Consider the following 115,343-nt stretch of genomic DNA (forward strand, 5'->3'; position numbering starts at 1 on the left):
CGGGTGGCAAGACCCTCAAGCTGGAACTGCTTGAAGTGGAATACCAGCCAAAAGCTGCCAGCGATTTCAGCGCCTAAGACCTTCCAGATCAGTCATGTCACTGCGCAGGCACTTGCCCGTCACGGGCAAACTGACGCAAGGACCGGTAGCTGGCGCTCAGCTCCCGGGCCAGGGCCCGACGCTCATGACTGACCTGCTGCGCCTGCCACTGCGAGCGATGGTCGAGCAGGGCCAGATGCTGCTCATCCCAGCCCCATTCGCGGGTCAGGCGCTTGAGTAAGCGCCGCTGCCACTGCGTGCCTGCCTCGCCATTGCTTAACGCATGGTCAACCTTCAGGTACAGGCTGCGGCGTACCAGTTCCAGCCGCTGCGCCTCGCCGCGCCCTTCAAGGTAGCGCTCAATGCGTCGGTAAACCACGACGTAGGGGTCCAGCTCATCCAGGTCAAGCTGATTGGCATACACCCTTTGCTTGAAGTCCAGGCTCAGGCAGTTCACCTGCGGGTGCTCGCTGGCGTACACCTCAATCAGCAGCAACTTGAGCAGCGACTTGTGCGGCGACTCAATGCCCTTGAACAGTTGCCACAGCCCGGCGCCTACGAATTCGCCGGGGGCGATATGGGCCAGATGGCCAAGATCGATGGTTTCGTCGCCGCCGATCAGCCCCGCGTCCAATAAACCGCGGGTGAATTCGGCGTACCGCGCTTCCTCCTGCACCGGCACCCACCACCACATCGGCGTGCGCCCGGCGAGCCAGATGGCGGTGCGGTAAAACTCATCGAGCAACAATCTTTGCCGTGGTTCGCTGCCTTCGTCGTTGCGCAATTGGGCGTCGATCAGAAACAGGTGCGCCTCACTGCCCTGACTCGTCGCCCACGCTTCCAGGCGGCGGCATTTTTTGCGCAGCGCCGACACGGCGGCATCGCTCAAGTCCGGCGCCAGGCAAATCCATACGTCCATATCGCTTTGCGCGGTCTGGGCCAATGTGCCGAGGCTGCCCATCAAAAACAGCCCGTGGATCGGTTGCGACGGGCAAACGCTGGCCACGCTGCAAGAAAAGTCCTGAACCAGTTGGCGGGCAGCGGCAAGAGTGGCGGCATCCGGCGTATAACCCGACACCCCGGCGGGGGTGCAGTCCGACACATAGCCGGGCAACAGCGGGTGATTGACATGAAACAGCAGCGCCAACAGGCTCAGCAGCGTTTGCTGGCGTGGCGCCAGGCCTTCCCGGGCGCGGGCCAGGCGGCCCTGATTGACGCGTAAAAAGCGCCCACGCAACTGCTGGAGAACCTGTCGCCCGGTTCCCTCGTTCAGTACGGGTGCAGAGAAGTGTGCCCGCGGAATCATGAATCGTGCAGATCCCGAGGGCGTGGCGTGGCGTCAGGCAACTTCTTTGGATTCAACAAGAATCGACAACAGCACTTGAACAGCTTCGGCAGCATCACGTCCCAGGCTTGTCAGGTAGCCACCATCCGGTTGGTCAATCAGCTTTTTATCAAACAGGCGCTGCGCCGCCGCGATTTTTTCTGGCGCGGCATGTTGATGAATCTTCAGGCCCTCAAGGGTACTTTCCAAGTCAAACAGTGCAAGGACTTCCAGTTCGGCAACCAACTCAGGGGTAAACGACATAAAGACTCCAGACTATGCAGGAAAAGACGACAGCCGCTCTAAGGTGATCCCACTTGTGCTGACTGTCCAGCAACACTTCCCACCTTTGTAAAACAGCCTGTCGATATAAGGCAGTTGGAGTGTAGTCAGTACCCGGTCAAACGCAGGGCTAATGCGCAATAACTTGTGGGAGCAACTGCCTTTTAAACCTGTGGGAGCGGGCTTGCTCGCGATGGCACCGGCTCGGTCTGCCTGATACACCGCATCAATCTAATCGCGAGCAAGCCCGCTCCCACAAGGGCGTAAATGGCCCGAATCAATCATTTGTTTTTTCAGTTATATAAACATTCTTAAATAGTCTTTTTAAGAATATCCGCACCTCACTACTATTGCCCCTACGCCAGCAACCCTGTCGGCACCCCATTTTTTCAGGAGCAGCACCATGAGCGCATCTCTGCGTAGCGTTGACGGTCAGGACGAAGCAACCATTCTGCGGGAAATCCAGAGCGCGCTGCGAGACCTGCGCTTTGGTGCTGTGGAAATCACTGTGCATAACGCGCAAGTGGTGCAGATCGAGCGCAAAGAGAAATTCCGTTTGCAAAACCCGAGTCAAAAAAACGCCTGAACCGTTCAAGCGCATTCACCTGAGTGCGCTCAATAAAAATTAAAAAATGCTTTGGAGCCTCACCTATGTCCCTACGCCGTTACGCTTTGGCCGCGCTGGCCAGTGCCATTTTTGCTGGCTCCGCAGTAGCCAAAGATTACGAGTTGTTGAACGTTTCCTACGATCCAACCCGCGAGCTGTACCAGGATTACAACACTGAATTCACCAGTTTCTGGAAAGCCAGCCACCCTGGCGACAACGTCAAAATCCAGCAATCCCACGGCGGTTCGGGCAAACAGGCCCGCGGTGTGGTCGATGGCCTGCGCGCTGATGTGGTAACCCTGGCGCTGGCCGGTGATATCGACGAAATCGCCAAGCTCAACAAGGGCTCGCTGCCGGAAAACTGGCAAACCCGCCTGCCGGACGCCAGCACCCCGTACACCTCGACCATCGTGTTCCTGGTGCGCAAGGGCAACCCCAAAGGCATCAAGGACTGGGGCGACCTGACCAAGGACGGCGTATCGGTGATTACCCCGAACCCCAAAACCAGCGGCGGCGCGCGCTGGAACTTCCTCGCGGCTTACGCCTATGGCCTGAAAGCCAACGGCGGCGACGAAGAAAAAGCCAAGGAATATGTAAAAACCCTGTTCAAACACGTGCCCGTACTGGACACCGGTGCACGCGGTTCGACCATTACCTTCGTCAACAACGGTCAGGGTGACGTGTTGCTGGCCTGGGAAAACGAAGCATTCCTGGCACTCAAGGAAGACGGCGGCACTGACAAGTTCGACATCGTCGTACCTTCCCTGTCGATTCTGGCTGAGCCGCCAGTGGCTGTAGTCGACAAGAACGCCGAGAAAAAGGGCAACACCGAAATCGCCAAAGCCTACCTTGAACACCTGTACAGCCCAGCCGGCCAGGAAATTGCTGCAAAAAATTTCTACCGCCCGCGTGACGCTGCAGTCGCTGCCAAGTATGCACAGCAGTTTCCGAAACTGGAGCTTGTGACTATCGACAAAGACTTCGGTGGCTGGAAAACTGCGCAGCCGAAATTTTTCAATGACGGTGGCGTGTTCGACCAGATCTACCAGGCGCAGTAACCTGTGGGGCGCGGCCTTTGGCCTCGCTGAAAGCTAGAACATAGAGCCCGCGACTGAGTTGCGGGCTTCGTGCGTTAACCAAGGACTCTTATGTCTCGTCGTATCTCCCCCGTCATACCCGGCTTCGGGCTGACACTGGGCTACACCTTGGTGTATCTCAGTCTGATTGTGCTGATCCCGTTGGCTGCGATGTTTGTGCATGCCGCTCAACTGACCTGGGACCAGTTTTGGGCCATCATCACCGCCCCCCGGGTGCTGGCAGCGCTGCAATTGAGTTTCGGCACCGCCTTTGTGGCAGCCATCATCAACGGTGTGATCGGCACCGTACTGGCCTGGGTCCTGGTGCGCTACACCTTCCCCGGGCGCAAGGTCATCGATGCCATGATCGACCTGCCGTTTGCCCTGCCGACCGCCGTGGCCGGTATCGCCCTGACCGCCTTGTACGCGCCCAACGGCTGGATCGGTCAGTTCGCCACCGACCTGGGTTTCAAGATTGCCTACACGCCGATGGGCATCACCCTGGCACTGACCTTCGTCACCCTGCCGTTTGTGGTGCGCACCGTGCAGCCGGTGCTGGCCGATATTCCCCGTGAAATCGAAGAAGCCGCCGCCTGCCTGGGCGCCAAGCCCCTGCAAGTGTTCCGCTACATCCTGGTGCCGGCCTTGCTGCCCGCCTGGTTGACCGGCTTTGCCCTGGCCTTCGCCCGCGGTGTGGGCGAATACGGCTCGGTGATTTTTATCGCCGGCAACATGCCGTTCAAAACCGAAATCCTGCCGCTGTTGATCATGGTCAAACTGGACCAGTACGACTACACCGGCGCCACGGCCATTGGCGTGATGATGCTGGTGGTTTCCTTCATTTTGCTGCTGATCATCAACTTGATTCAGCGGCGCATCGAAAAACCGTGAAGGAGGCCTGACCATGTCCAGTTCAACCCAAAGCGCCTCATCGGTGGCCAACGCCGCCCGCCGTGGCAGCCCGCTGTCGCGGCGTTTGCTGATCGGCTTCGGCTGGTTGTTCTTCACCCTGTTCCTGCTGCTGCCGCTGCTGATCGTGGTGTCCCAGGGGCTGAAAATGGGGGTCGGCACCTTCTTCGATGCCATCCTCGAACCTGACGCCCTGTCGGCCCTGAAGCTGACCATCATCGCGGTGGCGATCTCGGTGCCGCTCAACGTGGTGTTCGGTGTCAGCGCGGCCTGGTGCGTGAGCAAGTACAGCTTTCGCGGCAAGAGCATCCTGGTCACCCTGATCGACCTGCCGTTTTCGGTGTCGCCGGTGATCGCCGGTCTGGTCTACGTGCTGATGTTCGGCGCCCAGGGTTTCTTCGGCCCGTGGCTGCAGGATCACGACATTCAGATCGTCTTCGCGTTGCCGGGCATCGTGCTGGCCACCATCTTCGTTACCGTGCCTTTTGTGGCCCGTGAACTGATCCCGCTGATGCAAGAGCAGGGCACTCAGGAAGAAGAGGCTGCACGCCTGCTGGGCGCCAATGGCTGGCAGATGTTCTGGCACGTCACCGTACCCAATATCAAATGGGGTCTGATCTACGGCGTGGTGTTGTGTACTGCGCGGGCGATGGGTGAGTTCGGTGCGGTGTCGGTGGTTTCCGGGCACATTCGCGGGGTGACCAACACCCTGCCGCTGCACGTCGAGATCCTCTACAACGAATACAACCACGTTGCCGCCTTCGCTGTGGCCACCCTGTTGCTGATCCTGGCGCTCTTCATCCTGCTGCTCAAGCAGTGGAGCGAATCCCGTATTAACCGCCTGCGCGCCAGCGCCGCGGAGGAATAAACCATGTCGATCGAAGTCCGTAATGTCAGCAAGAACTTCAACGCTTTCAAGGCGCTGAACAGCATCAACCTGGATATCCACAGCGGCGAACTGGTGGCCCTGCTCGGCCCGTCGGGCTGCGGCAAGACCACCTTGCTGCGCATCATTGCCGGCCTGGAAACCCCGGATGAAGGCAACATCGTGTTCCACGGTGAAGATGTCTCGGGGCACGACGTGCGTGATCGCAACGTCGGTTTTGTGTTCCAGCATTACGCCCTGTTCCGCCACATGACGGTGTTCGACAACGTGGCTTTCGGCTTGCGCATGAAGCCGAAAAAAGAACGTCCGAGCGAAACCCGCATTGCTGAAAAAGTCCACGAACTGCTGAACATGGTGCAGCTGGACTGGCTGTCGGATCGTTACCCCGAGCAGCTTTCGGGTGGTCAGCGTCAGCGTATCGCCCTGGCGCGTGCATTGGCGGTAGAACCCAAGGTACTGCTGCTGGACGAACCGTTCGGCGCCCTGGATGCCAAGGTGCGTAAAGAGCTGCGCCGCTGGCTGGCACGCCTGCACGAAGACATCAACCTGACCTCCGTGTTCGTGACCCACGACCAGGAAGAAGCGATGGAAGTCGCCGACCGTATCGTGGTGATGAACAAGGGCGTGATCGAGCAGATCGGTTCACCGGGCGAAGTGTACGAAAACCCGGCCAGCGACTTTGTGTACCACTTCCTGGGCGATTCCAACCGCCTGCATATCGGCGAAGACCAGCATGTGCTGTTCCGTCCCCATGAAGTGTCGTTGTCCCGTCACGAGCTTGAAGACCACCATGCCGCCCAGGTACGCGACATTCGCCCGTTGGGTGCGACCACCCGGGTGACGTTGAAGGTTGAAGGGCAAAGCGAGCTGATCGAAGTGGAAGTGGTCAAGGACCATGACAGCCTGACCGATCTGGCGCGGGGCGAGACGTTGTTCTTCAAGCCGAAGGTGTGGCAGAAGGCGTAAACCCACCGCCCTTGTGGGAGCGGGCTTGCTCGCGATACAGCCGATGCGGTCTGTCTCCAAACCGCGTTGCTGCCATCGCGAGCAAGCCCGCTCCCACAGGGTTATTGCAGGTTTACGGTTTTTTAAGCTTCGGATTGGGGAAAAACTGCACCGCCTGCACCTTGGGATCCGGTGCTTTTTTCAGCGCTGACGTATTAACCCGCGTACCCAATTCCTTGGGCACCGACAAACCCTGTTCATTCAATGTATCCGAATAACCGCAGGCCACGCATTCGCGGTGCGGCACTTCGTCTTCGTTCCACATCATCAACTTGTCAGGCTCGCTGCACGCCGGGCAGACAGCCCCGGCGATAAAGCGTTTTTTGGTCACGTTCACAGGTGCCTCACTCATGCTGCCGAGTCCTCGCTCAGGCCGCTGTGACGCAACAGGGCGTCAATCGATGGCTCACGACCACGGAAGTCCTTGAACAGCTCCATCGGGGCCTTCGAGCCACCACGGGCCAGGATCGCCTGGCGGAATGCCTTGCCGGTGTGCGGGTTGAACACGCCTTCTTCTTCAAAGCGCGAGAACGCATCGGCCGACAGCACTTCCGCCCACTTGTAGCTGTAGTAACCCGCCGCGTAACCGCCGGCGAAGATATGCGCAAAGCTGTTCGGGAAGCGGTTGTAGGCTGGCGGACGCATGACCGACACCTCGTCGCGGATGCCATCGAGCACCTGCGCCACGCTGCGACCGTCACCGTGGGTGGCGTGCAGCTCGAAGTCGAACAGCGAGAACTCCAACTGGCGAATCATCATCAGCCCGGACTGGAAGTTCTTGGCCGCGAGCATTTTATCCAGCAGGTCTTTTGGCAGAGCTTCGCCGGTTTCGTAGTGGCTGGAAATCAGCGCCAGGCCTTCAGGCTCCCAGCACCAGTTTTCCATGAACTGGCTCGGCAGCTCGACCGCATCCCAGGCCACGCCGTTGATGCCCGATACGCCCGCGTGTTCGATCTCGGTCAGCATATGGTGCAGGCCGTGGCCGAATTCGTGGAACAGGGTGGTCACTTCATCGTGGGTCAGCAACGCAGGCTTGCCTGCCACCGCCGGGGTGAAGTTGCACACCAGGTTGGCCACCGGGCTTTGCAGGTTGCCGGCCGCCGTGCGGCGACGGTCGCGGGCGCCGTCCATCCACGCGCCGCCACGCTTGTTGGCGCGGGCGTAGAGGTCAAAAAAGAAACGCCCGATATGCTGGCCGTTTTCCTTGATTTCGAACAGGCGAACATCCGGGTGCCAGGTGTCGAAGCCTTTGATTTCGGCGATTTCGATCCCGTACAGCTTTTGTACGATGGCAAACAGGCCGCCCAGTACCTTGTCGATCGGGAAGTAGGCGCGCAGTGCTTCTTGCGACACGCTGTAGCGCTGCTCACGCAGTTTCTCGCCAAAGAAGCCTGTATCCCAGCTTTTCAGTTCAGGGGTGCCTTGCTCGCTGGCGTAGGCTTGCAGCTGCTCCAGGTCACGGGCAGCGAACGGCTTGCTGCGCTTGGCCAGGTCGCGCAGGAAGGTCAGCACCTGATCCGGTGTCTCGGCCATTTTGGTGGCCAGGCTCAGTTCGGCGAAGCTGGCAAAACCCAGCAGTTTGGCCAGCTCCTGGCGCAGGTCGAGGATTTCTTCCATCACCGGGCCGTTGTCGAACTTGCCGGCATTCGGGCCCTGGTCCGAGGCGCGGGTGCAGTACGCGGCGTAGACTTCTTCGCGCAGGGCGCGGTCTTGCGCGTAGGTCATCACCGGGAAGTAGCTCGGGAACTCCAGGCTGATCAGCCAGCCGTCCAGGCCCTTGGCCTGTGCAGCGGCGGCCATTTGCGCCTTGGCCGAATCGGTCAGGCCCGTCAGCGCGGTTTCGTCGGTGATGTGCTTGGTCCAGGCCTGGGTGGCGTCCAGCAACTGGTTGGAGAACTTGCTGCCCAGCTCGGACAGTTTGCTCTGGACTTCGGCATAACGCTTTTGCTCAGCCTCTGGCAGGTCGATACCCGACAGACGGAAGTCACGCAGCGAGTGTTCCAGAATGGTTTTTTGCGCCTGGTCGAAATCAGCGACCTGCGGGCTGTGGGCCAGGGCTTCAAAGGCCTGGAACAGTTCGCGGTTCTGGCCCATCTCGGTGGAGTAGGCGCTCAAGGCCGGCAGGCAGGCCTCGTAGGCTTCACGCAGTTCTGCACTGTTGCACACCGCGTTGAGGTGGCTGACCGGGCTCCAGGCTGCGCCCAGGCGGTCGTTCAGTTCATCCATTGCCAACACCAGGCCGGCCCATGTCGGGTTCTGGCCCTGGTCCTTGAGGATGGCTTGAATGCCGGCGCGGTTGTCGGCGAGGATCTGCTCGATGGCCGGCTGTACGTGCTCAGGACGGATCGCCGAGAACGGCGGCAGGTCGTAGGGCTGCAAAAGAGGGTTGTTCTCGCTCACGTTTGGCACCTTGGCTGGAAGAAACATTGGGCCATCTTAATTACAATCGACGCTGACCGCAGCATTGCAACGCCCTATTACGGCTAAAGAAGGAAGCTATTTGTGTCCATTCGTCCATTCCAGCAGCACACACCTACCCTGGGCGAGCGCGCCTTCGTGGACCGCTCGGCGGTGGTGATCGGTGATGTCGAGATCGGCGCCGACAGTTCCATCTGGCCGTTGACCGTGATTCGCGGCGATATGCACCGCATCCGCATCGGTGCGCGCACCAGCGTGCAGGACGGTTGCGTACTGCACATCACCCACGCGGGCCCCTTTAACCCTGATGGCTTTCCGCTGCTGATCGGCGATGACGTGACCATCGCCCACAAAGTCATGCTGCACGGCTGTAACGTGGGAAGCCGCATTTTGATCGGCATGGGCAGCATCGTGATGGACGGCGCCGTGATCGAAGACGACGTGATCGTTGGTGCGGGCAGCCTGGTGCCGCCGGGCAAGCGCCTGGCCAGCGGCTTCCTGTATGTGGGCAGCCCGGTTAAACAGGTGCGCGAGCTGACCGAAAAAGAGAAAGCCTTCTTTACCTACAGCGCTGGCAACTACGTAAAACTCAAGGATCAGCACCTGGCCGAAGGCTACGACCAGCCCGTTTAAGCCCCCCTTTTTTGGAGCCCTGCATGCATTACCAAAACGTATTGTTCGACCTCGATGGCACCCTGACCGACCCACGGGAAGGGATCACCCGCTCGATCCAGTTCGGCCTGAGCAAGATGGGCATTGATGAGCCTGACCTGAGCAAGCTTGAGCACTTTATTGGTCCGCCGCTGCTGCAGCAGTTTATGGCCAGCTATGGCTTCGACGAAGCCAGGGCGTGGGAGGCGATGGGCTATTACCGCGAGCGTTTTGCCGTGACCGGTCTTTATGAAAACGAAGTGTTCGAAGGCGTCACACCGCTGCTCGAAGAGCTGGTGGCCCAGGGTCGCCAACTGTTTATCGCGACCTCAAAGCCGCATATCTACGCCCGGGAAATTGCCCGCCACTTTGATTTTGCCCGCCATTTCAAGGTGATCTACGGCAGCGAGCTGGACGGTACCCGCACCAACAAGGTTGAGCTGATTGCCCATCTGGTCAACGAACAAGGGCTGGACCCGGCGCAAACCCTGATGATCGGTGACCGCAAGCACGACCTGATCGGTGCGCGTGACAACGGCATGGATGCTGCGGCGGTGGGTTATGGTTTTGGCAGCTTTGAAGAACTGAATTCATTCGCGCCCAAATACCACTTTGAAACCCTGGCGCAGTTGCATCAGGCGTTCAAGCACTGACCTGCGCTTGTGGGAGCGGGCTTGCCCGCGATGGCCGCGACGCGGTGAATCTTTCACACCGCGGTGGCCCAATCGCGAGCAAGCCCGCTCCCACAAGGTGCTAACCGGCGCGCAGCGCCATCTCCCGGCGCAAGTCCTCGCGCCAGCCCAGCAAAAAACCCAGTTCCACCACCACGAACAGCGGCCCCACGATCAGCCCGGTCACGTCATCGATAAACGCCGGCTTGCGCCCCTCGTAGTAATGCCCCACAAACTGGAACACCCAGCCCACCACAAACAGCCCAATGCCCCAGGCCAGCCAGGCTATCGTGCTCAACCCCGCGAGGGTGTGCCCCAGCCATACACTCAACGCCAGCAGCACCGTCATCAACAACCCCAGGCGCAACTCCAGGCGCAAATAAAAAATCGCACTGGCCACCATCACCAGCATCGCCGGTGAAACACCCGCCCACTGCGGCCGCGACAAGAGCGTCGCCACGGCAATCACGATCAGCGGGATGCCCACGAAATGGGTGGCGATATTGTGAGGATCACGGTGATAAGCCGCATATTGGCTTAGATGGTCGACCAGGCTTTTCATGGTGCAGAACCCTCAAGGATTACTTTTTAGTTATAAACAAATAGCTTCTTATTCCTTAGCGAATCTAAAAACCGTCCCTATACTGACTCGGTAACACACATACCGCTGGAGGCGCACACCCATGGGCAACGATTCGATTCGCTATTTGATAGTGCCGGGCTGGCAAGGTTCGTCCGACGATCATTGGCAAACCCACTGGCAAAACAGCTTACCGAACAGTACCCGGGTGGAGCAGGCCGACTGGCTGACGCCACGCCGCGAGGACTGGATCGCCGCCCTGGCCGAAGCCATTGCTGCCGACAGCACACCCGTGATCCTGATCGCCCACAGCCTGGGTTGCATTACCGTAGCCCATTGGGCCGAGCGTGCGCCAGAAAGCCTGTTAAGCCAAGTACGCGGCGCGCTGCTGGTGGCCCCGGCAGACGTCGAGCGCCCGGCCTGTGCACCGGCGTTGCGCAACTTTGCGCCGATCCCGACCCGGCCGTTGCCTTTTCCAAGCCATATCGTCAGCTCGGATAACGACGGTGCGGTCAGCGCGCCACGGGCGATGGAATTTGCCCGTCAATGGGGCGCCGAGATCGGCATCATCAGCGGCGCGGGGCATATCAATGTGAAATCCGGACACCAGCGCTGGGAGCAAGGCTTCGCCTTTTTATACCGCCTGCAAACCCGCATCGAGCACGGCGCCCTGCGTCGCGCGTGAATTCCTGTAACGCCCGCGCCCACCCTCCGGCGGCGGGCGGGAGCCTGCCATGAGCCTGCATGAAACCTTCGGTCAGCCGCTGCTGACCTTTCCCGACGCGGAAAAAAGCCCGCTGAGCATTCGCGCCAAAGCACTGGTGTTTGTCGACCCCCGCTCGCGCCAATTACGCAACGATCTGGAATTGCTCGCGCCACGCGCCTTGCCCGTGCTGATTCGGGGTGAAACCGGCAGCGGCAAAGAGCTGCTGGCCCGGCATATCCACCGGGCCAGCGACCGCACCGGCCTTTTTGTATCAGTCAATTGCGGCGCCATCAGCCCCACTTATGCCGACGCCGAGTTGTTCGGCTATGCCGCCGGAGCCCACAGCAGTTCGGCCAGCAGCCGCGCCGGGTGGTTTGGCTCGGCCAATGGCGGCACCCTGTATCTGGACGAAATCGGCGACTTGCCGTGGGCTATCCAGACCAAGCTGCTGGCGGCTCTGGAAACCCACGAAGTGACCCGCGTGGGCGCCCATCAACCGAGCCCGGTGGACGTGCGCCTGGTGGCGGCCACCAGCATCGATCTGGCGCAGGCCGTGAGCGCAGGCAAATTCCATGAGCGCTTGTATCACTACCTCAGCGAAGGGCGGCTGGACTTGCCCGCGCTGCGCGAAAGGCCCGGGGATATCCTGTCGTTGGCCGAATACTTTTTAGGCATTTACAGCCAGCGCCTGAACCTGCCCGTGCCCTTTATCAGCGACGCTGCACAGCGGGTACTGGAGCGCCACAGCTGGCCGGGCAACACCCGGGAGCTGGAGAACGTGATCCACTTTGCATTACTGGTCAGCACCGGCGAAGAGATCCAGCCCGAGCACTTGAACCTGCCTGAGGCCCTGAGCCAGATCGAGTTGTTTATAAAAGGCGCCACGGCGCAGGAGTTGGCGGCGATCAGGCAGTTGCTGCCTTGACCCTGTGGGAGCGGGCTTGCCCGCGATGGCAGCAACGCGGTGTATCTGTCACACCAAGGCGTTCCTATCGCGGGCAAGCCCGCTCCCACAAAAACTCAAGTGAACAAAATGGCATAAGAAGCTGAATAAATATTATTGTTCGGGAATAAAGAATCTCGGTATTGTCCGTTTCGTCTTCCAGGAAAACCGTCATCCGAACGGTCACACACATAAGGGTATCGCATGAAAAAGGTTCTGTTGTTTACCGCATTGGCGGCTGCTTTGACTGCAGGCCTGGCCCAGGCTGGCGAAAAACTGGTGGTTGCCGCAACGCCGGTGCCTCACGCTGAAATCCTTGAGCTGATCAAACCAACCCTCGCCAAAGAAGGCGTGGATCTGGAAATCAAGGTCTTCACCGATTATGTGCAACCCAACGTGCAAGTGGCCGAAAAACACCTGGACGCCAACTACTTCCAGACCCTGCCTTACCTGGAAAGCTTCAACAAAGGCAAAGGCACTAACCTTGTGACCGTGACCGGCGTTCACGTTGAGCCTTTTGGCGGTTACTCGAAGAAAGTCAAAAACCTGTCCGAGCTTAAAGACGGCGCCACCATCGCCATCCCTAACGAAGGCAGCAACAGCGGCCGTGCCCTGATCCTGCTGCAAAAGGCTGGTCTGATCGAACTCAAGGACCCGACCAACGCTGTGTCCACGCCAAAAGACATCGCCAAGAACCCGCACAACTTCAAGTTCAAAGAACTTGAGTCCGCACTGCTGCCACGGGTGCTGGATCAGGTCGACCTGGACATGATCAACACCAACTACGCGCTGGAAGCTGGCCTGAACCCGGCCACTGACGCGCTGATCATCGAAGGGGCTGACTCGCCATACGTGAATTTCCTGGTAGCCCGTCCGGACAACAAGGACAGCGCGGCCATCCAGAAGCTGGCCAAGGCCCTGACCAGCCCTGAAGTGAAAGCCTTTATCGAGCAGAAATACAAAGGCGCGGTGCTGCCAGCGTTCTGATCACGCACCAGCCCACTGAAAACGCCGACGGCTTGCACAGCGTCGGCGTTTTTATTTGTCCGGCCAGTGCCAGGCGGGCTGATCCAGCATGCGTTGGCCAACCACTTGCGTCTGGCCGAGATTTTTTTCCAGCACGATGCAGTTGCACTCAGGGTCTTGCTGCAAGGCGGCGATCAGGCGCCGGGCGTGGGATACCACCCATACTTGTGAGTGCTGCGAAGCACTGATGATCAGCCGCGCCAGCGCGGGCAACAAGTCGGGGTGCAGGCTGGTTTCGGGTTCGTTGAGCACCATCATGCTCGGCGGGCGCGGGGTCAGCAAAGCCGCGACCAGCAGCAGATAGCGCAAGGTGCCGTCTGACAGCTCGGCGGCAGATAACGGGCGCAGCAGGCCCTCCTGATAAAACTCGATATAAAAATGCCCGCCGGGCACACATTCAATTGCCAGCCGCGCGCCAGGGAATGCATCGCTGATCGCGGCATGCAAGGCTTCGGGGTTGCCGACCTCAAGGATTGTTTGCAACGCAGCGGCCAGGTCACTGCCGTCGTGATGCAGCACCGGCGTGCGTGTACCCAGTTGCGGTTGGCGCGCAGGCGCCTGGGGGTCGGTGCGAAAGTGATCGTAAAAGCGCCAGCCACGGATCGACTCGCGCAGTTGCAACACCTCGGGCGAGGCCTGCAAGCTGCCAACCTGATCGAACAGGCTGTCGTACAACGGCGTGTGCTGTGCCAGCACCTGCCAGTTGCGCCCGTCACGCGCGCGGATCATGGGGCCGTTGCGCTCGACCAGCTCGCTGGCCGGCCGATAAAAAGGCCCCGCCCAGATGCTTTCGTGCTTGATCTGCGGGTCGAGGTTGAACTGCGTGCGGCCGGGTATCGGTAAGCCCAGGGCGATGGCGTAGCTGAAGTCTTCCCCGGCAAAGCCAAGACGCAGGCGCCGGGTTTCCTGGCGCACGCTGGCATGCACATCGACTTCACCCGATTTCATGCGTCGGGAGATCACCTCAGGTCCCGCCCAGAAAGTCGAACTCAGCCCGCCTTCACGCGCCAATGCATTCACCACGCCGCCCTGGGCGGTTTCGGCCAGTAACCGCAGCGCGCGGTAAAGGTTGGATTTGCCACTACCATTGGGGCCAGTGATCAGGTTCAGCCTGGCCAAAGGCACTACCAAGTGATTGATAGAGCGGTAGTTGGCCACGGCCAGGGTGGTGAGCATGGGTGACCTCGTTGCTGGATGGGGGGCCGTAGCAGCTGCCGAAGGAACGAGGCTGCGTTCGATTGCGCAGCGATCGCAAATACTTGATCCCGAATTGTCCTGATACACCGCAGTGTACGGTTTTGCGAAGGCTGCGTCGGAGTACCGCACCACGCCAACGCAGCCTCGTTCCTTCGGCAGCTGCTACAAATGATTTTCGGCTGCGGCAATAGAGTCCCACAGACACTGAACCCTGTTCTACGCTGTCAGTCGTATCCGCATGTTAAACAGCATCACGCAAAGGAGCTTGCATGGCTGGTCCACTGAACACGGGCATTTTGGGCTTGAGCCTGTTAGCGCTTCTCACCGCGTGCGGCAAGGAGGGGCCCAAAGAGCCTCTGTCCCCCCGTGTGTATGTGCAACAGGTGAGCACCCGCGAATTCGCCCCGCCCATCCAGCTCAGCGGTGATATCCAGGCCCGGGTCGAAACCCAGTTGTCATTCCGGGTGGGCGGCAAGATTATCGAGCGCACGGTCGATGTGGGTGACCACATCCAGGCCAACCAGGTGCTCGCGCGTCTCGACCCCAAAGACCTGAAGATCCAGGTTGAGACCGCCCAGGCCAGCGTCAACGCGCAACAGGCCCAAGTGGTGCAAACCCGCGCGGCGTTTGTGCGCCAGCAAAAGCTGCTGCCAAAAGGCTACACCAGCCAAAGTGAATACGACGCTGCCAACGCCGCGCAACTGAGCGCACAGAGCGCCCTGGCGGCGGCGCAGGCGCAACTGGCCAACGCCCGTGACCAACTGAGCTACAGCAACCTGAAAGCCGAGGCACCCGGGGTGATTACCGCGCGCCAGGCCGAAGTGGGCCAGGTGGTGCAGGCCACCATGCCGATTTTTACCCTGGCCCGCGATGGTGCCCGCGATGCCGTGTTTAACGTGTATGAATCGCTGTTTATCGAGCCGCCCAAAGACCCCACGGTGCAGGTCACGCTGCTGAGCGATCCGACGATCAAGGTCAACGGCCAGATCCGTGAAATCACACCGACCGTTGCGGCGCAAAGCGGCACGTTGCAGATCAAGGTGCAGCTCGACGCCTTGCCCAAGGGCATGGACCTGGGCTCGATTGTCAGCGTTAACCTGACCCCGCCGCCAAGCCGCAGCATCGAGCTGCCGTGGTCGGCGTTGACCAAGGACATCAGCGAGCCCGCCGTGTGGATCGCCGACGAACAAAGCAATGTGCGCCTGCAGCGGGTCAAGGTCGGGCGCTATCTGACCGGCAGCGTGATCGTCAGCGAAGGTCTCAAGGATGGAGAAAAAGTCGTGGTCGCAGGCGGGCAGTTGTTACACCCCGGCATGAAGGTTGAAATCGCCACGGCCCCGGCCGAGGGGGTGCAGCTATGAGGCGCTTATGGTTGATACCGCTGGCTGCCGCCATGCTGATGGCCTGCTCTGAACCCCAGCCGCCCGAGCCGGTGCGCCCGGCTCTGTATGTGGTGGCCAAGCCCGAGCTGGCACAAGATCTGGGCCGTTTTGCCGGCAATATCGAAGCGCGCTACGAAAGCACTCTGGGCTTTCGGGTTCCGGGGCGCATTGTGCGGCGTTATTACGATGTGGGCGCGGTGGTGAAACAGGGCGACATACTGGCCAACCTCGACCCCACCGACCAGCAAAACCAGCTGCGTGCGGCCCAGGGCGACCTGGCCAAGGTGCAGGCGCAATTGATCAACGCCAGAGCCAACGCCCGCCGCCAGCAAGAGCTGTTCGACCGTGGCGTGGGCGCCCAGGCCCAGCTCGACACCGCGCAAGCCGACCTCAAGACCACGCTGGCTTCGATGCAACAGGCGCAGGCTGCGGTCAATCAGGCTCAGGACCAACTCAGCTACTGCAACCTGCGCGCCGACCATGATGCCGTGATTACCCAATGGCATGCCGAGGCCGGGCAAGTGGTGAGCATTGGCCAGGAAGTCGTCACCCTGGCCCGTCCCGAGATCAAAGAGGCGGTCATCGACCTGCCGGGCCCGCTGGCCGAGGCGCTGCCCAAGGGCATCGAGTTCCTTGTCGCCGGCCAGCTCGACCCGAATATCAACACCCATGCCCATGTGCGCGAAATCGCCCCGCAAGCCGACAGTGCCACCCGTACCCGGCGCACCCGCCTGACGCTGGACCAGACCCCGGCAGCATTTCGCCTTGGCAGTTCGGTGAGCGTGACCGTCAGCAGCCCGACGGCCGAGCACTTCCAGTTGCCGCTCACCGCCCTGCAGGAAGTCGATGGCCACAGCCGCGTATGGATCATTGACAGCGCCACCCAAACCGTCAGCCCGCGTGACGTCAGCGTACTGCGCCGCGACGCCCGCAACGTGCTGTTGTCGGGTGGCATCAAAACCGGCGACAAGGTCGTCAGTGCAGGTGTGTACAGCCTCACCCCCGGGCAGAAAGTCAGACTCGATAAGGAAAGCTCGCAATGAATGGGAAGTTCAACCTGTCCGAGTGGGCCCTGAAGCATCAGTCATTTGTCTGGTATTTGATGTTTGTCGCGGTGGTCGCCGGGATTTTTTCGTACATCAATCTCGGACGCGCTGAAGACCCGTCCTTCGCCATCAAGACCATGGTCATCCAGTCCAAATGGCCCGGTGCTACGGTTGACGAGACCCGGCTGCAAATCACCGACCGCATCGAGAAAAAGCTCGAAGAGCTGGACTCCCTCGACTATGTACAAAGCTACACCCGCCCCGGTGAGTCCACGGTGTTTGTGTTCCTCAAGGACACCACCAAGGCCGATGCCATCCCCCATATCTGGTATGAGGTGCGCAAAAAGATCGGCGACATTCGCGGCGACTTCCCCCAGGGCATTCAAGGCCCGGGGTTTGACGATGAGTTCGGCGATGTCTACGGCACCATCTTCGCCTTCACCGGCGACGGCTTCACCATGCGTCAGCTGCGCGACTATGTAGAGCAAGTGCGTACCGGCATTCGCGATGTACCCAATCGCGGCAAGGTGATGACCATCGGCGAGCAGGACGAAACGTTCTACCTGGACTTCTCGACCCGCAAACTGGCGGCCCTTGGCCTTGACCAGCAGCACATCCTTGAAAGCCTGCAGGAACAGAACGCCGTGACCCCCGCCGGGGTGATCGAGGCCGGGCCGGAGCGCATGTCGGTGCGCACCTCGGGGCAGTTCCACAGCGTTGAAGACCTGGCTGCGGTGAACCTGCGGGTCAACGATCGCTTTTATCGCCTGGCCGATATCGCTGAAATCACCCGCGGTTATGTGGATCCGGCAGCGCCCATGTTCCATTACAACGGCAAGCCGGCCATTGGCCTTGCCGTCGCCATGATCGATGGCGGCAATATTCAGGAATTCGGCAAAGAGCTACAGCAACGCATCGACGACCTGACCGCGCAGTTGCCGGTGGGTGTTGGTGTGCACATGGTGTCCAATCAGGCACAGGTGGTGGAGGTGGCCGTCAGCGGCTTTACCAGTGCGCTGTTTGAGGCCGTGGTGATCGTACTGGCGGTGAGCTTTATCAGTCTGGGCCTGCGTGCCGGGCTGGTGGTGGCGATCTCCATCCCGCTGGTGCTGGCGCTGGTGTTCGTGTTTATGGAGTTCACCGGCATCGCCATGCAGCGTGTGTCGCTGGGTGCGCTGATCATCGCCTTGGGCCTGCTGGTGGACGATGCGATGATCACGGTGGAGATGATGATCACGCGGCTCGAACTGGGGGAAACCAAGGAACAGGCGGCCACCTTTGCCTATCACTCCACGGCGTTCCCGATGCTCACCGGTACGCTGGTGACCGTGGCAGGGTTTGTGCCCATCGGCCTGAACAACAGCTCGGCGGGGGAGTACACCTTTACCCTGTTTGCGGTGATTGCCGTGGCCATGCTGGTGTCGTGGGTGGTGGCGGTGCTGTTCGCGCCGGTGCTGGGCGTGCATATCCTCAGCGCCAAGGTCAAACCCAAGCCCGAGAAACCCGGGCGTCTGGCCCAGGCCTTCGACACGGCGCTGCTGTGGTGCATGCGTTATCGCTGGACGACCATTGGCGCGACAGTGCTGATGTTTGTGCTGGCGGTGTTCGGCATGGGCCTGGTGCAGAACCAGTTTTTCCCGGCCTCCGACCGCCCCGAGATTTTGGTGGACCTGAACCTGCCGCAAAACGCCTCGATCCAGGAGACGCTCAAGGTCACCCAGCGTTTTGAAGAATCGCTCAAGGGCGATGGCGATATCGTGCGCTGGAGCTCTTACATCGGTGAGGGCGCGATCCGTTTCTACCTGCCGCTCGATCAGCAACTGCAAAACCCCTTCTACGCCCAGTTGGTGATTGTCAGCAAAGGCCTGGAAAGCCGCGACGCCCTGATCGAACGGCTGAACAAACGCCTGCGCGAGGACTTTGTGGGCGTCGGCAGTTTCGTGCATACCCTGGAACTGGGGCCGCCAGTGGGCCAGCCGCTGCAATACCGGGTTAGCGGGCCGAACATTGACCTGGTGCGCAAGTACTCGATTGACCTGGCCTCCGTGCTCGATGCCAACCCCAACGTCGGTGAAACCATCTTTAACTGGAACGAACCCGGCAAGGTGTTGCGCATCGATATCGCCCAGGACAAGGCCCGCCAGTTCGGCCTGTCGTCCGAGGACGTGGCCCATGTGATGAACAGCATCGTCAGCGGTGCCGCCGTCAGCCAGGTCAAAGACAATATCTACCTGATCAACATCGTCGGGCGGGCCAACAACACCGAGCGGGGTACCCCGGAAACCCTGCTCAACCTGCAAATCACCACCCCCAGCGGCACCTCGATCCCACTACTGGCCTTTGCCACGGTGCGCTACGAGCTGGAGCAGCCGCTGGTCTGGAGCCGTGACCGGATTCCCACGTTGACGCTCAAGGCCTCGGTACGCGGCTCGATGCAGCCGACTGATCTGGTCAAGGTGCTCAAGCCCGACGTCGACAAGTTCGCCGCCAATCTGCCTGAAGGCTACAACGTGCAAACCGGCGGCACGGTAGAGCAAAGCGCCAAGGCCCAGGGCCCGATTGCCAAGGTGGTGCCGTTGATGCTGTTCCTGATGACCACCTTCCTGATGATCCAGCTGCAAAGCGTGCACAAGATGTTCCTGGTGGTGAGTGTCGCGCCATTGGGGCTGATTGGCGTGGTGCTGGCGCTGGTGCCTACCGGCACGCCGATGGGCTTTGTGGCGATCCTGGGGATTCTGGCGCTGGTGGGCATCATTGTGCGTAACTCGGTGATCCTGGTGACCCAGATCGACCAGTACGAACGCGACGGCTTTGATCCGTGGCATGCCGTGATGCAAGCCACCCAGCATCGTCGTCGGCCGATTCTGCTGACCGCAGCCGCCGCCAGCCTGGGCATGATCCCGATTGCCCGGGACGTGTTCTGGGGGCCGATGGCCTACGCCATGATCGGCGGCATTCTATCGGCCACCTTGCTCACGCTGCTGTTCCTGCCAGCGCTGTATGTGGCTTCGTACAAGATCAAGGAGAACAAGAACCCGCCACCAGAACATGCGTAAACCTGTGGAAGCGGGCTTGCTCGCGATTCGGACGACGTGGTCTGACAGACACGCCGCGTCGATCCCATCGCGAGCAAGCCCGCTCCCACAGCAGGGCGATTGTTGTGGATTTACGAATGCCGGTATCAAGAAACCGGTCTTTATCTGCCTGAAAGCACATGTGAACCTAGCCCCACGCCTGAACCAATACGGAGTGTTGTCATGAGTTCTTCACAACCCAGAGTCGCCATCATTACCGGCGCCTCGCGCGGCATCGGTGCCGTTATTGCCAAACAGCTGGCCGGGGAAGGGTTTGCCGTGGTCATCAACTACGCCAGCAGCGCCGGCGAAGCTACCCAGCTGGTCGCGCAGCTGCGCGAAGACGGCCATGAAGCGATTGCCGTGCAGGCAGACGTGAGCAGCGCTGACGACGTAAAGCGCCTGTTCGATGAAGCCGAGGCGCAACTGGGCAAGGTCGATGTGCTGATCAACAACGCGGGCGTGCTCAAGGTACTGCCGCTGGCCCAGCACAGCGACGAGCTGTACGAGCAGACCTTCAACATCAACACCAAAGGTACGTTCAACACCCTGCGCGAAGCGGCCACGCGGTTGAACGGCGGCGGGCGCATCGTCAATTTTTCAAGCAGTACGGTGGGCATGAACCTGCCGGGCTATGCGGTGTATATCGCCAGCAAGGCGGCGGTGGAGTCATTGACCCAGGTGTTTGCCAAGGAACTGCGCGGGCGGCAGATCACGGTCAACGCCGTGGCGCCGGGACCGGTAGCGACGGAGCTGTTTTTGCACGGCAAGACCGAGGAACAGATCCAGACCTTTTCCAAGATGCCGCCACTGGAGCGACTGGGCCAGCCACAAGACATCGCCAACATCATCTCGTTTCTGGTGAGCCCGGCAGCGGACTGGGTCAACGGGCAGGTTTTGCGGGCCAATGGCGGGTTGGTGTAAGCACAGCACAAGCGCCCTCACCCCAACCCTCTCCCGGAGGGAGAGGGGGCTAATCTGTGGCGCTACGCACATGTGCTTTAGCTTTTAGTCCCCTCTCCCTCCGGGAGAGGGTCAGGGTGAGGGGCTCTTGGCTCTAGCCTTGGGCTTTTAGCGCTGTGCCTGCCCCTGCTGCATCACCCACTGCACCACTTGTGGCATCAGCACATCACTGGCCTGGCCAAAACCTGCGACCACGCCTGGCACCATCGGGTTACTCAGCGGCTGGCGCGCCTCAAAGCGTTTGGAAGCAATCACCCGCTGATCGCTGCTGCGCACCAGTCGTGCGTTGTACTGGATCAGCACTTCAGGATTTTTGCCGTTGTAGTGCGTCTGGAACGCCAGCAACTCGCCACCCAGCTCGTAATCGGACTGCAAGTTGCTGTCATCGGTGCTCAAGCCCTGGATCCGCCCGTCCTGCAAGAACGCCTCAAGCAGACGGTTGCGCAGCAGCACAGGCGCCGTATCGCTCCAGCGGGCGCCCTTGTAATTGCTGATCAGGTTGCCCTCGGGCACCACCACGATGTTCTGGCTGTTCAGCGCGCCGGTGGTCATCGGTTTTTCCAGGCGCAACGACCACTTCACGGGCGCACCCTGGCTGGCAACCACGGGCGCTTGCGCAGCCGGCAGCCGATACACGTCGACTATCTCGGGTTTGGGCAGGATCGAGCAGGCGCTGAGCAGGCTCAGGCCGGCCGCAAGGACAATGGTGCCGGCCAGGCGATAGGTGCGCTTCATGGGGTGAATTCCTTGTTCTGCTCGCGGCCCAGCAAGTAACCGCTTGGGTTGGATTCCAGGCGCCGCGAGATCGAGCGCAGTGTGCCAAGGGTTTCGCGCAGTTCGTTGACCGCAGGGCCGAGTTGATTCAGCCCCTGCAGGCCGCTGTTGAGCGAGTCCTCATTGTTGTTGATCAGCTTGTTGATCGTCGCTGTGCTCTGTTGCAGCGAATTCATGGCCTGTTCGGCACTGTTGAACATCTGCTTGCCTTCGGTGCTCAACAGGCCGTTGGCATTGCGCATCAGCACGTTGGTTTGCTCAAGCGTGACGCTGGCCTGCTTGCCAACCTGGGCCAGCTGTTTCAACGTCTGGCTGATATCGCCACGCTGACCGGCAATGGCCGTAGTGGTTTGCTCAAGGTTGTCCAGGGTCTTGCTGACACGATTGACGTTGTCTTCGGAGAACAACGCATTGGCGTTATGCAGCAGCATATTGACGTTGGCCATCACGTCGCTGCCATCGGTGAGCAGGCGGGCAATGGGTGAGGGCGAAGCCACGATTTCCGGCAACTTGCCGTCCTTGCCCTTGAGGGGCGGGCTGTTGGGGTCGCCGCCACTGAGCTGGATGATCGAAGTCCCGGTAACGCCTGTCAGCGCCAGCTTGGCCTTGGTATCGACCTTGACCGGGGTGTTGGCCGCCAGACGAATACGCGCCAGTACCCGGCGCGGGTCCTTGTCGTCCAGGCGCAGTTCGATCACGTCGCCGACCTTGATGCCGTTGTATTGCACCGAGCTGCCTTTGGACAGGCCGCTGACGGCTTCGTTGAACACCACTTCGTAATCCTTGAACGTGCTGTCCATGCTCGCCTTGGCCAGCCACAGGCCGAACAGCATGGCCCCGACGACAACCAGGACGCTGAACAGGCCGATCAATACATGATGGGCACGGGTTTCCATGTCATTGCTCCTTGAGGTGGGTTGCCGCTTCGTATGCGGCGCGGCCACGGGGGCCATGGAAATAGTCATGAATCCACGGGTCGTCGTAGTCTTCGACCTCAGCGATAGGCGCCGCCACCAGCACCCGTTTTTGCGACAGTACCGCCACCCGGTCGGTGATGGTGTACAGCGTGTCGAGGTCGTGGGTCACGAGGAATACGCTTAAGCCCAGCGCATCGCGCAGGGTCAGGATCAGTTGGTCGAAGGCCGCCGCCCCGATCGGGTCGAGCCCGGCAGTGGGTTCGTCGAGAAACAGGATATCCGGGTCCAGCGCCAGCGCCCGGGCCAGCGCAGCGCGCTTGACCATGCCGCCGGACAGCGAGGACGGGTACTTGTCTGCCGCCGACAGGGGCAGCCCCGACAGCGCCAGCTTGACGCACGCCAGGTGCTCGGCATCAGGGCGGCTCAGGCCTGCGTGCTCGATCAGGGGCAGGGCGATGTTCTCTTTCACCGTCAGCGAAGAAAACAGCGCGCCCATCTGAAACAGCACGCCAAAGCGCCGTTCGACCATTGAGCGTGCCTGTTCATCAAGGCTCATCAAGTCCTGGCCAAATACCCGGACTTGCCCCTCGGTGGGCCGACGCAGGCCGACAATACTGCGCAACAGCACGGATTTACCGGTACCGGAGCCGCCGACCACACCGAGAATCTCACCTTTGTACACATCAAGGTCGAGGTGTTCATGCACGGTCTGGCTACCAAAGCGGTTGCACAGGTCACGCACCTCGATCACTGCCTCGCCGGGCTTGCGCAGGGACGTACTCACCAGCCCATCTCCATAAAGAACAACGCGGCCACGGCGTCGAGGACGATCACGATAAAGATCGACTGCACCACGCTGGACGTGGTGTGGGCGCCCACCGATTCGGCGCTGCCGCTGACTTTAAAGCCTTCAAGGCAGCCCACCGCGGCAATCAGAAAGGCAAAAAACGGCGCTTTGACCATGCCCACCAAAAAGTGCTGTACGCCGATATCCGAGTGCAGCAGCGAAATAAACATGTCCGGCGAGATGCCCAGCGACACCACGCACACCACGGCACCGCCGAGGATGCCTGCCATCATGGCCATGAACGTCAGCAGCGGCAGGGAAATCAACAACGCCAGCACCCGTGGCAGCACCAGCAAGTCCATCGGGTCCAGGCCCAGGGTGCGGATGGCGTCGATTTCTTCGTTGGCTTTCATCGAGCCGATTTGTGCGGTAAAGGCACTGGCCGTGCGCCCGGCCAGGAGGATGGCGGTGAGCAATACGCCGAACTCACGCAGGAAGGAGAACGCCACCAGGTCAACGGTAAAAATCCCCGCACCAAAGTTGGCCAGTACCGTGGCCCCGAGAAACGCCACTACGGCGCCCACCATAAAGGTCAGCAACACTACGATCGGCGCGGCGTTGAGGCCGATTTGCTCGATATGTGCCACCACCGGAGTGATGCGCCATTGTTTGGGGCGGAACAGGTTGCGCGCCAGGGTTTGCAGGATCAGGCCGATAAAACCCAGCAATTGCAGGGTGTCTTGCCACAGCTTGTAGACCGCGCTGCCGATACGGCTGAGCAACAGGATGCCGACGTTCTGTTCCTGGGGTGCAACCGGCACGCAAAAATCGCGCATCGAGGAATACACGGTCTGCAGCAAGGCACGGTCGGCCGCGGGAAGTTTTTGCGCGGTATCGGTCAACTGGCTGACGCGCTCGGCCCCCAGCAATTCCACCAGCAGCGAAGCCCCGGCCGTATCGATGCTGGACACGTCGTCCAGGTTGATGGCGGTCTGGTCATCGTATTTGCCGACCAGTTGCTCGGTCTGCTGCTTGAGGCCGGTGTAATGGGCAAGCGTCCAGTCGCCGCTGATCAACAGCCGCGCCGGATTACTGGAAGTGTCTAGTTGGGCATTGCCCGCCATGGCCGTAATAGTCTTAAGCTCCCAGCTCAGTACGTTTAAACACAGACCTTATGTAATAGCACAATCCTGTAAAAGTGTTTCAGTTTGCCTTAACAACCGCAGGCGCGGATTGATCCAGGTTAACCCTGAAGCGCAAAACCCCGATCAACTGGCCATCTTCGGTCAGCACCCGCACTTGCCAGCGCCCCTGGGGGTTGGGCGGGAAATTCTGCTTGTGGGTCCAGGCGCGGTAGCCTTCCTTGCGCCCGCCGTGAATATCCAGGGCAATACGATCGACTTCCTGGCCGTTGAGTTGCCACACATGGTAGATGCGTTCGTTCAGGCCGCGCGGGGCATTGATCGAGGTGTAGGCATACAGACCCTGGCTGCGCAGCTCACTGACGCTGATCTGCTTGATGCTTTCACCCGGCGTGCGGTCTTGCAGCTGGGTGGTAACGGCCACCTCGGTCATCCACAACGTAGCCGGCGGCACCCAGGAGCGCAGCAGCCAGCCGGTGCCGCCCAGCGCCAGCACAATCAGCGGCAACACCAGCCAGCCACGCCAGGTTTTCAGCGGCAGGCTCACGGCCAGGCTGGGGATGGAGAGCAGCACGGCAGTGCCCAGCGCCAGTTTGTAGCTCTCGGAAGTGGTGAGGTTGAGGATGATCGGCAAGGCCGTGAGCATCGCTGCAAACAGGGCAAGGGTGTGCAATGCCAGAAACAGCCAGCGTCGCGGGGCCAGCCATCGGTAGTACAAGGGGTCAGTGATGGCGATCAGTGCGCACACCCCCAGAAGCCCGGTAAACACCAACTGCCCGCTGTTCCAGGTAGTGGTGATAAAGAAAAACGGCAGGACGAAGAAAAAGCTTTCCTGATGGATCATCTGGGTTGCATAGCGCAGCAACGGTTCGGGTATTTCGCGCTTGAACACCCGGCTGAACAATTGGGTAAAGGTGTTTTCCAGCATCAACCAGACCCAGCTCACCAGCAGGATCACGGCGATCCAGCGGGCCATGCCTTGCTGGCGGTCGACCAGGATAAAACTGCCCACGCCGGAGCAAAAACCAAACGCCGCAATCAGCCCTGGATAGCGCTTCATCAACTCAAGGACGCGCTGTACGTAGTGGTTCCAGTCTGGCATTTGGCGGTTCACATTCTGTAAAAGGAAAATCCTCGACAGAATAGCGTTTTAGGCGCTCCGCGTCCGGCGCGATTGAAGGGTCGTGGCACCCATCGGCGCCCTGCAATCAATGCCCGTGGCTTCTGCCCACATGGCTGGGTTCGCCTTCCGGCGTGCTGACCGAGCCGCTGACTTCCAGTTGCTGCAAAATCCCGCAATGCTCGCCGTTCGGTCCTTCGCCACACTTTTGCCGCAGGTCGAGCAGTTGCGCCTGCAAGGCCAGCAGGCTGTCGACCCGAGCCTTGACGTGGTGGATATGCTCGTCGATCAACGCATTCACGCTTTCGCATTGGTCCTGGGGGCTGTCACGCAGGTTGAGCAGGCTGCGGATTTCTTCCAGGGTCATATCCAGGCTGCGGCAATTGCGGATAAACGTCAGCCGCTCGACGTGGGCCTGGGTGTACAAACGGTAATTGCCTTCGCTGCGCGCAGGCTCTGGCAACAGCCCTTCGCGTTCGTAGTAACGGATGGTTTCGACCTGACAGTCGGTCAATTTCGCCAGCTCGCCAATTTTCATCACGCCGATCTCCAAAAGGATGCTTGACCCTATAGTGGCTACAGGGTCTTTACTTGGCAACAGGCACCTTTTCCGGACGCAACCCGATGAGCGATTCCATTCACACACCGCACAAGCACGACCACGATCATGGCGACAAGCATGACCACGCCAGCCATGCCCATAGCTGCTGCTCGGCCCCTGCCGGCCCCAGCGTGATCAAGCTCGATACTGCCGTGACTGCGGGGGCTCGCCTGAGCAGCTTTCGCATCGAAGCGATGGACTGCCCCACCGAGCAGACCCTGATCCAGAACAAGCTGGGCAAGCTGGCCGGTGTGCAGCAGCTGGAATTCAACCTGATCAACCGGGTGTTGGGCGTGACCCATGACCTGCCGTCCGTCGAGCCGATTGTCGACGCGATCAAATCCCTTGGTATGCAGGCCGACCCCATTGATGCCGGGGCCGACGCGACACCGCCTGCGCCACCAGCGAAAAAGCACTGGTGGCCGCTGGCCGTGGCCGGTGTTGGCGCACTGGCAGCGGAAGTGCTGCATTTCACCGACGCGGCGCCCACCTGGGTGATTGCGCTGGTGGCGTTGGCGTCGATCCTCAGCGGCGGCCTGACCACCTATAAAAAGGGCTGGATTGCCCTGAAAAACCGCAACCTGAACATCAACGCCCTGATGAGCATTGCCGTGACCGGCGCCGTGCTGATCGGCCAATGGCCGGAAGCGGCGATGGTGATGTTCCTGTTTACCGTGGCCGAGCTGATCGAAGCCAAGTCCCTCGACCGTGCGCGCAACGCTATCAGCGGTCTGATGCAAATGGCGCCGGACAAGGCCACCGTGCAGCAGGCGGATGGCAGCTGGCAGGAGCGTGAAGTCAAGGATATCGCCCTGGGCAGTCTGGTCAGGGTACGGCCCGGCGAGCGTATTGGCCTGGATGGCGAAGTGGTAGCGGGTAACTCCACAGTCGATCAGGCACCAATCACCGGTGAAAGCCTGCCCATCGAGAAAGCGCTGGGCGATAAAGTCTTCGCGGGCACCATCAACCAGTCCGGTGCTCTGGAGTACCGGGTGACGGCAGCGGCCAACAACTCGACCCTGGCGCGGATCATTCACGCCGTGGAGCAAGCCCAGGGCGCACGGGCGCCGACCCAGCGGTTTGTTGACAGCTTCGCGAAAATCTACACCCCGCTGGTGTTCGCCTTTGCCCTGGCGGTGGCGGTGATTCCGCCGTTGTTCATGGGTGGCGTGTGGTTTGACTGGATCTACCGCGCCCTGGTGCTGCTGGTGGTGGCGTGCCCGTGCGCGCTGGTGATATCGACGCCGGTCACCATCGTCAGCGGCCTGGCCGCGGCGGCGCGCAAGGGCATCCTGGTCAAGGGCGGGGTGTACCTTGAAAGCGGCCACAAGCTCGACTTTCTGGCCCTGGACAAGACCGGCACCATTACCCACGGCAAACCGGTGCAAACCGACTATCTGCCGCTTGATCCGCTGGTCACGGACAGTGCGGTGCTGCTGGCTGCGAGCCTGGCTTCGCGTTCCGATCACCCGGTGTCGCTGGCGGTGGCCAATGCGGCTGTGGATAAACACCTGACCCTGAGTGCTGTGGATAACTTCGCTGCATTGGCAGGGCGCGGTGTGCGCGGCGAAATCGACGGCAAGCTGTATCACCTGGGCAATCACCGGTTGGTTGAGGAGCTGGGCCTGTGCTCCCCGGCGCTGGAAGAAAAGTTGTTTGCGCTGGAAGAGCAGGGCAAGACCGTCATCCTGCTGTGTGACACCTCAGGTCCGCTGGCGCTGTTCGCTGTAGCGGATACCGTCAAGCAATCCAGCCGCGAAGCGATCCGCGAACTGCATGAACTGGGTATCAAGACCCTGATGCTGACTGGCGATAATCCGCACACCGCCAACGCCATTGCCGCCCAGGTCGGTATCGACGAAGCGCAGGGCAACTTGCTGCCCGAAGACAAGCTCAAGGCGATTGAAGCCCTGTACGCCCAGGGCCATCACGTTGGCATGGTGGGCGATGGCATTAACGACGCCCCGGCCCTGGCCCGTGCCGAGATCGGTTTTGCGATGGCTGCGGCGGGCACGGATACCGCGATCGAGACTGCCGATGTCGCCCTGATGGACGACGATCTTCGCAAGATCCCGGCATTTATTCGCCTGTCACGCCAGACCTCGAGCATCCTCAAGCAGAACATTGCGTTGGCATTGGTCATCAAAGCGATCTTTCTTGCGGTAACCTTCCTCGGGTTGGCCACCATGTGGATGGCCGTGTTTGCCGACATGGGCGTCAGCCTGTTGGTGGTGTTCAACGGTTTGCGCTTGCTGCGCAAATAGAACAAGAGAGGTCGCTGTGCTGAGTGCCGAGCTGAAAGCGTTTTACCGGGTGGCCCAACTGGGCAGTATTACGCAGGCCGCAAAAAAGCTCGGGCTGAGCCAGCCGACCGTGACCACGCAGATCCGCAACCTCGAAAGCCACTACGCCGTGGAGCTGTTCTACCGCGGCGGCCGGCGTCTGACCCTCAGCGACGAAGGCGTGCGCCTGCTGCCGATGGTCAAGGCGTTGCTGCAACAAGAAGCCGACATTGAGTTCTTTTTGCGCAACAGTGGCCAGGGCAGCGGTACGTTGCGCATTGCCGCGACTGCGCCGTATTACATCCTCGATCTGGTCAAGGCCTTTCGCGAACGCTTGCCGCAGATCGAAGTGGCGGTGGATATCGGCAACTCCCAGCAGGTGCTCGAAGCGCTGGACGAATACCGGGTCGATATCGCCGCGTCGTCGCAACTGGTGGAAGACCCCCGTCTGATCCGCCGCATCCTGGGCGCCGACCCGCTGGTGCTGGCGGTGCACCGCAACCACCCGCTGGCCAAGCTTGAGCATGTACCGCTCAGTGCGCTGACCGGGCACTGCCTGTTGATGCGCGAACAGGGTTCGACCACGCGCCAGTTGACCGAAGACCTGCTGGCCAATGCCGGGGTGAGTTTTGGTCCGCTGCTGGAAATTGGCAGCCGGGAGTCGATCCGCGAAGCGGTGCTGCGCAATATCGGCATCAGCATCATTGCCCGCCAGGAAGTGCCCCATGACCCGCAGTTACGGGTGCTGACGCTGGAGAATGCGCCGGTTATCCATGAGTATCTGTACTGCCTCAAGGAACGCAAAAGCGCGCGTTTGCCAGCGGCTTTTCTGGGGCTGGCGCAGGAAATGGCCCGGCCTAGTTACAACCATTGTGGGAGCGGGCTTGCTCGCGATGCAGGCGATGCGGTCTGTCAGGCAAAACGCGGTAAGGCCATCGCGAGCAAGCCCGCTCCCACAATGACTTTGCTCGCATACCCAAATCCACCAATACCACTATCGCCAGCTTTGGCCTTGTTGCCACATCTTGTACGCATTGCGTCTCTAGGATGACCCCCATCTGCTTGATGAGGTGCATCCATGAACAGCTCGAACGCAACCGCTTTGACCCAACCCGGCGTGCCGATGAAGGTGCGCAATGTGAGCAAGCGCTTTGGCGCCTTTACCGCGCTGGACAACGTCTCGCTGGAGGTGGCCGCAGGCGAGCTGGTGTGCCTGCTCGGGCCGTCAGGCTGCGGCAAGACCACGCTGTTGCGCTGCATCGCCGGGCTTGAGCGCCAGGACAACGGCGCGCTGTACCTGGGTGATCGCGATGTCTCCGAGCTGGCCCCGCAAGCCCGTGACTACGGGATTCTGTTTCAGTCCTACGCCCTTTTCCCCAATCTGACTGTTGAAGCCAATATCGCCTACGGTCTGGCGGGCAGCAATCGTGATGTGGTGCGCAAGCGCGTCGGCGACATGCTGGAACTGGTGGGCCTGACTGGCAGCGAAAAGAAATTCCCGGGCCAGCTTTCCGGTGGCCAGCAGCAGCGGGTCGCCCTGGCCCGTGCCCTGGCGCCGTCGCCTTCGCTGCTGTTGCTTGATGAGCCGATGTCAGCCCTGGATGCCCGCGTGCGTGAGCATCTGTGTACCGAACTGCGCCAGTTGCAGCGCAGCCTGGGCATCACCACGCTGATGGTCACCCACAACCAGGACGAAGCCATGTTGATGGCCGACCGCATTGCGGTGATGAACAACGGCAAGGTCGAGCAGTACGCCACACCGCAGGAAATCTACGACAAGCCGGCCACGCCGTTCGTTGCCGAGTTTGTGGGGCAGGGCAACTGGCTGCCGTTTATGCGCAACAGCGCCACCCATGCCCAGGTCGGTGGCATGAACATGCGCCTGGCGGATGACGCTGGCCGCGCTGCCTCAGGCCGTTTGTTCTGCCGCCCCGAAGCCATCAGCGTCAACCCGGTGTTGCATCAGGAAAACCTGTTCCCGGCACGGGTGCGCGAAATCACTTTTTTGGGCAATCGCTGCCGCATGAGTTTTGAACTCAACCACCTGCCGGGCCATGCCCTGACGGCTGAAGTGGGCAGCCAGGACTTGCCGCGGCTCGGCACGCCGGACATTGTTGTCGCCCTGCCGCCCGCTAGCCTGCAGGTGTTTGCCTAAGATGGCCGCTGAAATGGCCCTGCCACTGCCCGGCAAAATCCCCCGCCAAGCCAGCCGCGCGGAACTCGGTGACCGCATCTTCGTGGTCGGCGGTAAACTGCTGTTATTGCTGTTGTTGAGCGTGGCGGTATTGATGCCGCTGCTGGCGATCTTCTGGCGCGGGTTCAGTGCCGAAGACGGCCAGGGCGGCGGTTGGGTCGCGGCGCGTGAGCTGGTCACCAGCGCCAACTTTCACTGGCTGCTCGGTAACAGCCTTAAGGTTTCCCTCAGCGTGGCGGCCATTGTCGTACCGCTGGCCTATCTGTTTGCCTACGCCCTGCAGCGCACTCTGATCCCCGGCAAACGCATCTGGCGCGGGCTGTCGCTGTTGCCACTGATGGCACCTTCCATGCTGCCGGGTATCGCGCTTGTGTACCTGTTCGGCAATCAGGGCATGCTGCGCGGGCTGATTTCCGACAATATCTACGGCTTTTGGGGAATCGTGCTCGGCGAAGCGATCTATACCTTCCCGCACGCGCTGATGATTTTGCTCTCGGCATTGTCCCTGGCTGATGCGCGCTTGTTTGACGCCGCATCGAGCATGGGCGCCGGGCCTTTCAAGGCCTTTCGCAGCATCACCTGGCCGGGCACCAAACAGGCCGTGTTTGCAGCGTTTTGTCTGGTTTTCACCCTGACCATCACCGACTTCGGCGTACCGGTTGTGGTGGGCGGCGACTATCAGGTGCTGGCGCTGGAAGCCTACAAGGCGGTGGTTGGCCAGCAACAATTCGGTCGCGGAGCCTTGATCGGCATGGTCTTGCTGCTGCCTGCGCTGTTCAGTTTTGGCGTCGATGCCTGGTTGCGCCGTCAGCATGGTGATTCGATGAGCGGCCGCGCCCAGGTGTTCAAGCCGGTGCCGTCGAAAGTCCGTGACCGCTGCTATCTGGCCATTGTGTTGTTGATCTGCGCCACGTTGTTGCTGGTGTTCGGCATGGCGGTGTACTCGTCGCTGGTCAAATTCTGGCCGTACAACCTGTCGCTGTCGCTCAACCACTACCAGTTCAACGACACCGCTGGCGGTGGCTGGCTGGCGTATCGCAACAGCGTGACGATGGCCCTGTGTACGGCGGTGATTGGCAGTGCGGTGATCTTCACCGGCGCCTATCTGATGGAAAAAACCCGCAGCCAGAAAGGCCTCAACCTGGCCCTGCGCATGCTCAGCTTTGTGCCGATGGCCGTGCCGGGCCTGGTGTTGGGCCTGGGCTATGTGTTCTTTTTCAACCTGCCGGGCAACCCGCTGCATGTGCTCTACGGCACCATGACCCTGCTGGTGGCCTGCACCATTGCGCATTATTTGACCACCGCACAAATGACCGCCACCACGGCCCTGCGCCAGCTCGACGGCGAATTCGAAGCCGCCGCGCTGTCGCTCAAGGCGCCGCTGTATCGCCATTACTGGCGCGTCACCGTGCCGATTTGCCTGCCGGCGCTGCTGGACATCATGCGCTACCTGTTTGTCTCGGCGATGACCACGGTGTCTGCGGCGATCTTTCTCTACAGCCCCGACACCATCCTTGCGGCGGTGGCGGTGCTGAACATGGACGACGCCGGCAACGTTGGCGGCGCGGCGGCCATGTCGACCCTGATCCTGTTCACTTCGGCGGGTGTGTCCCTGCTCCTGGCCCGGGCTTCGCGCGGCTTGCTGCGCCGTTCCCAGGCCTGGCGCCAGGGCGCGCCGGCGCAATAACAATAACCCTGCCCCCTACACCCAAAAGGAACCGCACCATGTTCAAGCCTCTTGCTCTTGCCGCTGCAGTCCTCAGCGCTTTTAGCCTTAACGCGTTCGCTGCCAAAACCGAACTGACCGTGTACACGGCCCTGGAAGCCGAACAGCTCAAGACCTATAAGCAGGCCTTTGAAAAGGCCAACCCGGACGTCGAGATCAAGTGGGTGCGCGATTCCACGGGCATCATCACCGCCAAGCTGCTGGCCGAAAAAGCCCGCCCGCAAGCGGATGCGGTGTGGGGCCTGGCCGCCTCCAGCCTGGCGATTCTGGACCAGCAGGGCATGCTGCAAAGCTACGCGCCCAAGGACCTGGCCAAGATTGGCGGCAACTACCGTGATGCGGCCAACCCGCCGGCCTGGGTAGGCATGGACGTGTGGGCCGCGACCATTTGCTTCAACACCATCGAGGCCGAAAAACAGGGCCTGAGCAAGCCGGTGAGCTGGCAAGACCTGACCAAGCCTGAATACAAGGGCAAGATCGTGATGCCCAACCCGGCCTCGTCCGGAACCGGCTTTCTGGATGTGAGTGCCTGGTTGCAAACCTTCGGTGAGAAACAGGGCTGGCAGTTTATGGATGACTTGCACCAGAACATCGGCCAGTACGTTCATTCGGGTTCCAAGCCTTGCAAACTGGCGGCGGCGGGCGAGTTCCCGATCGGTATCTCGTTTGAATACCCGGCCGTGCAGCTCAAGCGTCAGGGGGCGCCGCTGGATATCGTGTTGCCGAAGGAAGGCCTGGGCTGGGAAATCGAAGCCACTGCCGTGATCAAGGGCACGCCCCACGAAGAGGCAGCCAAAAAGCTGGCTGACTTCTCCGCAAGCCCGGCGGCTATGGAGCTTTATAAAGAAAACTTCGCGGTGTTGGCCCAGCCCGGTATCGCCAAGCCACAGACCGAACTGCCAGCCGACTACGAGCAGCGCCTGATCAAGAACGACTTCGCCTGGGCCTCGCAGAACCGCGACAGCATCCTGGCCGAATGGCGCAAGCGCTATGACGGCAAGTCCGAGAAAGTGGCGCAGTAGTTTTGTAGCCACAAAAGACCTGTGGGAGCGGGCTTGCCCGCGATTGGATCGCTGCGGTTGGACAGCTGCACCGCGGCGTTTGTATCGCGAGCAAGCCCGCTCCCACAAGGGAAGTGAAGTTGCCCTTCAGGACATCGTGATGACTCAACCAATCCTTATCGTCGGCGCCGGCATCCTCGGCCTGTCCCACGCCTACGCCGCTGCAAAACGCGGGCTCAAGGTGCGCGTCTTCGAACGCACCGCCACGCCACTGGGCGCCTCGGTGCGCAACTTCGGCCAGGCGCTGGTCACCGGCCAGCCACCGGGCGTGATGCTCGATCTGGCCCGCGCCAGCCGCAGCATCTGGGCTGACTTGGCACAGCGCGCAGGCTTTGATCTCAAGCGCAATGGCTCATACCTGTTCGCCCGCACCGAAGCCGAAGAACACTTGCTCGAAGCCTTCTGCCAGGGCCGTGCACGGGAGTCCGGCTATCGCGTCGAATTATTGCGCGGTGCAGCAATGGAGGCTCTGTACGCTGGCCAGTTCAGCCATCATCGCGCCGCATTGCATGGCCTTGACGACCAGCAGGTGTATTCGCGCGAAGCCATCCCGGCCCTTATCAACTATCTGCAGCGTGAGCTGGGCGTCGAATTTCATTTTTCCACCCTGGTGCGCGAGGTTGAACCCGGTCAAGTCCACACCACGGCAGGCAGTTTCAAGGGCGCGCAGGTGATTGTGTGTTCGGGTCACGATTACCTGACCTTGCTGGCCGAGCCGCTGGCCAGACTCAACCCGCAGGTGTGTCGTCTGCAAATGCTGCGTGTGCGGCCCAAGGTCGATTTGAAGCTGCAACATGCTCTGCTCACCGGCCTGAGTTGCGTGCACTACGGCGCATTTGCCGACTTGCCCGAAGCGGCAGCTGTGCAGGCCGAAATCCTGCGCGACAGCCCGCACCTGGATGAGCACGGCATCCACCTGCTGATCAGCCCGACGCCTTATGGTGATTTGATCGTCGGCGATTCTCACGATTACAGTCGGGATCCTTCACCTTTCAACTGCGAACAGGTGGATAACTGGATGCTGCAACTGTGCGAAGAAACCCTGGGCTGTGAAGTGCAGGTGGTCGAGCGCTGGCAGGGCGTCTATGGTGCCCGGGGGGCCAGGCCATTCACCTGGCTGGAGGTCGAGCCCGGCCTGCATGCGGCGCTGATGCACACCGGCGTGGGCATCAGCGTGGGCCCGGCGATGGCCGAGGGCAATATCGCCCGGATGCTGGAGACGATGTGATGACCCACGCGCAGCAAGTGGTTGAAGATGTTTTTGGTTTGTATCAGCAATACGGCACCGACGATTATATCGGTGAGCCGGTGTCACAGATCGAGCATATGTCCCAGGCCGCGCAGTTGGCGTTGGCCGAAGGTTATGACGATGAAGTGGTGTTGGCAGCGTTCTTTCACGATATCGGGCACTTTTGCGGCAAGGATACGCAGAACATGGGCGGCTACGGGGTGGTCAGCCATGAGCGGGTTGGCGCCGATTACCTGCGCCGGGCCGGGTTCAGCGAGCGGCTGGCCAGGCTGGTGGAATACCATGTACAGGCCAAGCGCTACCTGACTTTGCGCCAGCCGGGGTATTACGCGCTGTTGAGCGAAGCGAGCATTCGCACCCTGGGTTATCAGGGCGGGGTGATGAGCGAGGCCGAGGCCGATGCATTCGAGCAGGACCCGCTGTGCCAGCTGAGCCTGCGCATGCGGGTGTGGGATGAACAGGCCAAGGCGATGCATGTGCCAGTTATCGACCTGCAAATCCTCAAGGCCAAAGCCCTGCGCCTGCTGAATGCGTGATCACTGATCATTGTGGGAGCGGGCTTGCTCGCGATGCTTACGCCGCGGTACATCAGCTTCACCGCAGTGATCCAATCGCGAGCAAGCCCGCTCCCACAAGGGGGGGGCGGCGTCTAGATTTGCTCGGCCAGCAACTCAATCTGCTCCTGACGCTCGGCCTGGCTCAACTTCGCATGCGGGTTGAGCGACGACCATTGTGGATGCGCCCGTGCCTTGTTCAGGGCTTCGGGCAGTTTGCCCTCGCGCCAGGTCTTGTCCTGCGGGGTGGCGACCTTGATGCTGTCTACGGCCGCATGCCCGCGAGCATTCAGTGCGTGCAGCAATTGCCGCTGACGCAAGGCCAGCAGGCGTAACACGCTGTCGTCCACGGTCAATTCGCGCTGGCCCTTGAGCTTGCCCAGCAAGCGGCTGCCGTAGCTGCGTGCGGTTTGCAGCGCACCGCCGGCAATGGCCCCGGCCAATGCGGCAGCGCCCAAGGTCAGGCCGCCGACCATCAAGTCCACACCGGCACCGGCCGCAGCGCCTGCGGCAATCCCGCCGCCGACCCGTACACCCAGATGCTTGAGCGTCTCCGGGTTGAACAAGTCATCGCCCCAGCGCCCGTCGAGCAACGGCAAGTCGCTGGCCGCTGCATCGCCGGGGCGAAAGCCGTACAGCTTGAGCATGGCTTCCACACAGCGTTGTTCGCGCTGCCGGATCGCTTCGCGCAACTGCTGGATGGCCTGTTGCTCGGCAGTTTTTTCGCTGGCCACGCTGCGTCGGCAGGCGGCGCAGTCGATCAGCAGTTCGGCGATCAGGCGCAGGGCGCTGTGCTTGCGGGCTTCACGCTGGGCCTCCTGGTCAGTGATCAAGCGTTGCAGCGCCCCGCGTGAATGCTCCAGCAACAGCGCCAGGCTTTCATACAAGCGGCGTTCGCCATCTTCGGGCGGGGCCACGCTGTCGAACCGCACCAGCGCATGCAAACCGAGGCGGGCCAGGGCTTCGCGCCACTCGGGCTCGCGGTGTTGCGGGCTGCTGACAAAGTTGAGCACTGGCAGCAGCGGCTTGCCGCAACTGGCCAGTACGCTGAGTTCGTCGCGGTACTTGGCCAGCACCGGCTCGCGGGCATCGATCACATACAGCCCGGCGTCCGAGGCCAGTAACTGGCGCAGTACTTTGGCTTCCTGCTCAAAGCGCTGGCGCGCCTCGCTGCCCTGGAGAAAGCGGGCCACCCGCGCTGGGCCATCCAGGCGTTCACCGGGTTGGTCGAGGCGCTCAAGGTAGTCGAGCAGGGCGATGGCGTCTTCCAGCCCCGGCGTGTCGTACAGTTCCAGCAACGGCTCGCCGTCGACCGACAGCCGCGCCCCTTCGACATGGCGGGTGGTGCTGGGGCGGTGGGACACTTCGCCAAAGCCGACATCCCGGGTCAGGGTGCGCAGCAATGAGGTTTTGCCAACATTGGTGTGGCCGACCACGGCCAGCGTCAGTGGCTTAGTCATGGCCAGTCTCCAGCCAGTTGAGGGGGGCGCTGGCGGCGAAGGGCAGGCCGAGCTTTTCCAGTGCGACATGCCAGTCGCCCAGGCGGTCGGCGTCCAGCGCCTGGCCGGGCGGTGCTTGCAGCAGCCAGATGCGGGTTTCGCGGGCACTGCGCGCCAGTTCACCGATCAGCGCCAGGCTGCCGCGGTCCGGCGAGCGGCGCGGGTCGCAGGCAATGGCCAGGCGTGCCGGGGGGAAACGGGTCATTTGTTCCAGCAGTTTTTGCCGCGACTCGCGGCTGTCGAGGATGCCGGCGTCCTTGACGGTGGGCGGTAACTTGGGTGGCCACGTATGCTGGTCGTCCAGCTCAATGGCCACGATCAGGGCGCCATCGGTTTGCAGGGCGCTGTGCCCGGCCTGCACGTTGTGCAACTGCTCGGGGGCGGTGTCATTGACGCCCAGGCGCTCGCTGCTGGGCATCAGGCGCTCGCGCAACTGGCTATAGCCGGGCAGGTTGAGGTCCAGTTGCAGCGCGTTGCGCCCGGTTTTCCAGCGCCACAGGCAGAATGCCGCCAGCAGCAGGCGCGGGATCACGCCGTAAATCAGTACCACGCCTACAAGCCAGACTGCCCAGGCCTGACGCACCCCTTCGTTGTTGTAAAGGCTGGTGTCGTTGCTGATGCGGATCATCTCCACGGTGGGCACGCTCATCCCCAGCCAGTTGGGGAGCGCGCCGAGGGCGCGGGTGGCGGCGACGAACACATCGGCACCGAGGATCGTGGTTTCCCAGATAAACCCGTAGCGGCGCGTGGCCATAAGCAGCAGCATCATCACCAGCGCGCTGAGCATGGCCAGCAACCATAAGCCATTGACCAGCGTACCGAGCGCCCAGCGATTGAGTTTGCGCCGCTGCAGCAACAGCACCAGGGCCGGGGCCAGCTGCGCAGCCTTGGCATCGCGGGCGAGTTTTTCGCTGAGCCACAACCACAGGCGGCCGAGGCTGGCGCCGTGTTCACCGGCAAACAGCAGGCCCAGTGCCCAGCTCAACAGCAGGATCAGGTTGAGCCCCAGCAGGCTGCCCAGCGCCCAGAACACATTGACCGGGGTTTGCCCGTCGCCAAGGGCGGCGAATGCCAGCCCGGCGCCACTGATCACGGCCAGCACGGCCAGTACCAGCAGCGCCAACCGCGCACCTTGCAGCCAGTGCTGCATGGCAGCGAGCAGGCCGTCGCGCTCGGCCAGCCACAGGGCGCGATTTTGCAGGCGTGTGGGCAAGTCGCCGGCGGTGGCGCGGGCGCGTCGATTGGCTTCAAGGTCGTCCAGCGCGCCCGCGTGTTCTTCGCGCAGGCGCACGGTTTCGGTCAGCCAGAGGCGTTGTAGCGGGGAAAGTTGAGTCACGCGACATTCCATTCAAGTGAACCAAGAGCATAACCGCTGTTAGTCAGGCGGGGTACTGTCGGCGCGGGCGGCTCTGGTATCCTCGGCGCCATGAAAAAATCACTCCCCCTTAGCCTGATCGCGGCACTTGCTGAAAACCGTGTGATTGGCGTCGACAACAGCATGCCGTGGCATTTGCCGGCGGATTTCAAATATTTCAAGGCCACCACCCTGGGCAAGCCGATCATCATGGGTCGCAAGACCTGGGATTCGCTGGGGCGCCCGTTACCGGGCCGTTTGAACCTGGTGGTCAGTCGTCAGACTGATTTGCAGCTCGAAGGTGCCGAGGTGTTTGCCTCGCTGCAGGACGCTGTTGCGCGAGCCGAAGCATGGGCGCAAGAGCAGGGCGTGAGCGAAGTGATGCTGATTGGCGGCGCACAGCTGTACACCCAGGGTTTGGTGGATGCCGACCGCTTGTACCTGACGCGTGTGGGCCTGAGCCCGGAGGGGGATGCGTGGTTCCCTGAGTTCGATCAGGCGCAGTGGAAGCTGGTGTCGGAAGAGCTGCATGGCGCCGCGGATGACAAGCCGGCGTTCAGCTTTGAGGTGTGGGAAAGGGCTTAAGGTCAAAAGCCCCTCACCCTAACCCTCTCCCGGAGGGAGAGGGGACTAAAAGCAAAAGCAGATCTTCGCAACACCACAGATCGGCTCCCTCTCCCTTTGGGAGAGGGCTGGGGTGAGGGTCGGCTTTTTAAGCGTGCGCCAGATCACCATGATCGTCTTCAGCCAGAATGGCCTTGTCGGTCTGGTGCAGTATCTGGCTGGTTACGGTACCTGCCACCATCGAACCACTCACGTTCAGCGCCGTGCGGCCCATATCGATCAGGGGCTCAACCGAAATCAGCAGCGCCACCAGCGATACCGGCAAGCCCATCGCCGGCAACACGATCAGTGCCGCGAAGGTTGCACCACCGCCCACACCGGCCACGCCTACCGAACTCAAGGTCACAATAGCCACCAGCGAAGCGATCCATACCGGATCCAGCGGGTTGATGCCCACGGTCGGGGCCACCATCACCGCCAGCATGGCCGGGTACAGACCGGCACAGCCGTTCTGGCCAATGGTCGCGCCAAACGAAGCGGCAAAGCTGGCGATCGAAGACGGAATGCCCAGGCGACGGGTTTGCGCTTCGATGCTCAACGGGATGCTGGCTGCGCTCGAACGGCTGGTGAAGGCAAAGGTCAGTACCGGCCATACCTTGCGGAAGAAGCGCAGCGGGTTAACCCCGGAAAACGACACGATCACGCCGTGAATCACAAACATCAGCGCCAGGGCGATGTAGGACACCACCACGAAGCTGCCCAGTTTGATGATGTCCTGCACGTTGGACATGGCGACCACTTTGGTCATCAGGGCCAGTACGCCGTACGGGGTCAGTTTCATCACCAGGCGTACCAGGCGCATCACCCAGGCTTGCAGGGTGTCGATGGCGCTGAGGATCTTGCCGCCTTTTTCCGGCTCGTCCTTGAACAGCTGCAGCGCGGCGATGCCCAGGAATGCGGCGAAAATCACCACGCTGATGATCGACGTCGGTTTGGCCCGGGCCAAATCGGCAAACGGGTTTTGCGGGATAAAAGACAGCAGTAGTTGCGGCACGTTCAGGTCCGACACCTTGCCCGCGTAATCGCTCTGGATCACTTGCAGGCGGCTCATTTCAGCCGCGCCGGCCACCAGGCCATCGGCAGTCAGGCCGAACAGGTTGGTCAGGCCAATACCGATCAGTGCCGCGATCATGGTGGTGAACAGCAGCGTGCCGATGGTCAGGAAGCTGATCTTGCCCAGAGACGAGGCATTATGCAGACGGGCCACGGCGCTGAGGATCGAGGCGAATACCAGCGGGATTACGATCATTTGCAGCAATTGCACATAGCCGCTGCCAACCAGATCGAACCAGCCGATGGAGGCTTTCAGGGTCGGGCTGTCTGTACCGTAGGTCAGGTGCAGGCACAGGCCGAACACCACGCCTATAACCAGCGCCAGCAAGACTTTTTTCGCCAGGCTCCACGCGGTGTGGCGGGTCAGCGACAAGCCGAACAGCAACGCGAGGAACACCAGCAGATTGAGGATCAGCGGGAAATTCATGAAAGCTCCGAGGGACGACTTGTACCAGTCTTGGATGTAACTATTGCGAACCGGAAATCGTAACAGGTTGATATATCTACAAATATACCGATGTGGAATGACAACCTAGGTTTTTGGAATAAGCAGGTGGCGCAGACAAGACGATGACTGTCGTGCCCAAGCCAAAAACTGTCATGCAGGTTTGTTAGCGTCGATGCCTTTGACGAGGAGCATAGCTGATGAAACTGACCGCCAAGTTGACCGCATTAACCCTGTGCATGGGGCTTGCCGGGCAGGCACTGGCCACCGAACTCAAGCACTGGCCCGCCGACCAGGCCAGGCAACTGGACGCCATGATCGCCGCCAACGCGAACAAGGGTAACTTCGCGGTCTTTGACATGGACAACACCAGCTACCGCAATGACCTGGAAGAAGCGCTGCTGCCGTTTATGGAAAACCGCGGCCTGATCACCCGGGACAGCCTCGACCCGTCGCTCAAGCTGATCCCGTTCAAGGACACGGCCGACCATAAGGAAAGCCTGTTCAGTTACTACTACCGCCTGTGCGAAGTGGACGACATGGTCTGTTACCCGTGGGTGGCCCAGGTGTTTTCCGGTTTTACCCTGCAGCAGCTCAAGGGCTATGTGGACGAGTTGATGGCGTCAGGCAAGCCAGTACCGGTGACTTACTTCGAGGGGGATGTGGTCAAGACCTCCGAGGTGCAGCCGCCCAAGGTGTTTACCGGGCAGGTGGAGCTGTTCAACAAGCTGATGGAGAACGGCATCGAGGTCTACGTGATGACCGCCGCCTCTGAAGAGCTGGTGCGCATGGTCGCGGCTGACCCCAAGTACGGCTACAACGTCAAACCGCAGAACGTGATTGGCGTGAGCACGCTGCTCAAGGACCGCAAGACGGGCGAACTCACCACCGCGCGCAAACAGATCAGCGCTGGCACCTACAACGAAAAAGCCAACCTGGGCCTGGAGCTGACCCCATACCTGTGGACCCCGGCCACCTGGATGGCGGGCAAGCAGGCGGCGATCCTGACCTATATCGACCAGTGGAAAAAACCGGTGCTGGTGGGCGGAGACACGCCGTCCAGTGACGGCTACATGCTGTTTCACGGTGTGGACGTGGCCAAGGGTGGCGTGCACTTGTGGATCAACCGCAAGGACAAATACATGGCACAGCTGGAAGGGATGATGGCCAAGAATGCGGCGGCGCAAGCCAAAGAGGGGTTGCCGGTAACAGCGGACAAGAACTGGGTGATCGTCAAGCCGGATCAGATCCAGTAATTCCTGTGGGAGCGGGCTTGCCCGCGATGCAGGCGGCGCGGTCTGCCTGCATGACCACGGCGATGCCATCGCGGGCAAGCCCGCTCCCACAAGGGTGGTTATGTTGCCCATAAAAAATCCCGGCGCATGGCCGGGATTTTTGGTCTTGCGTGATGGCTTACGGCACCAGCTTATCCAGCAACGCCTTATCACGCACCGCGCCTTTGTCGGCGCTGGTAGCCAGCAAGGCGTAGGCCTTGAGGGCTGTGGTGACTTTACGCGGCCGCACTTCCACCGGCTTCCAGCCTTTCTTGTCTTGCGCGGCGCGGCGTGTAGCCATTTCTTCGTCGCTGACCAGCAGGTTGATCGAACGGTTCGGAATGTCGATCAGCACCTTGTCGCCGTCCTGCACCAGACCAATCGCGCCGCCCGCAGCCGCTTCAGGTGAAGCATGGCCGATGGACAGGCCCGAAGTACCGCCCGAGAAACGACCGTCGGTGAGCAGTGCGCAGGCTTTGCCCAGACCTTTGGATTTCAGGTACGAAGTCGGGTAGAGCATTTCCTGCATGCCCGGGCCGCCTTTCGGGCCTTCGTAACGGATGATCACGATGTCACCGGCCTGCACTTCGTCTGCCAGAATGCCGCGCACGGCGCTGTCCTGGCTTTCGAAGATCTTGGCGTTGCCTTCGAACACGTGGATCGACTCGTCGACCCCGGCGGTTTTGACCACGCAGCCATCCAGCGCGATGTTGCCGTACAGCACGGCCAGGCCGCCTTCTTGCGAGTAGGCATGCTCGACACTGCGGATGCAGCCGTTTTCACGGTCGTCGTCCAGGGTGTCCCAGCGCGTTGACTGGCTGAACGCGGTTTGCGTCGGGATACCGGCCGGGCCTGCACGGAAGAATGTGTGCACGGCTTCGTCGTCAGTCTGGGTGATATCCCATTTGGCGATGCCTTCAGCCATGGTCTTGCTGTGTACGGTCGGCAGGTCGGTGTGCAGCAGGCCGCCACGGGCCAGCGAACCGAGAATGGAGAAAATGCCGCCGGCACGGTGCACGTCTTCCATATGGTACTTCTGAATGTTCGGCGCCACTTTGCACAGTTGCGGCACATGGCGCGACAGGCGGTCGATGTCTTTAAGGTCGAAATCGATCTCGGCTTCCTGGGCGGCGGCCAGCAAGTGCAGGATGGTGTTGGTCGAACCGCCCATGGCGATGTCCAGCGTCATGGCGTTTTCAAATGCCTTGAAGTTGGCGATGTTACGCGGCAGAACCGACTCGTCATTCTCGACATAGTACTGGCGGCACAGGTCGACGATGGTGCGGCCGGCCTGCAGGAACAGTTGCTCGCGGTCGCTGTGGGTGGCCAGAGCCGAGCCATTGCCCGGCAGGGCCAGGCCCAGGGCTTCGGTCAGGCAGTTCATCGAGTTGGCGGTGAACATGCCGGAGCACGACCCGCACGTCGGGCAAGCGCTGCGCTCGTACTCGGCAACCTTCTCGTCAGAAGCGCTGGAGTCGGCGGCGATGACCATGGCGTCTACCAGGTCCAGACCGTGGCTGGCGAGCTTGGTCTTGCCCGCTTCCATCGGCCCGCCCGAAACGAAAATCACCGGGATGTTGAGGCGCAACGAGGCCATCAGCATGCCAGGGGTGATCTTGTCGCAGTTGGAAATGCACACAATGGCGTCGGCGCAGTGGGCGTTGACCATGTACTCCACGGAGTCGGCGATGATTTCGCGGCTTGGCAGCGAATACAGCATGCCGTCATGGCCCATGGCAATGCCGTCGTCCACGGCAATGGTGTTGAACTCCTTGGCCACGCCGCCAGCGCGCTCGATCTCGCGGGCAACCAGCTGGCCCATGTCCTTGAGGTGGACGTGGCCGGGTACGAACTGGGTAAAGGAGTTGGCAATGGCGATGATCGGCTTTTTAAAGTCGGCATCTTTCATCCCCGTGGCGCGCCACAAAGCGCGGGCGCCGGCCATGTTGCGGCCGTGGGTGGAGGTTTTCGAACGATAGTCAGGCATGGAACAACTCCGGGCGGCTAATCAGGTAACAAACAGGGAAGTGAGCTTCTAATGACTGACGGATCACACAGAAAATGACTACGTATCCGCGAGTTGCCGTAAACGCTGCGGGATCGCCGCGCGCCGGGGCTTGAGCTCATAAACCCGCCGGGGATGATTGGCGATGAATGAGTTGATTCTACACGGCTGGCGGGCGGAGGGAATGGGCAGGGCAGTTGCTCCTGAACACAAATGAGCGACTCGCAGGCCCAGCACTTGCGGTTGGCGGTTAATCTGGGCGTTGGGCAAGAAGCAGCCCGACTTTATGTAAGAAAGCACTATTTTGCGAACTGACCGCGCCATTTGCTGAAAATCACGCAATAGTGTTGGGATGATTTTTTCAGTGGGGACTCTAAATGCTAACCCTCAACCGCTCTGTCAAAACCAGCCTGGCCATTGGCCTGATACAGGGCCTGCTGCTCTGGCTGGCAAGTACGCTGACCGACCCTGGGGTCAGGGTTGCCCTGGCCACTGTCGTGCTGGTGGGTGGCATCAACCTGCTGCTGTTGGGTGACAACGTGCGACAGCGCGGCACTGCCTGGCTGGTGGTCGGACTCACGGTGGTCGTGGCGGCAATCAGTACCTGGGTGTTTGTGGACGGCGACAGGCAGCTGTTCAACAACCGCTGGCTGACGGGCAGCTGGACGTTCTTTTCCCTGGTGATTGTTTACGTCTGCACGGTGTTCATCCTCAGCTGGCCAACCCGCGAAGGGCGCTATCCGCGTTATGAAGATTTGTTCCGCCATGCCTGGGACACGGTGTTTATCGTATTGCTGGGCTTGTTGCTGAATGTGGTGTTCTGGGGGCTGCTGCTGTTGTGGGGCAACCTGTTCAAGATGCTCGGGATCGTGGCGCTCAACCGGCTGTTTTCAACCGAGGGGTTTATTTGTGTCAGCTCGGCAATGGTGTTTGCCCTCGGCTTGAACATGGGCCGTGAGAACGACCGGATCATTGGCCTGCTGCGCGGTATTTTGCTGACACTGTGCCGTTTCCTGCTGCCTCTGGGGGCGTTGATTGCGATTGTGTTCACTTTCGCCTTGCCCTTTACCGGGCTGGAGCCCATCTGGAATACCGGCTATTCGACACCCATCATGCTGTGGCTGGTGGCGGTCAATCTGTTTTTGCTCAATGGCGTGTTCCAGGACGGTGCCCAGGGCAGCGGGTACCCGGTCTGGCTGGTGCGTGTGGTCGACCTGTGCCTGCTGTGCTTGCCGGTGCTGGTGCTGCTGGCGGGGTATTCAACGTGGCTGCGCATTGCCCAGTACGGCCTGACACCTTCCCGGGTGTTGGCAATCCTGCTGGTGGCGGTGATTTTTGCCCACTGTGTGGCGGCCGTCTGGGCGGTAGTGATGCCGCAGCGCCAGTGGCTATGGAGTGTGCGTCGCACCAACCCGGTGATTGCGCTGCTGACGGTTGCGCTGTTGCTGGCAATTCATACACCGTGGTTCAGCCCGTTGAAAATCAGCGCCAGCAACCAGGTTGCCCGTGTGCTGAGCGGCAAGACCCCGGTGGATATGTTTGACGCCGATACCTTGCGCTACCGCCTGGGCCAACCCGGTGAGCAGGCGTTCAGCGTGCTGCTGGCGCAAGTGGAGCAAGGGCAGGTACTGACGCAAACCGAGCGTCAGGCCTTGCTCAAGCGGCTCAAGAATGCCGACACCGGTAAAGGCAAACGCGCGCCCAAGGAGAAAGCCCTGGAGTGGATCGGCCCTGAAGTGGCGGGCAGCGAGCAGTTTGAAGCGTCGGACTTTGGCAAGCAGACCTGCGAGAAACCGGGCTGTGTACTGTGGGCGGTTGATCTGGATCGGGATGGGCAAAGCGAGGTGCTGCAGTTGCCCAAGCGGGGCTGGGTGAGGTCGCTGGACTTCTTCAAGCGTGATGCGCAGGGTAAATGGCAGTTGGCGGGTACGTTCGAGGTCGATGGCAATGCGCTGGAGCTGATCGAGCAGATCCGTGAAGGCAAGGCCAAGGTGGTGGCGCCGCGATATCAATCGCTGTTGATCGATGGCGTGGAGCTGAGCCCAAACCCCAAGGCGCAGTAAACGCAGTGGGGGCGGGCTTGCTCGCGATGGTGGTGACTTACCCCATCGTTCTAATCGCGAGCAAGCCCGCTCCTGCAAGGAGCGGGCGTTACATCAGCTGTTAGGCAGCAAACGGCAGGTGATGCTCTTGATGTAACGGGTTTCCGGGATGGCCGGGTGTACCGGGTGGTCCGGGCCCTGGCCGCCGCGTTCCAGCAGTTGCATGTTGCGGTCCAGGTGACGGGCGCTGGTCAGCAGGATGTTTTGCAGGTCGTCTTCCGGCAGGTGCATCGAGCACGATGCGCTGACCAGAATGCCGTCCTTGTTGAGCAGGCGCATGGCCTGCTCGTTCAGGCGGCGGTACGCGCCTTCGCCGTTTTTCAGGTCTTTCTTGCGTTTGATAAAGGCCGGCGGGTCAGCCACGATCACGTCGAAACGCTCTTCGTTGGCCTTCAGTTCTTTGAGGGCCTCAAACACGTCGCCTTCCATGCAGGTGACTTTCTCAGCAAAGCCGTTCAGCGCTGCGTTGCGTTCAACCCCGTCGAGGGCGAAGGATGAGGCGTCGACACAGAACACTTCGCTGGCGCCAAAAGCACCGGCCTGGATGCCCCAGCCGCCGATGTAGCTGTACAGGTCCAGTACGCGCTTGCCCTTGACGTACGGGGCCAGGCGGGCGCGGTTCATGCGGTGGTCGTAGAACCAGCCAGTTTTTTGCCCGGCGATCACCGGGGCTTCGAATTTCACGCCGTTCTCTTCCAGTGACACCCACTCCGGCACCAGGCCGAAGACGGTTTCAACATAACGCTCAAGGCCTTCGGCATCACGCGCAGCCGAGTCATTCTTGAACAGGATGCCGCTTGGCTTGATCACTTGCACCAGGGCTGCAATCACGTCGTCCTTGTGCTGCTCCATAGTGGCCGAGGCCAGCTGGACCACGAGGATATCGCCGAAACGGTCAACCACCAGGCCCGGCATCAGGTCGGAATCGCCGTAAACAAGGCGGTAGTAAGGCTTGTCGAAGAGGCGCTCGCGCAGGGACAGGGCCACGTTGAGGCGGTGTACCAGCAGCGACTTGTCCAGTGGCAGCTTGATGTCGCGCGACAGCAGGCGTGCACAGATCAGGTTGTTGGGGCTCATGGCAACGATGCCCAGCGGCTTGCCGCCGGCGGTTTCGAGTACCGCTTGGTCGCCGGCCTTAAAACCGTTCAGCGGTGTGGCGGCTACATCGATTTCGTTGCTGTAGACCCACAAGTGGCCGGCGCGCAGGCGTCGATCGGCATTGGCTTTAAGGCGCAGGCTTGGCAGGGACATGACGTCGCTCCGGGTATTGAAAAGGGCGCGATTATAGCCTTAGACGCGCCCCGGAGGCGTGGCTGATTCACCGCATTGCGTCGGATCGCGGAGCCAGTGGCGCAGAAATTTCCGTTAGAATTGCCAGCTATTCCAGAGTACGGAGCCTCCATGCCTGAATTACCTGAAGTCGAAACCACTCGCCGTGGCATCGCCCCGCACCTTGAAGGGCAGCGGGTCAGTCGGGTGATTGTGCGCGAGCGGCGTTTGCGCTGGCCGATCCCTGAGGACCTCGACGTGCGGTTGTCGGGGCAGCGTATCGTGCTGGTGGAGCGCCGGGCCAAGTACCTGTTGATCAATGCTGAAGTCGGGACGCTGATTAGTCACCTGGGCATGTCGGGCAACCTGCGGCTGGTGGAAGCCGGGTTGCCCGCGGCCAAGCATGAGCATGTGGATATCGAGCTGGAGTCCGGGCTGGCCCTGCGCTACACCGACCCGCGCCGATTCGGGGCCATGCTCTGGAGCCTTGACCCGCTGAACCATGAATTGCTGGTGCGCCTGGGCCCGGAACCGCTAACCGACCTGTTTGATGGCGAGCGGCTGTTTCAGCTGTCGCGCAAGCGTTCGATGGCGGTCAAGCCGTTCATCATGGACAACGCCGTGGTGGTGGGGGTGGGCAATATTTACGCGACCGAGGCGCTGTTTGCTGCCGGCATTGATCCGCGTCGCGCTGCCGGGAGCATTTCCCGGGCGCGCTATTTAAAGCTGGCGATTGAGATCAAGCGGATTCTGGCGGCCGCCATCGAGCGCGGCGGCACCACATTGCGCGATTTTATCGGCGGCGACGGCCAGCCCGGTTACTTTCAGCAGGAGCTGTTTGTGTACGGTCGCGGGTATGAACCGTGCAAGGTCTGCGGCACCGAGCTGCGTGACGTCAAGCTGGGCCAGCGCGCCAGTGTGTTCTGCCCGCGTTGCCAAACATAGCCACCCGTAATGGGCTGAACTCTTGTGGGAGCGGGCTTGCTCGCGATGCAACCACCTCGGTCGAACGGATCGATCGCAGTGAATCTATCGCGAGCAAGCCCGCTCCCACACAAATCGCATAGACGATGAATCAGGCCTTCCCGGTAATCGCCCGGTACTTTTCCATCAGCTGTTCTTCGGTTTCCGGGTGGGCTTCATCCAGCGGGATGCAGTCAACCGGGCACACTTGCTGGCATTGCGGCTCATCGTAGTGGCCGACGCACTGGGTGCACAGGTTGGGGTCGATCACATAGATCTCTTCGCCCTGGGAAATGGCAGCGTTCGGACACTCGGGTTCGCAGACGTCGCAGTTAATGCAATCGTCGGTGATGATCAGGGACATGGGTACTCCGGCCGGGGCGCTCGGCCCGGGCAACTGAAATCGAATGCGTCAATTGTGCCGCATTGGCGCCCGCAGTGCACGCGGGCGCCGCTTCAGTGGTTATTTCTTGCGAAAACGCTCGGTCAGGGCATCGGCCACAACCGGGTGCACAAACTTGGTGATATCGCCGCCTAATGCCGCGATTTCCCGCACCAATGTCGACGATATAAACGAATAACGCTCCGACGGCGTGAGGAACAGGCTCTCCACATCGGGGGCCAGTTGGCGGTTCATGTTCGCCAGCTGAAACTCGTATTCGAAGTCCGACACGGCACGCAGGCCACGCAGGAATACATTGGCATTCTGTTCCTTGGCAAAGTGCGCGAGCAGCGTCGAGAAACCGACCACCTCGACATTGGGCAGGTGTTTGGTGACTTCACGAGCCAGCTCCACCCGCTGTTCCAGAGGGAATAGCGGGTTTTTCTTGGTGCTGGCAGCGACAGCAATGATCACATGGTCAAACAGGCGCGAAGCGCGTTCGACCAGATCGCCATGGCCCTTGGTAATAGGGTCGAATGTACCTGGGTACAACACTCGGTTCATCGCGTCGTCCTGGCGGGAATCCGTTGGGGAGTCGGATGGTATCGCAGCATTCCCGGTCGGCCAAGTCGCCATTCGCAGAAGAAAGCACTATAGACGCGACGAAATAACTGCTTTTTCATGAATTTTTAAGGCGTTCAGCCAGTCGCGTTGCCAGTTTTGCTGTCAGCCCATATACCGACAATTGTGGGTTGGCGCCTATGCTGGTGGGGAACAACGAGCCGTCATGGATGGACAGGTTTTGTAATTGATGATGGCGCCCAAGGCTGTCGCTGACGGCCATTTGCGAATTTTCCCCCATCGCACATCCACCCATTACATGGGCGCTGGCCAGGCGGGTGCGATACAACTCAAGGCTCAAACTGTCGATCAGGTCACGGGTTGCGCGCAGGCGGGTGGTGTAGCCAGCATCGCTGTGCAGCGGCATCACCGCGCTGGCGCCTGCGGCAAACTGGATTTCGGCCATGCTGTGAAACGCGCGCTTGAGGCCCTCCCAACCATAGGGTGTGAGGCTGTAATCGAGCACAGGGGTGTCATCGCTGCGTAACTGCACATGGCCGCCGGGGCTGTCGGGGTGAAAACCGTCGCGCATCAGTGCCAGCATCATATGGGTGTTGGGCAGTTGTGCCATTTGTGCGGCGCTGGTCTGGCCAACACCGGCAAACAGGGTGGCGGCCAGGGCCGGGTGCAAAGGCGGGACTTCGAGTTTGTAGCCCATTGGGCCTGTGACGCCGTCTTTCCACTGAAAGTGATCGGAGTAAATCGACTGCGGCGCTCCGTAAAAAGGGTTAATGGCAGTAGGAAATTGCGCAGCCGAAAAGTTGACCAGATGGAGAAACGTCCGTTTACCCAGTTGTTTGTACGGATCGGGTGCGTCGGAACGCATTAGCAGGCCGGGTGTATTGATGCCGCCGCCTGCCAGTACATAGTGTCGGGCCTTGACCGTTATGGTGCGGCCCGTGGGCGCTACGCAGCGGCTGTCCATAGCCTGACATTGCAGGCCGGTGACCTGCTCGCCACTGATCTGCAGTTTCCAGGCGCGGGCCAGGTAGAGCAGTTCGCCGCCATTTTCGAGGGTGGCGGGAATGGTCGTGACCAGCATCGATTGCTTGGCGTTGGTGGGGCAGCCCATGCCGCAATAGCCCAGGTTCCAGCAGCCGCGTACATTGCGCGGGATCACATGCCAGCTGTAACCGAGCTTTTCGCAGCCGCTGCGGATCACCTCGTTGTTGGCGTTGGGCGGCACTGCCCAGGGGGCGACACCCAGGCGCTGCTCCATGCGCTCGAACCACGGTGCCATTTGTTCGGCACTGTGCCCCGCCACGTTGTGTTCGCGGGCCCAGTGCTCCAGCGTCGGGGTTGGCGTGCGAAAGCTTGAGGTCCAGTTGACCAAGGTGGTGCCGCCCACGGCCCGACCTTGCAAAATGCTGATGGCGCCGTCCTTGCTCATGCGCCCGACACCTTCTTGATACAGGCTGGCGTAGGCTTCGTTTTCAAGGAGTTTGAAATCGCTGCTGGTCTTGAGCGGGCCTTCTTCGATCAGCAATACCTTGTAACCCGCAGCACTGAGGATCTCTGCCGTGGTGCCGCCGCCTGCACCGCTGCCGACAATGGCAACGTCAGCCTCCAGGGTCAGGTCGCTGTCGAGGCGGGAGCCGTCATGGGTTTTCCAGCCTCGGGCCAGGCCTTCTCGGAACGGATCGGGTACAGGCATAGGAAGTACTCAAAATGAGTGTGAGATATCTCTGTGGGAGCGGGCATGCTCGCGATGGCATCAACTCAGCAGGTCTGAAGTAGCGCGTTGCCTGAATCGCGAGCAAGCCCGCTCCCACGGGTTTTTTACAGCTTGGGTGGCCCTGGGTAGCCGCAGGCGCCCCAAGACTGCGGGCACTCGTACCAGCTCATCATCACCAGTTGCACCAGCGAGCCGTGGCCCATTTTCAGCAGGCTCAGGCTGCTGTTTTGCCAGCGCTGCAGGAATGACTCAATCTGTTCGGGGCTGGCGTTTTCCCAGCGCCCCCACACCCCGGTCAACGGCCCGCGTGTTACAGGCATGGCCAGTACGTCGAACAGTTGCTGGGTCAGGGTCAGCAGCGCGGGTGACAGGTGGTTGAGGTTGTCGTCCAGTGTGTCGAGTGTGGCCTTGACCGCGCCGGGCATTGCTGGCGCGGTTACGCTGGCGGTGAGCATCACCGGGATCAGCGCACGCAAGAATGCCAGGTCACTGCTGCGCAGAACCGAGAACCCGCGGGCGCTGCTGCTGGCGGAACAGCCGCTGAGGCTGGCGCCCAGCCCGGCAGTGGCCAGTAATACACTGGCCACTGCGCCGACCTTCAAGACCCCGCGACGTGAAATCAGGGCGTTTTCGACACTGTGTGCTGGCATGGCCAAGGCTCCGCTAGCGGATAAACAGTTTCTGGATGATGCCTACCAGCTTTCGGCCATAGGGCGGGTAGATCAGCAAAGCGCTGTTCAGGCGCTGTTTGACCAACACCCCCTTGGCCTTGCTGAAGGTCAAAAAGCCTTCGTGACCGTGGTAATGGCCCATGCCCGAATGGCCGACACCGCCAAAGGGCAGGTCGTCGATGGCCACATGCAGCAGTGTTTCGTTGATGCTCACCCCGCCCGAGTGGGTGTTGTGGATAACGGTCTGTTGTTCGGCCTTGTTGTAGCCGAAGTAATACAGTGCCAGAGGGCGGGCTCTGCGGTTGATGTAGGCCATTGCCTGATCCAGAGTGGAGTAGGGCACAACGGGCAGTAGCGGGCCAAAGATTTCATCCTGCATGACCTGCATGTCGTCGTTTACATCCAGCAGCAGGGCATGGGGCATACGCCGCCCCTGGCCCTGTTCATACAGCGGGATCAAACGTGCGCCCTTGAGGGTGGCGTCGGTTTGCAGCCGTTCCAGGCGCGCCAGCTGCCGGTCGTTGATGATTGCGGTGTAGTCCGGGTTGTCGGCGAGCGTCGGATAAAAACTGAGCACGGCCTGGCGATAGGCGTCGACAAAACCCTCAAGCCGATTCTGGGGGACCAGCACATAATCCGGGGCGATGCAGGTTTGCCCAGCATTCAGGGTTTTACCCCAGGCGATGCGCTGGGCAGCGTCTTTGAGCGGTACATCGGCCGACACGATGGCGGGAGATTTACCGCCCAGCTCCAGGGTGACCGGCGTTAGATTTTCAGACGCGGCGCGCATCACCTGTTTGCCCACATGGGTAGAACCGGTGAACAGCAAGTGATCGAAGGCCAGGCCGGAAAACGCGATCGCTACTGCTGCCTCGCCCAACACCACGGTGACCATGTCGTCGGGAAAGACGCGCCCCAGCAAATCCTTGAGCAAACGCCCGGTGGCCGGGGTGAATTCGCTGAGCTTGAGCATGACCCGGTTGCCCGCCGCCAGTGCCCCAACCAAAGGGCCAATGGCCAGGTACAGCGGGTAGTTCCATGGCACGATAATCCCCACCACGCCCAGCGGCTGGTACATCACTTTGGCACTGGCGGGCGCGAACATCATGCCTACGCGGCGTGATGAGGGTTTCATCCAGCGCTTGAGGTGCCTGAGGGTGTAATCAATGCTGTGCAGGCACGGCATCAGCTCGGCAAACAGGGTTTCGTCGGGGCTGCGGTGGCTGAAATCCTGGCTGATGGCGTCGATCAGCACCTCGCGCTCGTGGCTCAACAGTTGGCGCAGGCTTTTTAGCCATTGCTGGCGCTGTGCAAGGGGCGGGAATGGATGAGCGGCGTAGGCTTGGCGCTGCTTGTCGAGCAGGGACTGGAGATCGTCCGGTTGGAGCGAGGCGTCGTGAAGGTGGGAACTGTCGACAGACATAGTGGCTCCAGGCGTTTTTTATCGGTTTTTATCGTTGCAGAGCAGTCATGTTTTTAGAGCCTATGCTCTAACTTGTCAATTGCAGGCCTGCCCTCCGTGTTGTTTATCGTTTCAAGGTTAGGCCGTAAGATGCCTTTCGTTTTTAATTTAAGCGCAAGCCCATGGCCATACGACTAAAAACCAGCCAGCGCATCGCCAATAGCAGCCTGGAGCTTTTTAACCAGCTGGGTGAACGCAGTGTCAGCACCAACCACATTGCGGCCCACATGGAAATTTCGCCGGGCAATCTGTATTACCACTTCCCCAACAAGCAGGCGATTATCTCGGTCTTGTTCAGCGAGTACGAGGCACTGGTATTGAGCTTTTTGCACCCGCCGCAAGGGCGGTTGCCAACCGTTGCCGACAAGCGCCAGTACTTGCAGCAACTGCTGGACGCCATGTGGCGTTACCGGTTTCTGTACCGTGATATCGAACACTTGCTGCACAGCGACACGGAACTGGCCATCCGCTATCGACGTTTCTCCCAGCACTGCCTCACTCAGGCCCAGGCCATTTACGCCGGGTTTGTCGAGGCTGACATCTTGCGCATGACTCCCCAGCAAATTGAATCCTTAAGCCTGAATGCCTGGATTATTCTTACCTCCTGGGTAGGTTTTTTATGTACCACCCGTGACAGCAGTGACCAGCTCAGCGAGCAGGCCATCAAGCGCGGTGTGTACCAGCTGCTGGTGCTGGAGTCGGGTTTTGTCACCGAGCAGGCTCGCGAAGCCGTCGATGAGTTGATCAAGGAATACTACGTCCCCCTGGAACATGCGTTGTACGCTCAATAACCGCATTTCACCCCTCACAGGAGTCCACTATGCCCGTTGCGCAACTGATCAGCCCGCAAGCCCTGAATGAACGTCAGGCGCAGCCCGGCCTGGTTATTCTGGATTGCCGCTTTGCCCTTGAAGACCCGGACTACGGCCGCTGCAGCTATGCCGAGGGGCATATTGCCGGTGCGCAGTTTGCCGATCTTGAACGCGACCTGAGCGGGCCTGTGATCAAGGGTGTAACCGGCCGTCACCCGCTGCCCGACCCGCGTACCTTGGTTGAGCGACTGCAAGCCTGGGGCATCAATGCCGACAGCGATGTGGTGCTGTATGACGATGGTCCTGGTGCTTTTGCCGCTCGTGCATGGTGGTTGCTGACCTGGTTGGGCAAGCGTGACGGCGTGTTTATCCTTGATGGCGGCCTCAAGGCCTGGCATGGCGCGGGCTTCCCGCTGAGCCTGGATGCCGCCCCGACGCTGCGCGGGACGTTCGAAGGCAAGCCCGACAGCCATATGTTGCTGAGTGCCGAAAAACTGCAAAAGCGCCTCGGCCAGCCGGAGCTGACCCTGATCGATGCCCGTGCCCAGCCGCGTTTTCGCGGTGAGGTCGAGCCCATCGACCCGATCGCCGGGCATATTCCGGGTGCGCAATGTGCGGCGTTCAGCGAAAACCTCGACAGCAGCGGGCGCTTTTTGCCTGCAGAGCAGCTCAAGCAGCGTTTTGCCGAGAAACTTGCGGGCCGCTCCCCCGAGGAGTTGGTGGCCTATTGCGGCTCGGGCGTGACGGCGTGCCATAACCTGTTTGCAATGGGCTTGGCGGGCTATCCGTTGGGCAAGCTTTATGCGGGCTCGTGGAGTGAGTGGATCAACGATCCGGCACGGGGCATTGCCACCGGCGATTGACGTGCGCAGTACAACAACCCCTTTGGGAGCTGGCGTGCCTGCGATGCCAGCAACGCGGTTTAGCGGATAGACCGTGGCGTCTGAATCGCGAGCAAGCCCGCTCCCACAGCATGTGTGCAGATTTCAGCGGTTCGAGTTGGCACTGGCCAAGCGGTATGCACCGGGGCCAACGCCGTAGACCTTCTTGAATTGCCGGTTGAGGTGGCTCTGGTCAGCAAAGCCCAATTGCGTCGCCACCTCTAATGGCAAACAGCCCTGTTGCAGCAAGGCCCGGGCATGGGCGATACGTTGCTGCATCAGCCAGGTGTGCGGCGGCATGCCGGTGGCGCGCTGAAATACCCGGGCAAAGTGGAATGGCGACAAATTGACCGCTGCGGCGAGTTCTTCCAGTGAAGGCGGCTCTGCCAGGCGGGCTTGCAGCAGTTCCTTGGCGCGGCTGACGGCGCGGTGTTCGACCCCGGGCTTTGCTGGCAATGGCAGGCGGGCATGGCGGTTAAGCAGGGCAAGCATCATCTGGCGCCATGCCGTTTGTTGCTGCAGTGCAGTCTCTGGCCCTTCAAGCAATTGATGCAACTGGAACAACCCGCGAAACAGATCGCAGTCGTACAGCAATGTGTCATTGAAGGTCGGCAAGTGGCTGGCGGGCAGTTCCAGTTCTTCCAGCAGCTGTCGGATTTGCGCATTGTCCGGGTAAAAAGCCCGGTAACGCCAACCCGCATCATGGCCTTTGTGACCATTGTGCACTTCGTCCGGGTTGATCAGCACCAGCGTGCCGGTGGCGGCCAGATGCTCGGCACCGCGATAGCGATAACGCTGGGCGCCTTCGATAATCATGCCGATCACAAAACCATCATGCACATGGGGCACGAAGCGGTGTTCGATATAGCGCGCCGTCAGCAGCTCCACACCCGTCAGGGGAGGCGTTTGCCAGAAGCGGATCGACTCACCCTGTTCTGCGTCCATTACGCAGATTCAAGCCGCAGCGCGGCCAGCCATTGCGGGATTCTGCGCTCAAGGTAATACCCCGGCCTTCCTGGCGAGCCTTCCAGAAATCCGACATGGCCGCCCTTGGCGTGCAATTCCAGTTGCGTGCAGGGCGATAGCTCGCTGGTTTCGGGAATACTGTGCTTGAACACGAACGGATCGTCCGTGGACTGGATAATCAGTGTCGGTGTATCGATGGTCCCCAGAAAGTAGCGGCTGGAGGCGCGCCGGTAGTAGTCATCGACATTCAGGTAGCCGTTGAGAGGTGCCGTTACGCGGTCATCGAACTCCCAAAAGGTACGCATTTTGCTCAGGGTTTTGACCGAGCCCAGCTTGGTCAGGCTGGCCAGGCCTTCATGTCGGGCGTCGAGCTGGAACCGGTGTTTTTTGTCTTTGACGTAAGCCAGCATCTCGCGCATGAAGTGGGCTTGATAGACCCTGGAAAAGCCCAGGCCGATCCGGTCGGCACACTGGTCAAGCCGGAACGGCACCGACACCGCCACAGCACCGCATAAACCGCTGTCACTGCCGCTTTCGCCCAGGTACTTGAGCAGCACGTTGCCCCCCAGCGAATAGCCCACGGCATACAGCGGGGCCAGGGGGTGTGCGGCGCGTATATGGGCCACGGCCTCGGCCAGATCTTCGCTGGCCCCCGAGTGGTAGCTACGGGCCAGTAAATTGGGCTCGCCCGAGCAGCCTCGCCAGTTCAGTGCGGCGCTGCTCCAGCCGCGTGCGGCGAGGGCATTTTGCAGCCCCAGCACATAGTGCGAGCTCGATGACCCGGTCAGGCCGTGCAGCACCAGTACCACCGGTGCATGGGCTGATGATATGCCGTGCCAGTCCAGGTCGAGAAAATCGCCATCCTTGAGCCAGATACGTTCACGTCGATGTTCAATGGCGGGCTTGGTGCGCCACAACGGCCCCCATAGTGTCTGGATATGGGGGTTGCCCAGGCCCGTAGCCGGAGTAAACGGCTTGAGGGGTAAAGCATGGCTGTCTGAAAAAGGCACGGTGGTTCTCATCGGATGACAGGTACGGCGGTTGTCTAAATTGCCACATCATGGCCTGACGCCCAAGTGTTGCGTGCAGGCCGCGGGGTTATCGGTTGGCTGGCATGCAGCTTTGCGCCGTTACTGTCTGCGGTGCTATGGGATCCGGCAGGGGTTGTTGTACAACGTCAGGCCCGACGGTCACGCTGACCCAGCCGTCAGCCCTGAGGTGGCGGTTCATGGCCGCCTTGATCTGCTCACGGGTAAGGGCCTGAATCTGCCGGTTTTTGTAGTCGAAGGTCAGGGGCTGGTTAAAACGGCCGATGATGGACAGCTCATTGCGCATCTCCAGATTGCTGGCCGTGTGCTGGGGCAAGGCACGCAGCAGGTGCTGCTTGACGTCGTTGAGCTGTATTTCGCTGGGCCCTTCTTCCAGGTACTGGGCAAACAGGGCCTTGATCCGGGCCAGAGCACCCTGGCTGTAGCGTGAGGGGGTATTGAGGCTGATGACCCAGGGCGCCGGGCCTTGTGCGTTGGGAATGTCCGATAGCACGCCGTAGGTGATGCTGCGATCCTCGCGCAGATCGCCGTTGAGAATGTGACTGAACATGATGTTCCCGGCACGGATGGCTGCCCAGTCAGGGTGCTGGGTGGGCACTGCGTTCTGGGCCATCATCAGCAGGGTATGGCTGGCCTCATCTTCGATATGCACGGTTTTGCCGCGGGTAGACGGGGCTGCCACTGCGTGTGGGCGGGTCAGTGCCGGCCCGGCAGGCAAGGCGTTGGCCAGTGAGCGGCTGAGGGTCTGTGCCTGTTGCAGGGTCAGGTCGCCGACGATCACGATTTGTGCGTTGGCGGCGGTATAGGCTCGGCGATAGAAATTCACCAGTTGAGCTTGATCAATGCGCTCAAGGCTCTCGGCCGTACCGTACCTGGAGCGGGCGACCGCTTGCCCGGGGTACAGCTCGTCGTAGATCAATGTGCGCGCCAGGGCGTGGGGGTCGTCGTGGTCTTTTTTGAGCTGGGTGAGCAGCTCGTTTTTTACCCGGCGCTGACCTTCGACGGTAAAGCCCGGCCGGGCGAGCATCTCGGTGAACAGGTGCATGGCCGGTTCGCGGATGTGCGGGGCGCTCAAGCTGCGCAGGGTAAAAAAGCTCTGTTCCTTGCTGATGCCGTTGCCCAGGGCCACGCCCAGGCGATCAAACCCCTCGGCCAGGGCATTGGCGTCCTTGAGTGCCGAGCCTTCGTTGAACAGGCTCAGCACGGTGGCGGCCAGGCCGGGTGAGTCGCCATCCTGGTTGCTGCCGGCGGCAAAGCTGATCTGTAGATCGAACATGGCCAGGTTGTGGTTTTCGACAAACAGCACCCGAGTGCCTTGAGCCAGTTTCCAGGCCTTGATGGCTGGCAGGCGGGTGACGGGGGCCGTGGGGCTTAACTCAAGCATCGATTGCAGCTGTGGCGCGGGCGCCTGCGCCTGTGTGCGAGTACATAGCGTGACCAGGGCGAGCAGCAGGGCGGCGTACAGGGCGCATCGGGCTGCGACAGGCAGGGGCTTATTCAGATTCATGGCGAGACTCCTTGGGCAGCACATGGCTGACGGTCATGCGGTCGCGGGTCAGGAAGGTTTGCGCGGCGTGGCTGATGTCTTCGGGGGTGATTGCCTTCAGGGTCTGCAGGCGCTTTTCGTCGTGCTCCGGTGACAGCCCGGCAATGTCCAGTTCGCCCAGATACAGGGCCAGGCTTTGCAGGTCGTCCCGGTTGAACACCTGCCGGGCAATGATCCGCGTGCGGGCGCGCTCAAGGTCACTGCTGGAGGGCGGTGTGTGTTTCAGTGATTCGAGCACTTCCCAGATACGCGCTTGCACCTCGCTGAGGGTTTTGATTTTTTCGAGGTTGAGGGTGGCGGAAATACTGAGCAGCACATCACCGCGACTGATGCCGCTGTAGTGTGAGTCGATGCTGATGACCATCTCTTCACCGCGCCACAACCGGCTTTTGAGTGCCGAGCTGTCACCGCCTCCCAGCACCTCGCTGAGCAGCTCCAGTGCGGCTGCCGTATGGGGCTCGGTCTGGGTGCTCAGGCTGGGGACGTTGAACGTCATGCTCAGGTTGGGGATTTGATGGTCGATGTACTGGGTGATGCTGCGCTCACCTGGCGCTGCGAGTTCGAGCGGGGGTTTGATTGCAGGCAATTGGCGCTGGGCAATCGGGCCGAAAAAGCGGGTGGCCAGCGCCTTGACCTGCCCGGCGTCGATCGCGCCGACGATGATCAACGTGGCGTTGTTGGGGGCATACCAGCTCTGGTACCAGTGCTTGAGTTCATCGACATGCATGCGTTCGAGATCGTGCATCCAGCCGATCACCGGGCTGCCAGAGGCGCTGGCAGGAAATGCCAAGCGCTGGGGCAACTCCAGGGCCCGCTGCTGGGGGTCGTTGTCGACGCTTTCGCTGCGTTCACTTTTGATGACTTCGCGTTCACCCTCCCAGTGCGCGGCGGACAGATGGGCGGTGCTCATCTGGTCGGCCATCACTTCAAGTGCGACAGCCAGGGCGTAAGGTGGCAGGGTTTGAAAAAAAGTGTGGCATCGCTTTGCGTCGCCGCATTGTCGGAGATGCCCAGGCTTTGAAAGATGTGGTCGGACTCCGCCGGGCAGAGTTTGCTGCTGCCTTTGAACACCATATGTTCCAGGGCATGGGACAGGCCGGACTGGCCCGGCGGCTCATAGCTGGAGCCAACCCGGTACCAGAGTTGGGAATGCACCACGGCGGCGCGGTGGTCTTCGTGGACGATGACCCTGAGGCCGTTGTCCAGGGTGAACCGGTGAGTGGAGGGTTCGCTGCTGGCCAGGGCCGTCAGCGGTTGCAATACAAGGCCGAGAGCCAGCCCGGCGAGGGGGTGTTTCATGGTAGGTGTCCTGACGAGTAAGCGTCAGAACAGATTGGGCTTGGGAGGGGGGAGGTGGGCGTTACATAGATATCGTGGAGCGAAAAAATCTGTAGTCGCTGCCGAAGGCTGCGATAAGGACCGAAAGGTCTTCGCTTTTGAATAAGCGACCCCTTCGGGCTCGATCGCAGCCTGCGGCAGCGGCTACATGTTCGTCAGGCTTGTGTTGCTTCGCGCTGCCACAGGGCGTAGTTCACGCCACCGGCTTTTTGCTCGCGGTGCAGGCGCCAGTTGGCAGGCAAGCCCAGCTCGGACGGACGCAACTCGCTTTCGGTGTAGACCCAGGCGTCTTCGGTCAGCCAGCCGCGTTGCTCGAGCAGATCACAGGCAGGCTTGAGCAGGTCCTTGTTGAACGGCGGGTCGAGGAATACCACGTCAAAGGTTTCGCTCGGCGTGGCATCCAGATAACGCAGGGCGTCGGTCTGCTGCACCTGGCCAACGGTGCAGCGCAGGATGCCCATGTTTTCGCGGATGTTGGAAATCGCATCGCGGTTGCTGTCCAGTGCCACGCCCTTGGCTGCGCCACGGGACATGGCTTCAAGGAACAGCGCACCGCTACCGGCGAAAACGTCCAGTACCCTGGCGCCGCCGATATGCGGAGCCAACCAGTTGAACAGGGTTTCACGCACGCGATCGGGCGTAGGGCGCAGGCCCTCTACATGGGGGAAGTCCAGCTTGCGGCTGCGCCATTCCCCGCCAATGATGCGTAACTGACCCGCACCGGAGTGCGATGTGTTTTTTGGCTTTGCCATTAATGCTCCGGAACCCCAAGAGGTTGCTCTGAAGGTTTATCGGTAGGAGGTGGCAGTGGTTTTTGCGGCACGGTCGGGCCGGCGGTCACTACGACCATTTTGTCGGCGCTCAGGTGCTTGTTCATGGCGTCCTTGACCTGTTCGGTGGTCAGGTCCTGGGACTTCTGCATGAAGGTTTCCAGGTAATCCAGGGGCAAATCATAAAAGCCCATTGCGCCAAGTTGGCCGACGATGGCGGCGTTGCTGGCAGTGGACAGCGGGAAGCTGCCAGCCAGTTCACGCTTGGCATCGTCGAGTTCTTTTTGCGTCGGACCATTTTTCAGGTAGTCGGCCAAAATGTCTTGCGCCAGTTTGAGCGTGCCTTCGCTCAGTTCGGCACGGGTCTGCAGGTTGATCATAAACGGGCCGCGAGCCTGCATCGGGCTGAAGCCGGAGTACACGCCGTAGGTCAGGCCTCGTTTTTCACGGACTTCAGTCATCAGGCGCGTGCCGAAACCGCCACCGCCCAGGATGCTGTTGCCCAGCGCCAGTGCGGCATAGTCGGGGTCGTCACGGTCGATACCCAGCTGCGACAGCAGCAGGTGGGTCTGTTTGGACGGGAACTCGATATGGGTTTCGCCAGCCTTGGGCTCGCTCGGCTGCACGGTCTTGGCAACCGCCGGGCCTTTGGGCAGCGCGGCGGAAACCTGGGCTGCAATGGCCTCGGCTTCAGCACGGGAGAGGTCGCCAACGATCGCGATCACCGCATTGCCAGCAGTGTAGGCCTTGTTGTGGAAGGCCTTGAGCTGGTCGATGGTGATCGAAGTGATGCTTTCAGCCGTGCCATCGCTTGAGTGGGCATACGGGTGGTTGCCGTACAGGCGCTTGAACAGCTCATTGCTGGCCAGTTTGCCGGGGTTCTGTTTCTGGAACTCGAAGCTGGCCAGTAGCTGGTTCTTGATCCGCGCCAGGGAGTCTGCGGGGAACGTGGGCTTGCCCACCACCTCGGCAAACAGATTGAGCGCCGGGGTGCGTTTATCCACATCGCTCAGGCTGCGCAACGAGGCCACGGCCATGTCGCGGTAAGCGCCATTGCTGAAGTCTGCGCCCAGGCCTTCAAAGCCCTGGGCGATGGCGCCGACATCCTTGCCGGCCACGCCTTCGTTAAGCATGGCGTTGGTCAGCAAGGCCAGGCCGGGGGTGTTGTCGTCCTGGCTGCTGCCGGCGGCGAAGGTCAGGCGCAGGTCGAACATCGGCAGTTGCCGGGCTTCGACGAACAGTACTTTGGAGCCTTCGGCGGTTTTCCAGGTTTGCACGTTCAGCGCGCGGTGGCTGGGCGCCTTGCCGTCGAGCTCGGCCAGGGATTCGAGCTTGTGCTCGGTCTTGGCCTGGTCCAGCGCCTGGCTGGCAACCGATTGCTCAGGGTTGGTCAAAAAATAGCCGAGTGCGCCAACCAGTATGGCGGCGCTCAGACCGAGCAGGGCGTAGCGGGGGCCTTTACGCTCACTCATGGGTTTTCTCCTCGGGCAGTACATGCGCAACGCTCAGACGGTCGCGAGTGAAATAGGTACGGGCAGCTTGCTGGATATCGGCCGGGGTGACCTTCTGCAGGTCGGCCAGTTCGGAGTCCATCAGCTTCCACGACAGGCCGACGGTTTCCAGCTGGCCGATCGAAGTGGCCTGGCTGGTGATCGAGTCGCGCTCGTAGACCAGGCCGGCAATCACCTGGGCTCGCACACGCTCCAGCTCTTCAGCGGTAGGCGGGGTTTTTTTCAAGTCGTCGAGCAAGCGCCACAAGCCGGCATCAGCCTGGGCCATGGTGACTTTTTTCTGGCTGTTGGGCATTGCCGAAAGCATAAACAGGCTGTCGCCACGGGTGAATGCGTTGTAGCTGGACGATGCGCCGGAGACCAGTTCTTCACCACGCTCCAGTTGCGTCGGCATGCGTGCGCTGTAGCCGCCATCCAGCAGCGCGGAAATCAGGCGCAGGGCATTGGCGGTGACAGGGTCTTTGGCAGTCGCGATGCTCGGTACGTTAAAGCCCAGCATCAGGCTTGGCAGTTGGGTCTGAACGTGGATCTTGAGCAGGCGCTCACCCGGGGTGGGCAGCTCCAGCGGGATTTTCGCGACAGGGATCTCGCGTTTTTGCACCTTGCCGAAGTAGCGCTGGGCCAGGGCTTTGACTTCGTCCGGTGTCACGTCCCCGACAACCACCAGCGTGGCGTTGTTGGGGGCATACCATTCTTCGTACCAGGCGCGCAGTTCGCCAACGCTCATGCGCTCCAGGTCCACCATCCAGCCGATGGTCGGGGTGTGGTAGCCGCTGGAAGGGAAGGCCATCGCGCTGAACAGCTCGTAGGCTTTGCTCATGGGCTGATCGTCGGTCCGCAGGCGGCGCTCTTCCTTGATGACTTCGATCTCGCGCTTGAATTCTTCAGGCGGCAGGCGAAGGCTGGCCATGCGGTCGGCCTCGAGTTCAAAGGCCACGCCCAGGCGGTCGCGGGCGAGCACCTGGTAATAGGCGGTGTAGTCATCGCTGGTGAAGGCGTTTTCCTGGGCGCCAAGGTCGCGCAGGATCAACGAGGCTTCACCGGGGCCAACCTTGTTGCTGCCCTTGAACATCATGTGCTCAAGGGCGTGGGACAGGCCGGTCTTGCCGGGCGTCTCATAGCTTGAGCCCACCTTGTACCAGACCTGGGAAACCACCACAGGGGCGCGATGGTCTTCGCGAACAATGACCTTGAGGCCATTGTCCAGGCGGAATTCGTGGGTGGGCTGCGGTTCGGCCGCCAGGGCCGAAAGCGGTAATAAAACTGTGCTGAGCAACAGGCCAGCAGCGCGGCGGGCTAGATTCATTCGTTTTTTAACCTGTTGGGCTACCCGTTCGGCCTTAGCGTCTGCGGGTGAGGAGGTGCTAGGATACTGATCCGTTTTACTGGCGGCCACGCCTATCAGGCCTTTGACGATCAGACGACGTTTGATCGGGCAGTATAGGAGCCCGCTTGGAAGTGTGGATGTATCCCGGTAAATTTCGCATTTTTGCCGACTTTCCCGTGACAGACCCGAGTTAAGACGAAGTTTACGAGGTGTGTTTTACCCTCTGACTACAGTTGCGTGCGAACAAGCTGACAAAATTACAGTCTGTTTCACACCGAATATTATTTGCCGAGGCGCCACAGTGGCGCGTCGCTACGATGAGATAGCCGTCCTCCATGTTTGGTTCCAACGACGACAAGAAGAACCCAGCTGCGGCTGGAGAGAAAAAAGGCCTGTTCGGATGGCTGCGCAGAAAGCCGCAGGAAACCGTCGTGGAACAACCCGCGCCTGCGCCCGAAATCACCCCTGAGCCGCTGATTGAGGCCGCCCCGGTGGTGGTCGAGGCCGCGCCCGAAGCGGTCGTGGTGGCCGCCGAGCCTGCAGTTGAGCTGGCACCCGAGCCTGCGCCCTGGCCGCACTTGCCCGTTGCCGAAGAACCGGTGGCGCTGGTGGAGGATGTGCAGGCACCGCATATCGTGCCGCCAATCCCCGAGCCTGTGGTTGAAGTGCCTGAGGTGGTCGAGACTGTTGTAGAGCCAGAGCCAGAGCCAGAGCCAGAGCCAGAGCCAGTTGCCGTTGTGGCACCTGTGGTCGTGCCTGCACCTGCACCTGCACCTGCAGTCGTGGTTGAGGCCCCTGCCCCCGCGCCAGTGGCCGCGCCCGAGCAAAAAACCGGCTTTTTCGCCCGCCTCAAGCAAGGCTTGTCCAAGACCAGCGCCAGTATTGGCGAAGGCATGGCCAGCCTGTTCCTGGGCAAAAAGGCCATCGATGACGATCTGCTCGAAGAAATCGAAACCCGCCTGCTGACCGCCGACGTGGGCGTTGAAGCCACCTCGGTGATCATCAAGAACCTGACGCAGAAGGTCGCGCGCAAGCAGCTGACCGATGCCGACGCACTGTACAAGTCGCTGCAGGAAGAGCTGGCGGCCATGCTCAAGCCGGTTGAACAGCCGCTGAAAATCGAGTCGCAAAACAAGCCATTCGTGATTCTAGTAGTGGGCGTCAACGGTGCGGGTAAAACCACCACCATCGGCAAACTGGCGAAAAAACTGCAGCTTGAAGGCAAGAAAGTCATGCTGGCGGCCGGTGATACTTTCCGTGCCGCTGCTGTTGAGCAGTTGCAGGTGTGGGGCGAACGCAACCATATCCCGGTGATTGCCCAGCACACCGGTGCAGATTCTGCGTCGGTGATTTTTGACGCCGTACAAGCTGCCAAAGCCCGTGGCATCGACGTGCTGATCGCCGATACCGCGGGTCGCCTGCACACCAAAGACAACCTGATGGAAGAACTCAAGAAAGTTCGCCGGGTCATGGGCAAACTTGACGAAGACGCTCCCCACGAAGTGCTGCTTGTGCTGGATGCCGGTACCGGGCAGAACGCCATCAGCCAGACCAAACAGTTCGATCAGACCGTTGCCCTTACAGGCCTGGCGCTGACCAAGCTCGATGGCACGGCCAAGGGCGGGGTGATTTTCGCCCTGGCCAAGCAATTCAATATCCCTATCCGTTATATCGGGGTGGGTGAAGGCATCGATGATTTGCGTGATTTTGAGTCCGAACCCTTTGTCCAGGCTCTGTTTGCGGAGCGGGAGCGTCCATGATTCGTTTCGAGCAGGTCGGTAAGCGCTATCCAAATGGACACGTGGGCCTGCACGAGCTGAGCTTTCGGGTTCGTCGAGGCGAGTTCCTCTTTGTGACCGGCCACTCCGGCGCAGGCAAAAGCACGCTGTTGCGCCTGCTGCTGGCGATGGAACGCCCCACCAGCGGCAAATTGCTGCTGGCAGGGCAGGACCTGGGGCAGATCAGCAACGCGCAGATCCCTTTTTTGCGTCGTCAGATCGGTGTGGTGTTCCAGAACCACCAGTTGCTGTTTGATCGCACGGTGTTCAACAACGTCGCCTTGCCCCTGCAAATTCTCGGCTTGTCCAAGGCTGAAGTCGCCAAGCGTGTCGATTCGGCGCTGGAGCGCGTGGCGCTGTCGGATAAAACCGATCTGTACCCGGGCGACTTGTCCACGGGCCAGCAACAACGTGTCGGCATTGCCCGCGCCATCGTGCATCGCCCGGCCTTGCTGCTGGCCGATGAACCCACCGGTAACCTCGACCCGCGTCTGGCGGCGGAAATCATGGGCGTATTTGAAGACATCAACCGTTTGGGCACCAGCGTACTGATTGCCAGCCATGACCTGGCACTGATCGCCCGCATGCGCCATCGCATGCTGACCTTGCAGCGCGGGCGCCTGATCGGTGACGGGGAGGCCGCGCAATGAGTGCCACCCGCAGCCCCAAAGTGTCCGAACGCGTAGCGCCCAAGGCCGCCGATCCGCAGCCGCCGAAGAAAAAACACGATGATGACGATGGCCCGACCTTCGCCATGTTGTTTCACGCCTGGGTTGAAGCCCACCGTGCGAGCTTGCTCGACAGCCTCAAGCGCCTGGGCAAACAACCGATTGGCAGCTTTTTCACCTGCCTGGTGATGGCGGTTGCCCTGAGCTTGCCGATGGGCCTGTCGTTGTTGCTCAACAACGTCGAGCGCCTGGGCGGTTCCTGGCAGCGCGCGGCGCAGATTTCGCTGTACTTGCAGATGGATGCCAGCAGCGAGCAGGGTGAAAATCTCAGCGATCAGATAAAAGGTATGGCAGGGGTGGCTGACGCAGAATTTATCAGCCGCGAAAAAGCCCTTGAAGAGTTCCAGCAGCAGTCAGGGCTGGGCGAAGCGCTTAAAGAGCTGCCCGACAACCCGTTGCCTGGCGTGGTGCTGGTTACCCCGGCCGAGGTCGATAAAGCCACCCTGGAAGCTCTTCGTGAGCGCCTGGCGCAGTTGCCAAAAGTGCAACAGGCGCAACTTGATCTAGTCTGGGTCGAGCGCCTGGCGGCCATCCTGAAGTTGGGTGACCGTTTCGTGTTTGGCTTGACTGTATTGCTGGTATCGGCTTTGCTGCTGGTTATCGGTAATACGATTCGTTTGCATATCGAGAATCGTCGTATCGAAATCGAGGTCATCAAGCTGGTTGGCGGCACTGACAGCTATGTACGCAGGCCCTTTCTTTATATGGGTGCGCTTTATGGCTTTGGTGCCGGTGTACTTTCGTGGGGAGTTCTGGCATTCGGCCTGAACTGGCTTAACGACGCGGTGGTGGGGTTGGCCGGTTTGTACGGCAGCAACTTTGCCCTGGCGGGCGTGCCGGTAGCCGATGGTCTGTCTCTCTTGCTTGGCGCGGTGCTGTTAGGGTATATCGGTGCATGGATTGCAGTAGCGCGGCATTTGCGTGAGCTTTCGCCCAAGTAGTGTCTTGACACCTGTTGACCTTTTCAGCTTTTTTTGGGAACTTTTTTTCAGGTTTCCGGTCAACTTTCGCAGTGCTGAACTGCACGAGTTATGTGAGACGGAGGTTTTTTCGTATGACCACTTCTTTGCAACCTGCGTATGCGTTGGTCCCTGGTGCGAACCTCGAGGCCTATGTCAATACGGTGAACAGCATTCCACTGCTGACACCGGAGCAGGAGCGTGAACTGGCCGAGAGTCTCTACTATGAGCAGGATTTGGGGGCGGCTCGGCAGATGGTGCTCGCCCACCTGCGTTTTGTTGTACACATTGCCCGTAGTTATTCGGGCTATGGCCTGGCTCAGGCTGACCTGATCCAGGAAGGCAACGTCGGCCTGATGAAGGCGGTCAAACGCTTTAACCCAGAAATGGGCGTGCGTCTGGTGTCGTTCGCGGTGCACTGGATCAAGGCAGAGATCCACGAGTTCATCCTGCGTAACTGGCGGATCGTGAAAGTCGCGACCACCAAGGCCCAGCGCAAACTGTTTTTCAACCTGCGCAGCCAGAAAAAACGCCTGGCGTGGCTGAACAACGACGAAGTGCATCGTGTGGCTGAAAGCCTCGGCGTAGAGCCTCGTGAAGTGCGCGAGATGGAAAGCCGCCTGACCGGTCATGACATGGCGTTCGACCCGGCAGCCGAAGCTGACGACGACAGTGCGTTCCAGTCGCCAGCCAACTACCTGGAAGACCACCGGTACGACCCGGCGCGCCAACTGGAAGATGCTGACTGGACCGATAACTCTACCAGCAACCTGCACGAAGCGCTGGAAGTGCTGGACGACCGCAGCCGTGACATTCTGTATCAGCGCTGGTTGGCTGAAGACAAAGCCACGCTGCACGACCTGGCACAGAAGTACAATGTGTCTGCGGAGCGGATTCGTCAGCTGGAAAAAAGCGCGATGAACAAGCTCAAACTGTCGATTGCCGCTTAATCCGGCCCGACAAATAAACGCCCCGATCTGATCGGGGCGTTTTTGTTTGTGCTGTTTGAGCGCCCCTGGCCAGCCTGCTCTGTGCAGGGTTAGCGGGACGGTTGTGCTTTAAGCTGCTCAGGGTCCACGCCATTTGCCCTGAGCAGGGCATCGACCAGCGAGCGGGACATCTCCACCGAATGCACCAGCGACCATACCAGCCCGCGCTCTATGCCACTGGCATGAACGGTGATTTCATCCGACACCTCTTCTGCACTTTTGAGCATCAGCGACACATGGGACAGGGCCTCTATTGCCCGAATATCAGGTTGCACGGCAAAAGGTGATGTGGCGCTTACCTTGTGCACCCGAGTGGGCTTGAGGTTGGCGAGGGACACCCGCGGGGCCTGCTGCAGGGCCTCAAACAGGCTGCGGGTGGCCTCATCGTGCTGATGATCATCACGGGGAGGGTGACTGGCTTTGGGATCGTCGTGCGTCGTCTTTTTCATGTCTCTTCCACGCGGATCATCGGCGACTGGTGAAGATAGCCTTGCGGGTTTCCGGCCTGCAAGCAGCCCTTGCAGGCGCCACGCTTTCTCGGAAGCGTCTGCCTTTTGGCAGCGTAAATGTCTGACGTGGGCGTCTGAGGAGTGAATTCGCTACACTGGCATACTTTTACGCTGTGCGTTGGCGCCCATGACTGTTCTCAAATACCTCCAGGCTTACCCCCAGACCTTGCAAGAGCAGGTGCGCCAATTGATTGCGCGCGAGCAGCTGGGCGATTACCTGAGCGAGCGTTACCCACAGCGTCATGCGGTGCAAAGCGACAAGGCCTTGTATGCCTACGCTCAGGAACTCAAACAGGAATACCTGCGCAATGCGCCGTCTTTTGACAAGGTGCTGTTTGATAACAAACTCGACCTGACCCACCGTGCGCTGGGCTTGCATACGGCCATTTCACGGGTCCAGGGCGGCAAGCTCAAGGCCAAGAAGGAGCTGCGCGTAGCTTCGCTGTTCAAGGAAGCGGCGCCTGAGTTTTTGCGCATGATCGTGGTTCACGAGCTGGCCCACTTGAAAGAGTCGGACCACAACAAGGCGTTCTACAAGTTATGCGAGCACATGTTGCCGGGTTATCACCAGCTGGAGTTTGATCTGCGTGTTTACCTGACGTGGCGGGATATGCAGGGCAAAACCTGACACTTACTTTGTGTGTGGGAGCGGGCTTGCCCGCGATATGGTCGCCTCGGTACAACTGCCGAACCGCAGCGATTTAATCGCGAGCAAGCCCGCTCCCACGCGCGCCGGGCCCGTACAGGCGGGCAGGAGTTCTGAATGGAAGTCAGTAAAACCAAAAGCAGTTTTTACCGGCGCCTGTATGTGGCCTGGTTGATCGACAGCCAGACCGCCAGCAGCGTACCGGCACTCACCGAGGTGACCGGCATGCCGCGCAGGACCGCGCAGGACACCATTGCGGCTCTGGCGGATCTGGACATCATCTGCGAGTTTGAACAGCAGGACGGCGCCCGCAACCACGCCGGACGCTACCTGATCCGCAGCTGGGGCCCGGTGGACAAAGCCTGGGTCGGCGGGCATCTGGTGCAGATCAAGCAGGTGCTGGGTTACCCCTGAGCCGTCAGGCGCATGCCGATGTGCGGGATGTTGTCTTCCAGGTACATCTCGCCCTGAGCACTGAACCCGTGTTGCTCATAGAAAGGTTGCAGGTGCGCCTGGGCCGACAGGAACACGGGCTGCCCCGGCCAGTATTCTTCGATGTTTTCCAGGGCCTGTTCAAGCAGGGTATGCCCAAGCTTTTGCCCGCGACCCTCGACGGCAACGATCACGCGACCAATGACCACGTCACCGCCCTGGGACTCGGGGTCGAGGATGCGGGCATACGCCACCAGCTGGTCGTCTTGCCAGCCCATCACATGCAGGGTATCGCCCGTCAGGTCCTGCCCGTCGACGTCCTGATAGGCGCATTTCTGCTCGGCGACAAATACTTTGGAGCGTAATTCGAGAATGGCGTAGAGCTGTTCCTTGCCCAGGTCGTTGTGGTGTTTGCAGAGCCAGTCGGTGGTCACGATCTTGTCCTTGTTGGCGAGTTCATGCCCCGATAGTAGGCGCGATACCGACTGGCGCCAAGGCCTAAGGTGCCTTGACCAAATGCGCGGCCAGGGTGCGCAGCGGCCCGAGCTGGCGGCAGATCAGTGCCAGTTGGGTTTGCACCAGCCTCTGGTTCTCATCGATTTCATCCGGCATTTGTTCAAGCTCGCCGGCCAGGGTCTCTTCCTCGTCACTTTGCACCGCAACCGCCTGCTTGGTGGCCAGGCCCTGGGCAATCTGGTCGATGCTGTCGGCAATCTTGCTCCCGGCCCCTTCAATCAACTGTTCGCGCACCTCGGCGGGCAATACGGTGTCGCGGTGGGCGCCCAGACCAGACAGGTAGCTGAGCAAGGTGTGGGACATCACCAGAAAACGAAAGCCCATATCGGCATCCTTACGGAAGTGCCCGGGTTCCATCAGCATATTGGCCAGGGTGGTCGACAGCGCCGCATCGGCGTTGTGGGCGTTACGCCGTGCCAGCCGATAGGCCAGGCTGTCGCTTTTGCCCTGGGCGTATTGCTGCATGATCTGGCGCAGGTACTGGCTGTTGCAGCTCAGGGTATTGGCCAGCACCTGATTGAGGCGACGGCCCTGCCAGTCCGGCAGGAACAGGAACACCGCTGCTGCCGCGATCACGCTGCCCACCAGGGTGTCGAACAGGCGCGGCAGGAACAGCCCGTAGCCATCGCCCACCTGGTTGAAGCAAAACAGGATCATCAGGGTGATGGCCGCCGTGCTCAGGGTGTAGCGCGTGGTGCGGTTGATAAAGAACACCACCCCGGCCACCACGGCAAACATCGACTGCACCAGCGGGTTGGGAAACAGATCGAACAGCGCCCAGCCCACGGCCAGGCCGATGGCGGTGCCGATAATCCGCTGGCTGAACTTGCGCCGCGTGGCGCCATAGCTTGGCTGGCACACGAACAGTGTGGTGAGGATGATCCAGTAGCCCTGGCTCGGGTGAATCCAGTGCACCATCGCAAAGCCGATGCTCAGCGCCAGAGGCAGGCGCAGGGCGTGGCGGAAGATCAGCGACGTTGGCGTCAGATGCTGGCGCAGACGCGACCAGACATCCTTGAGGTTACGCGGCGAACGGTCCAGCAGGCTGCTGTCGGTGGCATCCGCCAGGGTGTCGGGGTTGCTTGCATCGCTCAACAGGCGATCGAGGGTGCCCAGGTTGGCGGCCAGTGCCCGCAGCGAACGCAACAGCCCGCGCCAGGCCGGGTTGCTCTGGATACGCAGGTGTTCGAGGGAGGCATGCAGGTCGCCCAGGGCCTCGGCAAAACTGTCGTCATAGACGAACGGCTGGCGCAGCTTGATCGATTCCGACAGCCGCTGGCAGGCCACGCCCTGCTGGCGCAGCAGGCGCTGGCAACGGAACATCACATCACTGTGGAAGAAGGCATCGGCCAGGGCGTTGTACGGGTAATGGGACGAACTGGCGCGCTCATGGATGTCCTGCGCGAGAAAATACAGCTTGAGGTAGCGGCTGAGCTTGGAGCCTGGCCGGGTGTTGCCGACCCGGTGCAGGATGATCTCCTTGGCGGTGTTCAGCGCTGCCACCACCCGGCCGTTTTGCCGGGCCAGTTCCAGGCGGCCCGCTTCCACGTCCAGCTTGCGGATGGGTTCGAACAGCGCCGACTTGATCTTCAGGTACAGCCCCAGTTCCCAGAACAGCCGGGCCAGGCTCTGTTGCACCGGTTGATTGGAGAACAGGGCCTGCCACAGCACCGACAGTATCCCGTACCAGGCCGCACCGGCCACCAGCAGCAAGGGTTCATGCCAGAAGTTGGTGACTTCGCCGCCGCGCTGGTCCACGCCGATCATGGTGTATACGGCCAGGATCAGTGTGGCCGAGGCAATCGCCCCGTAGCGTTCGCCCAATGCCCCGAGCATGGTCAGGCCGAAACTGGCCAGGGCCAGCGCGCAGACCATCAGCCAGGGGTAGGGGAAAAGCAGCTCGACACTCAGGGCCGAGGCGGTGAAACACACCAGGGTCACCAGCAGGGCGTTGAGGCGGCCCTGCCAGCTGTCATCGGTTTCAGACAGGGCGCTGGCGATAATCCCCAGAAATAGCGGGATCAGCAGCGACATCTCATCCTGATACCAGCAAAAAGCCATGCTGCCGGTCAGGGCGACAAATACCCGCACGCTGTAACTGAACTTGTCCAGTGCCCACAGGCGACGCAAGGAATGCTGAAAGCTTTTCGATGACATGAAGTGGCGGTGCCTGGCTCGTGATTCGCTAACTTGAGCCAGATAAGACGACAGCGCAATGGGGCTGTCACATCGAACCAAAAATATTTATGCAAAGGCCCATCGCGAGCAAGCCCGCTCCCACAGGAACAGCGATATTCCTGTGGGAGCGGGCTTGCTCGCGATGCGGTTGGCGCTGGCTCAGGTCAGACGTACTGCGCCGCCGCATACCCCGAGGCCCACGCCCACTGGAAGTTGAAACCGCCCAGATGGCCGCTGACATCCAGCACTTCGCCGACAAAATACAGACCGGGGCTTTTCAGCGATTCCATGGTCTTGGACGACACTTCGCGGGTATCGACCCCGCCCAGGGTCACTTCCGCGGTGCGATAGCCTTCGGTGCCGGCTGGTACCACTTTCCAGCACGCCAGTTTGTCCGCCACCTGCGCCAGTTCTGCCGGGGTGTACTGCTTCATTGGCTTGGATTCGAACCAGTGCTCGGCCAGCAGGTTGGCCATTTTCTTGGTGAAGATTTCACCCAGCAGGGTTTTCAACTCACTGTTGGGGCGTTCAGCCTGCTGGGTTTGCAGCCAGCTCAAGGCGTCGAGATCGGGCAGCAGATTGATTTCAACCGTGTCGCCCGGATTCCAGAACGAGGAAATCTGCAAGATTGCCGGCCCGCTCAAGCCCCGATGGGTGAACAGGATATTTTCGCGAAAGCTCTGATCATTACAGCTCACCAGGCAGTCCACCGACGTGCCCGACAGCTCGGTGCAGATTTCCTTGAGCTGATCGGTGATGGTGAACGGCACCAGGCCTGCGCGGGTCGGCAGCAAGGTGTGGCCGAACTGTTTGGCGATTTGATAACCGAAACCTGTCGCGCCCAGGGTCGGAATTGACAGCCCACCGGTGGCAACCACCAGCGACTGGCAGTCAACCGGGCCCAGCGTGGTGTTGAGGCTGTAGCCGTTGTCGGTTTTTTCGATCTGCTCGACCGATGTGTCCAGGTGCAGGCTGACGCCCGCCTGTTTGCACTCGTCGAGAAGCATTTCAAGGATGTCGCTGGATTTGTTATCGCAGAACAGCTGGCCGAGTTTTTTCTCGTGATAGGGCACGCCGTGTTTGGCGACCATCTCGATAAAGTCCCACTGGGTGTAGCGGGCCAGGGCCGACTTGCAGAAGTGCGGGTTCTGCGACAGGAAATTGTTCGGCTCGGTGTACATGTTGGTGAAGTTGCAGCGGCCACCGCCCGACATCAGGATCTTTTTGCCGGCCTTGTTGGCGTGGTCGATCAGCATCACCTTGCGCCCGCGGTTGGCGGCGGTCAGTGCGCACATCAAGCCTGCGGCGCCAGCGCCAATAATCACAACGTCGGTAGAGCGCAAAGCGGTGTCCTCACAAAATTTATGGTCAGTGCAAACCTGATGTGGGAGCGGGCTTGCCCGCGATTGCAGCACCCCGGTCATTCAGATGAACCGAGTTGTTTGCATCGCGAGCAAGCCCGCTCCCACATTTGATCGCTGTTGTTCAGGCGATTATTTACAAAACCCGCACGCGCAATACGCGGCCTTTGATTTTGCCTTCGCTCAGGCGCTGGGCCGCTTGCTTGGCGATGGTGCGGTCAACCGCCACATAAGCCTGGAAGTCAAAGATCGCGATCTTGCCGACCTGGGCACCCGGGATACCCGCGTCGCCGGTCAGGGCGCCGAGAATGTCACCTGGACGAACCTTGTCTTTACGACCTGCACCGATCACCAGCGTACTCATGGCCGGCAGCAACGGTGCGCCGCCTTGAGAGGTCAGGGTGTCCAGGGTTTCCCAGTTCAGCGGAGCTTTCTGCAACTGCTCGATGGCCTGGGCGCGGTGCGCTTCGGACGGAGCAACCAGGCTGATGGCCACGCCTTTTTCACCGGCACGGCCGGTACGGCCAACGCGGTGAATATGGATTTCCGAGTCGCGGGCCAGCTCAACGTTGAGCACCATGTCCAGCGCGTCGATGTCCAGACCACGCGCCGCCACGTCGGTGGCAACCAGTACTGAAGTCGAGCGGTTGGCAAACATCGCCAGCACCTGGTCACGGTCGCGCTGTTCCAGGTCGCCATGCAGGCCGACAGCCGAAATGCCCTTGGAGGTCAGGTGATCAACGGTTTCCTGCACCTGCTGCTTGGTGAAGCAGAACGCTACGCAAGACTGCGGGCGGAAGTGGCCCAGCACCTTGGTCACAGCGCTCATGCGCTCTTCAGGCGAGATTTCGTAGAAGCGTTGTTCAATTTGGCTGTCAGTGTGCAGCGCCTCGGCTTTTACCTGCTGAGGGTTGCGCATGAACTTGGACGACAGCTGCTTGATACCGGCCGGATAGGTGGCCGAGAACAGCAGGGTCTGGCGACGCTCCGGGGTTTTGACAATGATGTCTTCGATGGCGTCATAGAAGCCCATGTCGAGCATGCGGTCAGCTTCGTCCAGTACCAGGGTGTTCAGGCCGTCCAGTACCAGCGAACCTTTGCGCAAGTGCTGCTGGATACGGCCCGGGGTGCCGACGATGATGTGTGCGCCGTGTTCCAGCGAACCGATCTGCGGGCCGAACGACACGCCGCCGCACAGGGTCAGCACCTTGATGTTGTCTTCGGCGCGGGCCAGACGGCGGATTTCCTTGGCAACCTGGTCAGCCAGTTCGCGGGTCGGGCAAATCACCAGGGCCTGGCAGCCGAAGAAGCGCGGGTTGATCGGGTTCAGCAGGCCGATGCCGAAGGCGGCAGTTTTGCCACTGCCGGTCTTGGCCTGGGCGATCAGGTCCATGCCTTTGAGGATCACCGGCAAGCTCTGCGCCTGAATCGGCGTCATCTGGGCATAACCGAGGGAGTCGAGGTTAGCCAGCATGGCGGCGGACAGAGGCAGAGTATTAAAAGCGGTGGCAATGGTGGTCACGGGACTGGCCTGCAAAACAAAATGTCGCGCAGTGTACCAGTCCCATGCCCTTTGCCTGAACATTCTGGACGAGATGTCATCCAGTTCTGCTTAAAAAGCAGCTTAATGTTCCAGCTCATGCTCCGAGTTGGCCTTGGGTTTACGCCCGTCCTGGGGTGACAATTGCAGGAAAATCGCCGCTGCCAGCATGGCCATGATCCCCACTGTGAGGAAGGTCAGCTGGAACGCGCCCAGTACGGTGTCTACGCCATCGCTGCCACCATCCCCGGTAAAACCGCCGAGCAATGCCCCGGCGCAGGCCACGCCCAGGCTCAAGGACAGCTGCGCCACCACCGACAGCAAGCTGTTGCCGCTGCTGGCGCTGGCGTCGTCGAGGTCGATCAGGGTCACGGTATTCATGGCGGTGAACTGCAACGAGTTGATCGCCCCCAGCACGGCCAACATAGACAGCAACAGCGGGTAAGGCGTGTGTTCGGTCACCAGGCCCATGCTGGCCAGCATCAGGCCCAGGGCGAAGGTGTTGGCCGTCAGCACCGTGCGATAGCCCACGCGTTCGATCAGCGGCCTTGCCACCCATTTGGCCAGCATCGCAGCCGCGGCCAGTGGCAGCATGCTCATCCCGGCCTGCGACGGGGAATAGCCCAGCGCGACCTGCAACAGCAGCGGCACCAGAAACGGCAGGGCGCCGCTGCCCAGGCGGGCGAACAGGTTACCGAGGATGCCCACCGCGAAGGTCTTGGTTTTAAACAGCACCGGGGAGAACAGCGGGTTGCTGATATTGCCCGCGCGCAGCCAGTACGCTGCCAGGCACGCCATGCCCGCAAACAGCAGCAGCATCACCCGCAGGTGGGGCATATGCAGCTCGCCCAGGCCTTCCATGGCAATGGTGATAAACACCATCGCCGCGCCAAACAGCACAAAACCCAGGCCGTCGAAACGGGTACGTTCGCTGCCGCGCAAATCCGGAATGAAGTGCCATACCGCCCAGCAGCCGAGGATGCCCACCGGCAGGTTGATCAGGAAGATCCAATGCCAGCTCAGGTACTGCACCATCCAGCCGCCCATCGTGGGGCCGATCAGCGGGCCGAGCAGGCCGGGGATGGTGATAAAGCCCATGATCCGCACCAGCTCCGAGCGCGGGTAGGCCTTGAGCACCACCAGCCGGCCGATGGGCAGCATCAGGGCGCCCCCCAGGCCCTGGATGATCCGTGCGCCGATCAGCTCGTTGAGGGTGCCGGAGAGGGCACAGAGCAACGAGCCAAAGCTGAACAGCAGGATGGCGCTGAAGAAAATTTTCTTGGTGCCGAAGCGGTCGGCGATCCAGCCCGAGGCGGGGATCAGCAGGGCCACGGTGAGCATGTAGGCAACGATCACGCCCTGCATGCGCAGCGGGTTTTCCTTCAGGTCGAGGGCCATGTCGGGCAGGGCAGTGTTGAGGATGGTGCCATCGAGCGACTGCATGAAAAACGCGATGGCCACCACCCACGGCAACCAGCGCAGGGTTTCAGGGCTTAGAACCGGGCGTACGGGCATAGGACCTCTTTGTTATTGGATGTGCCTGATGTTCGTAGCAGCTGCCGCAGGCGGCGTCCGGTTGCGCAGCAATCGTAAAACCTGAGAGCACGGTCTGGCAGGATGACCGAGCAACTTGAAATTACGACGACTGCGTCGTCGAACGCAGCCTGCGGCAGCTGCTACAAGACCGGGTTACAGCGTCAGCGTGAGCTTTTTGATCAGCGCTCCCGGCAGCAGGTTTGACGCCGTCTGGCGCTGGTCGTAGGTGCTGGCCGACAGCAGCAGCTCGCGCTCGGCGGTCAGTGCTTCCAGTTGCGAACCCAGCAGACTATAGACGCTGTCATCAAACCGCATGGTGTTGACCGGGGCCTTTATCTCGCCGTTCTCGACCCAGAAGGTGGCAAAGCGGGTCATGCCGGTCAGGCGCGCGGCCGGCTGGTCCGAGTAGTTCAGGTACCACAGGTTGCTGATATACAGCCCGGTGCCCAACTGCTTGAGGATGTCAGCCTGTTCCAGCGTCCCTGCCGCCATTGCCAGCGCGCTCGGTGCTTCGTGTTCCGGCGCGCCGTTGACCTCAAGGCCATACTCGGCGGCACTGCGCGAACTCACCAGTTGCTGCTCGGCCTTGCCGTGCTTGACCAGCGACAAGTCCTGACGCGGGTAGCCTTCGCCGGAAAAGGCCGGGCTCAGGGACTGGCTGACCTGCTCGTCAAACGACACCAGCGGGCTCAGCTGGGCATCCCCTGCGTAGAGCTTTTGCAGCGGGCTGGATTTGCTGGCCAGGGCCTGGGCCGAAAAACCACCCCAGCACAGCATGCTCATCACTTCTTCCAGCGCAGCCGGGGCCAGGTAGGCGCGGTATTCACCGGGCGCCAGGGCGTGCAGCGGGCGATCCAGAAAACCCAGTTGCTCGCGGGCCAGTTGCATGCGCCGGGCGAAACGCTCGCTGTCCCAGTCGGCCCCGGCGTAGCTGGCCTTGACCGCCTGCCCGTTACTGTGGAACAGGCTCCAGTCGAAGTTGAAACTATTGGCCTGATGCCAGCCAAAAGCGCCTTCGGAGCTGGCGTAGCCGTAGCTGATCGGGCCGCTGGCATAAAACCCGACCAGATCGACACCTTTGGATGCACTGCGGATTTCCTCCAGAACCCGGGCCGTGTCCGGCAGGGGCTGGCTCTGCTCGGCATGGCTGTGCCACGGCTGCGGGTTGAGCAGCAGGTACGGGTCGACGGGCAGTAACGGCAAGGTGTCGCGCAGTTGCTGCAGCGCTTCGGCCAGGCGGTGTTTGTCGACATTCGACTCACCGGCCAGGGTAAGGCTCACATCGGCGTGGCGGCCATCGTGGATCAGCTTCAGGCTCAGGCTGGCCTGTTGCACTTGCCCTGCCTGACGCACCTTGCCCTTGTTGAAGCGGATAAATTCCGAGGCTTCGCCGTTATAGCCCAGGGTGAATTGCTCGGGCGGGCGGATCGCCTTGCCCAGCCACTCGACCAACGCCTTGAACTGCCCGGCCTGACTCAATGGGGTACTCATCAGGCATCACCTCCAAATACATCGATTTGACTGAACACACAGGCCGGTGACGCGTGGCCCACGCGAATCACCTGGTTGGGCTCACCCTTGCCGCAGTTGGGCGTGCCCAGCACCTTGAAGGTACTGGCGTCGCCCACGGCGCTGAGGTTGCGCCAGAACTGGTCGGAAATGCCCCGGTAGTTGGGGTTCTTGACCACGCCTTTGAGTTCGCCGTTTTCGATCAACTGGCCCCATTCGCAACCGAACTGGAACTTGTTGCGCGCATCGTCAATCGACCACGAGCGGTTGGTGGCCATCAGGATGCCGCTTTCGATACCGCCAATCATTTGCTCCAGCGACTGGTCGCCGGGCTCGATATTGAGGTTGGCCATACGATCGATCGGCGGTCGGTTCCAGCCGCAGGCGCGGCTGTTGGCCACGCCTTCCAGGCCCGAGCGGAACTGCGACAGTGCGCCGCCCAGCGGGCGCAGCAGCAGGCCTTCGCGGATCAGATACTCCTTGTAGGCCGGGGTGCCGTCGTCGTCGAAGCGGTAGCTGGCGAGTTCCTCGGGGATGGTCGGGTCGAAGGTCACGTTCAGCAATTTTGAGCCGTATTGCAGGCTGCCGAAGTCGCTGGCCTTGACGAAGCTGGTGCCTGCGTAATTGCGCTCGTCACCGAGAATGCGGTCCAGCTCCAGCGGGTGGCCGATGGATTCGTGGATTTGCAGGATCATCTGATCGGGCATCAGCAGCAGGTCGCGCTTGCCCGCCGGGGCATTGGGCGCCAGCAGCAATTGCAGGGCCTGGTCGGCGACCTGGGGTGCGGCGCCGATCAGCCCGCAGCGGCTGATCACATCGGCGCCACCTTGCTGGCCAAAGTTCTCGCGGCCCAGGCTGCGGCTCTGGCTGTCGTTGCCGTCATAGGCGGTGACGCTCATGCCCGGGTAGACAAAACGCTGGGCGCGGCGCAGCTCGGCGCCGGCACTGTTCAGGTAAATCTGTTCGACGTGATTGAGGCCCAGTGAAACTACCCAGCTCACCAGCCTCTCGTCCTTGGGCACAGCGGCTGATTCGGCGCCTAGCAGCTCGAAGCACTCACTCAGTGACGGGAAGGCCTGGTCGAGGTCTGGGGAGAAAAAGTCGGCGCGCTCATGGGACACCGGTTCCTGGCTCAGGTTGAGCAGGGCATGCCCGGCGATCAGTTGGGCCTGGGTTTCGGCGCGATCAAGCGCGGCCTGCAGACCGGCCTGGGACAGGTCATTGGTGGCGGCATAAGCCTCGATACCGCGCAACCGCACGGTCAGCATGGCGCCCTGGTCGTGACTGAATGAGGGAGGCTCTGCGACGTTCTTGCGTACCGACAGGTATTGCCCGGACTCGCGTACATAACGTAACGAAAAGAACTCGGCCCGGGTGCGCAGCGCGTCAAAGCGCTGCTTGAGCTGAGGGTAGAAATCGAACATGCACAGACCTCCTTGGACTTGGTGGGTCTGTGGGAGCGGGCTTGCTCGCGATGCAGGCAGTGCGGTTAACCCGCTGGACCGCGCCGATGCCATCGCGAGCAAGCCCGCTCCCACAGGGGGGCGCGTAGCGTGTTAAACCGGGCAACCCTTGGCGCGCAGGATGGCGTCAAAACGGTCCGGGTCCAGGGTGCCTTCTTCGATTGCCTTGAGCGTCGCCTGTTCACGAGCCAGCAGGTCGTGGCAACGGATCAGCAATTCCGGCAGTTCACTGCGCGAAGCCGCAACTACGCCGTCACCATCGCCAATCATCAGGTCGCCTGGCATTACCAGCATGCCGGCACACGAGATTGGCACGTTGATTTCGCCGCCGCCGTCAGTGCTCGGGCCGCGGTGTACGCCGCCAATGGCGTAGGCCGGCAGTTCACCGGTTTGCCATTCGTCGAGGTCGCGCAGGGCGCCGTTGATCACCACGCCGATAATCCCGGCCTTGAGGGCCATGGCGCGCATGATGCCGCCGAATACGGCACGGGTCAGGTCGGCGCTGCCGTCGATCACCAGCACATCGCCAGGGCGGGCCATTTGCATGGCTTTGAGGATCATCAGGTTGTCGCCCGGGCGTACGCGAACGGTCAGGGCGCTGCCCAGCATCGGCCGATTGCCGTGGAAAGACTTCAGGCCCAGACCGCCGACGTTGCGGCCCAGACAGTCACTGACAGCGGCTGCGGGGATCTTGCTGAATTCGGTAAGCCATTTTGGATCGAGAGGTTCTGCGTTTGGATTAATCAGAAAGCCGGTCGGCCATTTGCTCGAAGAGACAACATCAAACATAGAAAACCTCTTGGCCAGGCAAGGCTGGCATGTCGGGTGGGGCGGGGGGGTGTGGCGCGAAGCGAGGTACTAGAGTAGTGCCTGCGTTGAGGCCGGGGCAAGCGGGGCAAGATGAAACTCAAGAGTTACACAAAATTCGTAGCAGCTGCCGAAGGAACGAGGCTGCGTCCGGTTGCGAAGCGACCGTGAAACCAGATGACGCGATTCATCGGAAGAACCGCGTCACCTGAATTTACGACGGTTGTGCCGCCGGACGTAGCCTCGCTCCGCTCGTCAACTGCTACGGACAGTGCTTACTGCGCGGTACGGCTTACTTCACGCAGTGGCTTGCCGCGCACCGGTGCGTCGCCTGCAACGTAGTAAGCAGCAGTGCTGCGTGGTTCCGGCTGGCGGCCACGGATCTTGTCGGCGATTTTCTCGGCGATCATGATCGTCGGCGCATTGAGGTTGCCGGTGGTGATCAGCGGCATGATCGAGGCATCGACCACACGCAGCCCCTGCATCCCGTGCACACGGCCTTCAGCGTCGACCACGGCCATCTCGTCGGTGCCCATCTTGCACGAGCACGACGGGTGGAAAGCGGTTTCGGCGTGTTCGCGGATAAAGGTATCCAGCTCTTCGTCGGTCTGCTTGTCGATGCCCGGGCTGATTTCACGGCCACGGTAAGCATCCAGTGCCGGCTGCTGCATGATTTCGCGGGTCAGGCGGATGCCGTCACGGAATTCCTGCCAGTCCTGCTCGCTCGCCATGTAGTTGAAGAGGATGCTCGGGTACTCGCGCGGGTCCTTGGACTTCACGTTGATCCGGCCACGGCTCGGCGAGCGCATGGAACCCATGTGCGCCTGGAAACCGTGCTCTTTCACGCCATTGCTGCCGTTGTAGTTAATCGCTACCGGCAGGAAGTGGTACTGGATGTTCGGCCATTCGAATTCTTCGCGGGTGCGAATAAAACCACCGGCTTCGAACTGGTTGCTGGCGCCGATGCCCTTGCCCAGGAACATCCACTCTGCGCCGATGGCCGGCTGGTTCCACCACAACAGTGACGGGTACAGGGAAACCGGCTGGGTGCAGGCGTATTGCAGGTACAGCTCAAGGTGGTCCTGCAGGTTCCGGCCAACGCCCGGCAGGTCGTGAACCACCGGGATGTCGAGGCTGTTGAGCAGTTCGGCCGGGCCGACACCGGAACGTTGCAGCACGGTCGGCGAACCGATGGCGCCGCTGCACAGCAGTACTTCTTTACGCGCCTTGGCCTGGATACGGGTGTCGCTGTCGCCGACCATGTAGGACACGCCTACCGCACGCTTGCCTTCAAACAGGATCTTGTCGGTCAGGGCGTGGGTGACGATTTTCAGGGTCGAACGCTGCTTGGCCGTGTCCAGGTAGCCGCGGGCGGTGCTGGCGCGACGGCCGTTGGGCGTCACGGTACGGTCCATCGGGCCGAAACCTTCCTGCTGGTAGCCGTTCAGGTCTTCGGTGCGCGGGTAGCCGGCTTGCACGCCGGCTTCAACCATGGCGTGGAACAATACGTTGTTGCCGGCTTTTGGCGTGGTCACGCTGACCGGGCCATCGCCACCGTGGTAGTCGTTAGGGCCGATGTCGCGGGTTTCGGCCTTGCGGAAGTACGGCAGGCAGCTGAGGTAATCCCAGTCTTCAAGACCTGGCATTTTTGCCCAGCCGTCATAGTCCATCGCGTTGCCGCGGATGTAGCACATGCCGTTGATCAGGGACGAGCCGCCCAGGCCCTTGCCGCGACCACATTCCATGCGACGGTTGTCCATGTGCGGTTCCGGGTCGGTCTCGAAGGCCCAGTTGTAGCGGCGGCCTTGCAGCGGGAACGCCAGTGCGGCAGGCATCTGGGTACGGAAGTCGAAGCGGTAGTCCGGGCCGCCTGCTTCAAGCAGCAGCACGGTGACGCCCTGGTCTTCAGTCAGACGGGTCGCCAGGGTGTTACCGGCAGAGCCGGCACCAATGATGATGTAATCGAATTCTTGGGACATAAATGCACCCTCTTGGAAGTGATGGCAGAACCCGTGGGAGCGGGCTTGCTCGCGATTCATGCAACGCGGCCTGTCTGGCAGACCGCAGCCATTCCATCGCGGGCAAGCCCGCTCCCACAGGGTTTATGTGGGCCTGTCGGTTTAGAACACCGAAACGTAGTCGCCCAGCTCTACCTGTACCGATTTGACCTGGGTGTACTGAGCCAGCGAGCTGATGCCGTTTTCACGACCGATGCCCGACTGCTTGTAACCGCCAACCGGCATTTTTGCGTCGGACTCGCCCCAGGCATTGATCCAGCAAATGCCCGCTTCCAGTTGGTGAATCACGCGGTGAGCGCGGTTCAGATCCTTGGTCACGACACCTGCGGCCAGGCCGAATTCGGTGTCGTTGGCGCGGCGGATCACTTCTTCTTCGCTGTCGTAGGTGAGGATGCTCATCACCGGGCCGAAGATTTCTTCCTTGACGATGGTCATGTCGTCGGTGCAGTCGCTGAACACGGTCGGTGCCACGAATGCGCCCTTGGCCAGGTCGCCTTCGGTCAGGCGTTCGCCGCCGCACAGCAGGCGGGCGCCTTCTGCCTTGCCCTTGGCAATGTAGCCCAGCACGCTTTCCATGTGAGCAAAGCTGACCAGCGGGCCGAAGTTGGTGTTTTCGTCTTCCGGGTTGCCGATGCGGATGCGCGCAACGCGCTCCAGGATCTTGGCTTCAAACGCCGCTTTCAGGGTTGTCGGGATAAACACGCGGGTGCCGTTGGTGCACACCTGGCCCGAGCTGTAGAAGTTGGCCATCATCGCGGTATCGGCGGCGCGATCCAGGTCGGCGTCGTCGAAAATGATCAGTGGCGACTTGCCGCCCAGTTCCATGGTCACGTCTTTGAGCGACGACTGGGTAGCGCTGGCGGTGACTTTCTTGCCGGTGTCGGTGCCGCCGGTGAACGAGATTTTCTCGATGCGCGGGTGCTCGGTCAGCCAGGTGCCGACTTCACGGCCGCTGCCGGTCAGGACGTTGAACACGCCATCCGGCAGGCCTGCTTCGGTGAAGATCTCGGCCAGCTTGAGGGTGGTCAGCGAGGTGACTTCGCTCGGCTTGAAGATCATCGCGTTGCCGGCAGCCAGGGCCGGTGCGGATTTCCACAGGGCGATCTGGATCGGGTAGTTCCACGCGCCGATACCGGCCACAACGCCTAGCGGCTCGCGACGGGTGTAAACGAAAGAGGTGGTGCGCAGCGGGATCTGCTCGCCTTCGATGGCGGGCGCCAGGCCTGCGTAGTATTCCAGTACGTCGGCACCGGTGACGATATCGACGTAGCGGGTTTCGGAGTACGACTTGCCGGTGTCCAGGGTTTCCAGGGCGGCCAGTTCATCGTTGCGCTCGCGCAGGATTTCCACGGCGCGACGCAGGATGCGCGAACGCTCCATGGACGTCATGGCGGCCCAGATTTTCTGGCCTTTTTCAGCGCTGACAACGGCGCGTTCGACGTCTTCTTTGGTAGCGCGTTGCACTTGCGCGAGGACTTCGCCGTTAGCCGGGTTGATGGCATCGAAAGTAGCGTCGCTACCGGCGTCGGTGTAGCCGCCGTCGATGTAGAGTTTTTGCAGTTCGAAACGGGCCATATATCCTCGCAAGTGCATAAGTGGTTGGGCTAAAAAACTACTGCGCTAGGCAATACTGCGTTGAAAGCCTCCTCGTAATGCTCATTGACTAAAGTCAACTCCGCTTACTCGTCGGCTTTCGCCTTGTCTTGCCGTCGCTCGCTACGTTTTTTGAAGCGCATAGTTCATTAGGTGGCTAGGTTGTTTGAAAGTGCCCTAACTCACCTGTTTCGCCAGTTGTAGATCCATATATTCGTAGCAGATGCGTTGTGCCTGGTCGGTGTCGAAGCCGTCACCGGAAAGGGCACCCCGCAACCATAGACCATCGATCAGCGCTGCCAGGCCCCGTGCTGCATTACGGGCCTGGGCCTGGGGCAGTACTCGGCGGAACTGGCAGCACAGATTGGAGTACAAGCGGTGGTCGTTGATGCGCTGCAATCTGTGCAACGACGGTTGGTGCATGCTGGCGGCCCAGAAGGCCAGCCAGGTTTTCATTGCCGGGCCATTAACCTGGCTGGCGTCGAAGTTGCCCTCGACGATTACCTGCAAATGCGCCCGCGGGCTGTCGTCGGCCAACGCCTGGCGGCGTTCGGTGACGTTGTCGATCAAGACGTTCATCAAGTACCGCATGGTGGCGGCAATCAGACCGTTCTTGTCTTTGAAGTAGTGACTGATGATGCCGTTCGACACACCGGCCAGACGGGCAATCAGCGCAATGCTGGCATCTGCCATCCCGACCTGATCGACAGCCGTCAAGGTGGCTTCGATCAACTGCTGGCGGCGTATGGGTTGCATACCGACCTTGGGCATTTCGTGAATCTCCTTGGGCCGGCGAGCAGTGCAAGAAACATCACTGAACGGCAGCCAGTCTATTTTGTTTTGATTGAACGTTCAATCAACAAAGAATAGTATCTGCGACAATTCGTCGCGATTGATGCCGTTTTCCTAAGCATGAATGGCGCAAAACGACATGGCAAAAGCACTGGAACCCCAGTGGCAGCGGGCTTGCTCGCGAAGGTCTAACGATACGCACACTAACGGATTAGATGCGGTGCCCTTGAGGCCTTCGCGAGCAAACCCGCTGCCTTTGACAGCATTGGTCTGGGCGGGTCCGGTTTTTTAGCGGTGTCTTTATATCATCCGACCGCCGGTCGCTATCTAAGCGATTGGTCGGGTGGTGCCTTGCCTCAAGTTTTTCTCTCGCGCTGCCTGGAGCATCCGTGCCATGAGTTCTGCTTCTCTAATAAAGACCCCACCGCAGAAGGTGACGGTCAACGGTTGGGTGTTTTACACCTCCACTGCCTTGATACTTTTACTGACTGCCATCCTGATCATCGCCCCCGAAGAAGCGGGCCGCATTCTGGGTGTTGCCCAGGAATGGCTGTCGCGCAGCTTCGGCTGGTATTACATGGTGGTGATCGCCGCTTACCTGATCTTTGTGGTCGGTCTGGCGTTTTCGTCCTACGGCAAACTGAAACTGGGGACCAAGCAGGACACCCCGGATTTCAGCTATGGCGCCTGGGCCGGCATGCTGTTTTCGTCCGGTATCGGTATTTCGCTGCTGTACTTCGGCGCTTCCGAGCCGCTGGACCACTACTTCAACCCGCCTGAAGGCGTGTCGGGCAGCCATGAAGCGGCGCGTCAGGCACTGCAACTGACGTTCCTGCACTGGGGCCTGCATGGCTGGGCGATCTACGCGCTGGTCGGCCTGGCCGTGGCCTATTTTGCCTACCGTCACAACCAGCCGCTGGCGTTGCGTTCGGCGTTGTACCCGTTGATGGGCGAGCGTTGGGTCAAGGGCGCAGCGGGCCATGCGGTAGACGGTTTCGGCATGTTCGTGACCCTGCTGGGCCTGGTGACCAACCTGGGCATTGGCTCGATGCAAGTGTCGTCGGGGCTTGAGAACCTGTTCGGCATGGAGCACAGCAATACCAACCTGCTGATCGTGATCATCGTGATGAGCACCGTGGCGACCATCGCGGCGGTTTCGGGCGTTGAAAACGGTATCCGTCGCTTGTCCAACCTGAACATCATCCTGTTCAGCGGCCTGCTGATTTTCGTGCTGTTGTTCGGCCCGACCCTGCACCTGCTCAACGGCTTTGTGCAAAACACCGGCGATTACCTCAACGGTATCGTGATGAAAACTTTCGACCTGTACGTGTACGAAGGCGATAGCAAGAAAACCGAGGGCTGGCTGGGCCTGTGGACCCTGTTCTACTGGGCGTGGTGGATTAGCTGGGCCCCATTTGTAGGGATGTTTATCGCGCGCATTTCCCGTGGTCGTACCGTGCGCGAGCTGGTGGCGGGCGTGTTGCTGATCCCGCTGGGCTTCACCCTGGCCTGGTTGTCGATCTTCGGTAACTCGGCGCTGGACCTGGTGGTTAACCACGGTGCCGTGGAGCTGGGCAAGACGGCGCTGGAGCAGCCATCGATGGCGATTTACCAACTGCTTGAGCATTACCCGGCGTCGAAAATCGTGATTGGCGTGTCGATCTTTGTCGGCTTTGTACTGTTCCTGACCCCGGCGGACTCCGGCGCGGTGATGATGGCCAACCTTTCGTGCAAAGGCGGCGACGTGGATGAAGATGCGCCGCACTGGTTGCGCATTTTCTGGTCGGCGGTGATCACCCTGGTGACCATCGGCCTGCTGTTTGCCGGCAACTTCGCCGCCATGCAAACCATGGTGGTGCTGGCGGGTCTGCCGTTTTCGGTGGTGTTGATCCTGTTTATGTTCGGCCTGCACAAGGCGATGCGTCAGGACACCCTGGTTGAACAGGAACAAGCCGAGCTGGCTGCCCGTGGCCGTCGTGGTTTCAGCGAGCGTCTGACTGCCCAGGACCTGCAACCGACTCAAGCCGTGGTGCAGCGTTTCATGGACAAACACGTGACCCCGGCACTGGAAGACGCGGCGGCACAATTGCGCAGCCAGGGGCTTGATGTGCAGACCCTGCTGGGCAGCGCCAAGCGGTGCATGGGCGTGCGGGTGGAGATGGAAGAAGGCAACCCGTTTGTCTACGAAGTCAGCCTGGATGGTTACCTGGCCGCGCCAAGTGAGTCTGAACAGGATGAAGTGCGCAGCCGTTATTACCGGGCCGAGGTGTACTTGCACAACGGCAACCAGGAGTACGACCTGATGGGCTTCACCCAGGAGCAAATCAGCCGTGATGTGCTCGATCAGTTTGAAAGCCATCGCCAACTCCTTGGCCGTGTTTATAGCTAAGCACTGAGAACTCGTGTGGGAGCGGGCTTGCTCGCGATGCCAGCGACGCGGTGTATCAGGTACACCGCGCTGATGTTATCGCGGGCAAGCCCGCTCCCACAGGACTCGCGGCTATCAGCCCAGATTCTTGCCCAGCAACGCGTGATACAGCTCGGTATCCCCCAGTATCCCCACCACTTTGTGATTGTCGTGCAGCACCAGTTTGTTGCCGGTCTGGTAACGGATCTGGAGTGCATCGCGCATGCCGATACCACTGTCCACCAGCGTCGGCCCGCGGCCAAGCCCTTCTACCGCCTGCCCGGTTTTCCAGTGTTGCAGGTCCACCACGCTGGCACCCTGGCGCACACCCTTGATGGTGTTGCCTTCAGCCAGGTCAATCCACGAATCATCCCCCGGATCAATGCACACCGAGCCGTTGATGCGTTTGCAGTTGTCCAGTGTGCGCATCAGGCTGCGCCCGCACAGCACGTTGAGCGGGTTGGTATGGGCCACAAAGGTGCGCACATAGTCGTCGGCAGGGTTAAGCACGATTTCTTCGGGCTTGCTGTACTGCACGATCTTGCCGTCTTTCATGATTGCAATGCGGCTGCCCAGCTTGAGCGCTTCGTCAAGGTCATGGCTGACGAAAACGATGGTCTTGTTCAGCTTGTGTTGCAGCTCCAGCAACTCGTCTTGAAGGCCCTGGCGGATCAATGGGTCCAGCGCCGAGAAGGGTTCGTCCATCAGCAGGATGTCGGCGTCCATCGCCAGCGCCCGCGCCAGGCCAACCCGTTGCTGCATGCCGCCGCTCAACTCGTCGGGCTTTTTGTTGCGCCATTGGGTCAGGCCCACCAGTTCGAGCTTCTCGTCCACCAGGGTACGGCGTTCCTTTTCCGGGCGGCCCTGCATCTCCAGGCCGAAGCTGATGTTTTCGCGCACTGTCAGCCAGGGCATCAGGGCGAATTTTTGAAACACCATGGCGATGCGTTTGGTGCGCATCATTTTCAGTTCGGCGGGGGTGCATGATGCGATGTCGATCTGCTTGCCTTCGTGCTCCACATACAGCTGGCCACGGCTGACCGTGTTGAGCCCGTTGATACAGCGCAACAGGCTGGACTTGCCCGACCCGGACAAGCCCATCAGCACGCAGATTTCACCTTTGTCGATGTCCAGGCTGGCTTTTTCAACGCCGACGATCTGCCCGGTTTTTTTCAGGATCTGATCCCGCGACAAACCCTGATCCAGAAGGCTGAGCGCTTCACGCGGGTCTTTGGCAAAGATCACGTCCACATTATCGAAACGAATAATACTCATGCGTCGGCTCCTGCTTTGGCGTCCGGCTGCTTGCAGATACGGTCGAGCATGATGGCCAGCAGCACAATCGCCAGTCCGGCTTCAAAGCCCAATGCGATATCGGCCGTGTTCAGTGCGTTGACCACCGGTTTGCCCAGGCCATCGGCCCCTACCAGCGCGGCGATCACCACCATCGACAGCGACAGCATGATGCACTGGGTAATCCCGGCGGCGATGCTCGGCATGGCGTGGGGCAGCTCGATACGGGTGAGCAGCTGGCGCCGCGAACAACCGAAGGCCTTGCCGGCATCGAGCAGCTCATGGGGTACGTCACGGATGCCCAGGTAGGTGAGGCGGATCGGCGCGGCAATCGCAAACACCACCGTGGAGATCAGCCCCGGCACCACGCCCAGCCCGAACAGGGTCAGGGTCGGGATCAGGTAAACAAAGGTCGGCACGGTCTGCATCAGGTCGAGCACCGGCCGCATAAAGGTGTAGAACATCGGTTTGTGCGCCGCGAGTATCCCCAGCGGCACGCCGATGATCACGCACACGAAGGTGGCGAACAGCACCTGGGCCAGGGTTTCCATGGTTTCTTGCCAATACCCCAGGTTGAGGATCAGCAGAAACGACAGCGCCACAAAAACCGTGAGCCCCCATTTGCGCTGGATAAAGTGGGCGAGCAGGGCAATCAGCCCGATAAATACGAAGGGGTTGAACCAGGTCAGGGTGAAGGTCACCGCGTGGATCATGGCTTCCAGTGTGCTGGCGATGGCATCGAAGATATTGGCACCGTGCTGGGTCAGCCATTCGACGAAGCGTGCGATGTAATCACCCAAAGGGATTTTTTGATCAATCAGCATGGTAGTGAACGTCCGCATGCAGGGAAATTGAAACGGAGCCGGGTGCAGTTACCCCCCGGCGTCCGCGATTACTTCGCGAGGCTGGCTTTGACCGCCTCAAGCCCCGGTTTGCCATCCACCGTGGTGACGCCCGCCAGCCAGGTTTCAAGCACTTGCGGGTTCTGTTTGAGCCAGGCTTTGGCGGCCGCGTCGGGTTTGATCTTGTCGTCCAGCACCTTGCCCATCAGGGTGCTTTCCATGTCGAGGGTAAATACCAAGTTTTTCAGCAGTTGCCCGACGTTGCTGCACGCTTCGGTGTAGCCCTTGCGGGTATTGGTGTAGATGGTTGCCTGGCCATAATTGGGGCCGAAGAACTCGTCGCCGCCGGTGAGGTATTTCATTTTGAAGCGGGTGTTCATCGGGTGCGGTTCCCAGCCCAGGAACACCACGTCGGTACCTCGGCGCTGGGCGCGGTCAACCTGCGACAGCATGCCTGCCTCACTCGATTCAACCACCTTGAAGCCGGCATCTTTCAAGCCAAAGGCGTTCTTGTCGATCATGGTCTGGATCATGCGGTTGCCGTCGTTGCCCGGCTCGATGCCGTAGATCTTGCCGTCCAGCTCCTTCTTGAACTTGGGTAAGTCGGAGAAGTCTTTGAGGCCCTTGTTGTAGAGCGCTTCGGGTACGGCGAGGGTGTATTTGGCGTTCTCCAGGTTGGCGCGCACGGTCTCGACGGTGCCTGCGTCGCGGTAGGCCTTGATGTCGTTTTCCATGGTCGGCATCCAGTTGCCCAGGAACACATCCATGTTCTTGCCATCGGCCAGCGACTTGTAGGTGACCGGTACGGAAATCATGGTGGTTCTGGTCTTGTAGCCGAGGCCCTTGAGTATCTCGCTGGTAACGGCGGTGGTGACGGTGATGTCGGTCCAGCCGACATCCGAGAAATTGACGGTGCTGCATTGCTCCGGTTCTGCGGCCTGGGTGATGACGGGCAGACTCAGCAATGCAGCCAACAACAACGATGAGGAATGTTTCATGGATCGACTCCTGTGTGTCCGGGTTGCGGTTTTTCGATCGAAAAGCCGCAGGTATCAGTTGCGGTCGGGCGATGGTCGGCAGGGGACTGTGCCGGCGCATCTTGCAATCGAGTCGGGACTGATCATGTAACAGCGAAAATCAAACGCCTACAGGGGGCGTCGCATCCAGTACAGGCAGGGTCGTATCTGATACCAGCGAGGTCGTATCTGGACGAACGAGGCTCGAAAACTGCCTTTTCCGTGCATCTGCACCCCATAAAACGTCGGGGGCGCTGGCAGGCAAAGGCGGGTCGTAGCTGGACGTTTTTGCCGAGGGCAAACACCCCATGATGCAAGGCATTGACCCCCGAGGCTCGTGCTCATGGCTATCAGCGTGTTTGACCTGTTCAAGATCGGTATCGGCCCTTCCAGCTCCCACACCGTAGGCCCGATGCGGGCGGCGGCGCTGTTTGTGCAGGGCCTGCGCGAGCGCGACAAGTTGCAACGGGTACGCCGTATCGAAGTGCAACTCTATGGTTCGCTGTCGGCCACCGGTATAGGCCACGGCAGCGACAGCGCAGTGATCATGGGCCTGATGGGCGAATGGCCGGACGCCATTGACCCGGCGCTGATCGGGCCGCGCATTGCCGAGCTGCAACACAGCGAAAGGTTATTGCTCGATGGCTACCTGCCGATCCCGTTCGTGTGGGCGCAGGACATGCGCCTGATTGACGAGAACCTGCCGTTTCACCCCAACGCCATGACTCTGGTCGCGCACACCGAAACCGCTGAATTGCATCGCGACACTTATTACTCGGTGGGCGGCGGTTTTGTGGTGGACGCGGCACAGGCCGCCAGCGGTGTGCTGGATATGGATCGCACCGAGTTGCCCTATGACTTCAGCAGCGCCGTCGAACTGCTCGAGCTGTGCCGCACCCATCACCTGAGCGTGGCGGCCTTGATGCTGGCCAACGAACGCACATGGCGCAGCGAAGACGAAATCCGCTGCGGCCTGATCAAACTTTGGCGCGCCATGCAGGACTGTGTAGAGCAAGGCTTGAAACACGAAGGCATCCTGCCCGGTGGTCTTAATGTGCGTCGTCGTGCAGCGCGCTTGCACCGCAGCCTGCAGGAACTGGGCAAACCCAACGTCATCGGCTCGACCCTGAGCGCGATGGAATGGGTCAACCTGTTTGCCCTGGCGGTCAACGAAGAAAACGCCGCTGGCGGGCGCATGGTCACGGCGCCCACCAACGGTGCAGCGGGGATCATCCCGGCGGTACTGCACTACTTTATGAAATTCAGCGATGAAGTTAGCGAGGCCAATGTGGTGGACTACCTGCTGAGCGCAGCGGCGATCGGTATTTTGTGCAAAAAGAACGCCTCGATCTCCGGGGCGGAGGTGGGCTGCCAGGGCGAGGTGGGTTCGGCGTGTGCGATGGCGGCCGCGGGGCTGGCGCAAATCCTCGGTGCCACCCCGGAGCAACTGTGCAACGCCGCGGAAATCGGCCTGGAGCACAACCTGGGCCTGACCTGCGACCCGGTGGGCGGGCTGGTGCAGGTGCCTTGTATCGAGCGCAACGCCATTGCAGCGGTCAAAGCGATCAATGCGGCGCAAATGGCCTTGCGGGGCGATGGTCAGCACTTTATTTCCCTGGACCGGGTGATCCGCACCATGCGCGACACTGGCGCCGACATGCACGACAAATACAAGGAAACCTCGCGCGGCGGCCTGGCGGTCAGCGCGGTGGAATGCTGACCCCCCCCCCCATTATCTGTGGGAGCGGACTTGCTCGCGATTGGATCGCTGCGGTCTGACATCTACACCGCGTCGATGCCATCGCGAGCAAGCCCGCTCCCACAACAAGCCTGTTACTGCTGCATCGGCGCTTTTTCAGCGCACGGCGACCCGTTTTGGCGCACTCGTACTTTTGGTGACATCCTGTAACTGAGCTGCTCCTACATCCTTCCCACAAGTGCTACCGATGTGCTCAACAGCATCGGTCAGCACCTGTGTACCTGCGTTTAACCGGCGTTTTCCCATCACCCGTCCAGACACATTGCGACGTCGTTTTCAGGCTTTGTTGAATAGCCATTCAACTTTAGGCATGGCATTTGCGTTGTCATCTTAAAGCCCCGTGAAACGAGGGTCATAACAAGAGCCTGCGCCTGAGGCCATCACCCGCTTTGTGTGAGGAGATACCGCGATGACGTCGTTCAACTCCGGGGTTCAACCCCAGAACCGTACGCCTCAATCCATCGGCTTTCTGCTGCTGGACAATTTCACGCTCATTTCCCTGGCATCCGCGATAGAACCCTTGCGCATGGCCAACCAGTTGTCGGGCCGTGAGTTGTATCGCTGGAGCACCCTCAGCGCCGATGGCAGCCAGGTCTGGGCCAGTGATGGTCTGCAGGTGACCCCCGACGCCAGCATGCACAAGGCTCCGGCGCTGGATATGGTGATTGTTTGCGGAGGTATCGGTATTCAGCGCACCGTGACCCGTGAGCATGTCTCATGGCTGCAGAGCCAGGCGCGCCAGTCGCGCCGCCTGGGTGCCGTGTGCACCGGCAGCTGGGCCCTGGCCTATGCCGGCTTGCTCGACGGTTTTGATTGCAGCGTGCACTGGGAATGCCTGGCCTCGATGCAGGAAGCCTTCCCGCGGGTGGCCATGAGCACGCGGCTGTTTACCCTCGACCGCAGCCGCTTTACCAGCTCGGGCGGCACCGCACCGCTGGACATGATGCTGCACCTGATCAGCCGTGATCATGGCCGTGAGTTGTCGGCGGCGATTTCGGAAATGTTTGTGTATGAACGCATCCGCAACGAGCAGGATCACCAGCGCGTACCGCTCAAGCACATGCTGGGCACCAACCAGCCCAAGTTGCAGGAAATCGTCGCGTTGATGGAGGCCAACCTCGAGGAGCCCATCGACCTGGATGAGCTGGCGGTTTATGTGACGGTGTCGCGGCGTCAGTTGGAGCGCCTGTTCCAGAAGTACCTGCATTGCTCGCCGTCGCGCTATTACCTGAAATTACGGCTGGTGCGGGCGCGGCAATTGCTCAAGCAAACGCCGATGTCGATTATCGAAGTGGCGGCGGTGTGCGGGTTTGTGTCCACGCCGCATTTTTCCAAGTGCTACCGCGAATACTTCGGCATTCCGCCACGGGACGAGCGTGTGGGTTCCAACACCGCACAGCAGACCACCCTGGTGCAGATTCCGCAGTCGCTGTTGCTGGCGCCGCTGGCCGGGCCGATGTCGGCGTTGAACCAGGCGCGCAATGAGTCGACGTTTGCCAGTGTGAGGCTTTAACAGGCAAAAGCGCCCTGATCCTGGCCCTCTCCTTCCGGGAGAGGGTTGGGGTGAGGGGCTTTTGCTTTTGCCTTACCCGACCTTGCTCTGCTTGAACTGCGCCAGCCCCGGCAGCAACTGGCGGTCAATCGCCTCGCGCACCGCAGGCAAGATGGTTGCGCTGCCGGTGTAGAGCTTTTCAACCAGCCCCTTGAGTGCGCGGGCATTGGTCTCGTTCAGCCCGCACACTGCCGCGGTGCAAGCCTGCTCCGCCGTGCCAGACACTTCAAAGCCCAGCGAGCGCAGTTGGCCAACCAGATCCTGTTCATCAATCAAATCCGCGTGCATCATGACTTTTTATCCTTCTACAAAGCGCGATCGAAGTTTGATTCTGGTAGGGCTTCGGGCCGGGGGCAAGGATGGTTTGGCGGGATGTCCTGCATGCCTAGCTGCAGGTCGTTTTTGGCTAAGTGCCCGGCGCAGGGTTGGGCACACTGGGGGCAGTAACATCCTCGATGGTTTGGTCACCGTCCTGCATCACACGCACTTGGCCCCGAATCTGTCACGGCAGGTTCGGGGCTTTTTTAACCTTTGAGCAACGCCGCACACGCCGCCTTGAACGCTTCATGCTGGTATTTGTTCAGCGAGGCGGGCAGGTCGAAAGCGTGTTTTTTGAACTGTGCGTTGAGGGTTTGCGGGGACAGCAACTGCACCTGGCAATCGTCCAGCAACTGGATGATGCCTTCGATCTTGAACGTGGTCGGGCCACCGGCAAACTCGCCCTTCTTGCTGCGCTTTTTAATGGCGATACGGGTGATGCCGTTGCTTTTCACAAAGGCTGCAAGCTGCGCTGCGAAGGCTTTGACGTTGGCAGCCTCGTCATCGTCGTCCAGGGCAATTTTTTTGGTCGCGACAGCCACATGCTCAAGGTCGGGACCGGCCAGGGCAAAGATGGCTTCGCTGCCTTTGATTTCGATACCGCAAATAGTCATAAAAACCCTGGTTGATAAGTTGAAACTATTCTTGTGGGAAAGGTCAGTCCTGCCCGATCGATTCCAGAAACTCCGAGCGATCGTCGCTGATGCGCGCCATGCAGTCGTTCTGGGCGATGTTGAACGCTTCGGTACCGGCGGTGGCGGGGAACACGGCAATTGCGCAATCGGCGTCGCGCTGGTGCAGCCACAAGGCCTGGGCAGTCTTGATCTTGCTCAGGATGTTATTGAGCTGGGTGGCGTTACTGCCGTACAGCGAAGTCATGCGCTCCTGCAGGGCTTCGTAGTTCTCGCTCAACAACTGCTCGGCCGCATTTTTGCTGAACACCGAGCACGCCAGGGTCTGCCGGTCGTTTTCCACCGCGTCGCACGGGTTGTAGTCGGCATTTTCAGCTGCATGGGCGCCGCCGGTGATCAATGCCAAGGCCAGGAGAATCGATTTCATTGCCGCTTCCTAATCCATAGTTGGCGCCGATTCTGGCTCAAGCGTGGGCCAAAGAACAGCCACGGCGTGCAGGTCATGATTTTGCCGCTGCCACGCTTTGTCGTGGTTTGACGCTTTCGGCAATTGCGCTGTCGCTTTTGCACCCGGCTGCTTTTGACCCCGAGCCTATGCTGGCCCCAATAGCGCCGGCAGACGATTCGGCGCAGCAAACGCCAATAAGGGGACGCCTGATGAGCCCAGCCGAGTTGCACGCAGACAGCATCGTTATCGACGGGCTGATCATTGCCAAATGGAACCGCGAACTGTTTGAAGACATGCGTAAAGGTGGCCTCACCGCAGCCAACTGCACCGTGTCGGTGTGGGAAGGCTTCCAAGCCACGATCAACAACATTGTCGCCAGCCAGACCCTGATCCGTGACAACAGCGACCTGGTGATCCCGGTCAAGACCACTGCTGATATCCGTCGGGCGAAGGAGCAGGGCAAGACCGGGATCATCTTCGGCTTCCAGAATGCCCATGCCTTTGAAGACCAACTGGGCTATATCGAGATCTTCAAGCAGCTCGGCGTTGGCGTGGTGCAGATGTGCTACAACACCCAGAACCTGGTGGGCACCGGCTGCTACGAACGCGATGGCGGGCTCTCGGGTTTCGGCCGCGAAGTGGTGGCTGAAATGAACCGTGTCGGGATCATGTGCGACCTCTCTCACGTCGGCTCGAAAACCTCGGAAGAGGTGATCCTGGAATCGAAAAAACCGGTCTGCTACTCCCATTGCCTGCCGTCCGGTCTTAAAGAGCACCCGCGCAACAAATCCGACGCCGAACTCAAGTTTATTGCTGACCACGGTGGCTTTGTCGGTGTGACCATGTTCGCGCCGTTTCTGGCCAAGGGCATTGACTCGACCATCGACGACTACGCCGAAGCGATCGAATACACCATGAATATTGTCGGCGAAGACTCGATCGGTATCGGCACCGATTTCACCCAGGGCCACGGCCAGGATTTCTTTGAAATGCTGACCCATGACAAGGGCTACGCCCGCCGCCTGACCAGCTTCGGCAAGATCATCAACCCGCTGGGCATCCGCACCGTGGGCGAGTTCCCCAACCTCACCGAAACCCTGCTCAAGCGCGGCCATAACGAGCGCGTGGTGCGCAAGATCATGGGCGAGAACTGGGTCAACGTGCTCAAGGACGTCTGGGGCGAATAACGCCAAGGCATCGTTTGCGTAGCAGCTGCCGAAGGCTGCGTCCGGCTGCGAAGCAGTCGCAAACCCATATTGCACATTTTGCCTGTGAAGGCGCGGTGACCGGTTTTACGACCGCTTCGCGCTCGAACGCAGCCTTCGGCAGCTGCTACGGGACTTGATCATCTTCTGGAGTTGTATTCATGGCTAAAATCGCCCCGCAATTGCCTATCGAAGTCGACAGCGAAACCGGCGTCTGGACCTCCGACGCCCTGCCGATGCTCTATGTGCCGCGCCACTTTTTCGTCAATAACCACATGGGCATCGAAGAAGTCCTGGGCGCCGACGCCTACGCCGACATTCTCTACAAGGCCGGCTACAAATCCGCCTGGCACTGGTGCGAAAAAGAAGCTGAATGCCACGGCATCGAAGGCGTCGCAGTGTTCGAGCACTACATGAAACGCCTGTCGCAGCGTGGCTGGGGCCTGTTCACCATTCAGGACATCGATCTCGACAAAGGCACCGCCACCATCAAGCTGGAACACTCCTGTTTTGTCTATGTGTACGGCAAGGTCGGGCGCAAGGTCGACTACATGTTCACGGGCTGGTTTGCCGGGGCAATGGATCAGATCCTGCACGCCCGTGGCAGCAACATCCGCACCGTGGCAGAACAGGTTTATAGCGGATCGGAAGAAGGCCACGACCACGGCCTGTTTATCGTCAAGCCGTTGTAAGTCGAGGATCGGGATATGGCGTTCGAAGCAATGTTTGAGCCGATTCAAATCGGCAAACTGACCATCCGCAACCGTGTGCTCAGCACCGCCCATGCCGAGGTGTATGCCACTGATGGCGGCATGACCACTGAGCGTTATGTGCAGTACTACGAAGAAAAAGCCAAGGGCGGTATCGGCCTGGCGATTTGCGGCGGCTCGTCGGTGGTGGCCATCGACAGCCCGCAAGAGTGGTGGAGTTCGGTCAACCTGAGCACCGACCGCATTATCCCGCACTTCCAGAACCTGGCTGACGCCATGCACAAGCATGGTGCCAAGATCATGATCCAGATTACCCATATGGGTCGTCGCTCGCGCTGGGACGGTTTCAACTGGCCGACCCTGATGTCACCCTCCGGCGTGCGCGAACCGGTGCACCGCGCCACGTGCAAGACCATCGAACCCGAGGAGATCTGGCGGGTGATCGGCAACTATGCCAGCGCCGCCGGGCGCGCCAAAAAAGGCGGGCTGGATGGCGTGGAACTGTCAGCGGTACACCAGCACATGATCGACCAGTTCTGGAGCCCGCGCGTCAATAAACGCACCGATGAATGGGGCGGCAGTTTTGAGAACCGCATGCGTTTTGGCCTTGAAGTGCTCAAGGCCGTGCGCGCCGAAGTGGGCCCGGATTTCTGCGTGGGCATCCGCCTGTGCGGCGACGAATTTCACCCCGATGGCCTGAGCCACGAGGACATGAAGCAAATCGCCAAGTACTACGACGACACCGGCATGCTCGATTTTATCGGCGTGGTCGGCTCGGGGTGCGATACCCACAACACCCTGGCCAACGTGATCCCGAACATGAGCTTCCCGCCGGAGCCGTTCCTGCATTTGGCCGCTGGCATCAAGGAAGTGGTCAAGGCCCCGGTGCTGCACGCACAAAACATCAAGGACCCGAACCAGGCCACGCGGATTCTGGAAGGGGGCTACGTCGATATGGTGGGCATGACCCGCGCCCATATCGCCGACCCGCACCTGATCGCCAAGATCAAGATGGGCCAGGTTGACCAGATCAAGCAGTGCGTGGGCGCCAACTACTGCATCGACCGCCAGTACCAGGGACTGGACGTGCTGTGTATTCAGAACGCCGCGACCTCCCGTGAGTACATGGGCGTGCCGCACATTATCGAGAAATCCACCGGGGCCAGGCGCAAGGTGGTGATCGTCGGCGCGGGGCCTGCGGGGATGGAAGCGGCGCGTGTGGCCGCCGAGCGCGGCCATGACGTGACCCTGTTCGAGAAAAAGGACGCCATCGGCGGGCAGATCACTACCGCCTCCAAAGCGCCGCAGCGTGATCAGATGGCTGGCATCACCCGCTGGTTTCAACTGGAACTGGCGCGCCTGAACGTTGACCTGCGCCTGGGCACCGCGGCCGACGCGGCGACGATCATGGACTTGCGCCCGGACATCGTGGTGCTGGCGGTGGGCGGGCATCCGTTTGTGGAGCAGAACGAACACTGGGGTGCGGCCGAAGGGCTGGTGGTCAGCAGTTGGGATGTGCTCGACGGCAAGGTGGAGCCGGGCAAAAACGTGCTGGTGTACGACACCATTTGCGAATTTACCGGCATGTCGGTGGCCGACTATATGGCGGACAAAGGTGCGCAGGTCGAAATCGTCACCGATGACACCAAGCCCGGCGTGGCCATTGGCGGCACGTCATTCCCCACCTACTACCGCAGCCTGTACCCCAAGGAAGTGATCATGACCGGCGACATGATGCTGGAGAAGGTCTACCGCGAAGGCGACAAGGTGATTGCGGTACTGGAGAACGAATACACCGGCGCCCGGGAAGAGCGGGTGGTCGATCAGGTGGTGATTGAAAACGGCGTGCGCCCGGACGAAGAGCTGTATTACGGGCTCAAGCCGGATTCGCGCAACAAGGGCCAGATCGACGTCGAAGCCCTGTTTGCGATCAAGCCGCAGCCTTGTTTGAGCGAAGCCGGGGATGGCTACTTGCTGTTTCGTATCGGCGACTGCGTGGCCCAGCGCAATGTGCATGCAGCGATCTATGACGCGCTGCGGTTGTGCAAGGATTTTTGACCCGACACCGAACCAATGTGGGAGCGGGCTTGCTCGCGATAAACGATTACGCGGTGCTGTTGATGCACCGCTTCGCCTGAATCGCGAGCAAGCCCGCTCCCACATCAGACCTGCCTGGTCTTTGGGAGCTTCACCATGCTCAATATCGTTCTTCCCATCCTGCTGTTCGCCGCCCTCGCCCTGACGATAGTGGGCGCCGTGCGTCGTATGAACATGTGGCGCCGTGGCCGCCCGGCCAGGGTCGATCTGCTTGGCGGGCTGCTGGCCATGCCCCGGCGCTACATGGTCGACTTGCACCATGTGGTTGCCCGCGACAAATACATGGCCAACACCCACGTCGCTACGGCTGGCGGCTTTGTGCTGGCGGCCGTGCTGGCGATTCTGGTGCATGGCCTGGGGTTGAATAACCGCATCCTCGGCTATGTCTTGCTGTTGGCCACGGCGCTGATGTTTGTGGGCGCGCTGTTTGTGTTCAAGCGTCGCCTCAACCCGCCGTCGCGGCTGTCCAAAGGCCCGTGGATGCGCCTGCCGAAAAGCCTGCTGGTGTTTTCAGCGAGTTTTTTTGTCCTCACCCTGCCGGTGGCCGGTGTGTTGCCCGAAGGCTTTGGCGGCTGGGCGCTGGCGGCGGTGCTGGCGCTTGGTGTGCTGTGGGGCGTGTCCGAGCTGTTCTTTGGCATGACCTGGGGCGGGCCGATGAAGCATGCCTTCGCCGGTGCCCTGCACCTGGCCTGGCACCGTCGCCCCGAACGCTTTGGCGGTGGCCGCTCCACGGGCCTCAAGCCGCTGGACCTGAGCGACCGCAGCGCACCTTTGGGGGTGGAAAAACCCAAGGACTTCACCTGGAACCAACTGTTGGGCTTTGATGCCTGCGTGCAATGCGGTAAATGCGAAGCCGCGTGCCCGGCCTTCGCCGCCGGCCAGCCGCTCAACCCGAAAAAGCTGATTCAGGACATGGTGGTCGGGCTGGCGGGTGGCACCGATGCCCATTTTGCGGGTAGCCCGTACCCTGGCAAACCGATTGGTGAACATGGCGGTAACCCGCACCAGCCGATCGTCAACGGCCTGGTCGATGCCGACACGCTGTGGTCCTGCACCACTTGCCGTGCCTGCGTTGAAGAGTGCCCGATGATGATCGAGCATGTGGACGCCATCGTCGATATGCGCCGCTTTCTGACCCTGGAAAAAGGCGCGACGCCGAACAACGGTGCCCAGGTGCTGGATAACCTGATCGCCACCGATAACCCCGGCGGTTTTGCCCCCGGCGGGCGGATGAACTGGGCAGCAGACCTGAGCCTTGACCTGATGCGCGACAAGCCCGCCGCAGACGTGCTGTTCTGGGTCGGTGACGGTGCCTTCGACATGCGTAACCAGCGTACCCTGCGTGCTTTCGTCAAAGTGCTCAAGGCCGCGCGGGTCAACTTTGCCGTGCTGGGCCTGGAGGAGCGCGACAGTGGCGACGTGGCCCGGCGCCTGGGCGATGAAGCGACCTTTCAGGCGCTGGCCAAACGCAATATCCAGACCCTGGCGCAGTACCGCTTCCAGCGCATCGTCACCTGTGACCCGCACAGTTTCCATGTGCTGAAAAACGAATACGGCGCCTTTGGCGGCGAGTACCTTGTGCAACATCACAGCACTTACATGGCCGAGCTGATCAGTGCCGGCCTGCTCAATCTCGCTGCGGATGCGGGTGGCAGCGTGACCTATCACGACCCCTGCTACCTGGGCCGCTACAACGGCGAATACGAGGCGCCGCGCGCGGTGTTGCGCGCGCTGGGCATTGAGGTCAAGGAGATGCAGCGCTCGGGCTTTCGCTCCCGTTGCTGCGGTGGCGGTGGCGGCGCGCCGATTACCGACATCCCCGGCAAACAGCGGATCCCCGACATGCGTATGGAAGACATCCGCGAGACGGGCGCCGAACGCGTAGCGGTGGGTTGCCCGCAATGCACGGCGATGCTCGAAGGGGTGGTCGAGCCCCGTGCACAAATCAAGGACATTGCCGAACTGGTGGCCGATGCGCTGATAGAAGACTCAGCTGCGGCCAAACCGGCCCGGCGCCCTGAAGCTGAGGTGATCGCATGAGTGACATTATTCGCCGCGACCCGCGTGCCGAGCGGATCGCCCGCAACCGTCTGCATCCGTTGCACGCGGCCATGCAACCCGCGCAGCAGAGCTGGATGGGACCCAATGGCGTAGTGCGCAAAAACGTCCACGGTGTGGGCTTTATTGGCCCCAATGGCATCAAGCGCATAGACCGCAGCGGTGCGCAGCAGGGCGGGGCGAGCAAGCGTCCGGCCCAGGCCGAGGTGCAATTGCCACTGCATCAGATCACGGCTGCAGCTTTTTATATCGCCGTGGTGCCGGACATGGTCGGCGGCCGCCTGAGCAGTCACGACCGCGATCTGCTCGGGCTGGCCCGACAATTGGCGGGCAGCGATGGCGCCGTATTGGCCGTGGTGTTTGGCGAGTGCAAGGAAACGGCCTTTGCCACGGCCGGGGTGGATCGGCTGTTGCTGCTCGACAGCCAGGGTTATGCACCGGAGCAACGGGTGCTGGGTTTGCGCGCTGTGGATAACCAGTTTGCGCCGCGCCACTGGCTGTTGCCTGACAGCCGCACGGGGGGCGGTGAACTGGGCCGACGCTTTGCCGCCAGCCTGGGCGAGCGCCCGGCTACGCGGGTGTGGCAGGTCAAGGACGGCGCCTGTATCGGCCGTGCCGGTGCGGGCCTGCAGGATCTGGCGCAGCCGTTGCGCCGGTTGATTCTGGCGACGGCCGAATGCGCCGAACCGGTCAGTGAAACCCGTCATGAAGCCTTGGTGGTGCAGTTATCCACAGCCGTAGTGCCGTGCCTGGCGCGGATCGAGGATTTGGGCGCGGTGGAGGTCGACCCGGCCGCGGTGCCTATGGCCGAGGCCGAATTTATCCTCAGCGGCGGCAACGGGGTTAAAGACTGGGCGCTTTTCCACAAGGCAGCGGCGGCACTGGGCGCCACCGAAGGTGCGTCGCGGGTGGCGGTGGATGACGGCTTTATGGGGCGTGACCGGCAGGTGGGTGCCAGTGGCACCTGGGTCACGGCGCGGGTCTATGTGGCGATCGGCATCAGCGGTGCGATCCAGCACCTGCAAGGGATTGGCGCGTGCGACAAGGTGGTGGCGATTAACCAGGATGCGGGCTGCGACATGATCAAACGCGCTGATTTGTCGGTCATCGGTGACGGGGCGGCGGTGCTTGAAGCGCTGATCGTGGCTGTGGATAACTGGCGCAACGCAAACTCTGTGGGAGCGGGCTCGCCCGCGATTCAGGCGACCCGGTCTGCCTGATCCACCGCAGTGATCCCATCGCGAGCAAGCCCGCTCCCACAGGATTGAGTTCAGTCTGGAGATTTATAGATGACCATCGCCACCGTTGCACTGGTTTCAATCGGCGCCCATCCCGCTTCAGGCCGCAACCGTCGCGCCGAGCAGGACGCGCGCGCCGTCGAGCTGGGCCTGGAGCTGGTTGGGGATAATCTGCATGTGCTGCATGCGGGCAACCCCCATGAGCCGGCCTTGCGCGCCTATCTGGGCATGGGCCTGGACGAACTGCATGTGCTGGAACAAGCGGACGGCGCCGATGCCGTGCCGGTGTTGCGCGATTACATCCGCGAGGCCGGTGTGCAACTGGTGCTCACCGGCAGCCAGGCCGAAACCGGCGAAGGCTCGGGCATGCTCCCGTACCTGCTGGCCGAGGAGCTGGGCTGGCCACTGCTGGTGGGCGTGGCGCAGATCGAATCTGTCCACAACGGCGTGGCACAGGTGCTGCAAGCCTTGCCCCGGGGCCAGCGACGCCGGCTGCAGGTGCGACTGCCGTTTCTGGTCACTGTGGATAACGCTGCTCCCAAGGCGCGGCAAAGCGCCTACGGCCCTGCCACGCGGGGTTTGGTCAACGCCGAAGTGGTTGAAATCGTCGCCGATGAGTTATCCACAACGGGGAGCCTGCAACCTGCGCGACCACGGCCCAAGCGCTTGAAGGTGATCAAGGCCAAGAGTGGCGCAGATCGTATGAAAGCCGCTACGGCCAAGTCCGCTGGCGGTTCCGGGCAAGTGCTCAAGGGCATCGGTGCCGAAGAGGGTGCCCAGGCCATTTTGAAGCTGTTGATTGAAGAAGGTGTGGTGCGCTGACACTTGCCCACAAAGTCTGTTAGCGCTTATGTGGATAAGTTGTTTGCTATCGTCCGTAAGCCATATAGACCGGGCCTTGCAAGGTTCTGGTCAAAAAACGATCAATCTGCTGTTTTATCCACTGGCCAGCCTTTAAACCCCTGAATAATCGGTTGATTGCGCGGTTTTCCACAGTCTGGGCGGCCAGTGCATAAGTTGCGCACAATCTCTGTTGGTGGATATGTGGATAAGGTGTTCGCGGCTGGCTACAGACCTTTAGAATCGTGGCTTGCAGGGTGTTGTACAAAAAACGCTCAATCGTGATTATCCGCACGACTTGTCCACTTCCCCACAATTGCTGTGGGTGTGCCTGTGGACAAGTTGTTAGCGGAGGGCTGTGGCCCTTGCCGTGCGTGGCGTGTAGAGGTTTGATCGAAAAGTGATCAGTGCTGGCTATGTCCGATTATAAACAACTTGGCCCAGCGCATTTATGAGCGTCATGGGTTCGAGATCGTCCAAACCTGTCAGATAAGCCCCTCAATGTGGGAGCGGGCTTGCCCGCCCCCACAGGTTGATGTGTATTTATTGGGCAACTACACCCTTGAGGTACGCCGCCGGCGCCGCCCCCAGGTTGTTCAGCAGCCGCTCGCTGTACCAGTCGACAAAGTTGACCACACCAAACTCGTAGGTTTGCGAGTACGGCCCTGGTTGGTAGGCGATCGAGTTGATACCGCGCTGGTTTTCTTCTGCCAGGCGGCGGTCCTGGTCGTTGGTGGCGTCCCAGACCTTGCGCATGCGTTCCACGTCGTAGTCCACGCCTTCGACCGCGTCCTTGTGGACCAGCCATTTGGTGGTGACCACAGTTTCCTGCGCGCTGATCGGCCACACCGTGAACACGATGATATGGTCGCCCATGCAGTGGTTCCAGGAGTGGGGCAGATGCAGGATACGCATCGAGCCCAGGTCCGGGTTTTTGATGCGCCCCATCAGCTTTGCGCAGCCTTGTTTGCCATCCAGGGTCATCGACACGGTGCCCTTGAGCAGTGGCATGCGCACGATGCGGTTGCGCAGGCCGAAGCTGGCATGGGCGTAGGGGATTTTTTCGGCGTCCCAGGCGGCGGCCGAAGCCGCGACGTGATCCTTGAATGCCTGGTCGGCGCGCGGGTCGGTGACGTCGTCCCATTCCAGCAGGGTCTTGAGCAACTCGGGGTGCGACGCATTGCAGTGGTAGCACTCGCGGTTGTTTTCCAGCACCAGCTTCCAGTTGGCCTTTTCCACCAGGGTGGTCTGGATCGCCACCTTGGTGTTTTCCATGTCATAGGGTTCCATGTAGTGGTTCAGGGTGGCCAGGAACTCATCGATGGCAGGCGGGTTCTCGGCCAGGCTGATAAAGATGTAGCCGCCCGCCGTTTTGACGTTCACCGGCTTGAGGCCGTATTGCTTCATGTCGAAATCGGCGCCCATCTCGGTGCCGGCAAACAGCAGGCGCCCGTCCAGCTCGTAGGTCCACTGGTGGTAATGGCACACCAGTTTGGCGACCTTGCCCTTTTCGCTGGTACACAGCCGCGAGCCGCGATGGCGGCACACGTTATGAAAGGCATGCACCTGGCCTTCGGCGCCGCGGATCACGATGATCGGGTTGTTGCCCACCTGCAGGGTCAGGAAGTTGCCCTTGGCCGGAATCTCGCAGGTCATACCTGCAATCAGCCACTCCTTCTGGAAGATCTCCTGCATGTCGATCTGAAACAGACGCTCGTCGTTATAGAACGGCTGCGGCAGCGAATAGGTGCGCTCGCGGTTCTGCAGCATCTCGGCGGTGGCCTTGCGTGCGGGTTCCAGTGGATCGCCCAGGCTCAGGTTTGCGGTGACGTCCATCGTTGTAGTCCTCATGGCCATCGGATGTGGCCTAAAAATGGCTGATCAGGGGTGCGACGCAAGGCAAAGCAATACATGCAATGAGTGGCGCTGAGTGTGCGTTCGAAGTGCGTCGGGGCCATATCTGCGGGCGACATGGCCCAATCTGTTCCCGACGCGCAAGCGCCCACTCTCAGGGGCTGGTCGCGATAAGTATGTGGATGTCGCGAATGGATAAATGGCCGCCTCAGGGCATGCGCAGAATCGCCAGCAAGAGGCCGGCTGTCGGCCGTGGAGAAGCGCATGTCCAACAGCTTTCTGAACCCGGTAACCACCCAGACCTGGGCCAATGGCCGACACATCGTGCGATGCGTCAAAGTGATTCAGGAAACCTGGGATGTGCGCACCTTCTGCTTTATGGCCGACCAGCCAATCCTGTTCTTTTTCAAGCCGGGGCAGTTCGTGACCCTGGAGCTGGAAATCGACGGTGACCCGGTGATGCGCTCGTACACCATTTCCAGTTCGCCGTCGGTGCCGTACAGCTTTTCAGTGACCATCAAGCGCGTGCCCGGTGGGCGGGTGTCCAACTGGCTGCACGACACCCTGCAGGAAGGCCAGGAGCTGGCGGTACACGGCCCGGTCGGGCTGTTCAACGCCATCGATGCGCCCAGCCCCAAGGTGCTGTACCTCAGCGGTGGTGTCGGGATTACCCCGGTGATGTCGATGGCGCGCTGGTTCTACGACACCAACGCCAATGTCGACATGGTGTTTATCCACAGCGCCCGTTCGCCCAAGGACATCATTTACCACCGCGAGCTGGAGCATATGGCCTCGCGTATCGACAACTTCAGCCTGCACCTGATCTGCGAGAAGCACGGGCTGGGCGAACCCTGGGCCGGGTATCGCGGCTATCTGAACCACAAGATGCTCGACCTGATGGCGCCCGACTTTATGGAGCGCGAGGTGTTTTGCTGCGGGCCGACGCCTTATATGAATGCGGTCAAGCGTCTGCTGGAAAGCAACGGTTTCGACATGAGCCGTTATCACGAAGAGTCGTTTGGCGCGACGCCGCCCGAAGTGCGGGCCGAGGCGGTGGAACAGGCCGAGCAGGCGGCCGACGCGCCGGAGCTGGACGTGGCGGACTTGAATCAGGTGGAATTCACCGCTTCTGGCAAAAGCATCCGCGTGGGCCCAAGCGAGACGGTACATGCGGCTGCGGCCAAACTCGGGCTGATGATCCCCAAGGCCTGCGGCATGGGTATTTGCGGGACATGCAAGGTGCTGAAACTGGGCGGCGAGGTGGAGATGGAGCACAACGGCGGCATCACCGATGAAGACGTCGCCGAGGGCTACATCCTGTCGTGTTGCAGCGTGCCCAAAGGCGATGTGCGCATTGAGTTTTGAGGTTTTTACCCTCACCCCAACCCTCTCCCTGAGGGAGAGGGAGCTAATTGTCAGTGGTCTTGAAGGCGCGCGCGGTCAGTCCCCTCTCCCTTCGGGAGAGGGTCAGGGTGAGGGGCTTTTGCTGTTTGAAAGGCGAGACCGGGAACAAAGGCTCTAAAGCAGAGTCATTAGGGGTCTGATAAGGCCGGTTGCTGCTAGCTTAGCCGGTGACTTTTCTTTATCGTACGCGCCCTTCGAAACTGCTTGAGAACACCACCATGATTGAGTCATCCCTTAGCAAACTGGAACAACTGGTCAGCGACCTGGTACAGCAAAAACAGGAACTGCTGGACGCCAACGAGCAACTGAACACCGAACTGGCCCAGGCCCGTGACGAAAACGAAAGCCTGCAACTGACCCTGATGGAACAGGAAGAAAAGCAAGGCGCGACAGCCGCCCGCATCCAGGCACTGGTTGAGCGCGCGAGCCCTGTCAGCGCATGAGCCTTGACAGAGACGGAGTAAATGTCGTCTCGATTCTGGGTAACGACTACACGATCAAGGCGCCGGAGGGGGAGCAAAAGACCCTGATGGCGGCCACGGTCATGTTGAAAGCCGCCCTGGCCGAAACGAAAAGAAAGTACCCGAGCCTGATCGGGGACAAACTGCTGGTGCTGGCAGCACTGAATCTGTGTTCACAACAGATTGAGTTGCAACTGAGCCACAAACAGGAACTCGACCGTTATCAAGAGCAAGTCAGCGCCACGGTCGATGTGATTGAACGAACGTTAGGGCAATCCTGACGCTTCGCACTACTCTGCGTAGCAGCTGCCGAAGGCTGCGTCCGATTGCGAAGCGATCGTAAATCCTGACAGCACGGTTTAGCTGAAAGACCGGGTTGGCAGGCTTTACGACGGCTACGCCGCCGGACGCAGCCTGGCGGCAGCTGCTACGCAGTATCAATGCTCCTTCTATTTTACCCCGCCATCACTTCCCGAATATCCGCCGCCAGTTCCCGCACACGGGCTTCTTCGGTGTCCCACGAGCACATGAAACGTGCGCCGCCCTTGCCGATAAAGGTGTAGAAGCGCCAGCCCCTGGCGGTCAATGCAGCCACGGCCGGTTCCGACAGTTGCAGGAACACGCCATTGGCCTCCACCGGAAACATCAGCTCGACCCCCGGAATGTCACTCACCAACTGGCTCAGCAACTGCGCGCAGTGGTTGGCGTGGCGCGAGTGTTTGAGCCAGGCGTCGTTTTCCAGCAGGCCTACCCACGGTGCCGAGAGAAAGCGCATTTTCGAAGCCAACTGCCCGGCCTGCTTGCAGCGGTAGTCAAAATCCACTGACAAGGCATGGTCGAAAAACAGGATCGCCTCGCCCACCGCCATGCCGTTTTTGGTGCCGCCAAAACACAGCACGTCCACACCGGCTTTCCAGCTCAGCTCTGCCGGGGTGCAGCCCAGGAAGGCGCAGGCATTGGAGAAGCGGGCGCCGTCCATGTGCAGCAGCAGGCCCAACTCCTTGCAGGTGTCGCTGATGGCGCGGATTTCTTCGGGGCGGTACACGCTGCCGACTTCGGTGGCCTGGGTGATGGTGACCACCCGCGGTTTTGGATAGTGGATGTCCTTGCGCTTGAGGGCGATTTCGCGGATCGACTCGGGGGTGATCTTGCCGTTTTCAGTGCGCGCGATCAGCAGTTTGGAACCGTTGGAAAAGAACTCCGGGGCGCCGCATTCGTCGGTTTCGACGTGGGCGGTTTCGGAGCAGATCACGCTGTGAAAGCTCTGGCACAGGGACGACAGCGCCAGGGAGTTGGCCGCCGTACCGTTGAAGGCGAAATACACTTCGCAGTCGGTTTCGAACAGTTTGCGAAAGTCGTTGGAGGCGCGCAGCGTCCACTCATCGTCACCGTATGAGCGCTGGTGGCCGTGGTTGGCCTTTTCCATGGCGGACCAGACTTCAGGGCAGATACCGGAGTAGTTGTCGCTGGCGAATTGTTGGCTCTTATCAGTCATTTCCCGGTTCCATGGTCCAATTGTGTGGGTGCACTTTATCCAACATTCAGGCAGGTGCACAGGCACGACGTGAAGTGCGGAAATACCTTACAAAAGAATAGCCCAAAGCCCCATAACAAAATGTGGGAGCGGGCTTGCCCGCGATGGCATCGCCCGGTTTCGCCAGGCAAACCTCGCAGCCAGTATCGCGAGCAAGCCCGCTCCCACAGGGTTATGGGAAACCATGTCGTAAACGCACCATTGCGTGGCGTCCATGGGCATTTGGTCTGCCTGCGCCAGCTCTACCATCTGGCTCAAAGGGCATCAGCCCCACCGAGACCAAAAGGCGCGCTGGCGCTGGGAGAACGCAATGTTCAGCAAGCAGGATCAGATCCAGGGTTACGACGACGCCTTGTTGGCGGCCATGAACGCCGAAGACCAGCGCCAGGAAGATCACATTGAGTTGATCGCCTCCGAGAACTACACCAGCCAGCGCGTGATGCAAGCCCAGGGCAGCGGCCTGACCAACAAGTACGCCGAAGGCTACCCGGGCAAGCGCTACTACGGCGGCTGCGAGCATGTGGATAAAGTCGAACAGCTGGCCATCGACCGCGCCAAGCAATTGTTCGGCGCCGATTACGCCAACGTGCAGCCGCACTCGGGCAGCTCGGCCAACGCGGCGGTGTACCTGGCACTGCTCAATGCCGGCGATACCGTACTGGGCATGAGCCTGGCCCACGGCGGACACCTGACCCACGGTGCCAGCGTCAGCTTCTCGGGCAAACTCTACAACGCCGTGCAGTACGGTATCGACACCAGCACCGGCTTGATCGACTACGACGAAGTCGAGCGTCTGGCTGTTGAACATCAACCAAAAATGATCATTGCCGGATTCTCGGCCTACTCCAAATTCCTCGATTTCCCACGCTTTCGTCAGATTGCGGACAAGGTCGGTGCATATCTGTTTGTGGATATGGCCCACGTTGCCGGGCTGGTGGCGGCCGGGCTGTACCCCAACCCGCTGCCGTATGCCGACGTGGTGACCACCACCACCCACAAAACCCTGCGCGGCCCCCGTGGTGGGCTGATCCTGACCAGGGCCAACGAAGCGCTGGAGAAAAAACTCAACTCGGCGGTGTTCCCCGGCGGCCAGGGCGGGCCGTTGATGCATGTAATTGCTGCCAAGGCCGTGTGCTTCAAGGAAGCGCTGGAGCCGGGCTTCAAGACCTATCAAAAACAGGTCATCGATAACGCCCAGGCCATGGCCGAGGTGTTTATCAAGCGCGGCTATGACGTGGTCTCGGGCGGTACTGACAACCACCTGTTCCTGCTCAGCCTGATCCGTCAGGGCCTGACCGGCAAGGACGCCGACGCCGCCCTGGGCCGCGCCCATATCACGGTCAATAAAAATGCCGTGCCCAACGACCCGCAATCACCCTTTGTCACCTCGGGCCTGCGCATCGGCACCCCGGCAGTGACCACCCGCGGTTTCAAGGTGGCGCAATGCACGGAGCTGGCGGGCTGGATCTGCGACATCCTCGATCACCTCGGCGATGCCGATATCGAGGCCGATGTGGCCCGCCAGGTGACTTCGCTGTGCCAAGACTTCCCGGTTTATCGCTGAGCGCGTTTTTGGAGTAGATCCTATGCAACGGTATTCAGGCTTCGGCCTCTTCAAGCACTCCCTCAGCCACCACGAAAACTGGCAGAAGATGTGGCGCACACCGACCCCGAAAAAGGTCTATGACGTGGTTATCGTCGGCGGTGGCGGCCACGGGCTGGCGACCGCGTACTACCTGGCCAAGGAGCACGGCATCACCAACGTGGCCGTGGTCGAGAAGGGCTGGCTGGGCGGCGGCAACACGGCGCGCAACACTACCATCGTGCGCTCCAACTACCTGTGGGACGAGTCGGCGCACCTTTACGAACATGCGATGAAGCTGTGGGAAGGGTTGTCCCAGGACTTGAACTACAACGTCATGTTCTCCCAGCGCGGCGTCTACAACCTGTGCCATACCCTGCAGGACATGCGTGACTCCGAGCGCCGGGTAAGCGCCAACCGCCTCAACGGCGTAGACGGTGAACTGCTCAACGGCAAGCAGGTGGCGGATGAAATCCCGTACCTCGACTGCTCGAAAAACACCCGTTACCCGATCATCGGCGCCACCGTACAACGGCGTGGCGGCGTGGCCCGCCACGATGCCGTGGCCTGGGGCTTTGCCCGCGCCGCCGATGCCCTGGGCGTGGACTTGATCCAGCAAACCGAAGTGCTCGGCTTTCGCAAGGAAAACGGCGTGTGCATCGGCGTCGAAACCAGCAAGGGCTTTATCGGCGCCAAGCGCGTCGGTGTGGTCACGGCTGGCAACTCGGGGCATATGGCCCGCCAGGCCGGCTTTCGCCTGCCCATCGAATCGCACCCGCTGCAAGCGCTGGTGTCCGAGCCGATCAAGCCGATTATCGACAGCGTGATCATGTCCAACGCCGTTCACGGCTATATCAGCCAGTCCGACAAGGGCGACCTGGTGATCGGTGCCGGGATCGACGGCTGGGTCGGCTACGGCCAGCGCGGCTCGTACCCGGTGATCGAGCACACCATTCAGGCGATTGTGGAGATGTTCCCGGTGCTGTCCCGCGTGCGCATGAACCGTCAGTGGGGCGGCATCGTCGATACCACGCCCGATGCCTGCCCGATCATCTCGAAAACCCCGGTGCCGAACCTGTTCTTCAACTGCGGCTGGGGTACCGGCGGCTTCAAGGCCACCCCGGGTTCGGGCAACGTCTTCGCCGCCAGCCTGGCCAAGGGCGAAATGCACCCGCTGGCCGCGCCGTTTTCCATTGACCGGTTCCACACCGGTGCCCTGATCGACGAACACGGCGCAGCCGCTGTCGCCCACTAACAGGAGAAATACCCATGTTGCATATCTTCTGTCCCCATTGCGGCGAGCTTCGCTCCGAAGAGGAATTCCACGCCAGCGGCCAGGCGCACATCCCGCGCCCGCTCGACCCCGGCAGTTGCACCGACGCCGAGTGGGGCGACTACCTGTTCTTTCGTGACAACCCCCGCGGCCTGCACCACGAACTGTGGAACCACGTCGCCGGTTGCCGGCAGTTTTTCAATGCCACGCGCAACACCGTGACGTACGAAATTCTCGAAACCTACCTGATCGGCAGCAAGCCGCAGTTCACTGAACAGGCGGCGCCAGCGGCCACCACGGCCACCCGCGAGCTGGGAGAAAAAGTATGAGCCAGACCCATCGCCTGCCCAACGGCGGCCGCGTTGACCGCACCAAAGTGCTGAGCTTCACCTTCAACGGTCAGCAATATAAAGGCTACGAAGGCGACAGCCTGGCGGCCGCCTTGTTGGCCAACGGCGTTGACGTGATCGGCCGCAGTTTCAAATATTCCCGGCCCCGGGGCATCTACGCCGCCGGTGCCGAAGAACCCAACGCAGTGCTGCAGATCGGCGCCACCGAAGCCACGCAAATCCCCAACGTGCGCGCCACGCAACAGGCGCTGTACCAAGGCCTGGTCGCCACCAGCACCAACGGCTGGCCCAACGTTAATAACGACGTGATGGGCATTCTCGGCAAGGTGGGCGGCAAGCTGATGCCGCCGGGTTTCTACTACAAAACTTTTATGTACCCGCAGTCGTTCTGGATGACCTACGAGAAGTACATCCGTAAGGCGGCAGGTCTTGGGCGTTCGCCGACCCAGAACGATCCTGATACCTACGACTATATGAACCACCACTGTGACGTGCTGATCGTCGGCGCTGGCCCTGCGGGGTTGGCAGCAGCATTGGCTGCGGGCCGCAGCGGTGCACGGGTGATCATCGCCGACGAACAGGAAGAGTTCGGCGGCAGCCTGCTCGACAGCCGCGAAAGCCTGGACGGCAAACCGGCGATGGAATGGGTGGCCAAGGTTATCGCTGAACTCAAGTCACTGCCGGACGTGATCCTGTTGCCCCGGGCGACGGTGAACGGCTATCACGACCACAACTTCCTGACCATTCACGAACGCCTCACCGACCACCTGGGCGACCGTGCCCCGATCGGTCAGGTGCGCCAGCGCATCCACCGGGTACGCGCCAAGCGCGTGGTGCTGGCCACCGGCGCCTGCGAGCGGCCATTGGTGTATGGCAACAATGACGTGCCGGGCAATATGCTTGCCGGTGCCGTGTCCACCTATGTGCGCCGCTATGGCGTGGCGCCGGGCAGAAAACTGGTGCTCAGCACCAACAACGACCACGCCTACCGCGTGGCCCTGGACTGGCTTGATGCAGGCCAGCAAGTGGTCGCCGTTGCCGATGCGCGCAGCAACCCGCGGGGTGCGCTGGTTGAAGAAGCGCGGGCCAAGGGCATTCGCATCCTCACCGGTAGTGCGGTGATCGAAGCCCGTGGCAGCAAACATGTAACCGGCGCCCGGGTGGCGGCAATTGACGTCAAGGCGCTGAGCGTCGCCAGCCCCGGTGAATGGCTGGACTGCGACCTGCTGGCCACCTCGGGCGGCTACAGCCCGGTGGTGCATCTGGCCTCGCACCTGGGCGGCAAGCCGACCTGGCGCGAAGACATTCTCGGTTTCGTCCCCGGCGAAGCCCCGCAAAAGCGTGTGTGCGTAGGCGGCATCAACGGCGTTTATGCGCTGGGCGACAGCCTGGCCGATGGCTTTGAAGGTGGCGTGCGAGCGGCCAGCGAAGCGGGTTTCAAGGCGGTGGAAGGCGTGTTGCCCAAAGCCCTGAACCAGTTGCAGGAACCCACCCTGGCGCTGTTCCATGTGCCCCATGAAAAAGGTACGGCACGCGCGCCCAAGCAATTTGTCGACCTGCAAAACGACGTCACCGCCGCGGCCATCGAACTGGCAACCCGCGAAGGCTTCGAGTCGGTGGAGCACGTCAAGCGCTACACCGCGCTGGGCTTCGGCACCGACCAGGGCAAACTGGGCAACGTCAACGGGCTGGCCATCGCTGCACGCTCGCTGAACGTGACCATCCCGCAGATGGGCACCACCATGTTCCGTCCCAACTACACGCCGGTGACGTTCGGTGCGGTGGCGGGGCGGCATTGCGGGCATATCTTCGAGCCGGTGCGCTACACCGCGCTGCAAGCCTGGCATGTGAAGCAGGGCGCTGAATTTGAAGATGTCGGCCAGTGGAAACGCCCTTGGTACTTCCCGCGTAACGGCGAAGATATGCATGCGGCGGTCAAGCGCGAGTGCAAGGCGGTGCGCGACAGCGTCGGCATCCTCGATGCCTCCACCCTGGGCAAGATCGACATCCAGGGCCCGGATGCGCGGGAGTTTCTCAACCGCATCTACACCAACGCCTGGACCAAGCTCGACGTGGGCAAGGCCCGCTACGGCCTGATGTGCAAGGAAGACGGCATGGTCTTCGACGACGGCGTGACGGCCTGCCTGGCTGACAACCATTTCGTCATGACTACCACCACCGGCGGTGCGGCCCGCGTGTTGCAATGGCTGGAAATTTACCAGCAGACCGAATGGCCAGAGCTGAAGGTTTACTTCACTTCGGTCACCGACCACTACGCGACCCTGACCTTGTCCGGCCCCAATAGCCGCAAGTTGCTGAGCGAAGTGACGGATATCGACCTGGACCGCGATGCGTTCCCGTTCATGACCTGGAAAGAAGGCCTGGTGGCGGGCGTGCCGGCGCGGGTGTTCCGTATCTCGTTTACCGGCGAGCTGTCGTATGAGGTCAATATCCAGGCCGATTACGCGATGGGCGTGCTGGAAAAAATCGTCGAAGCGGGCAAGCAGTACAACCTCACGCCCTACGGTACCGAGACCATGCACGTGTTGCGGGCCGAGAAGGGTTTCATCATTGTGGGCCAGGACACCGACGGCTCCATGACCCCCGACGACTTGAACATGGGCTGGTGCGTGGGCCGCACCAAACCGTTCTCGTGGATCGGCTGGCGCGGCATGAACCGTGAAGACTGCCTGCGTGAACAGCGCAAGCAACTGGTGGGGCTCAAGCCCGTCAACCCGACCCAATGGCTGCCCGAAGGTGCGCAACTGGTGTTCGACGCCAAACAGGCGATCCCGATGACGATGGTCGGCCATGTGACCTCCAGCTATGCGCACAACTCGCTGGGGTATTCGTTTGCAATGGGCGTGGTCAAGGGCGGCTTGAAGCGCATCGGCGAGCGGGTGTTTTCGCCCCAGGCGGATGGCAGCGTGATCGAAGCGGAAATTGTGTCTTCGGTGTTCTTCGACCCGAAAGGCGACCGGCAGAATATTTGAATGGGTGATCTCATGACCACAGCCAACGTATACCAACAGCGCCCGGGTTCGGGCGCCAAAGCCGAGTCATCGCTGCACCATGCCAACCTCGCCGGCCTGATTGGCAAGGGCCGCAAAAACCCCGGCGTGACCGTGCGCGAGAAAAAACTGCTGGGCCACCTGACCCTGCGCGGCGACGGCAAGGATCCGGCCTTTGCCGAAGGCGTGCACAAGGCCCTGGGCCTGGAACTGCCCGTGGCCCTGAGCCTGGTGGCCAACGCTGATACCTCGCTGCAATGGATGGGCCCCGATGAATGGCTGCTGATTGTGCCCGGCGGCCAGGAGTTTGCCGTGGAACAAGCACTGCGGGCAGCGCTGGCGGGGCTGCATATTTCGGTGGTCAACGTCAGTGGCGGGCAACAGTTGCTGGAACTGAGCGGGCCGAAGGTGCGCGAGGTACTGATGAAGTCCACCAGTTATGACGTACACCCGGACAACTTCCCGGTGGGCAAGGCCGTGGGCACGGTGTTCGTCAAGTCGCAACTGGTGATCCGCCACACGGCTGAAGACACCTGGGAACTGCTGATCCGCCGCAGCTTTTCGGATTACTGGTGGTTATGGTTGCAGGATGCGGCGGCGGAATACGGGTTGAGCGTGGAAGCGTAAACCCGCCTGCTGTCCCCTGTGGGAGCGGGCTTGCTCGCGATGCTGACAACTTGGTACATCTGAATAACCGAGATGCTGCAATCGCGAGCAAGCCCGCTCCCACACCTGTAAGTGCGCATTCCAACAACAACCAAGGACTCCCGCCATGAGCCGCGCCCCCGACACCTGGATCCTCACCGCCGACTGCCCGAGCCTGCTGGGCACGGTGGACGCGGTTACCCGTTATCTGTTCGAGCACCGCTGCTACGTCACCGAGCACCATTCCTTCGACGACCAGCGCTCGGCGCGGTTTTTTATCCGCGTGGAATTCCGCCAGCCCGACGGCTTCGATGAGCACGAATTTCGCGCAGGCCTGGCCGAACGCGGTCAGGCGTTCGGCATGACTTTCGAACTGACACCGCCACACCATCGGCCAAAAGTGCTGATCATGGTGTCCAAAGCCGACCACTGCCTCAACGACCTGCTCTATCGCCAGCGTATCGGCCAGTTGTCGATGGACGTGGTGGCCGTGGTCTCCAATCACCCCGATCTGGAGCCGCTGGCGCAATGGCACGGCATCCCCTACCACCACTTCGCCCTCGACCCGGCCAACAAGCCCGCGCAGGAGGCCAAAGTCTGGCAAGTGATCGAAGACACCGGCGCCGAACTGGTGATCCTCGCCCGTTACATGCAAGTGCTGTCCCCCGA

At 60.9% G+C, this 115,343-nt stretch carries 98 protein-coding genes and 3 pseudogenes (2 of these 101 only partly in view); 52 read left to right on the top strand and 49 right to left on the bottom strand.

All coding sequences use genetic code 11. The features are described from left to right. Positions 1-77: the 3' end of a nucleoside diphosphate kinase regulator gene (gene rnk, locus BLU25_RS15830; RefSeq protein WP_019828269.1), read on the top strand. The gene continues 337 nt to the left of window position 1, outside the view; only the last 77 of its 414 coding nucleotides appear in the window; its start codon lies off the left edge, out of view; its stop codon occupies positions 75-77. Positions 78-112: 35 nt separating this feature from the next. Here the strand turns inward: rnk and BLU25_RS15835 are convergent. Then, positions 113-1,342: pseudogene (locus BLU25_RS15835) on the bottom strand (class I adenylate cyclase); the annotation flags it as partial. Positions 1,343-1,378: 36 nt separating this feature from the next. Next, the gene (locus tag BLU25_RS15840; RefSeq protein WP_016782653.1) at positions 1,379-1,627 is read right to left on the bottom strand and encodes a TIGR02647 family protein; all 249 of its coding nucleotides are present in this window, start codon (positions 1,625-1,627) and stop codon (positions 1,379-1,381) included. 421 nt (positions 1,628-2,048) lie between these two features. On the opposite strand from BLU25_RS15840, the gene oscA reads away from it, so the two are divergent. From oscA to BLU25_RS15865, 5 genes are all read left to right on the top strand, one after another. Continuing rightward, a complete protein-coding gene (gene oscA, locus BLU25_RS15845) occupies positions 2,049-2,231 on the top strand; it encodes a sulfur starvation response protein OscA (RefSeq protein ID WP_016782652.1) in 183 nt (60 codons plus the stop codon). A 65-nt stretch (positions 2,232-2,296) separates the two neighbouring features. Further along, entirely contained in the window at positions 2,297-3,310 is a 1,014-nt protein-coding gene (locus BLU25_RS15850; RefSeq protein WP_016782651.1) for a sulfate ABC transporter substrate-binding protein, read from the top strand. Between the two features lie 90 nt (positions 3,311-3,400). Further along, entirely contained in the window at positions 3,401-4,219 is an 819-nt protein-coding gene (gene cysT / locus BLU25_RS15855; protein ID WP_083369721.1) for a sulfate ABC transporter permease subunit CysT, read from the top strand. 13 nt (positions 4,220-4,232) lie between these two features. Beyond that, the gene (gene cysW, locus BLU25_RS15860) at positions 4,233-5,105 is read left to right on the top strand and encodes a sulfate ABC transporter permease subunit CysW (protein ID WP_016782649.1); all 873 of its coding nucleotides are present in this window, start codon (positions 4,233-4,235) and stop codon (positions 5,103-5,105) included. 3 nt (positions 5,106-5,108) lie between these two features. Further along, positions 5,109-6,089 carry a sulfate/molybdate ABC transporter ATP-binding protein gene (locus BLU25_RS15865; protein ID WP_016782648.1) on the top strand — a complete coding sequence of 327 codons (981 nt, stop codon included), beginning with the start codon at positions 5,109-5,111 and terminating at the stop codon, positions 6,087-6,089. A gap of 112 nt (positions 6,090-6,201) precedes the next feature. On the opposite strand, the gene BLU25_RS15870 is transcribed toward BLU25_RS15865, so the two are convergent. Together BLU25_RS15870 and prlC are read right to left on the bottom strand one after the other, a co-directional pair. Next, positions 6,202-6,480, bottom strand: a complete 279-nt coding sequence (locus tag BLU25_RS15870; RefSeq protein ID WP_016782647.1) for a YheV family putative zinc ribbon protein — start codon at positions 6,478-6,480, stop codon at positions 6,202-6,204. Next, the gene (gene prlC, locus BLU25_RS15875; protein WP_029611625.1) at positions 6,477-8,528 is read right to left on the bottom strand and encodes an oligopeptidase A; all 2,052 of its coding nucleotides are present in this window, start codon (positions 8,526-8,528) and stop codon (positions 6,477-6,479) included. Before prlC ends, BLU25_RS15870 begins: the two co-directional genes overlap by 4 nt. Before the next feature lie 102 nt (positions 8,529-8,630). On the opposite strand from prlC, the gene BLU25_RS15880 reads away from it, so the two are divergent. Both BLU25_RS15880 and BLU25_RS15885 read left to right on the top strand, forming a co-directional pair. Then, on the top strand, positions 8,631-9,179 hold the full coding sequence (locus BLU25_RS15880) for a gamma carbonic anhydrase family protein (RefSeq protein WP_016782645.1): 549 nt from the start codon (positions 8,631-8,633) through the stop codon (positions 9,177-9,179). A gap of 23 nt (positions 9,180-9,202) precedes the next feature. Next, positions 9,203-9,850, top strand: a complete 648-nt coding sequence (locus BLU25_RS15885) for an HAD family hydrolase (protein WP_016782644.1) — start codon at positions 9,203-9,205, stop codon at positions 9,848-9,850. A gap of 100 nt (positions 9,851-9,950) precedes the next feature. Here BLU25_RS15885 and BLU25_RS15890 read toward each other — a convergent pair whose 3' ends face one another. Beyond that, on the bottom strand, positions 9,951-10,430 hold the full coding sequence (locus BLU25_RS15890) for an Mpo1 family 2-hydroxy fatty acid dioxygenase (RefSeq protein ID WP_016782643.1): 480 nt from the start codon (positions 10,428-10,430) through the stop codon (positions 9,951-9,953). 121 nt (positions 10,431-10,551) lie between these two features. Here BLU25_RS15890 and BLU25_RS15895 point away from each other — a divergent pair, with 121 nt between their 5' ends. The 3 genes from BLU25_RS15895 (at position 10,552) to BLU25_RS15905 (ending at position 13,084) form a co-directional block, all read left to right on the top strand. Continuing rightward, positions 10,552-11,133, top strand: a complete 582-nt coding sequence (locus BLU25_RS15895; RefSeq protein ID WP_016782642.1) for an alpha/beta hydrolase — start codon at positions 10,552-10,554, stop codon at positions 11,131-11,133. A 49-nt stretch (positions 11,134-11,182) separates the two neighbouring features. Next, complete coding sequence (locus BLU25_RS15900; RefSeq protein ID WP_016782641.1) at positions 11,183-12,079, top strand: sigma 54-interacting transcriptional regulator; 897 nt, start codon at positions 11,183-11,185, stop codon at positions 12,077-12,079. A gap of 222 nt (positions 12,080-12,301) precedes the next feature. Further along, positions 12,302-13,084, top strand: coding sequence for a MetQ/NlpA family ABC transporter substrate-binding protein (locus tag BLU25_RS15905; protein ID WP_016782640.1), 783 nt, complete (start codon positions 12,302-12,304; stop codon positions 13,082-13,084). A 51-nt stretch (positions 13,085-13,135) separates the two neighbouring features. Here the strand turns inward: BLU25_RS15905 and BLU25_RS15910 are convergent, their stop codons facing one another. Further along, positions 13,136-14,299, bottom strand: coding sequence for an AAA family ATPase (locus BLU25_RS15910; RefSeq protein ID WP_083369722.1), 1,164 nt, complete (start codon positions 14,297-14,299; stop codon positions 13,136-13,138). A 290-nt stretch (positions 14,300-14,589) separates the two neighbouring features. Between BLU25_RS15910 and BLU25_RS15915 the strand changes: the two genes are divergently transcribed. The 4 genes from BLU25_RS15915 (at position 14,590) to BLU25_RS15935 (ending at position 20,746) form a co-directional block, all read left to right on the top strand. Beyond that, positions 14,590-15,681, top strand: coding sequence for an efflux RND transporter periplasmic adaptor subunit (locus tag BLU25_RS15915; RefSeq protein ID WP_016782638.1), 1,092 nt, complete (start codon positions 14,590-14,592; stop codon positions 15,679-15,681). Further along, positions 15,678-16,745, top strand: a complete 1,068-nt coding sequence (locus tag BLU25_RS15920) for an efflux RND transporter periplasmic adaptor subunit (RefSeq protein WP_029611624.1) — start codon at positions 15,678-15,680, stop codon at positions 16,743-16,745. The genes BLU25_RS15915 and BLU25_RS15920 overlap by 4 nt, the downstream gene beginning before the upstream one ends. Then, positions 16,742-19,804 carry an efflux RND transporter permease subunit gene (locus BLU25_RS15925; protein WP_016782636.1) on the top strand — a complete coding sequence of 1,021 codons (3,063 nt, stop codon included), beginning with the start codon at positions 16,742-16,744 and terminating at the stop codon, positions 19,802-19,804. The genes BLU25_RS15920 and BLU25_RS15925 overlap by 4 nt, the downstream gene beginning before the upstream one ends. 201 nt (positions 19,805-20,005) lie before the next feature. Then, positions 20,006-20,746: an SDR family oxidoreductase gene (locus BLU25_RS15935; RefSeq protein ID WP_016782635.1), complete on the top strand. Its 741-nt coding sequence runs from the start codon at positions 20,006-20,008 to the stop codon at positions 20,744-20,746. Positions 20,747-20,893: 147 nt separating this feature from the next. On the opposite strand, the gene BLU25_RS15940 is transcribed toward BLU25_RS15935, so the two are convergent. From BLU25_RS15940 to cadR, 6 genes are all read right to left on the bottom strand, one after another. Beyond that, the gene (locus tag BLU25_RS15940) at positions 20,894-21,520 is read right to left on the bottom strand and encodes an ABC-type transport auxiliary lipoprotein family protein (RefSeq protein ID WP_016782634.1); all 627 of its coding nucleotides are present in this window, start codon (positions 21,518-21,520) and stop codon (positions 20,894-20,896) included. Further along, the gene (locus tag BLU25_RS15945; RefSeq protein ID WP_016782633.1) at positions 21,517-22,455 is read right to left on the bottom strand and encodes an MlaD family protein; all 939 of its coding nucleotides are present in this window, start codon (positions 22,453-22,455) and stop codon (positions 21,517-21,519) included. The genes BLU25_RS15940 and BLU25_RS15945 overlap by 4 nt, the downstream gene beginning before the upstream one ends. A gap of 1 nt (position 22,456) precedes the next feature. Next, complete coding sequence (locus tag BLU25_RS15950; protein ID WP_169845016.1) at positions 22,457-23,248, bottom strand: ABC transporter ATP-binding protein; 792 nt, start codon at positions 23,246-23,248, stop codon at positions 22,457-22,459. An 8-nt stretch (positions 23,249-23,256) separates the two neighbouring features. Next, a complete protein-coding gene (locus BLU25_RS15955; RefSeq protein ID WP_016782631.1) occupies positions 23,257-24,387 on the bottom strand; it encodes an ABC transporter permease in 1,131 nt (376 codons plus the stop codon). A 79-nt stretch (positions 24,388-24,466) separates the two neighbouring features. Then, positions 24,467-25,507, bottom strand: a complete 1,041-nt coding sequence (locus tag BLU25_RS15960; protein ID WP_016782630.1) for a DUF5924 family protein — start codon at positions 25,505-25,507, stop codon at positions 24,467-24,469. A gap of 106 nt (positions 25,508-25,613) precedes the next feature. Then, positions 25,614-26,063, bottom strand: coding sequence for a Cd(II)/Pb(II)-responsive transcriptional regulator (gene cadR / locus BLU25_RS15965; RefSeq protein WP_016782629.1), 450 nt, complete (start codon positions 26,061-26,063; stop codon positions 25,614-25,616). 86 nt (positions 26,064-26,149) lie between these two features. Here cadR and BLU25_RS15970 point away from each other — a divergent pair, with 86 nt between their 5' ends. The 7 genes and pseudogenes from BLU25_RS15970 (at position 26,150) to BLU25_RS16000 (ending at position 35,174) form a co-directional block, all read left to right on the top strand. Further along, positions 26,150-28,390 (top strand): heavy metal translocating P-type ATPase, encoded by a 2,241-nt coding sequence (locus BLU25_RS15970; protein ID WP_083369723.1) that lies wholly within the window; start codon positions 26,150-26,152, stop codon positions 28,388-28,390. A 16-nt stretch (positions 28,391-28,406) separates the two neighbouring features. Beyond that, positions 28,407-29,261, top strand: a pseudogene (locus tag BLU25_RS15975) (LysR family transcriptional regulator); the annotation flags it as partial. Between the two features lie 225 nt (positions 29,262-29,486). Next, the gene (locus BLU25_RS15980; RefSeq protein ID WP_016782627.1) at positions 29,487-30,563 is read left to right on the top strand and encodes a putative 2-aminoethylphosphonate ABC transporter ATP-binding protein; all 1,077 of its coding nucleotides are present in this window, start codon (positions 29,487-29,489) and stop codon (positions 30,561-30,563) included. A gap of 1 nt (position 30,564) precedes the next feature. Beyond that, positions 30,565-32,289, top strand: coding sequence for a putative 2-aminoethylphosphonate ABC transporter permease subunit (locus tag BLU25_RS15985; protein ID WP_016782626.1), 1,725 nt, complete (start codon positions 30,565-30,567; stop codon positions 32,287-32,289). Positions 32,290-32,327: 38 nt separating this feature from the next. After that, on the top strand, positions 32,328-33,350 hold the full coding sequence (locus BLU25_RS15990; RefSeq protein ID WP_016782625.1) for a putative 2-aminoethylphosphonate ABC transporter substrate-binding protein: 1,023 nt from the start codon (positions 32,328-32,330) through the stop codon (positions 33,348-33,350). A gap of 139 nt (positions 33,351-33,489) precedes the next feature. Further along, on the top strand, positions 33,490-34,617 hold the full coding sequence (locus BLU25_RS15995) for a TIGR03364 family FAD-dependent oxidoreductase (RefSeq protein ID WP_016782624.1): 1,128 nt from the start codon (positions 33,490-33,492) through the stop codon (positions 34,615-34,617). Further along, complete coding sequence (locus tag BLU25_RS16000) at positions 34,617-35,174, top strand: phosphonate degradation HD-domain oxygenase (RefSeq protein ID WP_016782623.1); 558 nt, start codon at positions 34,617-34,619, stop codon at positions 35,172-35,174. Before BLU25_RS15995 ends, BLU25_RS16000 begins: the two co-directional genes overlap by 1 nt. 113 nt (positions 35,175-35,287) lie before the next feature. Here the strand turns inward: BLU25_RS16000 and BLU25_RS16005 are convergent, their stop codons facing one another. Both BLU25_RS16005 and BLU25_RS16010 read right to left on the bottom strand, forming a co-directional pair. After that, a complete protein-coding gene (locus BLU25_RS16005; RefSeq protein WP_016782622.1) occupies positions 35,288-36,652 on the bottom strand; it encodes a DUF3482 domain-containing protein in 1,365 nt (454 codons plus the stop codon). Further along, a complete protein-coding gene (locus BLU25_RS16010) occupies positions 36,645-38,027 on the bottom strand; it encodes a DUF2868 domain-containing protein (protein ID WP_016782621.1) in 1,383 nt (460 codons plus the stop codon). The genes BLU25_RS16005 and BLU25_RS16010 overlap by 8 nt, the downstream gene beginning before the upstream one ends. 90 nt (positions 38,028-38,117) lie before the next feature. On the opposite strand from BLU25_RS16010, the gene BLU25_RS16015 reads away from it, so the two are divergent. Continuing rightward, positions 38,118-38,630: a dihydrofolate reductase gene (locus tag BLU25_RS16015; RefSeq protein ID WP_016782620.1), complete on the top strand. Its 513-nt coding sequence runs from the start codon at positions 38,118-38,120 to the stop codon at positions 38,628-38,630. Positions 38,631-38,757: 127 nt separating this feature from the next. Here BLU25_RS16015 and BLU25_RS16020 read toward each other — a convergent pair whose 3' ends face one another. After that, on the bottom strand, positions 38,758-40,149 hold the full coding sequence (locus BLU25_RS16020) for an L-cystine transporter (protein ID WP_083369724.1): 1,392 nt from the start codon (positions 40,147-40,149) through the stop codon (positions 38,758-38,760). 218 nt (positions 40,150-40,367) lie between these two features. Between BLU25_RS16020 and BLU25_RS16025 the strand changes: the two genes are divergently transcribed. Continuing rightward, positions 40,368-41,423 carry an HAD family hydrolase gene (locus BLU25_RS16025; RefSeq protein WP_016782618.1) on the top strand — a complete coding sequence of 352 codons (1,056 nt, stop codon included), beginning with the start codon at positions 40,368-40,370 and terminating at the stop codon, positions 41,421-41,423. A gap of 157 nt (positions 41,424-41,580) precedes the next feature. Here BLU25_RS16025 and ilvD read toward each other — a convergent pair whose 3' ends face one another. After that, a complete protein-coding gene (ilvD, locus tag BLU25_RS16030; protein WP_016782617.1) occupies positions 41,581-43,428 on the bottom strand; it encodes a dihydroxy-acid dehydratase in 1,848 nt (615 codons plus the stop codon). A gap of 395 nt (positions 43,429-43,823) precedes the next feature. On the opposite strand from ilvD, the gene BLU25_RS16035 reads away from it, so the two are divergent. Continuing rightward, positions 43,824-45,509 (top strand): DUF4153 domain-containing protein, encoded by a 1,686-nt coding sequence (locus BLU25_RS16035; protein WP_016782616.1) that lies wholly within the window; start codon positions 43,824-43,826, stop codon positions 45,507-45,509. A 93-nt stretch (positions 45,510-45,602) separates the two neighbouring features. On the opposite strand, the gene BLU25_RS16040 is transcribed toward BLU25_RS16035, so the two are convergent. Further along, on the bottom strand, positions 45,603-46,799 hold the full coding sequence (locus tag BLU25_RS16040; RefSeq protein ID WP_016782615.1) for a class I SAM-dependent rRNA methyltransferase: 1,197 nt from the start codon (positions 46,797-46,799) through the stop codon (positions 45,603-45,605). Positions 46,800-46,949: 150 nt separating this feature from the next. On the opposite strand from BLU25_RS16040, the gene mutM reads away from it, so the two are divergent. Next, the gene (gene mutM, locus BLU25_RS16045) at positions 46,950-47,762 is read left to right on the top strand and encodes a bifunctional DNA-formamidopyrimidine glycosylase/DNA-(apurinic or apyrimidinic site) lyase (RefSeq protein ID WP_016782614.1); all 813 of its coding nucleotides are present in this window, start codon (positions 46,950-46,952) and stop codon (positions 47,760-47,762) included. A gap of 130 nt (positions 47,763-47,892) precedes the next feature. On the opposite strand, the gene BLU25_RS16050 is transcribed toward mutM, so the two are convergent. From BLU25_RS16050 to BLU25_RS16070, 5 genes are all read right to left on the bottom strand, one after another. Beyond that, positions 47,893-48,144, bottom strand: coding sequence for a YfhL family 4Fe-4S dicluster ferredoxin (locus BLU25_RS16050; RefSeq protein ID WP_016782613.1), 252 nt, complete (start codon positions 48,142-48,144; stop codon positions 47,893-47,895). Between the two features lie 99 nt (positions 48,145-48,243). Further along, positions 48,244-48,726 carry a pantetheine-phosphate adenylyltransferase gene (gene coaD / locus BLU25_RS16055; protein WP_016782612.1) on the bottom strand — a complete coding sequence of 161 codons (483 nt, stop codon included), beginning with the start codon at positions 48,724-48,726 and terminating at the stop codon, positions 48,244-48,246. A gap of 115 nt (positions 48,727-48,841) precedes the next feature. Further along, a complete protein-coding gene (locus tag BLU25_RS16060; RefSeq protein WP_016782611.1) occupies positions 48,842-50,437 on the bottom strand; it encodes a GMC family oxidoreductase in 1,596 nt (531 codons plus the stop codon). Between the two features lie 125 nt (positions 50,438-50,562). Beyond that, positions 50,563-51,108 (bottom strand): hypothetical protein, encoded by a 546-nt coding sequence (locus BLU25_RS16065; RefSeq protein ID WP_016782610.1) that lies wholly within the window; start codon positions 51,106-51,108, stop codon positions 50,563-50,565. 13 nt (positions 51,109-51,121) lie between these two features. Continuing rightward, positions 51,122-52,552, bottom strand: a complete 1,431-nt coding sequence (locus tag BLU25_RS16070) for a coniferyl aldehyde dehydrogenase (protein WP_016782609.1) — start codon at positions 52,550-52,552, stop codon at positions 51,122-51,124. 161 nt (positions 52,553-52,713) lie between these two features. Here BLU25_RS16070 and BLU25_RS16075 point away from each other — a divergent pair, with 161 nt between their 5' ends. Both BLU25_RS16075 and BLU25_RS16080 read left to right on the top strand, forming a co-directional pair. After that, positions 52,714-53,382, top strand: coding sequence for a TetR/AcrR family transcriptional regulator (locus BLU25_RS16075; protein WP_016782608.1), 669 nt, complete (start codon positions 52,714-52,716; stop codon positions 53,380-53,382). 29 nt (positions 53,383-53,411) lie between these two features. Further along, positions 53,412-54,266: a sulfurtransferase gene (locus BLU25_RS16080; RefSeq protein WP_016782607.1), complete on the top strand. Its 855-nt coding sequence runs from the start codon at positions 53,412-53,414 to the stop codon at positions 54,264-54,266. A gap of 123 nt (positions 54,267-54,389) precedes the next feature. Here BLU25_RS16080 and BLU25_RS16085 read toward each other — a convergent pair whose 3' ends face one another. The 7 genes and pseudogenes from BLU25_RS16085 to BLU25_RS16115 form a co-directional block, all read right to left on the bottom strand. Continuing rightward, complete coding sequence (locus BLU25_RS16085) at positions 54,390-55,229, bottom strand: AraC family transcriptional regulator (RefSeq protein WP_016782606.1); 840 nt, start codon at positions 55,227-55,229, stop codon at positions 54,390-54,392. Further along, positions 55,229-56,272 (bottom strand): hydrolase, encoded by a 1,044-nt coding sequence (locus BLU25_RS16090; protein WP_050901297.1) that lies wholly within the window; start codon positions 56,270-56,272, stop codon positions 55,229-55,231. Before BLU25_RS16090 ends, BLU25_RS16085 begins: the two co-directional genes overlap by 1 nt. 76 nt (positions 56,273-56,348) lie before the next feature. After that, positions 56,349-57,806, bottom strand: a complete 1,458-nt coding sequence (locus tag BLU25_RS16095) for a M16 family metallopeptidase (protein ID WP_169716025.1) — start codon at positions 57,804-57,806, stop codon at positions 56,349-56,351. Then, positions 57,793-59,144 (bottom strand): annotated as a pseudogene (locus tag BLU25_RS16100) (M16 family metallopeptidase). The gene BLU25_RS16095 and the pseudogene BLU25_RS16100 overlap by 14 nt, the downstream one beginning before the upstream one ends. A 194-nt stretch (positions 59,145-59,338) precedes the next feature. Then, entirely contained in the window at positions 59,339-59,935 is a 597-nt protein-coding gene (gene rsmD, locus BLU25_RS16105) for a 16S rRNA (guanine(966)-N(2))-methyltransferase RsmD (protein ID WP_016782604.1), read from the bottom strand. After that, positions 59,935-61,425 carry a M16 family metallopeptidase gene (locus BLU25_RS16110; RefSeq protein WP_016782603.1) on the bottom strand — a complete coding sequence of 497 codons (1,491 nt, stop codon included), beginning with the start codon at positions 61,423-61,425 and terminating at the stop codon, positions 59,935-59,937. Before BLU25_RS16110 ends, rsmD begins: the two co-directional genes overlap by 1 nt. Next, positions 61,418-62,770 carry a M16 family metallopeptidase gene (locus BLU25_RS16115; protein ID WP_016782602.1) on the bottom strand — a complete coding sequence of 451 codons (1,353 nt, stop codon included), beginning with the start codon at positions 62,768-62,770 and terminating at the stop codon, positions 61,418-61,420. Before BLU25_RS16115 ends, BLU25_RS16110 begins: the two co-directional genes overlap by 8 nt. Positions 62,771-63,126: 356 nt before the next feature. Between BLU25_RS16115 and ftsY the strand changes: the two genes are divergently transcribed. The 4 genes from ftsY to rpoH all read left to right on the top strand — a co-directional run bounded on the left by ftsY (position 63,127) and on the right by rpoH (position 67,206). Beyond that, complete coding sequence (ftsY, locus tag BLU25_RS16120; RefSeq protein WP_016782601.1) at positions 63,127-64,551, top strand: signal recognition particle-docking protein FtsY; 1,425 nt, start codon at positions 63,127-63,129, stop codon at positions 64,549-64,551. Further along, positions 64,548-65,219, top strand: a complete 672-nt coding sequence (gene ftsE, locus BLU25_RS16125; RefSeq protein ID WP_016782600.1) for a cell division ATP-binding protein FtsE — start codon at positions 64,548-64,550, stop codon at positions 65,217-65,219. The genes ftsY and ftsE overlap by 4 nt, the downstream gene beginning before the upstream one ends. Then, positions 65,216-66,238: a permease-like cell division protein FtsX gene (gene ftsX, locus BLU25_RS16130; RefSeq protein WP_083369726.1), complete on the top strand. Its 1,023-nt coding sequence runs from the start codon at positions 65,216-65,218 to the stop codon at positions 66,236-66,238. The genes ftsE and ftsX overlap by 4 nt, the downstream gene beginning before the upstream one ends. Positions 66,239-66,351: 113 nt before the next feature. Further along, a complete protein-coding gene (gene rpoH, locus BLU25_RS16135) occupies positions 66,352-67,206 on the top strand; it encodes an RNA polymerase sigma factor RpoH (RefSeq protein WP_016782598.1) in 855 nt (284 codons plus the stop codon). Between the two features lie 89 nt (positions 67,207-67,295). Here the strand turns inward: rpoH and BLU25_RS16140 are convergent, their stop codons facing one another. Then, positions 67,296-67,694 (bottom strand): hypothetical protein, encoded by a 399-nt coding sequence (locus BLU25_RS16140; RefSeq protein ID WP_016782597.1) that lies wholly within the window; start codon positions 67,692-67,694, stop codon positions 67,296-67,298. A 187-nt stretch (positions 67,695-67,881) separates the two neighbouring features. On the opposite strand from BLU25_RS16140, the gene BLU25_RS16145 reads away from it, so the two are divergent. Then, entirely contained in the window at positions 67,882-68,382 is a 501-nt protein-coding gene (locus tag BLU25_RS16145; RefSeq protein WP_016782596.1) for a YgjP-like metallopeptidase domain-containing protein, read from the top strand. 135 nt (positions 68,383-68,517) lie between these two features. Beyond that, positions 68,518-68,814: a winged helix-turn-helix domain-containing protein gene (locus BLU25_RS16150; protein WP_016782595.1), complete on the top strand. Its 297-nt coding sequence runs from the start codon at positions 68,518-68,520 to the stop codon at positions 68,812-68,814. Here BLU25_RS16150 and BLU25_RS16155 read toward each other — a convergent pair. The 11 genes from BLU25_RS16155 to betI form a co-directional block, all read right to left on the bottom strand. Continuing rightward, on the bottom strand, positions 68,805-69,266 hold the full coding sequence (locus BLU25_RS16155) for a GNAT family N-acetyltransferase (RefSeq protein ID WP_016782594.1): 462 nt from the start codon (positions 69,264-69,266) through the stop codon (positions 68,805-68,807). The two genes, BLU25_RS16150 and BLU25_RS16155, sit on opposite strands and share 10 nt — an antisense overlap. 64 nt (positions 69,267-69,330) lie before the next feature. Next, a complete protein-coding gene (gene yccS / locus BLU25_RS16160) occupies positions 69,331-71,505 on the bottom strand; it encodes a YccS family putative transporter (RefSeq protein WP_083369727.1) in 2,175 nt (724 codons plus the stop codon). A gap of 185 nt (positions 71,506-71,690) precedes the next feature. Then, a complete protein-coding gene (locus BLU25_RS16165; RefSeq protein WP_016782593.1) occupies positions 71,691-72,869 on the bottom strand; it encodes a BaiN/RdsA family NAD(P)/FAD-dependent oxidoreductase in 1,179 nt (392 codons plus the stop codon). A gap of 154 nt (positions 72,870-73,023) precedes the next feature. Beyond that, positions 73,024-74,361 (bottom strand): ATP-dependent RNA helicase DbpA, encoded by a 1,338-nt coding sequence (dbpA, locus tag BLU25_RS16170; protein ID WP_228795946.1) that lies wholly within the window; start codon positions 74,359-74,361, stop codon positions 73,024-73,026. Between the two features lie 150 nt (positions 74,362-74,511). Next, positions 74,512-75,942 (bottom strand): multidrug transporter subunit MdtD, encoded by a 1,431-nt coding sequence (gene mdtD, locus BLU25_RS16175; RefSeq protein WP_016782591.1) that lies wholly within the window; start codon positions 75,940-75,942, stop codon positions 74,512-74,514. 174 nt (positions 75,943-76,116) lie between these two features. Next, on the bottom strand, positions 76,117-77,454 hold the full coding sequence (locus BLU25_RS16180; protein ID WP_016782590.1) for a TldD/PmbA family protein: 1,338 nt from the start codon (positions 77,452-77,454) through the stop codon (positions 76,117-76,119). Beyond that, positions 77,454-78,896 carry a TldD/PmbA family protein gene (locus BLU25_RS16185; RefSeq protein WP_016782589.1) on the bottom strand — a complete coding sequence of 481 codons (1,443 nt, stop codon included), beginning with the start codon at positions 78,894-78,896 and terminating at the stop codon, positions 77,454-77,456. Before BLU25_RS16185 ends, BLU25_RS16180 begins: the two co-directional genes overlap by 1 nt. Before the next feature lie 132 nt (positions 78,897-79,028). Beyond that, positions 79,029-79,724, bottom strand: a complete 696-nt coding sequence (locus BLU25_RS16190; RefSeq protein WP_083369728.1) for an RraA family protein — start codon at positions 79,722-79,724, stop codon at positions 79,029-79,031. A 293-nt stretch (positions 79,725-80,017) separates the two neighbouring features. Further along, the gene (betA, locus tag BLU25_RS16195) at positions 80,018-81,721 is read right to left on the bottom strand and encodes a choline dehydrogenase (RefSeq protein ID WP_016782587.1); all 1,704 of its coding nucleotides are present in this window, start codon (positions 81,719-81,721) and stop codon (positions 80,018-80,020) included. Between the two features lie 141 nt (positions 81,722-81,862). Beyond that, positions 81,863-83,335: a betaine-aldehyde dehydrogenase gene (gene betB / locus BLU25_RS16200; RefSeq protein ID WP_083369729.1), complete on the bottom strand. Its 1,473-nt coding sequence runs from the start codon at positions 83,333-83,335 to the stop codon at positions 81,863-81,865. 195 nt (positions 83,336-83,530) lie between these two features. Continuing rightward, the gene (gene betI / locus BLU25_RS16205) at positions 83,531-84,124 is read right to left on the bottom strand and encodes a transcriptional regulator BetI (protein WP_016782585.1); all 594 of its coding nucleotides are present in this window, start codon (positions 84,122-84,124) and stop codon (positions 83,531-83,533) included. A 472-nt stretch (positions 84,125-84,596) separates the two neighbouring features. Between betI and BLU25_RS16210 the strand changes: the two genes are divergently transcribed. Beyond that, positions 84,597-86,534: a BCCT family transporter gene (locus tag BLU25_RS16210; protein WP_228795944.1), complete on the top strand. Its 1,938-nt coding sequence runs from the start codon at positions 84,597-84,599 to the stop codon at positions 86,532-86,534. 114 nt (positions 86,535-86,648) lie between these two features. Here BLU25_RS16210 and choV read toward each other — a convergent pair whose 3' ends face one another. The 3 genes from choV to BLU25_RS16225 form a co-directional block, all read right to left on the bottom strand. Continuing rightward, a complete protein-coding gene (gene choV, locus BLU25_RS16215; protein WP_016782583.1) occupies positions 86,649-87,827 on the bottom strand; it encodes a choline ABC transporter ATP-binding protein in 1,179 nt (392 codons plus the stop codon). Then, the gene (gene choW, locus BLU25_RS16220; protein WP_016782582.1) at positions 87,824-88,669 is read right to left on the bottom strand and encodes a choline ABC transporter permease subunit; all 846 of its coding nucleotides are present in this window, start codon (positions 88,667-88,669) and stop codon (positions 87,824-87,826) included. Before choW ends, choV begins: the two co-directional genes overlap by 4 nt. Positions 88,670-88,737: 68 nt before the next feature. After that, the gene (locus tag BLU25_RS16225) at positions 88,738-89,685 is read right to left on the bottom strand and encodes a choline ABC transporter substrate-binding protein (protein ID WP_016782581.1); all 948 of its coding nucleotides are present in this window, start codon (positions 89,683-89,685) and stop codon (positions 88,738-88,740) included. A gap of 361 nt (positions 89,686-90,046) precedes the next feature. Between BLU25_RS16225 and BLU25_RS16230 the strand changes: the two genes are divergently transcribed. Beyond that, positions 90,047-91,423 (top strand): L-serine ammonia-lyase, encoded by a 1,377-nt coding sequence (locus BLU25_RS16230; RefSeq protein ID WP_083369730.1) that lies wholly within the window; start codon positions 90,047-90,049, stop codon positions 91,421-91,423. 448 nt (positions 91,424-91,871) lie between these two features. After that, positions 91,872-92,975, top strand: coding sequence for a choline metabolism transcriptional regulator GbdR (gene gbdR / locus BLU25_RS16235; RefSeq protein ID WP_016782579.1), 1,104 nt, complete (start codon positions 91,872-91,874; stop codon positions 92,973-92,975). A gap of 72 nt (positions 92,976-93,047) precedes the next feature. Here the strand turns inward: gbdR and BLU25_RS16240 are convergent, their stop codons facing one another. The 3 genes from BLU25_RS16240 to BLU25_RS16250 form a co-directional block, all read right to left on the bottom strand. Next, positions 93,048-93,305, bottom strand: coding sequence for a hypothetical protein (locus BLU25_RS16240; protein WP_016782578.1), 258 nt, complete (start codon positions 93,303-93,305; stop codon positions 93,048-93,050). Positions 93,306-93,538: 233 nt separating this feature from the next. Next, positions 93,539-93,946, bottom strand: a complete 408-nt coding sequence (locus BLU25_RS16245) for a DUF3010 family protein (protein ID WP_016782577.1) — start codon at positions 93,944-93,946, stop codon at positions 93,539-93,541. Positions 93,947-93,989: 43 nt separating this feature from the next. Further along, positions 93,990-94,391, bottom strand: coding sequence for a lysozyme inhibitor LprI family protein (locus tag BLU25_RS16250; RefSeq protein WP_016782576.1), 402 nt, complete (start codon positions 94,389-94,391; stop codon positions 93,990-93,992). A 230-nt stretch (positions 94,392-94,621) separates the two neighbouring features. Between BLU25_RS16250 and BLU25_RS16255 the strand changes: the two genes are divergently transcribed. From BLU25_RS16255 to etfB, 6 genes are all read left to right on the top strand, one after another. Then, complete coding sequence (locus BLU25_RS16255) at positions 94,622-95,599, top strand: dipeptidase (protein WP_016782575.1); 978 nt, start codon at positions 94,622-94,624, stop codon at positions 95,597-95,599. 179 nt (positions 95,600-95,778) lie between these two features. Continuing rightward, the gene (locus BLU25_RS16260) at positions 95,779-96,309 is read left to right on the top strand and encodes a DUF5943 domain-containing protein (protein ID WP_016782574.1); all 531 of its coding nucleotides are present in this window, start codon (positions 95,779-95,781) and stop codon (positions 96,307-96,309) included. Between the two features lie 15 nt (positions 96,310-96,324). Further along, positions 96,325-98,385, top strand: a complete 2,061-nt coding sequence (gene dgcA / locus BLU25_RS16265; RefSeq protein ID WP_016782573.1) for a dimethylglycine demethylation protein DgcA — start codon at positions 96,325-96,327, stop codon at positions 98,383-98,385. Between the two features lie 135 nt (positions 98,386-98,520). Beyond that, positions 98,521-100,464 (top strand): dimethylglycine demethylation protein DgcB, encoded by a 1,944-nt coding sequence (gene dgcB / locus BLU25_RS16270; RefSeq protein WP_083369731.1) that lies wholly within the window; start codon positions 98,521-98,523, stop codon positions 100,462-100,464. Beyond that, positions 100,461-101,702 (top strand): electron transfer flavoprotein subunit alpha, encoded by a 1,242-nt coding sequence (gene etfA, locus BLU25_RS16275; protein ID WP_083369732.1) that lies wholly within the window; start codon positions 100,461-100,463, stop codon positions 101,700-101,702. Before dgcB ends, etfA begins: the two co-directional genes overlap by 4 nt. 69 nt (positions 101,703-101,771) lie before the next feature. Further along, positions 101,772-102,542, top strand: coding sequence for an electron transfer flavoprotein subunit beta (etfB, locus tag BLU25_RS16280; protein ID WP_016782571.1), 771 nt, complete (start codon positions 101,772-101,774; stop codon positions 102,540-102,542). A gap of 561 nt (positions 102,543-103,103) precedes the next feature. Here the strand turns inward: etfB and gbcA are convergent. Then, the gene (gbcA, locus tag BLU25_RS16285; RefSeq protein WP_083369733.1) at positions 103,104-104,396 is read right to left on the bottom strand and encodes a glycine-betaine demethylase subunit GbcA; all 1,293 of its coding nucleotides are present in this window, start codon (positions 104,394-104,396) and stop codon (positions 103,104-103,106) included. Between the two features lie 282 nt (positions 104,397-104,678). Between gbcA and gbcB the strand changes: the two genes are divergently transcribed. The 3 genes from gbcB to BLU25_RS16300 all read left to right on the top strand — a co-directional run bounded on the left by gbcB (position 104,679) and on the right by BLU25_RS16300 (position 106,560). Next, positions 104,679-105,779, top strand: coding sequence for a glycine-betaine demethylase subunit GbcB (gene gbcB / locus BLU25_RS16290; protein ID WP_016782569.1), 1,101 nt, complete (start codon positions 104,679-104,681; stop codon positions 105,777-105,779). A 257-nt stretch (positions 105,780-106,036) separates the two neighbouring features. Beyond that, complete coding sequence (locus tag BLU25_RS16295) at positions 106,037-106,261, top strand: hypothetical protein (RefSeq protein ID WP_016782568.1); 225 nt, start codon at positions 106,037-106,039, stop codon at positions 106,259-106,261. Then, entirely contained in the window at positions 106,258-106,560 is a 303-nt protein-coding gene (locus tag BLU25_RS16300; protein WP_016782567.1) for a cell division protein ZapA, read from the top strand. The genes BLU25_RS16295 and BLU25_RS16300 overlap by 4 nt, the downstream gene beginning before the upstream one ends. 173 nt (positions 106,561-106,733) lie before the next feature. Here BLU25_RS16300 and BLU25_RS16305 read toward each other — a convergent pair whose 3' ends face one another. After that, the gene (locus BLU25_RS16305; RefSeq protein WP_016782566.1) at positions 106,734-107,774 is read right to left on the bottom strand and encodes a threonine aldolase family protein; all 1,041 of its coding nucleotides are present in this window, start codon (positions 107,772-107,774) and stop codon (positions 106,734-106,736) included. Positions 107,775-108,123: 349 nt separating this feature from the next. Here BLU25_RS16305 and glyA point away from each other — a divergent pair, with 349 nt between their 5' ends. From glyA to purU, 6 genes are all read left to right on the top strand, one after another. Next, positions 108,124-109,377 carry a serine hydroxymethyltransferase gene (glyA, locus tag BLU25_RS16315; protein WP_083369734.1) on the top strand — a complete coding sequence of 418 codons (1,254 nt, stop codon included), beginning with the start codon at positions 108,124-108,126 and terminating at the stop codon, positions 109,375-109,377. A gap of 22 nt (positions 109,378-109,399) precedes the next feature. Then, entirely contained in the window at positions 109,400-110,650 is a 1,251-nt protein-coding gene (locus BLU25_RS16320) for a sarcosine oxidase subunit beta family protein (protein WP_016782563.1), read from the top strand. A 14-nt stretch (positions 110,651-110,664) separates the two neighbouring features. After that, positions 110,665-110,997: a sarcosine oxidase subunit delta gene (locus tag BLU25_RS16325; RefSeq protein WP_016782562.1), complete on the top strand. Its 333-nt coding sequence runs from the start codon at positions 110,665-110,667 to the stop codon at positions 110,995-110,997. Then, positions 110,994-114,011 (top strand): sarcosine oxidase subunit alpha, encoded by a 3,018-nt coding sequence (locus BLU25_RS16330; protein ID WP_016782561.1) that lies wholly within the window; start codon positions 110,994-110,996, stop codon positions 114,009-114,011. The genes BLU25_RS16325 and BLU25_RS16330 overlap by 4 nt, the downstream gene beginning before the upstream one ends. Before the next feature lie 12 nt (positions 114,012-114,023). Next, on the top strand, positions 114,024-114,656 hold the full coding sequence (locus tag BLU25_RS16335) for a sarcosine oxidase subunit gamma (RefSeq protein WP_029611620.1): 633 nt from the start codon (positions 114,024-114,026) through the stop codon (positions 114,654-114,656). A gap of 145 nt (positions 114,657-114,801) precedes the next feature. Further along, a protein-coding gene (purU, locus tag BLU25_RS16340; protein ID WP_016782559.1) for a formyltetrahydrofolate deformylase crosses the window boundary here: on the top strand, positions 114,802-115,343 show its 5' portion. 316 nt of this gene lie beyond the right edge of the window; only the first 542 of its 858 coding nucleotides appear in the window; the start codon lies at positions 114,802-114,804; its stop codon lies off the right edge, out of view.

The organism is Pseudomonas fragi (genome assembly GCF_900105835.1).
GTDB classification, from domain to species: domain Bacteria; phylum Pseudomonadota; class Gammaproteobacteria; order Pseudomonadales; family Pseudomonadaceae; genus Aquipseudomonas; species Aquipseudomonas fragi.

Bases quoted from the DNA above. Each gene is read 5' to 3' on its own strand.
- BLU25_RS15840 (WP_016782653.1), bottom strand. From the start codon at position 1,627: ATGTCGTTTACCCCTGAGTTGGTTGCCGAACTGGAAGTCCTTGCACTG.
- oscA (WP_016782652.1), top strand. From the start codon at position 2,049: ATGAGCGCATCTCTGCGTAGCGTTGACGGTCAGGACGAAGCAACCATT.
- BLU25_RS15850 (WP_016782651.1), top strand. From the start codon at position 2,297: ATGTCCCTACGCCGTTACGCTTTGGCCGCGCTGGCCAGTGCCATTTTT.
- cysT (WP_083369721.1), top strand. From the start codon at position 3,401: ATGTCTCGTCGTATCTCCCCCGTCATACCCGGCTTCGGGCTGACACTG.
- cysW (WP_016782649.1), top strand. From the start codon at position 4,233: ATGTCCAGTTCAACCCAAAGCGCCTCATCGGTGGCCAACGCCGCCCGC.
- BLU25_RS15865 (WP_016782648.1), top strand. From the start codon at position 5,109: ATGTCGATCGAAGTCCGTAATGTCAGCAAGAACTTCAACGCTTTCAAG.
- BLU25_RS15870 (WP_016782647.1), bottom strand. From the start codon at position 6,480: ATGAGTGAGGCACCTGTGAACGTGACCAAAAAACGCTTTATCGCCGGG.
- BLU25_RS15885 (WP_016782644.1), top strand. From the start codon at position 9,203: ATGCATTACCAAAACGTATTGTTCGACCTCGATGGCACCCTGACCGAC.
- BLU25_RS15890 (WP_016782643.1), bottom strand. From the start codon at position 10,430: ATGAAAAGCCTGGTCGACCATCTAAGCCAATATGCGGCTTATCACCGT.
- BLU25_RS15895 (WP_016782642.1), top strand. From the start codon at position 10,552: ATGGGCAACGATTCGATTCGCTATTTGATAGTGCCGGGCTGGCAAGGT.
- BLU25_RS15900 (WP_016782641.1), top strand. From the start codon at position 11,183: ATGAGCCTGCATGAAACCTTCGGTCAGCCGCTGCTGACCTTTCCCGAC.
- BLU25_RS15905 (WP_016782640.1), top strand. From the start codon at position 12,302: ATGAAAAAGGTTCTGTTGTTTACCGCATTGGCGGCTGCTTTGACTGCA.
- BLU25_RS15910 (WP_083369722.1), bottom strand. From the start codon at position 14,299: ATGCTCACCACCCTGGCCGTGGCCAACTACCGCTCTATCAATCACTTG.
- BLU25_RS15915 (WP_016782638.1), top strand. From the start codon at position 14,590: ATGGCTGGTCCACTGAACACGGGCATTTTGGGCTTGAGCCTGTTAGCG.
- BLU25_RS15920 (WP_029611624.1), top strand. From the start codon at position 15,678: ATGAGGCGCTTATGGTTGATACCGCTGGCTGCCGCCATGCTGATGGCC.
- BLU25_RS15925 (WP_016782636.1), top strand. From the start codon at position 16,742: ATGAATGGGAAGTTCAACCTGTCCGAGTGGGCCCTGAAGCATCAGTCA.
- BLU25_RS15935 (WP_016782635.1), top strand. From the start codon at position 20,006: ATGAGTTCTTCACAACCCAGAGTCGCCATCATTACCGGCGCCTCGCGC.
- BLU25_RS15940 (WP_016782634.1), bottom strand. From the start codon at position 21,520: ATGAAGCGCACCTATCGCCTGGCCGGCACCATTGTCCTTGCGGCCGGC.
- BLU25_RS15945 (WP_016782633.1), bottom strand. From the start codon at position 22,455: ATGGAAACCCGTGCCCATCATGTATTGATCGGCCTGTTCAGCGTCCTG.
- BLU25_RS15955 (WP_016782631.1), bottom strand. From the start codon at position 24,387: ATGGCGGGCAATGCCCAACTAGACACTTCCAGTAATCCGGCGCGGCTG.
- BLU25_RS15960 (WP_016782630.1), bottom strand. From the start codon at position 25,507: ATGCCAGACTGGAACCACTACGTACAGCGCGTCCTTGAGTTGATGAAG.
- cadR (WP_016782629.1), bottom strand. From the start codon at position 26,063: ATGAAAATTGGCGAGCTGGCGAAATTGACCGACTGTCAGGTCGAAACC.
- BLU25_RS15970 (WP_083369723.1), top strand. From the start codon at position 26,150: ATGAGCGATTCCATTCACACACCGCACAAGCACGACCACGATCATGGC.
- BLU25_RS15980 (WP_016782627.1), top strand. From the start codon at position 29,487: ATGAACAGCTCGAACGCAACCGCTTTGACCCAACCCGGCGTGCCGATG.
- BLU25_RS15985 (WP_016782626.1), top strand. From the start codon at position 30,565: ATGGCCGCTGAAATGGCCCTGCCACTGCCCGGCAAAATCCCCCGCCAA.
- BLU25_RS15990 (WP_016782625.1), top strand. From the start codon at position 32,328: ATGTTCAAGCCTCTTGCTCTTGCCGCTGCAGTCCTCAGCGCTTTTAGC.
- BLU25_RS15995 (WP_016782624.1), top strand. From the start codon at position 33,490: ATGACTCAACCAATCCTTATCGTCGGCGCCGGCATCCTCGGCCTGTCC.
- BLU25_RS16000 (WP_016782623.1), top strand. From the start codon at position 34,617: ATGACCCACGCGCAGCAAGTGGTTGAAGATGTTTTTGGTTTGTATCAG.
- BLU25_RS16005 (WP_016782622.1), bottom strand. From the start codon at position 36,652: ATGACTAAGCCACTGACGCTGGCCGTGGTCGGCCACACCAATGTTGGC.
- BLU25_RS16015 (WP_016782620.1), top strand. From the start codon at position 38,118: ATGAAAAAATCACTCCCCCTTAGCCTGATCGCGGCACTTGCTGAAAAC.
- BLU25_RS16020 (WP_083369724.1), bottom strand. From the start codon at position 40,149: ATGAATTTCCCGCTGATCCTCAATCTGCTGGTGTTCCTCGCGTTGCTG.
- BLU25_RS16025 (WP_016782618.1), top strand. From the start codon at position 40,368: ATGAAACTGACCGCCAAGTTGACCGCATTAACCCTGTGCATGGGGCTT.
- ilvD (WP_016782617.1), bottom strand. From the start codon at position 43,428: ATGCCTGACTATCGTTCGAAAACCTCCACCCACGGCCGCAACATGGCC.
- BLU25_RS16035 (WP_016782616.1), top strand. From the start codon at position 43,824: ATGCTAACCCTCAACCGCTCTGTCAAAACCAGCCTGGCCATTGGCCTG.
- BLU25_RS16040 (WP_016782615.1), bottom strand. From the start codon at position 46,799: ATGTCCCTGCCAAGCCTGCGCCTTAAAGCCAATGCCGATCGACGCCTG.
- mutM (WP_016782614.1), top strand. From the start codon at position 46,950: ATGCCTGAATTACCTGAAGTCGAAACCACTCGCCGTGGCATCGCCCCG.
- BLU25_RS16050 (WP_016782613.1), bottom strand. From the start codon at position 48,144: ATGTCCCTGATCATCACCGACGATTGCATTAACTGCGACGTCTGCGAA.
- coaD (WP_016782612.1), bottom strand. From the start codon at position 48,726: ATGAACCGAGTGTTGTACCCAGGTACATTCGACCCTATTACCAAGGGC.
- BLU25_RS16060 (WP_016782611.1), bottom strand. From the start codon at position 50,437: ATGCCTGTACCCGATCCGTTCCGAGAAGGCCTGGCCCGAGGCTGGAAA.
- BLU25_RS16065 (WP_016782610.1), bottom strand. From the start codon at position 51,108: ATGCCAGCACACAGTGTCGAAAACGCCCTGATTTCACGTCGCGGGGTC.
- BLU25_RS16070 (WP_016782609.1), bottom strand. From the start codon at position 52,552: ATGTCTGTCGACAGTTCCCACCTTCACGACGCCTCGCTCCAACCGGAC.
- BLU25_RS16075 (WP_016782608.1), top strand. From the start codon at position 52,714: ATGGCCATACGACTAAAAACCAGCCAGCGCATCGCCAATAGCAGCCTG.
- BLU25_RS16080 (WP_016782607.1), top strand. From the start codon at position 53,412: ATGCCCGTTGCGCAACTGATCAGCCCGCAAGCCCTGAATGAACGTCAG.
- BLU25_RS16085 (WP_016782606.1), bottom strand. From the start codon at position 55,229: ATGGACGCAGAACAGGGTGAGTCGATCCGCTTCTGGCAAACGCCTCCC.
- BLU25_RS16090 (WP_050901297.1), bottom strand. From the start codon at position 56,272: ATGAGAACCACCGTGCCTTTTTCAGACAGCCATGCTTTACCCCTCAAG.
- BLU25_RS16095 (WP_169716025.1), bottom strand. From the start codon at position 57,806: ATGAATCTGAATAAGCCCCTGCCTGTCGCAGCCCGATGCGCCCTGTAC.
- rsmD (WP_016782604.1), bottom strand. From the start codon at position 59,935: ATGGCAAAGCCAAAAAACACATCGCACTCCGGTGCGGGTCAGTTACGC.
- BLU25_RS16110 (WP_016782603.1), bottom strand. From the start codon at position 61,425: ATGAGTGAGCGTAAAGGCCCCCGCTACGCCCTGCTCGGTCTGAGCGCC.
- BLU25_RS16115 (WP_016782602.1), bottom strand. From the start codon at position 62,770: ATGAATCTAGCCCGCCGCGCTGCTGGCCTGTTGCTCAGCACAGTTTTA.
- ftsY (WP_016782601.1), top strand. From the start codon at position 63,127: ATGTTTGGTTCCAACGACGACAAGAAGAACCCAGCTGCGGCTGGAGAG.
- ftsE (WP_016782600.1), top strand. From the start codon at position 64,548: ATGATTCGTTTCGAGCAGGTCGGTAAGCGCTATCCAAATGGACACGTG.
- ftsX (WP_083369726.1), top strand. From the start codon at position 65,216: ATGAGTGCCACCCGCAGCCCCAAAGTGTCCGAACGCGTAGCGCCCAAG.
- rpoH (WP_016782598.1), top strand. From the start codon at position 66,352: ATGACCACTTCTTTGCAACCTGCGTATGCGTTGGTCCCTGGTGCGAAC.
- BLU25_RS16140 (WP_016782597.1), bottom strand. From the start codon at position 67,694: ATGAAAAAGACGACGCACGACGATCCCAAAGCCAGTCACCCTCCCCGT.
- BLU25_RS16145 (WP_016782596.1), top strand. From the start codon at position 67,882: ATGACTGTTCTCAAATACCTCCAGGCTTACCCCCAGACCTTGCAAGAG.
- BLU25_RS16150 (WP_016782595.1), top strand. From the start codon at position 68,518: ATGGAAGTCAGTAAAACCAAAAGCAGTTTTTACCGGCGCCTGTATGTG.
- yccS (WP_083369727.1), bottom strand. From the start codon at position 71,505: ATGTCATCGAAAAGCTTTCAGCATTCCTTGCGTCGCCTGTGGGCACTG.
- dbpA (WP_228795946.1), bottom strand. From the start codon at position 74,361: ATGCTGGCTAACCTCGACTCCCTCGGTTATGCCCAGATGACGCCGATT.
- mdtD (WP_016782591.1), bottom strand. From the start codon at position 75,942: ATGCCCGTACGCCCGGTTCTAAGCCCTGAAACCCTGCGCTGGTTGCCG.
- BLU25_RS16180 (WP_016782590.1), bottom strand. From the start codon at position 77,454: ATGAGTACCCCATTGAGTCAGGCCGGGCAGTTCAAGGCGTTGGTCGAG.
- BLU25_RS16185 (WP_016782589.1), bottom strand. From the start codon at position 78,896: ATGTTCGATTTCTACCCTCAGCTCAAGCAGCGCTTTGACGCGCTGCGC.
- BLU25_RS16190 (WP_083369728.1), bottom strand. From the start codon at position 79,724: ATGTTTGATGTTGTCTCTTCGAGCAAATGGCCGACCGGCTTTCTGATT.
- betA (WP_016782587.1), bottom strand. From the start codon at position 81,721: ATGTCCCAAGAATTCGATTACATCATCATTGGTGCCGGCTCTGCCGGT.
- betB (WP_083369729.1), bottom strand. From the start codon at position 83,335: ATGGCCCGTTTCGAACTGCAAAAACTCTACATCGACGGCGGCTACACC.
- betI (WP_016782585.1), bottom strand. From the start codon at position 84,124: ATGCCCAAGGTCGGTATGCAACCCATACGCCGCCAGCAGTTGATCGAA.
- choV (WP_016782583.1), bottom strand. From the start codon at position 87,827: ATGAGTATTATTCGTTTCGATAATGTGGACGTGATCTTTGCCAAAGAC.
- choW (WP_016782582.1), bottom strand. From the start codon at position 88,669: ATGCTGATTGATCAAAAAATCCCTTTGGGTGATTACATCGCACGCTTC.
- BLU25_RS16225 (WP_016782581.1), bottom strand. From the start codon at position 89,685: ATGAAACATTCCTCATCGTTGTTGTTGGCTGCATTGCTGAGTCTGCCC.
- BLU25_RS16230 (WP_083369730.1), top strand. From the start codon at position 90,047: ATGGCTATCAGCGTGTTTGACCTGTTCAAGATCGGTATCGGCCCTTCC.
- gbdR (WP_016782579.1), top strand. From the start codon at position 91,872: ATGACGTCGTTCAACTCCGGGGTTCAACCCCAGAACCGTACGCCTCAA.
- BLU25_RS16240 (WP_016782578.1), bottom strand. From the start codon at position 93,305: ATGATGCACGCGGATTTGATTGATGAACAGGATCTGGTTGGCCAACTG.
- BLU25_RS16245 (WP_016782577.1), bottom strand. From the start codon at position 93,946: ATGACTATTTGCGGTATCGAAATCAAAGGCAGCGAAGCCATCTTTGCC.
- BLU25_RS16250 (WP_016782576.1), bottom strand. From the start codon at position 94,391: ATGAAATCGATTCTCCTGGCCTTGGCATTGATCACCGGCGGCGCCCAT.
- BLU25_RS16255 (WP_016782575.1), top strand. From the start codon at position 94,622: ATGAGCCCAGCCGAGTTGCACGCAGACAGCATCGTTATCGACGGGCTG.
- BLU25_RS16260 (WP_016782574.1), top strand. From the start codon at position 95,779: ATGGCTAAAATCGCCCCGCAATTGCCTATCGAAGTCGACAGCGAAACC.
- dgcA (WP_016782573.1), top strand. From the start codon at position 96,325: ATGGCGTTCGAAGCAATGTTTGAGCCGATTCAAATCGGCAAACTGACC.
- dgcB (WP_083369731.1), top strand. From the start codon at position 98,521: ATGCTCAATATCGTTCTTCCCATCCTGCTGTTCGCCGCCCTCGCCCTG.
- etfA (WP_083369732.1), top strand. From the start codon at position 100,461: ATGAGTGACATTATTCGCCGCGACCCGCGTGCCGAGCGGATCGCCCGC.
- etfB (WP_016782571.1), top strand. From the start codon at position 101,772: ATGACCATCGCCACCGTTGCACTGGTTTCAATCGGCGCCCATCCCGCT.
- gbcA (WP_083369733.1), bottom strand. From the start codon at position 104,396: ATGGACGTCACCGCAAACCTGAGCCTGGGCGATCCACTGGAACCCGCA.
- gbcB (WP_016782569.1), top strand. From the start codon at position 104,679: ATGTCCAACAGCTTTCTGAACCCGGTAACCACCCAGACCTGGGCCAAT.
- BLU25_RS16295 (WP_016782568.1), top strand. From the start codon at position 106,037: ATGATTGAGTCATCCCTTAGCAAACTGGAACAACTGGTCAGCGACCTG.
- BLU25_RS16300 (WP_016782567.1), top strand. From the start codon at position 106,258: ATGAGCCTTGACAGAGACGGAGTAAATGTCGTCTCGATTCTGGGTAAC.
- BLU25_RS16305 (WP_016782566.1), bottom strand. From the start codon at position 107,774: ATGACTGATAAGAGCCAACAATTCGCCAGCGACAACTACTCCGGTATC.
- glyA (WP_083369734.1), top strand. From the start codon at position 108,124: ATGTTCAGCAAGCAGGATCAGATCCAGGGTTACGACGACGCCTTGTTG.
- BLU25_RS16320 (WP_016782563.1), top strand. From the start codon at position 109,400: ATGCAACGGTATTCAGGCTTCGGCCTCTTCAAGCACTCCCTCAGCCAC.
- BLU25_RS16325 (WP_016782562.1), top strand. From the start codon at position 110,665: ATGTTGCATATCTTCTGTCCCCATTGCGGCGAGCTTCGCTCCGAAGAG.
- BLU25_RS16330 (WP_016782561.1), top strand. From the start codon at position 110,994: ATGAGCCAGACCCATCGCCTGCCCAACGGCGGCCGCGTTGACCGCACC.
- BLU25_RS16335 (WP_029611620.1), top strand. From the start codon at position 114,024: ATGACCACAGCCAACGTATACCAACAGCGCCCGGGTTCGGGCGCCAAA.